General features: G+C 73.9%; 112 protein-coding genes and 1 tRNA gene (1 of these 113 cut by a window edge). 55 read left to right on the top strand and 58 right to left on the bottom strand.

Going from position 1 to position 110,656, the window contains the following annotated elements; translation table 11 throughout:
- Positions 1–258: 258 nt before the first annotated feature.
- Together VFG42_RS05095 and VFG42_RS05100 are read right to left on the bottom strand one after the other, a co-directional pair.
- Positions 259–1,761, bottom strand: a complete 1,503-nt coding sequence (locus VFG42_RS05095) for a sigma-70 family RNA polymerase sigma factor (protein WP_324905938.1) — start codon at positions 1,759–1,761, stop codon at positions 259–261.
- A 124-nt stretch (positions 1,762–1,885) separates the two neighbouring features.
- A complete protein-coding gene (locus VFG42_RS05100; protein ID WP_324905940.1) occupies positions 1,886–2,374 on the bottom strand; it encodes a hypothetical protein in 489 nt (162 codons plus the stop codon).
- A 129-nt stretch (positions 2,375–2,503) separates the two neighbouring features.
- Between VFG42_RS05100 and VFG42_RS05105 the strand changes: the two genes are divergently transcribed.
- Both VFG42_RS05105 and VFG42_RS05110 read left to right on the top strand, forming a co-directional pair.
- Positions 2,504–3,625 (top strand): hypothetical protein, encoded by a 1,122-nt coding sequence (locus VFG42_RS05105; protein ID WP_324905942.1) that lies wholly within the window; start codon positions 2,504–2,506, stop codon positions 3,623–3,625.
- Positions 3,626–3,812: 187 nt separating this feature from the next.
- Entirely contained in the window at positions 3,813–4,211 is a 399-nt protein-coding gene (locus tag VFG42_RS05110; RefSeq protein WP_324905944.1) for an acyltransferase, read from the top strand.
- 2 nt (positions 4,212–4,213) lie between these two features.
- Here the strand turns inward: VFG42_RS05110 and VFG42_RS05115 are convergent, their stop codons facing one another.
- From VFG42_RS05115 to VFG42_RS05145, 7 genes are all read right to left on the bottom strand, one after another.
- Positions 4,214–4,450 carry a hypothetical protein gene (locus VFG42_RS05115; protein WP_324905946.1) on the bottom strand — a complete coding sequence of 79 codons (237 nt, stop codon included), beginning with the start codon at positions 4,448–4,450 and terminating at the stop codon, positions 4,214–4,216.
- A gap of 3 nt (positions 4,451–4,453) precedes the next feature.
- On the bottom strand, positions 4,454–5,569 hold the full coding sequence (locus tag VFG42_RS05120; protein WP_324905948.1) for an inorganic phosphate transporter: 1,116 nt from the start codon (positions 5,567–5,569) through the stop codon (positions 4,454–4,456).
- 6 nt (positions 5,570–5,575) lie between these two features.
- Entirely contained in the window at positions 5,576–6,202 is a 627-nt protein-coding gene (locus tag VFG42_RS05125; protein ID WP_324905950.1) for a DUF47 domain-containing protein, read from the bottom strand.
- Positions 6,203–6,411: 209 nt separating this feature from the next.
- Entirely contained in the window at positions 6,412–7,293 is an 882-nt protein-coding gene (panB, locus tag VFG42_RS05130) for a 3-methyl-2-oxobutanoate hydroxymethyltransferase (RefSeq protein WP_324905952.1), read from the bottom strand.
- A 51-nt stretch (positions 7,294–7,344) separates the two neighbouring features.
- A complete protein-coding gene (panD, locus tag VFG42_RS05135; protein ID WP_349260390.1) occupies positions 7,345–7,728 on the bottom strand; it encodes an aspartate 1-decarboxylase in 384 nt (127 codons plus the stop codon).
- A gap of 6 nt (positions 7,729–7,734) precedes the next feature.
- The gene (gene panC / locus VFG42_RS05140; protein WP_324905956.1) at positions 7,735–8,601 is read right to left on the bottom strand and encodes a pantoate--beta-alanine ligase; all 867 of its coding nucleotides are present in this window, start codon (positions 8,599–8,601) and stop codon (positions 7,735–7,737) included.
- Positions 8,598–9,317 (bottom strand): Rossmann-like and DUF2520 domain-containing protein, encoded by a 720-nt coding sequence (locus VFG42_RS05145; RefSeq protein WP_324905958.1) that lies wholly within the window; start codon positions 9,315–9,317, stop codon positions 8,598–8,600. Before VFG42_RS05145 ends, panC begins: the two co-directional genes overlap by 4 nt.
- A gap of 127 nt (positions 9,318–9,444) precedes the next feature.
- Between VFG42_RS05145 and VFG42_RS05150 the strand changes: the two genes are divergently transcribed.
- The 4 genes from VFG42_RS05150 (at position 9,445) to VFG42_RS05165 (ending at position 11,604) form a co-directional block, all read left to right on the top strand.
- Positions 9,445–10,281 carry a uracil-DNA glycosylase gene (locus VFG42_RS05150; protein WP_324905959.1) on the top strand — a complete coding sequence of 279 codons (837 nt, stop codon included), beginning with the start codon at positions 9,445–9,447 and terminating at the stop codon, positions 10,279–10,281.
- 3 nt (positions 10,282–10,284) lie between these two features.
- Positions 10,285–10,803 (top strand): DUF1697 domain-containing protein, encoded by a 519-nt coding sequence (locus VFG42_RS05155; protein WP_324905961.1) that lies wholly within the window; start codon positions 10,285–10,287, stop codon positions 10,801–10,803.
- Positions 10,804–10,947: 144 nt separating this feature from the next.
- The gene (locus VFG42_RS05160) at positions 10,948–11,232 is read left to right on the top strand and encodes a type II toxin-antitoxin system RelE/ParE family toxin (RefSeq protein ID WP_324905962.1); all 285 of its coding nucleotides are present in this window, start codon (positions 10,948–10,950) and stop codon (positions 11,230–11,232) included.
- Between the two features lie 72 nt (positions 11,233–11,304).
- Complete coding sequence (locus tag VFG42_RS05165) at positions 11,305–11,604, top strand: helix-turn-helix transcriptional regulator (RefSeq protein ID WP_324905964.1); 300 nt, start codon at positions 11,305–11,307, stop codon at positions 11,602–11,604.
- Positions 11,605–11,614: 10 nt separating this feature from the next.
- Here VFG42_RS05165 and VFG42_RS05170 read toward each other — a convergent pair whose 3' ends face one another.
- The 5 genes from VFG42_RS05170 to VFG42_RS05190 are packed head-to-tail and all read right to left on the bottom strand — an operon-like array spanning position 11,615 to position 15,937.
- Positions 11,615–12,268, bottom strand: a complete 654-nt coding sequence (locus tag VFG42_RS05170) for an HD domain-containing protein (protein ID WP_324905966.1) — start codon at positions 12,266–12,268, stop codon at positions 11,615–11,617.
- A gap of 23 nt (positions 12,269–12,291) precedes the next feature.
- Positions 12,292–12,972: a hypothetical protein gene (locus VFG42_RS05175; RefSeq protein WP_324905968.1), complete on the bottom strand. Its 681-nt coding sequence runs from the start codon at positions 12,970–12,972 to the stop codon at positions 12,292–12,294.
- A gap of 19 nt (positions 12,973–12,991) precedes the next feature.
- Positions 12,992–14,038, bottom strand: a complete 1,047-nt coding sequence (locus VFG42_RS05180; protein WP_324905970.1) for an LLM class flavin-dependent oxidoreductase — start codon at positions 14,036–14,038, stop codon at positions 12,992–12,994.
- 10 nt (positions 14,039–14,048) lie between these two features.
- Positions 14,049–14,936 (bottom strand): glycosyltransferase family 2 protein, encoded by an 888-nt coding sequence (locus VFG42_RS05185; protein WP_324905972.1) that lies wholly within the window; start codon positions 14,934–14,936, stop codon positions 14,049–14,051.
- Entirely contained in the window at positions 14,933–15,937 is a 1,005-nt protein-coding gene (locus tag VFG42_RS05190) for a glycosyltransferase family 1 protein (RefSeq protein WP_324905973.1), read from the bottom strand. The genes VFG42_RS05185 and VFG42_RS05190 overlap by 4 nt, the downstream gene beginning before the upstream one ends.
- Before the next feature lie 54 nt (positions 15,938–15,991).
- Here VFG42_RS05190 and VFG42_RS05195 point away from each other — a divergent pair, with 54 nt between their 5' ends.
- The 6 genes from VFG42_RS05195 (at position 15,992) to VFG42_RS05220 (ending at position 22,893) form a co-directional block, all read left to right on the top strand.
- On the top strand, positions 15,992–17,233 hold the full coding sequence (locus VFG42_RS05195) for an NAD(P)/FAD-dependent oxidoreductase (RefSeq protein WP_324905974.1): 1,242 nt from the start codon (positions 15,992–15,994) through the stop codon (positions 17,231–17,233).
- Complete coding sequence (locus VFG42_RS05200; protein WP_324905975.1) at positions 17,230–17,883, top strand: DUF1365 family protein; 654 nt, start codon at positions 17,230–17,232, stop codon at positions 17,881–17,883. The genes VFG42_RS05195 and VFG42_RS05200 overlap by 4 nt, the downstream gene beginning before the upstream one ends.
- Positions 17,880–19,151 (top strand): cyclopropane-fatty-acyl-phospholipid synthase family protein, encoded by a 1,272-nt coding sequence (locus tag VFG42_RS05205; protein ID WP_324905976.1) that lies wholly within the window; start codon positions 17,880–17,882, stop codon positions 19,149–19,151. The genes VFG42_RS05200 and VFG42_RS05205 overlap by 4 nt, the downstream gene beginning before the upstream one ends.
- A gap of 19 nt (positions 19,152–19,170) precedes the next feature.
- Positions 19,171–20,334 carry a glycosyltransferase gene (locus VFG42_RS05210; RefSeq protein WP_324905977.1) on the top strand — a complete coding sequence of 388 codons (1,164 nt, stop codon included), beginning with the start codon at positions 19,171–19,173 and terminating at the stop codon, positions 20,332–20,334.
- An 82-nt stretch (positions 20,335–20,416) separates the two neighbouring features.
- Positions 20,417–21,367, top strand: coding sequence for a glycosyltransferase family 2 protein (locus VFG42_RS05215; protein WP_324905979.1), 951 nt, complete (start codon positions 20,417–20,419; stop codon positions 21,365–21,367).
- Positions 21,364–22,893 (top strand): hypothetical protein, encoded by a 1,530-nt coding sequence (locus VFG42_RS05220; RefSeq protein ID WP_324905980.1) that lies wholly within the window; start codon positions 21,364–21,366, stop codon positions 22,891–22,893. Before VFG42_RS05215 ends, VFG42_RS05220 begins: the two co-directional genes overlap by 4 nt.
- On the opposite strand, the gene VFG42_RS05225 is transcribed toward VFG42_RS05220, so the two are convergent.
- From VFG42_RS05225 to map, 3 genes are all read right to left on the bottom strand, one after another.
- Positions 22,890–23,786, bottom strand: a complete 897-nt coding sequence (locus VFG42_RS05225; RefSeq protein WP_324905982.1) for an ABC transporter permease — start codon at positions 23,784–23,786, stop codon at positions 22,890–22,892. The genes VFG42_RS05220 and VFG42_RS05225 overlap by 4 nt on opposite strands.
- Positions 23,783–24,589, bottom strand: a complete 807-nt coding sequence (locus tag VFG42_RS05230) for an ABC transporter ATP-binding protein (protein ID WP_324905984.1) — start codon at positions 24,587–24,589, stop codon at positions 23,783–23,785. Before VFG42_RS05230 ends, VFG42_RS05225 begins: the two co-directional genes overlap by 4 nt.
- An 82-nt stretch (positions 24,590–24,671) precedes the next feature.
- Positions 24,672–25,412, bottom strand: a complete 741-nt coding sequence (gene map / locus VFG42_RS05235) for a type I methionyl aminopeptidase (RefSeq protein WP_324905986.1) — start codon at positions 25,410–25,412, stop codon at positions 24,672–24,674.
- Between the two features lie 30 nt (positions 25,413–25,442).
- On the opposite strand from map, the gene VFG42_RS05240 reads away from it, so the two are divergent.
- Together VFG42_RS05240 and VFG42_RS05245 are read left to right on the top strand one after the other, a co-directional pair.
- Positions 25,443–26,162 carry a class I SAM-dependent methyltransferase gene (locus VFG42_RS05240; RefSeq protein WP_324905988.1) on the top strand — a complete coding sequence of 240 codons (720 nt, stop codon included), beginning with the start codon at positions 25,443–25,445 and terminating at the stop codon, positions 26,160–26,162.
- The gene (locus VFG42_RS05245) at positions 26,159–26,563 is read left to right on the top strand and encodes a hypothetical protein (protein WP_324905990.1); all 405 of its coding nucleotides are present in this window, start codon (positions 26,159–26,161) and stop codon (positions 26,561–26,563) included. The genes VFG42_RS05240 and VFG42_RS05245 overlap by 4 nt, the downstream gene beginning before the upstream one ends.
- Here VFG42_RS05245 and VFG42_RS05250 read toward each other — a convergent pair.
- Complete coding sequence (locus tag VFG42_RS05250; protein WP_324905992.1) at positions 26,519–27,799, bottom strand: acyltransferase; 1,281 nt, start codon at positions 27,797–27,799, stop codon at positions 26,519–26,521. The genes VFG42_RS05245 and VFG42_RS05250 overlap by 45 nt on opposite strands.
- A 1,153-nt stretch (positions 27,800–28,952) precedes the next feature.
- Positions 28,953–30,479, bottom strand: a complete 1,527-nt coding sequence (locus tag VFG42_RS05255) for an O-antigen ligase family protein (protein WP_324905993.1) — start codon at positions 30,477–30,479, stop codon at positions 28,953–28,955.
- Between the two features lie 31 nt (positions 30,480–30,510).
- On the opposite strand from VFG42_RS05255, the gene VFG42_RS05260 reads away from it, so the two are divergent.
- Both VFG42_RS05260 and VFG42_RS05265 read left to right on the top strand, forming a co-directional pair.
- Complete coding sequence (locus tag VFG42_RS05260; protein ID WP_324905994.1) at positions 30,511–34,815, top strand: alpha-(1->3)-arabinofuranosyltransferase domain-containing protein; 4,305 nt, start codon at positions 30,511–30,513, stop codon at positions 34,813–34,815.
- Positions 34,812–35,558: a class I SAM-dependent methyltransferase gene (locus VFG42_RS05265; RefSeq protein WP_324905996.1), complete on the top strand. Its 747-nt coding sequence runs from the start codon at positions 34,812–34,814 to the stop codon at positions 35,556–35,558. Before VFG42_RS05260 ends, VFG42_RS05265 begins: the two co-directional genes overlap by 4 nt.
- Here the strand turns inward: VFG42_RS05265 and VFG42_RS05270 are convergent.
- Positions 35,555–37,945 (bottom strand): glycosyltransferase, encoded by a 2,391-nt coding sequence (locus VFG42_RS05270; protein WP_324905998.1) that lies wholly within the window; start codon positions 37,943–37,945, stop codon positions 35,555–35,557. The genes VFG42_RS05265 and VFG42_RS05270 overlap by 4 nt on opposite strands.
- Positions 37,946–38,012: 67 nt before the next feature.
- Between VFG42_RS05270 and VFG42_RS05275 the strand changes: the two genes are divergently transcribed.
- The 10 genes from VFG42_RS05275 (at position 38,013) to VFG42_RS05320 (ending at position 46,379) form a co-directional block, all read left to right on the top strand.
- A complete protein-coding gene (locus VFG42_RS05275) occupies positions 38,013–38,474 on the top strand; it encodes an LPXTG cell wall anchor domain-containing protein (protein ID WP_324906000.1) in 462 nt (153 codons plus the stop codon).
- Complete coding sequence (tsaE, locus tag VFG42_RS05280) at positions 38,461–38,913, top strand: tRNA (adenosine(37)-N6)-threonylcarbamoyltransferase complex ATPase subunit type 1 TsaE (RefSeq protein WP_324906492.1); 453 nt, start codon at positions 38,461–38,463, stop codon at positions 38,911–38,913. The genes VFG42_RS05275 and tsaE overlap by 14 nt, the downstream gene beginning before the upstream one ends.
- The gene (tsaB, locus tag VFG42_RS05285) at positions 38,910–39,614 is read left to right on the top strand and encodes a tRNA (adenosine(37)-N6)-threonylcarbamoyltransferase complex dimerization subunit type 1 TsaB (protein WP_324906002.1); all 705 of its coding nucleotides are present in this window, start codon (positions 38,910–38,912) and stop codon (positions 39,612–39,614) included. The genes tsaE and tsaB overlap by 4 nt, the downstream gene beginning before the upstream one ends.
- Positions 39,611–40,132, top strand: coding sequence for a ribosomal protein S18-alanine N-acetyltransferase (gene rimI / locus VFG42_RS05290; protein ID WP_324906004.1), 522 nt, complete (start codon positions 39,611–39,613; stop codon positions 40,130–40,132). Before tsaB ends, rimI begins: the two co-directional genes overlap by 4 nt.
- A gap of 7 nt (positions 40,133–40,139) precedes the next feature.
- Entirely contained in the window at positions 40,140–41,141 is a 1,002-nt protein-coding gene (gene tsaD / locus VFG42_RS05295; RefSeq protein ID WP_324906006.1) for a tRNA (adenosine(37)-N6)-threonylcarbamoyltransferase complex transferase subunit TsaD, read from the top strand.
- Positions 41,142–41,148: 7 nt separating this feature from the next.
- Positions 41,149–41,397, top strand: coding sequence for a glutaredoxin family protein (locus tag VFG42_RS05300; protein WP_324906008.1), 249 nt, complete (start codon positions 41,149–41,151; stop codon positions 41,395–41,397).
- Complete coding sequence (locus VFG42_RS05305) at positions 41,394–42,083, top strand: redox-sensing transcriptional repressor Rex (protein WP_324906010.1); 690 nt, start codon at positions 41,394–41,396, stop codon at positions 42,081–42,083. The genes VFG42_RS05300 and VFG42_RS05305 overlap by 4 nt, the downstream gene beginning before the upstream one ends.
- Before the next feature lie 9 nt (positions 42,084–42,092).
- Positions 42,093–43,259 carry a carboxylate-amine ligase gene (locus VFG42_RS05310; RefSeq protein ID WP_324906012.1) on the top strand — a complete coding sequence of 389 codons (1,167 nt, stop codon included), beginning with the start codon at positions 42,093–42,095 and terminating at the stop codon, positions 43,257–43,259.
- Positions 43,256–43,723: a hypothetical protein gene (locus VFG42_RS05315; protein ID WP_324906014.1), complete on the top strand. Its 468-nt coding sequence runs from the start codon at positions 43,256–43,258 to the stop codon at positions 43,721–43,723. Before VFG42_RS05310 ends, VFG42_RS05315 begins: the two co-directional genes overlap by 4 nt.
- Before the next feature lie 544 nt (positions 43,724–44,267).
- Positions 44,268–46,379, top strand: coding sequence for a sodium-translocating pyrophosphatase (locus VFG42_RS05320; RefSeq protein WP_414642329.1), 2,112 nt, complete (start codon positions 44,268–44,270; stop codon positions 46,377–46,379).
- A 59-nt stretch (positions 46,380–46,438) separates the two neighbouring features.
- Here the strand turns inward: VFG42_RS05320 and VFG42_RS05325 are convergent, their stop codons facing one another.
- Positions 46,439–47,971 (bottom strand): catalase, encoded by a 1,533-nt coding sequence (locus tag VFG42_RS05325; RefSeq protein ID WP_324906019.1) that lies wholly within the window; start codon positions 47,969–47,971, stop codon positions 46,439–46,441.
- Between the two features lie 106 nt (positions 47,972–48,077).
- On the opposite strand from VFG42_RS05325, the gene VFG42_RS05330 reads away from it, so the two are divergent.
- The 6 genes from VFG42_RS05330 to VFG42_RS05355 all read left to right on the top strand — a co-directional run bounded on the left by VFG42_RS05330 (position 48,078) and on the right by VFG42_RS05355 (position 53,508).
- Positions 48,078–49,994: an APC family permease gene (locus VFG42_RS05330; protein ID WP_324906021.1), complete on the top strand. Its 1,917-nt coding sequence runs from the start codon at positions 48,078–48,080 to the stop codon at positions 49,992–49,994.
- A gap of 17 nt (positions 49,995–50,011) precedes the next feature.
- Positions 50,012–50,227, top strand: a complete 216-nt coding sequence (locus tag VFG42_RS05335; RefSeq protein ID WP_324906024.1) for a hypothetical protein — start codon at positions 50,012–50,014, stop codon at positions 50,225–50,227.
- A complete protein-coding gene (locus VFG42_RS05340; RefSeq protein ID WP_324906026.1) occupies positions 50,227–52,227 on the top strand; it encodes an amino acid permease in 2,001 nt (666 codons plus the stop codon). The genes VFG42_RS05335 and VFG42_RS05340 overlap by 1 nt, the downstream gene beginning before the upstream one ends.
- 55 nt (positions 52,228–52,282) lie before the next feature.
- Positions 52,283–52,708, top strand: coding sequence for a TrkA family potassium uptake protein (locus VFG42_RS05345; protein WP_324906028.1), 426 nt, complete (start codon positions 52,283–52,285; stop codon positions 52,706–52,708).
- Between the two features lie 13 nt (positions 52,709–52,721).
- The gene (locus VFG42_RS05350) at positions 52,722–53,396 is read left to right on the top strand and encodes a potassium channel family protein (RefSeq protein ID WP_324906030.1); all 675 of its coding nucleotides are present in this window, start codon (positions 52,722–52,724) and stop codon (positions 53,394–53,396) included.
- Between the two features lie 41 nt (positions 53,397–53,437).
- Positions 53,438–53,508 (top strand) — tRNA-Gln (locus tag VFG42_RS05355).
- Between the two features lie 41 nt (positions 53,509–53,549).
- On the opposite strand, the gene VFG42_RS05360 is transcribed toward VFG42_RS05355, so the two are convergent.
- Both VFG42_RS05360 and VFG42_RS05365 read right to left on the bottom strand, forming a co-directional pair.
- Complete coding sequence (locus VFG42_RS05360; protein ID WP_324906032.1) at positions 53,550–53,753, bottom strand: hypothetical protein; 204 nt, start codon at positions 53,751–53,753, stop codon at positions 53,550–53,552.
- A gap of 34 nt (positions 53,754–53,787) precedes the next feature.
- Complete coding sequence (locus tag VFG42_RS05365; protein WP_324906034.1) at positions 53,788–53,940, bottom strand: hypothetical protein; 153 nt, start codon at positions 53,938–53,940, stop codon at positions 53,788–53,790.
- A 114-nt stretch (positions 53,941–54,054) separates the two neighbouring features.
- On the opposite strand from VFG42_RS05365, the gene VFG42_RS05370 reads away from it, so the two are divergent.
- Complete coding sequence (locus VFG42_RS05370; protein WP_324906036.1) at positions 54,055–54,717, top strand: hypothetical protein; 663 nt, start codon at positions 54,055–54,057, stop codon at positions 54,715–54,717.
- 56 nt (positions 54,718–54,773) lie between these two features.
- Positions 54,774–55,832, top strand: coding sequence for a GGDEF domain-containing protein (locus tag VFG42_RS05375; protein ID WP_324906038.1), 1,059 nt, complete (start codon positions 54,774–54,776; stop codon positions 55,830–55,832).
- A gap of 104 nt (positions 55,833–55,936) precedes the next feature.
- On the opposite strand, the gene VFG42_RS05380 is transcribed toward VFG42_RS05375, so the two are convergent.
- Positions 55,937–56,470: a helix-turn-helix domain-containing protein gene (locus VFG42_RS05380; RefSeq protein WP_324906040.1), complete on the bottom strand. Its 534-nt coding sequence runs from the start codon at positions 56,468–56,470 to the stop codon at positions 55,937–55,939.
- Between the two features lie 22 nt (positions 56,471–56,492).
- Here VFG42_RS05380 and VFG42_RS05385 point away from each other — a divergent pair, with 22 nt between their 5' ends.
- Positions 56,493–57,002: a hypothetical protein gene (locus tag VFG42_RS05385; RefSeq protein WP_324906042.1), complete on the top strand. Its 510-nt coding sequence runs from the start codon at positions 56,493–56,495 to the stop codon at positions 57,000–57,002.
- On the opposite strand, the gene VFG42_RS05390 is transcribed toward VFG42_RS05385, so the two are convergent.
- The gene (locus tag VFG42_RS05390; protein WP_324906044.1) at positions 56,999–58,795 is read right to left on the bottom strand and encodes an ABC transporter ATP-binding protein; all 1,797 of its coding nucleotides are present in this window, start codon (positions 58,793–58,795) and stop codon (positions 56,999–57,001) included. The two genes, VFG42_RS05385 and VFG42_RS05390, sit on opposite strands and share 4 nt — an antisense overlap.
- Positions 58,796–58,812: 17 nt before the next feature.
- The gene (locus VFG42_RS05395; RefSeq protein WP_324906046.1) at positions 58,813–60,591 is read right to left on the bottom strand and encodes an ABC transporter ATP-binding protein; all 1,779 of its coding nucleotides are present in this window, start codon (positions 60,589–60,591) and stop codon (positions 58,813–58,815) included.
- A gap of 91 nt (positions 60,592–60,682) precedes the next feature.
- Here VFG42_RS05395 and VFG42_RS05400 point away from each other — a divergent pair, with 91 nt between their 5' ends.
- Positions 60,683–60,871 carry a hypothetical protein gene (locus VFG42_RS05400; protein ID WP_324906048.1) on the top strand — a complete coding sequence of 63 codons (189 nt, stop codon included), beginning with the start codon at positions 60,683–60,685 and terminating at the stop codon, positions 60,869–60,871.
- Between the two features lie 30 nt (positions 60,872–60,901).
- Here the strand turns inward: VFG42_RS05400 and VFG42_RS05405 are convergent, their stop codons facing one another.
- The 4 genes from VFG42_RS05405 to VFG42_RS05420 form a co-directional block, all read right to left on the bottom strand.
- Complete coding sequence (locus VFG42_RS05405) at positions 60,902–61,141, bottom strand: hypothetical protein (RefSeq protein WP_324906050.1); 240 nt, start codon at positions 61,139–61,141, stop codon at positions 60,902–60,904.
- A gap of 113 nt (positions 61,142–61,254) precedes the next feature.
- Complete coding sequence (locus VFG42_RS05410) at positions 61,255–62,403, bottom strand: hypothetical protein (protein ID WP_324906052.1); 1,149 nt, start codon at positions 62,401–62,403, stop codon at positions 61,255–61,257.
- A complete protein-coding gene (locus VFG42_RS05415; protein ID WP_324906054.1) occupies positions 62,400–64,820 on the bottom strand; it encodes an AAA family ATPase in 2,421 nt (806 codons plus the stop codon). The genes VFG42_RS05410 and VFG42_RS05415 overlap by 4 nt, the downstream gene beginning before the upstream one ends.
- A gap of 142 nt (positions 64,821–64,962) precedes the next feature.
- Positions 64,963–65,178, bottom strand: coding sequence for a hypothetical protein (locus tag VFG42_RS05420; protein ID WP_324906056.1), 216 nt, complete (start codon positions 65,176–65,178; stop codon positions 64,963–64,965).
- Positions 65,179–65,308: 130 nt separating this feature from the next.
- Between VFG42_RS05420 and VFG42_RS05425 the strand changes: the two genes are divergently transcribed.
- Positions 65,309–67,261 carry an alpha/beta hydrolase gene (locus VFG42_RS05425; protein WP_324906058.1) on the top strand — a complete coding sequence of 651 codons (1,953 nt, stop codon included), beginning with the start codon at positions 65,309–65,311 and terminating at the stop codon, positions 67,259–67,261.
- Here the strand turns inward: VFG42_RS05425 and VFG42_RS05430 are convergent.
- From VFG42_RS05430 to VFG42_RS05465, 8 genes are all read right to left on the bottom strand, one after another.
- Complete coding sequence (locus VFG42_RS05430; protein WP_324906060.1) at positions 67,258–67,524, bottom strand: hypothetical protein; 267 nt, start codon at positions 67,522–67,524, stop codon at positions 67,258–67,260. The two genes, VFG42_RS05425 and VFG42_RS05430, sit on opposite strands and share 4 nt — an antisense overlap.
- 30 nt (positions 67,525–67,554) lie before the next feature.
- A complete protein-coding gene (locus tag VFG42_RS05435; RefSeq protein WP_324906062.1) occupies positions 67,555–68,193 on the bottom strand; it encodes a TetR/AcrR family transcriptional regulator in 639 nt (212 codons plus the stop codon).
- Positions 68,194–68,313: 120 nt separating this feature from the next.
- A complete protein-coding gene (locus VFG42_RS05440) occupies positions 68,314–68,889 on the bottom strand; it encodes a response regulator (RefSeq protein WP_324906064.1) in 576 nt (191 codons plus the stop codon).
- On the bottom strand, positions 68,886–70,058 hold the full coding sequence (locus tag VFG42_RS05445; RefSeq protein ID WP_324906066.1) for a sensor histidine kinase: 1,173 nt from the start codon (positions 70,056–70,058) through the stop codon (positions 68,886–68,888). The genes VFG42_RS05440 and VFG42_RS05445 overlap by 4 nt, the downstream gene beginning before the upstream one ends.
- 24 nt (positions 70,059–70,082) lie before the next feature.
- On the bottom strand, positions 70,083–70,871 hold the full coding sequence (locus tag VFG42_RS05450; RefSeq protein ID WP_324906068.1) for a DUF427 domain-containing protein: 789 nt from the start codon (positions 70,869–70,871) through the stop codon (positions 70,083–70,085).
- Positions 70,872–70,921: 50 nt separating this feature from the next.
- Positions 70,922–71,371: a MerR family transcriptional regulator gene (locus VFG42_RS05455; RefSeq protein WP_324906070.1), complete on the bottom strand. Its 450-nt coding sequence runs from the start codon at positions 71,369–71,371 to the stop codon at positions 70,922–70,924.
- Complete coding sequence (locus tag VFG42_RS05460) at positions 71,368–72,867, bottom strand: MFS transporter (RefSeq protein WP_324906072.1); 1,500 nt, start codon at positions 72,865–72,867, stop codon at positions 71,368–71,370. The genes VFG42_RS05455 and VFG42_RS05460 overlap by 4 nt, the downstream gene beginning before the upstream one ends.
- Positions 72,868–73,037: 170 nt before the next feature.
- Positions 73,038–75,197, bottom strand: coding sequence for an MMPL family transporter (locus VFG42_RS05465; RefSeq protein WP_324906073.1), 2,160 nt, complete (start codon positions 75,195–75,197; stop codon positions 73,038–73,040).
- A gap of 114 nt (positions 75,198–75,311) precedes the next feature.
- Here VFG42_RS05465 and VFG42_RS05470 point away from each other — a divergent pair, with 114 nt between their 5' ends.
- The 3 genes from VFG42_RS05470 (at position 75,312) to VFG42_RS05480 (ending at position 78,212) form a co-directional block, all read left to right on the top strand.
- Positions 75,312–75,935, top strand: coding sequence for a TetR family transcriptional regulator (locus VFG42_RS05470; RefSeq protein WP_324906075.1), 624 nt, complete (start codon positions 75,312–75,314; stop codon positions 75,933–75,935).
- Positions 75,936–76,103: 168 nt separating this feature from the next.
- Positions 76,104–77,504, top strand: a complete 1,401-nt coding sequence (locus VFG42_RS05475; RefSeq protein WP_324906077.1) for an FAD-binding oxidoreductase — start codon at positions 76,104–76,106, stop codon at positions 77,502–77,504.
- A 51-nt stretch (positions 77,505–77,555) separates the two neighbouring features.
- The gene (locus tag VFG42_RS05480; protein ID WP_324906079.1) at positions 77,556–78,212 is read left to right on the top strand and encodes a potassium channel family protein; all 657 of its coding nucleotides are present in this window, start codon (positions 77,556–77,558) and stop codon (positions 78,210–78,212) included.
- Here VFG42_RS05480 and VFG42_RS05485 read toward each other — a convergent pair.
- A complete protein-coding gene (locus VFG42_RS05485; RefSeq protein ID WP_324906081.1) occupies positions 78,193–78,582 on the bottom strand; it encodes a DUF3037 domain-containing protein in 390 nt (129 codons plus the stop codon). The two genes, VFG42_RS05480 and VFG42_RS05485, sit on opposite strands and share 20 nt — an antisense overlap.
- Positions 78,569–79,348 (bottom strand): HipA family kinase, encoded by a 780-nt coding sequence (locus VFG42_RS05490; protein WP_324906083.1) that lies wholly within the window; start codon positions 79,346–79,348, stop codon positions 78,569–78,571. Before VFG42_RS05490 ends, VFG42_RS05485 begins: the two co-directional genes overlap by 14 nt.
- Before the next feature lie 40 nt (positions 79,349–79,388).
- Between VFG42_RS05490 and VFG42_RS05495 the strand changes: the two genes are divergently transcribed.
- Together VFG42_RS05495 and VFG42_RS05500 are read left to right on the top strand one after the other, a co-directional pair.
- Positions 79,389–80,177 (top strand): hypothetical protein, encoded by a 789-nt coding sequence (locus tag VFG42_RS05495; RefSeq protein ID WP_324906085.1) that lies wholly within the window; start codon positions 79,389–79,391, stop codon positions 80,175–80,177.
- Entirely contained in the window at positions 80,170–81,681 is a 1,512-nt protein-coding gene (locus VFG42_RS05500) for an NAD(P)/FAD-dependent oxidoreductase (RefSeq protein WP_324906087.1), read from the top strand. Before VFG42_RS05495 ends, VFG42_RS05500 begins: the two co-directional genes overlap by 8 nt.
- A gap of 5 nt (positions 81,682–81,686) precedes the next feature.
- Here VFG42_RS05500 and VFG42_RS05505 read toward each other — a convergent pair whose 3' ends face one another.
- Positions 81,687–82,046: a response regulator transcription factor gene (locus tag VFG42_RS05505; RefSeq protein ID WP_324906089.1), complete on the bottom strand. Its 360-nt coding sequence runs from the start codon at positions 82,044–82,046 to the stop codon at positions 81,687–81,689.
- A gap of 189 nt (positions 82,047–82,235) precedes the next feature.
- On the opposite strand from VFG42_RS05505, the gene VFG42_RS05510 reads away from it, so the two are divergent.
- From VFG42_RS05510 to VFG42_RS05520, 3 genes are all read left to right on the top strand, one after another.
- A complete protein-coding gene (locus VFG42_RS05510) occupies positions 82,236–82,949 on the top strand; it encodes a hypothetical protein (RefSeq protein ID WP_324906091.1) in 714 nt (237 codons plus the stop codon).
- A gap of 67 nt (positions 82,950–83,016) precedes the next feature.
- Positions 83,017–83,721, top strand: coding sequence for a response regulator transcription factor (locus tag VFG42_RS05515; protein WP_324906093.1), 705 nt, complete (start codon positions 83,017–83,019; stop codon positions 83,719–83,721).
- Positions 83,722–83,736: 15 nt separating this feature from the next.
- The gene (locus VFG42_RS05520) at positions 83,737–85,239 is read left to right on the top strand and encodes a HAMP domain-containing sensor histidine kinase (RefSeq protein ID WP_324906095.1); all 1,503 of its coding nucleotides are present in this window, start codon (positions 83,737–83,739) and stop codon (positions 85,237–85,239) included.
- A 46-nt stretch (positions 85,240–85,285) separates the two neighbouring features.
- On the opposite strand, the gene VFG42_RS05525 is transcribed toward VFG42_RS05520, so the two are convergent.
- From VFG42_RS05525 to VFG42_RS05540, 4 genes are all read right to left on the bottom strand, one after another.
- Positions 85,286–86,725 (bottom strand): PLP-dependent aminotransferase family protein, encoded by a 1,440-nt coding sequence (locus VFG42_RS05525; RefSeq protein ID WP_324906097.1) that lies wholly within the window; start codon positions 86,723–86,725, stop codon positions 85,286–85,288.
- A 639-nt stretch (positions 86,726–87,364) separates the two neighbouring features.
- Positions 87,365–88,831, bottom strand: a complete 1,467-nt coding sequence (locus VFG42_RS05530) for a carboxypeptidase M32 (RefSeq protein WP_324906099.1) — start codon at positions 88,829–88,831, stop codon at positions 87,365–87,367.
- Between the two features lie 21 nt (positions 88,832–88,852).
- The gene (locus tag VFG42_RS05535) at positions 88,853–91,006 is read right to left on the bottom strand and encodes a S8 family serine peptidase (RefSeq protein ID WP_324906101.1); all 2,154 of its coding nucleotides are present in this window, start codon (positions 91,004–91,006) and stop codon (positions 88,853–88,855) included.
- A gap of 56 nt (positions 91,007–91,062) precedes the next feature.
- Positions 91,063–92,370, bottom strand: a complete 1,308-nt coding sequence (locus VFG42_RS05540) for an MFS transporter (RefSeq protein WP_324906103.1) — start codon at positions 92,368–92,370, stop codon at positions 91,063–91,065.
- A gap of 234 nt (positions 92,371–92,604) precedes the next feature.
- On the opposite strand from VFG42_RS05540, the gene VFG42_RS05545 reads away from it, so the two are divergent.
- Positions 92,605–92,769, top strand: coding sequence for a hypothetical protein (locus tag VFG42_RS05545; protein ID WP_324906105.1), 165 nt, complete (start codon positions 92,605–92,607; stop codon positions 92,767–92,769).
- Here the strand turns inward: VFG42_RS05545 and VFG42_RS05550 are convergent.
- The gene (locus VFG42_RS05550; RefSeq protein ID WP_324906107.1) at positions 92,766–93,824 is read right to left on the bottom strand and encodes a S1C family serine protease; all 1,059 of its coding nucleotides are present in this window, start codon (positions 93,822–93,824) and stop codon (positions 92,766–92,768) included. The genes VFG42_RS05545 and VFG42_RS05550 overlap by 4 nt on opposite strands.
- A gap of 134 nt (positions 93,825–93,958) precedes the next feature.
- On the opposite strand from VFG42_RS05550, the gene VFG42_RS05555 reads away from it, so the two are divergent.
- The gene (locus tag VFG42_RS05555) at positions 93,959–94,924 is read left to right on the top strand and encodes a S1C family serine protease (RefSeq protein ID WP_324906109.1); all 966 of its coding nucleotides are present in this window, start codon (positions 93,959–93,961) and stop codon (positions 94,922–94,924) included.
- On the opposite strand, the gene VFG42_RS05560 is transcribed toward VFG42_RS05555, so the two are convergent.
- From VFG42_RS05560 to VFG42_RS05580, 5 genes are all read right to left on the bottom strand, one after another.
- Positions 94,921–96,426: a CoA-acylating methylmalonate-semialdehyde dehydrogenase gene (locus VFG42_RS05560; protein WP_324906112.1), complete on the bottom strand. Its 1,506-nt coding sequence runs from the start codon at positions 96,424–96,426 to the stop codon at positions 94,921–94,923. The genes VFG42_RS05555 and VFG42_RS05560 overlap by 4 nt on opposite strands.
- Before the next feature lie 22 nt (positions 96,427–96,448).
- Complete coding sequence (locus VFG42_RS05565; protein WP_324906114.1) at positions 96,449–96,979, bottom strand: RES family NAD+ phosphorylase; 531 nt, start codon at positions 96,977–96,979, stop codon at positions 96,449–96,451.
- Positions 96,976–97,827, bottom strand: a complete 852-nt coding sequence (locus tag VFG42_RS05570; RefSeq protein WP_324906116.1) for a hypothetical protein — start codon at positions 97,825–97,827, stop codon at positions 96,976–96,978. Before VFG42_RS05570 ends, VFG42_RS05565 begins: the two co-directional genes overlap by 4 nt.
- A gap of 9 nt (positions 97,828–97,836) precedes the next feature.
- Complete coding sequence (locus VFG42_RS05575; protein WP_324906118.1) at positions 97,837–98,160, bottom strand: hypothetical protein; 324 nt, start codon at positions 98,158–98,160, stop codon at positions 97,837–97,839.
- A 194-nt stretch (positions 98,161–98,354) separates the two neighbouring features.
- Complete coding sequence (locus VFG42_RS05580) at positions 98,355–98,909, bottom strand: hypothetical protein (RefSeq protein ID WP_324906120.1); 555 nt, start codon at positions 98,907–98,909, stop codon at positions 98,355–98,357.
- Between the two features lie 103 nt (positions 98,910–99,012).
- Between VFG42_RS05580 and VFG42_RS05585 the strand changes: the two genes are divergently transcribed.
- Positions 99,013–100,017: an asparaginase gene (locus tag VFG42_RS05585; RefSeq protein WP_324906122.1), complete on the top strand. Its 1,005-nt coding sequence runs from the start codon at positions 99,013–99,015 to the stop codon at positions 100,015–100,017.
- Between the two features lie 104 nt (positions 100,018–100,121).
- The gene (locus tag VFG42_RS05590; protein ID WP_324906124.1) at positions 100,122–101,117 is read left to right on the top strand and encodes an NADPH:quinone oxidoreductase family protein; all 996 of its coding nucleotides are present in this window, start codon (positions 100,122–100,124) and stop codon (positions 101,115–101,117) included.
- 2 nt (positions 101,118–101,119) lie between these two features.
- Here VFG42_RS05590 and VFG42_RS05595 read toward each other — a convergent pair whose 3' ends face one another.
- Together VFG42_RS05595 and VFG42_RS05600 are read right to left on the bottom strand one after the other, a co-directional pair.
- A complete protein-coding gene (locus tag VFG42_RS05595) occupies positions 101,120–102,670 on the bottom strand; it encodes a DHA2 family efflux MFS transporter permease subunit (RefSeq protein WP_324906126.1) in 1,551 nt (516 codons plus the stop codon).
- Positions 102,667–103,119 carry a MarR family winged helix-turn-helix transcriptional regulator gene (locus VFG42_RS05600; RefSeq protein WP_324906128.1) on the bottom strand — a complete coding sequence of 151 codons (453 nt, stop codon included), beginning with the start codon at positions 103,117–103,119 and terminating at the stop codon, positions 102,667–102,669. The genes VFG42_RS05595 and VFG42_RS05600 overlap by 4 nt, the downstream gene beginning before the upstream one ends.
- Positions 103,120–103,301: 182 nt before the next feature.
- On the opposite strand from VFG42_RS05600, the gene VFG42_RS05605 reads away from it, so the two are divergent.
- The 4 genes from VFG42_RS05605 to VFG42_RS05620 are packed head-to-tail and all read left to right on the top strand — an operon-like array spanning position 103,302 to position 106,125.
- Positions 103,302–104,126 carry a M48 family metalloprotease gene (locus VFG42_RS05605; RefSeq protein WP_324906494.1) on the top strand — a complete coding sequence of 275 codons (825 nt, stop codon included), beginning with the start codon at positions 103,302–103,304 and terminating at the stop codon, positions 104,124–104,126.
- 22 nt (positions 104,127–104,148) lie between these two features.
- Complete coding sequence (locus VFG42_RS05610) at positions 104,149–104,823, top strand: enoyl-CoA hydratase-related protein (RefSeq protein ID WP_324906130.1); 675 nt, start codon at positions 104,149–104,151, stop codon at positions 104,821–104,823.
- Positions 104,816–105,553, top strand: a complete 738-nt coding sequence (locus VFG42_RS05615) for a class I SAM-dependent methyltransferase (RefSeq protein ID WP_324906132.1) — start codon at positions 104,816–104,818, stop codon at positions 105,551–105,553. The genes VFG42_RS05610 and VFG42_RS05615 overlap by 8 nt, the downstream gene beginning before the upstream one ends.
- Entirely contained in the window at positions 105,532–106,125 is a 594-nt protein-coding gene (locus tag VFG42_RS05620; RefSeq protein ID WP_324906134.1) for a nucleotidyltransferase family protein, read from the top strand. The genes VFG42_RS05615 and VFG42_RS05620 overlap by 22 nt, the downstream gene beginning before the upstream one ends.
- On the opposite strand, the gene VFG42_RS05625 is transcribed toward VFG42_RS05620, so the two are convergent.
- The 4 genes from VFG42_RS05625 to VFG42_RS05640 all read right to left on the bottom strand — a co-directional run bounded on the left by VFG42_RS05625 (position 106,090) and on the right by VFG42_RS05640 (position 109,295).
- On the bottom strand, positions 106,090–107,166 hold the full coding sequence (locus VFG42_RS05625) for an XdhC/CoxI family protein (RefSeq protein WP_324906136.1): 1,077 nt from the start codon (positions 107,164–107,166) through the stop codon (positions 106,090–106,092). The genes VFG42_RS05620 and VFG42_RS05625 overlap by 36 nt on opposite strands.
- A gap of 162 nt (positions 107,167–107,328) precedes the next feature.
- Entirely contained in the window at positions 107,329–108,579 is a 1,251-nt protein-coding gene (locus VFG42_RS05630; RefSeq protein ID WP_324906138.1) for an allantoate amidohydrolase, read from the bottom strand.
- On the bottom strand, positions 108,555–108,722 hold the full coding sequence (locus VFG42_RS05635) for a hypothetical protein (protein ID WP_324906140.1): 168 nt from the start codon (positions 108,720–108,722) through the stop codon (positions 108,555–108,557). The genes VFG42_RS05630 and VFG42_RS05635 overlap by 25 nt, the downstream gene beginning before the upstream one ends.
- 9 nt (positions 108,723–108,731) lie before the next feature.
- A complete protein-coding gene (locus tag VFG42_RS05640; RefSeq protein WP_324906142.1) occupies positions 108,732–109,295 on the bottom strand; it encodes a helix-turn-helix domain-containing protein in 564 nt (187 codons plus the stop codon).
- 23 nt (positions 109,296–109,318) lie between these two features.
- Here VFG42_RS05640 and VFG42_RS05645 point away from each other — a divergent pair, with 23 nt between their 5' ends.
- Both VFG42_RS05645 and VFG42_RS05650 read left to right on the top strand, forming a co-directional pair.
- Positions 109,319–109,783: an SRPBCC family protein gene (locus VFG42_RS05645; RefSeq protein ID WP_324906144.1), complete on the top strand. Its 465-nt coding sequence runs from the start codon at positions 109,319–109,321 to the stop codon at positions 109,781–109,783.
- A gap of 117 nt (positions 109,784–109,900) precedes the next feature.
- Positions 109,901–110,161: a DUF2630 family protein gene (locus tag VFG42_RS05650; protein ID WP_324906146.1), complete on the top strand. Its 261-nt coding sequence runs from the start codon at positions 109,901–109,903 to the stop codon at positions 110,159–110,161.
- Between the two features lie 90 nt (positions 110,162–110,251).
- On the opposite strand, the gene VFG42_RS05655 is transcribed toward VFG42_RS05650, so the two are convergent.
- Positions 110,252–110,656 carry the end of a S53 family peptidase gene (locus VFG42_RS05655; RefSeq protein ID WP_324906148.1) on the bottom strand. It continues 1,638 nt past the right edge of the window, so only the last 405 of its 2,043 coding nucleotides appear in the window; its start codon lies beyond the right edge, outside the window — the gene reads right to left on this strand; its stop codon occupies positions 110,252–110,254.

Raw genomic sequence — 110,656 nt, forward strand, 5'->3', positions numbered from 1 at the left:
GCCTAGTGTCGTGATTCATTCATTCGGTCGCAGCTTTCCGGGATGCTCGGCCCCGTCAGGCGGTCGTCGATGACCGCAGGCGACCCTTTGGGTCGTTGAGGATCAGCGGCGGGCGCATGGCGGCGGCGAGCGCCCGGAGGCTGCCGGCGAATGAATGAATCACGACACTAGAGCGCCGCTCGGCCGCCCGGCGCGTGCGTCGGTGCGGTTCGCGTGAGACGGCGCGGCGCGTGTGTGGCGGTGCGGAGCGCGGGCGGCTCAGTCGCCCTCGTCGCCGTGTGCCGACGACGCGGGCGTCGTGGACGTGGGCGTGGGGGTGGAGCTGGAGGTGCCCTGGGCGTTGGAGTCGCCCTTGCCGGAGCCGTTGGAGCCGGAGCGGATGTTCTCGGCGGCCGGGGCGGACGGGGTCTTGCTCGTGTCCTGGCCCTGGTCCTCGCCGTTGCCAGAGCGACCGGAGGAGGAGCCGGAGGCGCCGGACTTCGAGGTGCCGGTGCCGCTCCCCTTGCCGTTCCCGTTCCCGTCGCCCCGACCGCTGCTGTGCTGCGAGGTCTCGTTGCCCTGGGTGTCGTCGGTGCCCGAGCGCCCGTTGCCCTTCGAGGCGTTGTTGGGGTGGTCGGCGGAGCCGCGGCCACGGCCCTGCCGCCCTTGGGCGTCGTCGTTGCCCTGGGCGTTGCCGCGGCCGTTCGCGTTCTGACGGCCGCGATGGCTCGTCCCGCTCTCGACGGTCGTCGTCGGAACGGCGGCGTCGGGCGCGCCGGCGCCCGCGCCCACCGTGCGGTTGCGCGCGCCACGGCCCTTCCCGTGCTTGCCGCGGCGCCCCGGCCCCGGCCCGGAGCCAGGCCGCCGTGCGACGAGGTCGTCGCGGGCCACCGCCGGCGTCGCGTTCCCCACGACCGCCGCCGTGACCGGCGGCGTTCCCGCGCGCTCGACGGCGGCCGGCGCTCCCGCCCGCTGCTGGACCACGGTGCGCGGGACGGCGGCGGCGTCCGCCGCGCCTCCGCGCATCGCGTGGTGCGTCCCGACGGCGCCGCCCACCAGCGCCCCGGTCGCGGCGACCCCCGCGCCGAGCTTCATCAGCGTCGCGCTCGCCCCGGCGCCCGCGGCGGCGTCGACCCAGCCCGGCGCCCTGCCGCCCGACAGCAGCTCCGCGAAGCGCGCGACCAGCGGGTACGGCGTGATCGCCGTCGCCGCCGAGCGCACCGCGACGCGGGCGCGCATCAGGTGCTGGCGCGCGGAGCCCTTCGTCACGCCGAGCGCCTCGGCGATCTCCTCGTGCGAGCGACCCTCCAGCTCGCGCAGCACCAGCGCCGCGCGCTGGCGCTCGGGCAGCGCCTGGAGCGCGGCCAGCGTCGAGCGGAACTGCTCGGAGCGCTCGAAGGACTCCTCCGGCCCGGCGCCGCTCGCGCGGGCGCCCAGGGCCGCCTCGTCGAGCGGCACGTCGTCGCGCACCGCGCGCAGCACGTTCAGCGACGCGTTGTGCGCGATCCGGTACAGCCAAGGCTTGAGATGCCGCACTTCGTCGGTCCTCGTCATCGCTTCGTGGGCGTTGATGAGCGCCTGCTGCACGGCGTCCTCGGCCCGCGAGGGGCCGACGATCCCGGCGCAGTACCTCATCAGGGGCGTCCGGTAGCGGTCGACGATCGCGTCGAAGGCGGCTTCGTGGCCGGCCACGGCCAGCTCGGCCAACCGCGCGTCGCTCTGCAGACGCAGCAGCGAGGCTCCCGCCAGGCGGGCGGGGTGGCGCAGGGGAGCTGGCTTCATCCGTGTCTGACCTGATCCTCCGGAGAACGACGCGAACCGTGTCCGACCTTACTTCCCGAAATGCCCGCTCCGCGCACGGCCCCGGGGTCCGCACCGGGGCCGTGGCGGAGCGAGGGGTTCGTCGCTAGGAGACGACGACGACCTTCTTCCAGGTCACCGCGTCGCCGATCAGCGACAGCTTGGCCACCGCGACCTTGGCGCCGGTCGCGAGCTTGTCGGTGCCGCAGCGACCGTGGTCGTCGCCGGAGACGGTGGACGGGGGCGTCGTGGTCGACCCGCGGCCCTGGTCGCCCGGATCGTCGTTGCCGTCGCCGCGACCGTGGTTGGCGGCCTTCGCCGTCGTCGACGAGGGGGCGGTCCAGCAGATGATCACGGTCCGGTCGGTGACGTCGGCGGTGTACGTCTTGCCGCTGGGCAGCGCCAGCGTCAGCTCGCCGCCGGCGAACGACTGGATCGTCGCGCTCGCGGTGCCGGTGACGTCGCGGTCGCGCTTGACGACGTGATGGTGGTGGCGCTTGTGATGGTGGTGCCCATTGCCATGAGCGGCGGCCACGGCCGGGGTGGCCAGCAGGGCCAGTGCGCCGGCGGCGCCGGCGATGCGGGTGCGGAGCATGTGCGTTCCCCTCCTGTCTCGGGTTCGTGTGTCGCGCTCTGAGACACAGGGCGTGCGCGAAGATCACGCACCGGATGTCCGGCCATCCACCGGCCGTGCCGCCAGGGCGACCGGTAGCGTTGATCGGACATGGCAATGGAACCGTCCGTCGTCACCGTCACCGGCCCCGATCGCGCGGCCCTGCTGACGGATCTCACGCTGCGCTTCGGCCACATCGAGCTGGTCAGCGAGCGCGAGATCGTGCTGCCCGGCGGCGGCCGCGGCCACGAGCTGACCGTGCGGCACCGCCCGTTCACCTCCGAGCTGGGCGGCGTCGTCCCGCCCGTGCCGGAGCCGACGCCGCTGGCGGCGCACGCGCCCGACGCGCCGACCCAGCTGCACGTCGCGCCGGAGCCCCCCGTGGACCCGCACGCCGCGCCCGCGCCCGCGCCGGAGCCGCCGCCCGCCCCCGAGCTGCACGCCGCGCCCGCGCCCGCGCCCACCCCCGACGCCCAGGCCGACGCCACCCTCGCCGCCGCCCGCGAGCAGGCCGAGGCCCTCGTCGCTCAGGCCCGCGAGCAGGCTCAGCAGGCGCTCGACCAGGGTCGCGCCGACGCCGAGCAGCTGCGCACCGACGCCCGCAACGAGGCCGCGCGCGTCGCCGCGCTGGCCGAGGAGGACCAGGCCCGCGCCGTCGCCGCCGCCCGCGCCGAGGTCCAGCAGGAGCTGGAGCGGGCCAAGGCCGAGCACCAGCGCGCGCTGGCCGAGCACCAGGCCGGCGAGGAGCAGCGCATCCAACAGGCCATCGCCGCCCGCGTCCGCGAGCTGGACAACGAGTCCGACAACCGCCGCGTCTCCGCCGACCACGAGGCCCGCCGCGCGGTGCAGGCCGCACAGGAGGAGGCGGTCCGCATCAAGCAGGGCGCCGAGAAGGAGCTGGCCGACGCCCGCGTCGAGGCGCGCGGCATCACCCGCGACGCGCGCGAGCAGGCCGACGCGCTGCTGCGCGAGGCCCGCGCCCAGGCCGACCTGGCCGGCGTCGAGTCCCGCGCGCTCTCCGAGGCCGTCCGCGACGCCCAGCACCGCCTGCGCGAGCTGAGCAGCCAGATCACCTCCCAGCTGCAGGCCGCCCAGAAGGACCTCAACGACCGCACCAGCCTCCACTCCGTCCAGGCGCGCCTGCGCGCGGGCGGCAGCGAGGGCAGCGCGGTCGAGATCGCCGAGCACCTCGGCAAGATCCTGCGCGGCGCCGGCAGCACCGAGGAGCGGTGAGCTGCTGAACGCCACCCAGGCCCGGCTGTGGCTGCAGAAGTGGCGCTGGTACGAGCAGAACACGCGCCCGCTGCACCGCGCCCGCATCCACTACGAGCTGGCCAAGCGCGAGTCCTTCGCCCGCTGGCCGATCCACGGCAACGTCCTGGAGCTGCTGCGCGACGGCCGGCTCGACCTCGGCCCCAACGTGCAGTTCGAGCCCGACGTCTGGCTCACCGGCCCCGACCCGGCGCGGATCCGGATCGGCGGCGGCTCGTTCCTCAACATGGGGGTGATGGTCGCCGCCATGGACCTCGTGGAGATCGGCCGCCACTGCATGCTGGCCAACGGGTGCTTCGTCACCGACGCCAACCACCGCTTCGACGACCCCACGACGCCGGTCCCGTGGCAGGGCTTCACGACCAAGGGCCCGACCAAGCTCGGCGACAACGTCTGGTGCGGGGCCAACGTCGTCGTCACGTCCGGCGTGACGATCGGCGAGCGCTGCGTGATCGGGGCCAACTCGGTCGTCACGACCGACATCCCCGCGTTCTCGATCGCCGCCGGCGCGCCCGCCCGCGTGATCAAGACCATCACCTACGAGTAGGCCTACTTCTTGACGATGATCGTCACGCCGAAGACGACGACGGCGAGGAACGCGATCGTCGCCACCGTGCCCAGCGCGCTGTAGGCCAGCGCCGTCCCGCCGGCGCCCTCGCGCCGCGCCTCGCCGGCGCGCGCCCAGCCGACGAGCATCAAGGAGTAGGAGATCGCGACGGCCAGGCCGGCCAGCGGCGCGACGTACAGCAGCTCGCCGATCTTGTCCCACTCGATGGTCGCGAGCATCGCCTAGCCCTCCGCCGGCGCCGCGGTCGTGATCGCCGGGCCGCGCCGCACCCGCGTCGCGAACGCCGCGGCGACCAGCCCGATCACCAGCAGCGTCACGAGCACCACGCCCGCCGCGTCGTCGCCGAAGAGCTGGGTCAGCGCGTAGGCGACGCCACCGATCACCGCCGAGCACGGCAGCGTCAGCAGCCACGCCAGCGCGATGTTGCCGGCCACGCCCCAACGCACGGCCGAGAGCCGCTTGGCCGCGCCCGCGCCCATGACGCCGCCGCTGATGACGTGCGTCGTCGAAAGCGGGAAGCCGAGGTGCGACGCGGTCAGCACGACCGCCGCGCCCGCGCCCTGCGCGCTGAAGCCCTGGGCCGGGTCCATCTTGATGATCCGCGAGCCCATCGTCCGGATGATCCGCCAGCCGCCGCTGTAGGTCCCCAGCGAGATCGCCGAAGCGCTGCAGATGACGACCCAGGTCGGCACGTGGAAGTCGTTGGCCGCGATGTTGCCGTGCGCGATCAGCGCGAGCGTGATGATCCCCATCGTCTTCTGCGCGTCGTTGGTCCCGTGGGCCAGCGAGAACATCGCGCCGCTGACGAGCTGCCCGAGCCGATACCCGCGGTTGACCACGCCCGGCCGCTGCCGCCCGACGACGCGGTAGGCGACCAGGATCGAGATCCCCGCGACCGCGAAGGCCAGCGTCGGGGCGATCACGGCCGGGATCACGACCTTCTCGAGGATCCCGTCGAACTCGATGACCTTGGCGCCCTGCGCGACGAACGCGCTGCCGACCATCCCGCCGATCAGCGCGTGCGAGGACGACGACGGCAGCCCGAACCACCAGGTGGCGAGGTTCCAGGCGATCGCGCCGATCAGGCCGCCGAAGACGACCGTGGGCGTGACCGCGTTGGCCTCGACGATGCCCTTGGCGACCGTCGCGGCGACCTCGAGCGAGATGAACGCGCCCGCGAAGTTCAGCACCGCCGACATCAGCACGGCCGCCCGCGGCGACATGGCGCGGGTGGAGATCGACGTGGCGATCGCGTTGGCGGTGTCGTGGAAGCCGTTGGTGAAGTCGAACGCCAGCGCCGTGGCGACCACGATGTAGAGGACGATGTCCGAGTCCATCAGGTACTACGAGTTCTTGATGACGATGCCTTCCAGCACGTTGGCCACGTGCTCGCAGGCGTCGATCGCCTGCTCGAGGCGCTCGTAGATGTCCTTCCAGCGGATCACGACCATCGGGTCGATGCCGTGGTCGAACAGCGAGGCCATCGCCTCGCGCGACACCCGATCCCCGTCGTTCTCCAAGCGGTTGATCTCGACCGTGTAGTGGCTGAGATCCTGGAAGCCGCGCATCCGGGGCAGCGCCTCGGAGACCTGGCGCGTGGCCTGCACCAGGATGTGCGACAGCCGCACCGCCTGCTCCATCGGGGCCTCGATCCGGTAGAGGCCCATGTAGTCGGCGACCTCCTCGGTGTAGTCCAGGACGTCGTCCAGCGCCGAGGCCAGCGCGAGGATGTCCTCGCGGTCGATCGGCGTGACGAACGTCGCGTTGAGGCGATGGATGATGTCGTGGGTGATCCGGTCGCCCTCCTGCTCGCAGACGAGGATGTCGCGCGCGAGCTCCTTGCGATCGGGCCACGCGCTCATCATCTGATCGAGGAGATCGGCGGCGCGGGCGATGTTCTGCCCGGCCTCCTCGAAGAGGTCGAAGAATTCACGGTCCTTCGGGGCGAAGACCTGAGACAGACGGGCCACGGCGCGCAGCGTAGCGAGTGAAAGCGAAGTTAACGGGTCAGCCTCTCGCTCTCCGTCGCCGAGGTGGCCGTGAACTCCGGCGAAGTTAACGGGTCAGCCTCTCGCTCTCCGTCGGCGAGGTGGCCGTGAACTCCGGCGAAGTTAACGCGCGCGGCCCCCGCCGGGAGGGCGAGGGCCGCGAGAACGCGTGGGTTTTCGACCGTGCCCGGCTAGGCGCTGAGGGCCCGGCGGAAGCGGGCCAGCTCCTCGTCCGGGATCGAGTAGCCGTGGTCGGGGCCGGGGTAGCGCTTGGTGCGCACGTCGTCGGCGTAGGCCTCCACGCCGGCGACCATCTCGTCGAGGATGTCGGCGTAGCGCTGCACGAAGCGGGCGCCGCGGCCCTCGCGGATGCCCAGCAGGTCGTGGAAGACCAGGACCTGCCCGTCCGTCGCCGGACCGGCGCCGATGCCGATCACCAGCGTGTCCATCTTCGGCATGACCGCCTCGGACACGGCGCTCGGGATCGCCTCGAAGACCACGCTGAAGCAGCCGGCCTCCTGGAGCGCGAGCGCCTGGCGGGCGACCTCGCTCGCCGCCTCGGCCGTCCGGCCCTGGGCGCGGTAGCCGCCCAGCGCGGTCGAGGTCTGCGGCGTCAGGCCGACGTGGCCCATGACCGGGATCCCGGCCTGGACGATCGCCCGGGCGCGCGCGACCGAGACCTCGCCGCCGCCCTCGAGCTTGACGGCGTCGGCGCCCGCCTCCTTGATGAAGCGGAACGCCGTGGCGACCGCCTGCTCGTCGGAGACCTCGTAGGACCCGAACGGCAGGTCGGCGACCATGAACGGCGTGCTGAGGCCGCGGCGCACCGCCTTGGCCAGGACCAGCAGCTCGTCGAGGGTCACCGCGACCGTCGACGGGTAGCCGAGGACGGTCATCGCGCCGGAGTCGCCGACGAGGACGAGGTCGACGTTGGCCTTGTCGGCCGCCAGCGCCGACGGGTAGTCGTAGGCGGTGACCATGACCAGCGGCTCGCCGAGGCGCTTCTTCTCGGCCAGCCGCGGGAGCGTCATCGGCAGGCGCGAGGCGTCGGCCGGGACGGTGATGTTGCGCATGGTGGACATGCTTTCCATTGCCTCCTGTGGATCTGACGCGGTTGACGCCCTCTAGGTGAGGAGGGTCGCCACCGCCGCATCCACGTCGATGATGGTGTTGGTGTCCTTCTCGACGTGGACGACCTTGGGCTCGTAGCGCTCCAGGTCGGCCTCGTCGTACTGCCCATATGAGATGACGATGATGGTGTCGCCGCGGTGCACGAGGCGGGCCGCGGCGCCGTTGACCTTCATCGCGCCCGAGCCACGCTCGCCCGCGATGGTGTAGGTCTCGAAGCGGGCGCCGTTGTCGACGTCCACCACGTGCACCTGCTCGTGCTCCAGGATGTCGGCGGCCTCCAGCAGGTCGGGGTCGATCGTGATCGAGCCGACGTAGTGGAGGTCGCAGTCCGACACCGTCGCACGGTGGATCTTCGATTTGAGCATGACGCGCTGCATGAGCGCTCAGTGCCTCCCGTTCGTCCCGGGGCTACCCGCCGGGACGAGGATCGTGTTGTCGATGAGTCGTACCGGTCCGACGAGGGCCGCGACCGCCAGGAGCGTCTCCTGGTCGACCGTGCCCACGGGGGACAGGTCTTCGGGGTCGACGAGCGCGAGGTACTCGGGCTCGACGTCGAAGGGGGTCATCGCGGCGCGGGCCGCGGTCAGGACCTGGGCCGCGTCGGTCGTGCCGGCGGCGACCGTGCCCTCGGCGGCGCGCAGCGCGCGGGAGAGCGCGAGCGCGCGGCGGCGGTCGTCGTCGCCGAGGCGCACGTTGCGCGAGGAGAGCGCGAGGCCGTCGGGCTCGCGGACGGTCGGGACGACCTCGATCCGCACAGGCATGTCGAGGTCGGTCACCAGGCGCCGGATGACCAGCGCCTGCTGGGCGTCCTTCTGGCCGAAGAGCGCCACGTCGGGGGCGACCATGTTGAGGAGCTTGGTGACGACGGTCGTCACGCCGTGGAAGTGCTCGGCGCCGCGGTGGGCGCCCTCCAGCGCCTCGGTCAGCGGGCCGCCGACGCGGACCTGCGTGGCGAAGCCGGGCGGGTAGACCTCGTCGGGCGTCGGGGCGAAGAGGAAGTCGGCGCCCGCGTCGGAGGCCAGGGCGGCGTCGCGCTGCTCGTCGCGCGGGTAGTTGTCCAGGTCGCTGGGGTCGTTGAACTGCCTGGGGTTGACGAACAGCGAGACGACGACCTGGTCGGCCTGCTGACGCGCGGCGCGGATCAGCGCGAGGTGGCCGTCGTGGAGGTAGCCCATCGTCGGGACCAGCGCGACGGTCTCGCCGTCGCGGCGGGTGGCGCGCAGCGCGGCGACGGTGCGGATGGTCCTCATGCGGGGGCTCCCGCGGCCAGGTCGCGGGTGGCGGCGGCCAGCGCGTCGAACAGCGGCGCGAGGTCCGGCGCGCGGTCGGCGACCGCGGCGCGCTGTCGGGCCACGGTGGCCTCGTCGCCGCGGGCGATCGGGCCGGTGAGGGCGCTCCGCGGGCCCTCCGCGACCCAGTTCTCGACGGTCGCGCGGACCAGCGGCGCGAGCGCGTGGCGGTCGACGCCGCCGACCCGCTCGGCGGCCCACTGCAGCGTGATCAGGAAGTTCGAGGCGATGGACGCGGCCGCGTGGTAGGCGGCGCGGTCGGCGTCGGGAACGGTGAAGGGGATCATGCCCAGGGCGCGCGCGAGGTCCTCGGCGGTGCGCAGAGCGTTCTCGTCGCTGCCCGCGACCGCCGCGTGGGCGCCGGTGAACGTGGCGCCACGCGTGGTGATCGTCATCAGCGGGTGCAGGCTGAAGGCGCGGGCGTGATGGTCCGACAGCGGCTGGAGCGTCGTGGCGCCCGAGCAGTGGCCGACAAGACGGCCGGGGGAGACGGCCGCGGCCGCGTTGGCGATCTCGCCGTCGGGGACCGCGAGGAGGACGACCGGCGCGTCGGAGGCGGTGGCACCGCGCCCGAGCGGGCCGTCGACGCGCACGCCGGCAGCGCGCAGCGCCTCGGCGAGCGCCGTTCCGAGGCGGCCGTGACCCACGACCGCGCAGGCGGGAAGTTCGGAGTTCATGACGACAGTCGGTCCAGCTCCGGACGGCCCGGATGCCGGTCGCGAACGTTGCGTTCACGGCAATGGTACTCCGGAAGATGCGGGAAGGACCACCCGGGGGTCCGGCCGTGTGTCTAGGGTGCGGGATGTGCCGTCGGCCGATGAGCGACGCGAGGCCCTGAAGGGCCTGTTCCACGAGGCGCGTGGGTGCACGCGCTGCCCGCAGCTGGCCGCGACCCGGCACACGGTCGTCTTCGGCGGCGGCAACGCGAACGCGGACCTGATGTTCGTCGGCGAGGCGCCGGGGCGCAACGAGGACGAGCGCGGGCTGCCGTTCGTCGGGCAGGCCGGGCGGCTGCTCGACACGCTGCTGGGCGAGATCGGCCTGACGCGCGCCGAGGTCTTCGTCACCAACGTGCTGCGCTGCCGGCCGCCGGGCAACCGCGACCCGCACCCGGTCGAGATCGAGAACTGCCAGGAGTGGCTGTTCGGGACGATCGAGCAGGTCCAGCCGACGGTGATCTGCACGCTCGGCAACTTCGCCACCAAGCTGCTGCGCGGCGATCCGACGGGGATCATGCGCATCCACGGGCGCGCCGAGGAGCGGATGGTCGGGCCGCGGCGCGTGCGGCTGTTCCCGGTCTTCCACCCGGCCGCGGCGCTGTACACGCCCGCCAACGTCGAGGTGCTGCGGCGGGACTTCCAGCAGCTGCCCGCGCTTTTGGCGCAGGGCGCGCCCGAGCAGCCGCCGCCGCTGGTCGAGGAGCCGCTGGAGACGGAGATGGCGGAGGCCGAGGTGGCGGAGGCCGAGGTGGCGGAGGCCGAGGTCGACGCGGGGCCGGGGGAGGCCGTGCCGCCGGAGGTGGAGGCGGCGGCGGAGCCCGTGGGGCCGCCGACGCTGGCCGAGGAGCTGGACGCCGCGATGGCGCCGCGCGAGCCGGAGCCGCCCGCCGAGCCCGCGCCCGAGCAGCTCGGGCTGTTCTAGGGGATGCCGCGCCAGATCGCGCTGCTGCGCGGCGTCAACGTCGGGCCGACGACGAAGGTCGCGATGGCCGACCTGCGCGGAGCCTTCGCCGAGCTGGGGTTCACGGACATCAAGACCTACGTGAACTCCGGCAACGTCGTCTTCAGCGGCCGCAAGGCGAGCCTCGCGAAGGTCGAGCGGGCGATCGCGGGGGTGTGCGGATGGGACGTGCCGGTCGTGCTCCGTACCCAGGACGAGCTGGCCGACGTCCTCGAGGCCAACCCGCTCGGCGACGTCGCCGACAACGCCTCGCGCCACCTCGTCCTCTTCGCCGACGCGCCGATCGACGCGGCCAAGGCATCCGACCTCGACGCCGACGCGCTGGCGCCCGAGGCCTTCGCGATCCGCGGCCGCGAGGCCTACCTGTGGCTGCCCAACGGCGTCCAGCGATCGCCCCTGGCCAAGGCCATGAACGAGAAGCGCTTCGGCGTGCGCCTGACCGGCCGGAACTTCCGGACCGTCGACAAGCTCGCGTCTCTGTAACGACTCTCCCCGTTCTCCTCACCGTTCTGGGATCTGCCGCTACGGTGCCCGGCTGGCGAGCACATGGCAGAGAGCGCGAACCACAAGCGCCAATGGCGCGACTACCGCACGGCGGCGGGCGGTCGACCCGTCTACAAGTTCCTGATGGAGCTGTCCGACGAGGAGCGCGCCTCCGTCGTCGCGGCGATGAAGGAGGTGCGGCGCGACGGGCTCTGCGCGGCCAAGCACCTGCGCGGCGACCTCTACGAGGTCAAGGCCGATACCGCCGACAGGTTCTTCCGGGTGATCTTCGCCGCGGAGGGCCGATACAACCACGTTCTCCTGTCGCTCGAGGCGTTCGCGAAGAAGACGCGGAAGACCCCGCCGCCGAAGCTCGATCTGGCGCAGCGTCGGCTGAGCGACTGGCGCCGGCGTGGCCGCTCTTCATGACCGGTCGCAGGGCCTTGCACTATCTCTGATTTGAGATATCGTTCTGGCGATGATCTGGCGGATGGATTGGGCATGAAGGACTTCCTGGACGAGGTCGTCGACGAGTCGACCGCTCGCAACCCGGAGTTCCCGGAGTTGATCGCCGCCGCCGAGCGTCGGCGGGCGCTGCTGCGGGAGCTGGTCGAGTTGCGTCGCCACAAGGGCCTGTCGCAGACGATGGTGGCGGCGCGGATGCGCACGTCGCAGTCGGCGGTGGCGCGGTTGGAGGGGCAGGATGACGCCAAGGAGTCGATGATCGACCGGTACGCGGCGGCCGTGGGCGCGCGGGTGGAGCGGCAGGTCGTCGACCTGCGGCACGAGGCCGCGGCCTGACGCGCCGTCGCTAGCCGTCGAAGAGCGTGCGCGTGTCCGGGCCCTGGTGGGACTCGGCCAGCGCGGTGATCGCGTCGACGGTGCGGCGCAGCTCGTCGACGTAGGGGGAGGCGGCGGGGCCGAGGCGGTCGTGCTCGCGCTCGAAGGCGAGGGCCAGCTCGCGGTAGTAGATCCGGGTCGCGAGGCCGAGGCCCTGGCCGAAGCGGGCCCAGATGGCGTCGCCGTGGGTGCGGTAGTCGGTGAGGATCGAGCGGGAGTTGTGGAGCTTGTCGGCGAGCGACACGCGCAGCGCGCCGGGCGTCTTGTCCGGGAACGCGTCGACGTAGGCGCGCTTGCGCTGGTACCAGCCGGGGCGGTCGTCGGGGTCCAGCGTGTCGCTGTTGGCGACGACGATCGCGGCGACCGTTGCGCCGAACGCGGCCTCGATCTCGGCCAGCGCCGCGCGGCCGCCGCCGTCCTCGACGACGTCGTGCAGCAGCGCCCCGATCGCCTCGTCCTCGTCGCCGTGCATCTCCAGGACCAGCGACGCGACCGCCAGGATGTGCGCCGCGTAGGGGATCGGCGTGCCCTTGCGCAGCTGCCGCGCGTGGTGGCGCGTGGCGTAGCGCAGCGCCGCGTCGAAGCGCTCGGTCAGCAGCGGGGTGTCGGTGAAGGACTCGGGCACGGCGGGCGGGCGGGGAGACGGCCTCAGCGTGCCACGCGGCGCGGCCGCGCGCCGAGTCGGCGCAGCAGCGCGTCCCAGGCGACGGGGTCGGCGGGCGCCTGGGCGGGGACGCCGGCGGGCACCGGGACGCCGTCGAGCACCGCGATCTCCGGCGGGGCGGAGGGGACGCGCGCGAGCTGCTCGCGGACGGCGTCGGCGTCGCCGCGTGCGAGGACGAAGGCGAGGACGCCGCGTGAGGCGAGCAGGGCGGCGGCCGGCGGCGCGACGTCGGCGGCCGGGACGGAGTCGTCGCGCGGCTCGCTCGGGGCGCGCGCGTCGAGGATCACCCCGGCGCCGGTCGCCTCGCCCGGCAGGTAGAGCGTCCCCGCGACACCGCCGTCGCGCCAGCGGCGCGCCTTCACGCCGTCGGCGAGGAGCGACCGCGTCAGCGTCCGGGACGCGCCGCCGCCGTCCTCGTCCTCCACGCGCACGTCCAGCTCGACCGGCCGCAGCGAGCGCAGCGCGGCGATCGCGCCCGCCGAGGCGGGCTTGGCCGCCGCCCAGGCCAGCGCGTCGGGCGTCGCCCCCGACGCGCGCCAGACGAAGCCGTCGTCGTCGCGGATCCGCGCGCGCCAGGTCAGCGGCGCGCCGGGCGGCGCGCCGCCGACTTCCAGCAGCAGGGGTTCGTCGAGCAGGCCGGGCGCGGCCCCGCGGATCGCGAGCATCGCGCTCGAAGCATGCCGGTCAGTGGCGCTGGGTGGCGTCCGCCTCGCGGTCCTTGCTGAAGCGGCCGTGGCCCGCGCCGCCGCCCAGGGCGGGCAGGACCTCCTCGCCGTAGCGGCGGATCGAGCCGATCGGGTCGAGGTCGCCGATCCCCTGCAGGCAGATCACGCTGACCGCGTCGTCGACGGCGATCATCTCCTTGATCCGGTCGACGTGCTCCCGCGGGTCGGCGCTGACCAGGAAGCCCTCGTGAGCGAACTCCGCGTCGGTCATGCGCGCCTCGGCCGACCGGGCCATCTCGTCGAGATCATGATGGTCTTCGAGGTGGTACTCCGGGAACTGCGTGGTCTTCCACTTCTTGGTGGCCTTGATCAGCGCGGCCTCGTCGTCGCCGAGCGCGAAGCCCGCCTGCAGGACGATCTCGCCGACCGGCTTGCCGTGCTCCTCGCAGGACTTCTTGTAGGCCTCGATCACCTCGGGCGCGCTCTCGGGATCGCCCAGCGTCCACAGGCCGTCGCCGTGCCGGCCCGCGATCCGCGCGGCGTCGGGCCCGAAGGCGCTGACGATCATCCGCGGCCGGGTCTCGGCCATCGTCATCAACTTGGCCTTGTCCAGCGAGAACCAGCCGCCGTCCATCGTCACGGTCTCGCCGTCCCACAGCCGCGTGATCGCCTCCAACCCCGACTCGAAGCGCCGCAGCATCGCGGCCGGCTCCGGCCAGTCGAGCCCCAGCGGGACCTCGCTCAGCGCCTCCGCCGAGCCGACGCCCAGCACCGCGCGCCCCGGATACAGCTCCTCCAGGTTCATGAAGTACTGCGCGACGACCGCCGGGTGGTAGTGATGCAGGATCGGCGTGACGCTGGTGAACAGCGGCTTGTCGGCGACCTGCTGGCCGACGGCGGGGAGGTAGACCCACGCCGCGCTGCCCTTGCCCTGCGGGAACCACGAGTGGAAGTGGTCGGAGGAGCCGACGGCCTCGAAGCCCGCGCGGTCGGCGGCCTTGGCCTGCTCGAGCATCTCGGACGGCGTGAACTCCTCGGTCGAGGCGGCGAACCAGAACTGGGTCATGCACCGGGCGCTACCCGCGACGCGCGGCGGCCAACGCGCGCAGCCGCGCCCACTCGCGGCGGGCGTCCCGGCGCAGCGCGGCGCGGGCGGCGCCGCGGGTCGCGAACGTCAGCGCCTGGGCGGCGTCATCGAGCGCCAGCGCGCGGGCGCCGAGGTTGGCGCGCACGACCTCGCGCCGGCGCCGCGCCAGCAGCGCGTGCGGCTCGCCGCCGTAGGCCGGGCCGGTCGAGTGCCCGCCGCGGTGCTCCATCGCCAGCCGCGGATGCAGGATCGTCGGGACGCCGGCCGCCCGCGCGCGCAGGCAGAGGTCCAGGTCCTCGTAGAACAGGAACTGCTCGGGGTCGAACGGGCCGAGCGCCCGCAGCGTCTCGGTCCGCGCCGCGACCGCGGCGGCGATCGCCCAGCCGACGACCCGGTCGTCGGGCTCCTCCGCGCGCCACGGGTCGGCGGCGTGGCGCAGCGGCCCGGGCAGCGCCCGCGGGTGGACGACCGCCGGCAGCAGCTCGCGCGCGCGGCCCGGCAGCGGATGCGCGCTGCGCTGGACCGAGCCGTCCGGGTTGAGCAGGCGCGGCACGTGCAGGGCGTCCTCGCGACGGGCGTGGCGCGCGAGCTTCTCGACGACCGACGCCTCGCCGACGACGACGTCGGGGTTCAACAACAACGTGACCGACGCGGTCACGCGCTCCAACCCCATGTTGTTGGCCGCGCCGAAGCCGACGTCGCCGGCCTCCAGCACCTCGGCGCCCCAGTCGCGCGCCACCCGCGGGCCGTCGTCGGACGACCCGGCGTCGACCACGACAACTTGGGGCCGCGGGCTGACCGCGGCCAGCGACCCGAGCAGGCGCCGGAGGTCGTCGAGCGAGTCGTGCAGGACGACGACGATGCCGACGCCGGTCACGGGCCCGCCGCCCCTTCCAGGACGGCGCGCAGCTCGCGCGCCGCGTCGGCCCAGGTGCGGGACGGCGGCAGCTCGGCGACGAGCGCCGCGCGCCGCGCCGGGAGGTCCCGCAGCGCGCGCGCCAACGCGTCCGCGTCCCCGGCCGGGACGCGCAGCGTGCCGGGCAGCCGCAGCGTGGGGAGGTCGGAGACGATCGACGGCGTGCCGTGCGCGGCGGCCTCGCGCGGCGTCAGGCCGAAGCCCTCCAGCCGCGACGGGAGGACGACCGCGAGCGCGCCCGCGTAGAGCGCGTGCAGCTCGGCGTCGCCGACGTGGCCGAGCACGGTGGCGCCCGGCGGCACCTCCGCGCGGCCCTCGCCGGCGATCAGCAGCTCGGTGTCCGGGTCCAGGCCCGCCCGCGCCCACGCGTCCGCCAGCACGTCCAGGCCCTTGCGCGGCTCCAACGCGCCGACGTAGAGGAAGTACGGGCGCCCCGGGCGCGGCGCCACCTCGCGCGGCGGCGCGTCGATCCCCGGCTCGACCACCGACGCGGTCACGCCCCAGCGCTCGCGCACCTGGTCGGCGACCGACGGCGCGTCGCAGACCACGGCCCGCGCGCGCCGCGCGATCGACGGCGGCCGCGCCGCGCGGTGCCAGAGGCGCTCGTAGCGCGTGAAGTCCCGCGGCCGGTCCTCCCACGACAGGTCGTGGACGGTCAACACGTAGGGGTCGCCGACCGCGACCGGCGCCGGGGCGGGCAGCCACGTCACGTCCACGTCGCCGCCCAGCAGCGTGTCGATCCGCGGGAAGCCCGCGACCGCGCCCGCCAGGTGCAGCGCCCGCGACGGCAGCGCGGTCCGGCGCAGCTCGACGCCCGGCACCGGCTCGACCGGCTCGCGGCCGGGCACCAGCGCGCGCACGTCGACGCCGTCGAGCGCCGCGAGCGCCTCGGCCATCCGGCGCGTGAACCGCGCGACGCCCCGCCGGGCCGCCAGCGCACGGGCGTCGATCCCGACGAGCATCGGCGGGACGCTATCGCGAGTGATCCGGCGGCGGCGCACGCCCGAAGAAGAGACGTGAGGATCGCCGTCATCGGGGCCGGGATCTCCGGCCTGGTCGTCGCCCACCAAGCCCATCGCGCCGGGCACGACGTGCACGTGCTGGAGGCCGGGGGCTACGCGGGCGGGCACACGAACACGATCCGGGTCGACGAGCCGGACGCGACGCTCGACGTCGACACGGGGTTCATCGTGTTCAACGACCGCAACTACCCCAACTTCGAGCGGCTGCTGGGGCAGCTCAAGGTGGAGTGGCAGCCGTCGGAGATGAGCTTCGGCGTCGGCGACGAGCACGGGGACTTCGAGTATGCGTCGACCTCCCCGAACGCGTTGTACGCCAAGCGCGCGCACCTCGCCTCACCGGCCTTCCACCGGATGATCCTCGACGTGCGGCGCTTCCAGCGCGAGGCCCGGGCGCTGCTGGCCTCCGACGAGAACCCGTCGCTGGCCCAGTGGCTCGACGACCGCGACTTCAGCCCGGCGTTCGTGCGACGGCTGATCGTGCCGCAGGCCGCCGCCGTCTGGTCGGCCGATCCCGAGCAGATGTGGACGTTCCCGGCGCGCTTCCTCGTCCAGTTCTTCGACCACCACGGGATGCTCGACCTGCGCGGGCGCCCGCGCTGGCGCGTGGTCCGCGGCGGCTCCCGGCGCTATGTGGAGGCGCTGACCGCGCCGTTCGCCGACCGGATCCGCCTGCGCGCGCCGGTGCGCTCGGTCGTCCGCGGCGCCGACGACGTGCGCGTCGACGGCGAGCGCTTCGACCACGTCGTGCTCGCCACCCACGCCGACCAGACGCTCCGGATCCTCGGCGACGACGCCACGCCCCTGGAGCGCGAGCTGCTGTCCGCCTTCCCGTACGCGCCCAACGAGGCCGTCCTGCACCACGACCGCCGCCTGCTCCCGCGCCGGCGCCGCGCGTGGGCGAGCTGGAACTACCACCTGCTCGACGCGCCGCCCGGCAGGCCGACCGTCACCTACCACATGAACCGCCTGCAGTCGCTGCGGGGCGCGCGGCGGCAGTGGTGCGTGACGCTCAACCGCAGCGAGGCGATCGACCCCGACGCGATCGTGCGCACGATCCAGTACGCGCATCCCGTCTTCACGCGGCGGGGGATGGTCGCGCAGGGGCGCGTCGAGGAGATCTCCGGCGGCCGGAGCCGCACGCACTTCGCCGGCGCCTACTGGGGCTGGGGCTTCCACGAGGACGGCGTCGTCTCGGGCCTGCGCGTCGCCCGCGAGCTGGGGATCGACACGCCGTGAGCGCCCCGGCGCTGTACGAGGGCACGATCCGCCACCGCCGCTTCGCCGTGCGCCGGCGCGAGTTCCGCCACCGGATCTCGATGGTCTACGAGCGCCCCGGCGCCCAGGCGGAGGCCACGGCGCGCGCGGCGGCGGGCCCGGGCGCCGACGGCGCGATCCTCGCGCTGACGCAGCGCCGGATCCTGGGCGTCGGCTTCAACCCGGTGTCCTTCTACTTCTGCCACCGCGCCGACGGCACGCTGCACGCCGTCGTCGCCGAGGTCACGTCCACGCCGTGGCGGGAGACCGACCGCTACGTGTTGCTCACGCGCGCCGACGCCGACGCCGACGCCGCCCGCGTCGAGCGCACCGAGGTGCGCAAGCGGATGCACGTCTCGCCGTTCCTCGCGATGGATCAGCACTACGTTTGGGCGACCACGCGGCCCGGCGACACCCTGTCCGTGCACATCGCCGCGCGCGATGGCGACACCACGGTCTTCGACGCGACGCTCAACCTGCGTCGCCGGCCGCTGACGCGCGCGGGGCTCGCGCGCCACGCGCTGCTGCGCCTGCGCGTCCTGCCGCTGATCTACGGCCACGCGCTCGTGCTCGCGGCGCGGCGCGTCCCGGTGCATCGCCACCCGCGGGCCGGCGAGGCGCGCCCGTCATGACCGCCGCCGCGACCACCGCCACCGCCGCGCGCCGCGCCGTCCTGGCCGTCCTGCGGCGCGGCGTCCGCAGCGGGCGCCTGACCGTCGTCGAGCCCGACGGCGCCCGCCACGCCTTCGGCGGCCACGGCGCGCCCGAGGCCACGGTCGTCGTCCACGACGCGCGGGCGTGGCGGCGGATCCTCCTCGGCGGCAGCCGCGGCATGGCCGAGGCCTACCGCGACGGGCTCTGGGACGCGCCGGACCTGACCGCGGTGATCCGCGTCGCCGCCCGCAACATCGCCGGCCTCGACGCGCTGCGCCGCCGGCTGACCCCGCTCCGCGAGCCGCTGCAGCGCGGGCGCGCCGCCTTCCGCCGCAACACGCCGCGCCGCAGCCGTCGCGACATCGGCGCCCACTACGACCTCGGCAACGAGCTGTTCGCGCTCTTCCTCGACCCCACCATGATGTACTCGGGCGCGGTCTTCACCCGCCCGCGCATGACGCTGGAGGAGGCGTCGGTCGCCAAGTTGGACATGATCTGCGACAAGCTCGCGATCTCGCCCGAAGACCATGTCCTGGAGATCGGCACCGGCTGGGGCGGCTTCGCGCTGCACGCCGCCGGCACCCGCGGCTGTCGCGTGACCACGACGACGATCTCCCGCGCGCAGCACGACCACGCGGTCGCGCGCGTCCGGGCCGCCGGGCTCCAGGACCGCGTCACGGTGGTGATGGAGGACTACCGCGACCTCACCGGCCGGTACGACAAGCTCGTGTCGGTCGAGATGATCGAGGCGGTGGGGTGGAAGGACTTCGGCACGTTCTTCGGCGTGTGCTCGGACCGCCTGGCGCCCGACGGCGCGATGCTGCTGCAGGCGATCGTCATGGACGACCGCGCCTACGCCGTCGAGCGCGCGTCCAAGTCCTTCATCCGCACGCTGATCTTCCCCAACGGCTGCCTGCCGTCGCGCGAGGTGATCGCCCGCTGCGTCGCGCGCGACACCGACCTGCGGACCGTCCACCTGGAGGACCTGACCCCGCACTACGCCGAGACCCTGCGGCGCTGGGGCCTGAGCTTCGCGGCGGCCGAGGGCGAGTTGGAGGCCTTGGGCTACGACGAGCGCTTCCGGCGCCTCTGGCGGTTGTACCTGGCCTACTGCGAGGCCGGGTTCGCCGAGCGTCGCATCGGCCTCGTCCAGACCGTGCTGGCCAAGCCGCGCTGGCGGCCGACGGCCGCCGCCGTGCCCGCTGCGTCCGACGCCGCGGAGGCGGCCGTCGTCACGACTCGTTGACAAATAGACTCGCCGACGCATGCCGTCGTCGGAACCCAGGGTCGCGCTCGTCCACGACTTCCTCCTGGACCTGCGCGGTGCGGAGCGCGTGTTCCTGGTGCTCTGCGAGCTGTTCCCCGACGCGGACATCTTCACCGCGGTCTACGACCCGGAGGGGACCGAGGGGCGCTTCGAGCACCGCCGGGTGCACACGTCGTTCCTGCAGCGGCTGCGCCCCAACTCCACGTCGTTCCGGCCGCTGCTGCCGCTCTACCCGTACGCCATGGAGGCGCTCGACCTCCGCGGCTACGACCTCGTGCTCAGCAGCTCCAGCGCGTGGGCGCACGGCGTGCTGCCCTCGCCGGACGCCGTCCACGTCTGCTACTGCCACAACCCGTTCCGCTACGCGTGGAACGAGCGCGACGCGACGCTGGCCGGGCAGCACGCGCTGCTGCGGCCCGCGCTCGGCCTCGTGCTGGCGCGCTGGCGGCAGTGGGACTGGATCGCCGCCCAGCGCGTCGACCGCTACATCGCCAACTCCGAGACGACCCGCCGTCGCGTCGCGCGGTACTTCACGCGCGAGGCCGAGGTCGTCTACCCGCCGGTCGAGGTCGAGCGCTTCGCGCCGGGCCTCGTCGGCGAGCACTACGCGGTCCTGTCGGAGCTGATGGCCCACAAGCGGATCGAGCTGGCGGTCCGCGCGTTCAACGAGCTCGGACGGCCGCTGGTCGTCATCGGCGACGGCCCGGACGCCAAGCGCCTGCAGCGCCTGGCGGGCCCGACGATCCGGTTCGCCGGACGCGTCAGCGACGCCGAGGTCGCGCGCCTGCTGGCGACCTCGCGCGCGCTGGTCGTCACCGCGACCGAGGAGTTCGGCATCGCCGCCGTCGAGGCGCAGGCGGCCGGGCGCCCGGTCGTGGCGCTGGACGAGGGCGGCGTGACGGAGTCGGTGCGGGAGGGACGCACCGGCGTGTTCTACGACGAGGCGACGCCCGAGGCGCTGGCGGCCGCGGTCACGGCGTTCGACCCGCTGTCGGTCGACCCGGCCGACTGCGTGGCCAACGCCCACCGCTTCTCGGTCGACGCGTTCGCGCGGGAGATCCGCGCGATCGTCGACCAGGCGCTGGCGGCGGGCCCGAGCCCACGCGGCGACCGCCGCCGCCCGGCGCGCGGGCTGGCGCTCGCCGGCCGCCGCGCGGCGTGAAGGCGAGACGCCTCGCCCAGGGGGCTCGGGTTCCGGGCGCGTGCTCGCCGGCGCTCCCACGCGCGTTCTCGGAAGGGCCGCGGTGAGGGTCGCGGTCGTCGTCCCCAACCACGACGGGCGCCGCTGGCTGCCCGGGATGCTCGCCGCGCTACGGGCGCAGACGCGGCCGGCGGACCGGATCGTCGTGGTCGACGACGGCTCGCGCGACGACAGCGTCGCGTGGCTGCGGGCGCAGGGCGTCGAGGTCGTCGCGCGCGCCGTCAACGGCGGCTTCGCGGCGGCGGTCAACGACGGCCTGCGAGCGACGGCCGACTGCGACGCGGTCGCGCTGGTGAACACCGACGTCTCCCTGGCGCCCGACTGGCTGGCGCGCATGGTCAGCGCGCTGGAGGCGCATGGCGAAGCGGGCGCGGTGGCGGGCAAGATGGTCGGGATGGACGATCCCGGCCTGATCGACGACACCGGCGACGCGCTGCGGCGCGACGGCGTCTGCGAGCAGCGCGGGCGCGGCCACCGCGACGCGGGGCAGTTCGACGCGCCCGGCGAGGTCTGGGGCGCGTGCGCGGGCGCGGCGCTGTACCGGCGCGCGGCGGTGGAGGCCGTCGGCGGCTTCGACGAGTCCTACGGCATGTACTTGGAGGACGTCGACCTCGCGCTGCGCCTGCGGCTGGCGGGGTGGACGACGCGCTACGAGCCCGCGGTCGCGCACCACGCGGGCGCGGGCAGCGGCAGCGCGGTCGGGTACTACGTCGCGCGCAACACGGTGATCTTGGTCGCGCGCTGGTTCCCGGCGCGCTGGCTGCCCTACGTCGCCTACCGCCAGGCCTCGTGGCTGGCGGACGCCGCCCGCCGCGGGCCGCGGGCGCTGGCCGAGCACCTGCGCGGCCTGGCGGCGGCGGTCCCGCGCCTGCCCGGCGCCTGGCGCGCGCGCCACGGCGTGGGCGGGACGCAGCGCGACGCGATGGAGCGCGCGGTGCCCGCGCGCCCCTGGCGCGGGCCGCGGGCGGGCGGGCATCCGGAGGCGGCGCGATGAGCGACGGCGCGATGAGCGGCGGCGAGGCGGCCGAGCCCCGGCCCACCACGCGCCGTCCCTCCGACGGCTTCTTCCGCGTCCACGTCGAGGCGACGCCGCTGCGGCTGGTCGTCCTCGGCCTGCTGGCCTTCGCGTTCGCGACGATCGACATCCGCGCGGGCATCGGGCCCCACGACGAGGGGCTGATGCTCCAGTGGGGCCACCGGATCGCCTCCGGCGAGTGGCCGTACCGGGACTTCTGGGCCAACTACATGCCGGGAGCGCCGTACCTGCAGGCGCTGCTCGGGCCGTCGCCGGTGACGTGGCGCTGGGTGCGGGCCGCGATCGCCGGGATCTGCGCGGTGCTGGCCTACCTGCTGACCAAGCGCGAGACCACCAACGACCGCTGGGCGCTGGCCGCGTGGGCGGCCGTGGCGGCGGCGATGGCCTGGCCGCTGACGCCGGGGCCGACCGCGCCCGCGACCACGCTCGCGCTCGGCGCCGTGCTCGCCGGGCGGCGCCGCAGCGGCCTGGCGGGCGGCCTGGCCGGCCTGGCGTTCCTGTTCCGGCCCGAGGTCGGCGTGGCGGCGGCGATCGGGGCCTACATCTTGGGCGGGCGCGAGCACGGCGGCCGCCGCGTGTGGTGGGTCTTCGGCGCGGTCGCGCTGATCGGGATGCTGCCGTTCCTGATCGTCGCGCCCGGCGACTTCCTGTCGCAGACGTTCGGCTTCGCCGGCCTCCAGCACCTCCAGCGCCTGCCGTTCCCGCTGGCACCGCACACGTTGGACCCCAACAAGGTCCTGGAGCACGACTTCCCGGCGGTGCTGGTGCTGTTCTCCGCGCTGTGGGCGATCGCGACGCTGTCGCGGCGCACCGCCTGGGCGCTCGTGCCGCTGCTGGTCGTCGGCCTGGCCTACCTGCTGGCGCGGACCGACGAGTTCCACCTCGTGCCGCTGGCCGCGGTCCTGGCCGTCGCGCTGGCCGCCGGGGCGGCGCGCGACCGGCGCGTGCCCTGGAAGGTCGTGCTCGGCGCGGGGCTGGCGCTGATCATCGTCAACGGCCTCGACCGCGAGCTGGGCAAGGTCACCGACGGCACGCGGCTGGCCGGCGTCGACCTGCCGGCGCTGCACGGCGTGCGCACCGCGCCCGACGACGCCCACGCGCTGGAGGAGCTCGCCGCGGCGGTCGACCGGCGCACCCGGCCCGGGTCCTACCTGCTCAGCGCGCCGCCGCGCTACGACCGCGTCCGCGTCGGCGACACGTTGTTGTACATCGCGCTGCAGCGGCGCAACCCGACGCGCTACGACGTCGTCCAGCCCGGCGTCGTGACCACCGCCAAGGTCCAGCGCGAGATGGCCCGCGACCTGGAGCGGACCAGGACCCCGCTCGTCGTCCGCTGGCTGTCGCCCGCCGCGACCATGACGGAGCACAACGGCTCCGGCCGCTCCAGCGGCGTCCACCTGCTCGACGACTACATCGACACGCACTACGCGCCGGCCGGGCGCTTCGGGGACTACCTGCTGCTGGCGCGCGACCCGGGGCGCTAGAGGTCCCGCCGCCGGAACGCCCAGGCCGCGACGGCCAGGACGACCACGAGGTACAGCACGCACCACGGCACGAGCAGCGGCCCGGCGTCGTGGGAGCCGCCGAGCGGGCCGAGCTGGACGATCGCGCCCGCGACGCCGGGGACGTCGCGGACCAGCAGCCGCAGCGCGTCGCGGTAGAGCGCCTCGTAGGGCAGCGCCCAGGAGCCGACCGAGGCGATGTGCTGGAGGGTCGGCGAGGGGATCGCGTCGCCGATCGCGCCGAGCAGGCCGGCCAGGAGGCCCGCGCCGTAGGTCATCAACACGAGGATGCCGTTGGCGGTCGCGCCGAGGAAGACGGAGCCCAGCAGCGACAGCGCCGCGATCAGCACCGCGGCGCCCGCCAGCCGGAAGCCCGAGGCGAAGGGGTGCTCGGGCCACCAGTGGCCGATCGCGCCGGTGACGAGCACCGCGCCGAGGTAGACGACCAACACGTACAACCCGCTGACGACGGCGGCGGCCAGGAAGCGACCCAACAGGTACTGCGCGCGGCCGAGCGGCCGGACGACGAGCGGTTGCAGCAGCCCGCTCTCGGCGTCGCCGCGCACCGCGCCCGCGGTCAGGAACGTGGCGAGCACGACGCCGAGGAACAGGCCGCCGAACATCGCCAGCCCGACGATCGTGGAGCCCGCCAGCGCCTTCGCGTCCAGGCCGGTGGAGCTGTTCTGGAAGCCGCTGACGTCGTCGAACAGCGCGCTGCAGCCCCAGGCGTAGAGCCCGCCGAAGGCCACGGTCAGCACGAGCACGACGACCAGGACGCGCCGGCGCAGCGCCTCCTGCAGCGCGTGGCGGGCGACGATGAGGATGCCCGGAATCGCGCCCGGAACCGCGCCCCCTGGGTGCGCGTCGCGCGTCATCGGGCGTCCGCCACCGTGTCGAGGTACACGTCCTCCAGCGTCGAGCGCCGGACGCGCACGCCGTAGATCCGCTCGCCGGCCGCGACCAGCTCGGCGACGATCCGCGGCACGTCCGCGCGCCCGGCGCCCTCGAACACGCGCGTCCCGCTCGCCAGCTCGACCTCGACGCCGCTGCCGCGCTCCAGCTCGGCCGGCGTGCCCGCCGCGACGACCACGCCCTTGTCGATGATGATCACGCGGTCGCAGACCTGCTCGACCTCGCTGAGCAGGTGCGTGTTCAACAGCACGGCCACGTCGCGGCGGCGCAGCTCCTCCAGCAGGTCGCGCACGGTGCGCCGCCCGCCGGGATCGAGGGCCGACGTCGGCTCGTCCAACAACAACACACGCGGCCCGCCGACCATCGCCTGCGCCAGCCCGAGCCGCTGCTGCATGCCCTTGGACATCGCCTCCACGCGCGTGCCCGCGTCGTCCTCCAGCCGCACGAGCTCCAACAGCTCGCCGCGTTCCCGCGCGCCGCCCTCCGAGCCGGTCAGGCGCTGGTGCAGGACCAGCACCTCGTCGGCCGTGCACCAGCCGGGGAAGCGGAACAGCTCGGCCAGGTAGCCGAACGGGCGCTGCAGGACCACGGAGCCCGCGGTCGGCCGGACCAGGCCGCAGGCGATCTTCGTCAGCGTCGACTTCCCGGCGCCGTTCGGACCCAACAACCCCACCAACTCGCCATCGCCGACCTCCAGGTCGACGCCACGCAGCGCCTCGTGGCGGCCGTAGCGCTTGCGCACCCCGGCGACGGCGAGCGCGCTCACGCCGGAGCCACGGCAGCCGCGGGAAGGAGCCCCTGGCGAGTTCCCGCCCGGAAGCCGAGCCGCCAGGCGAGGTCTTCCGCGCTCAAGCCGTCAACACCAGCGGGGCGCCTGCCTGGATGACGATCGTGTTCTCGGCGTGCGCGGAGAGCGAGCCGTCGGCGGTCTTGACGACCCATTGGCCGTCCTCGACGACGTCGCCGTGGCCGGCCGCGATGATCGGCTCGATCGTGATGACCAGGCCCTCGGTCAGCTCCGGCGACGGGCCGGGGCGGTCGACGGAGAAGATCGTCGGCTCCTCGTGGATGCGGCGGCCGATGCCGTGGCCGGTCAGCGTGTCGCAGACCGAGAAGCCGCGCTTCTCGATCTCGCCCTGGACGGCGATCCCGATGTCGTTGGCCGTCGCGCCGGCGCGGGCGACCGACATCCCCTTCTTGAGCCCCGACTCGGCGGCGCCGATGAGCTTCAGCGCGCTCGGCTTGACCTTCGACCCGACCGGGACCGTCCGGCACGCGTCGGCGTAGAACCCGTCCAGCTCGGCGGTGACGTCGAGCTTGACCAGCTCGCCCTCGCGCAGGCGCCGCGGGCCCGGGATGCCGTGCACGGCCTCGTCGCCGACCGAGATGCAGATCGTGCCCGGGAAGTTGTAGTCCAGCTGCGGTCCGGACCGCGCGCCGTGGGCGGCGAACACGCGCGCGGCGGCCGCGTCCAGCTCGCCGGTCGTCACGCCGGGGCGCACGAGCTTGCGCAGCTCGCGGATCGTCTGGGCGACCACGCGCCCGGCCGCCTTGAGCGCGGCCAGCTCCTCGGGGGTGTCGACGGACATGCCCGACACGGTACGTGGTTGGATGGAGGGGTGAGCACCGACGTGGTCGACGAGACCGAGCTGTGGGACCTCGAGACGCTGGCCGGCGCGCGCCGGCTCGGCGACTGGATGTTCGAGCAGTTCGCGCCGCTGGTGCGCGGGCGCGCGGTCGAGGTCGGCGCGGGGATCGGCACGTTCTCGGAGCGGATGCTCGAGCACGGCGTCGACGAGGCGCTGCTGATCGAGCCCGAGGTGCCGTGCGCGGCGCGGCTGCGCGAGCGCTTCGGCGCGCGCGGCGACGTCACGGTCTCGCGCGACCTCATCCCCGGCTCGCCCGCGCTGGACGCCTGGGCGGGCAGCGTCGACTTCCTGCTCTGCCAGAACGTGCTGGAGCACATCGCCGACGAGCGCGACGCGGTCGGCGCGATGGCCGAGGCGCTGGCCCCGGGCGGCGCGCTCGGGCTGCTCGTCCCGGCCCACCCGTGGCTGTTCGGCAACCTCGACCGCCGCTTCGGCCACGAGCGCCGCTACACCCGTGACCACCTGCGCGACGTGATCGAGGGCGCGGGCCTGCGCGTCGAGCGCCTCTACTCCTTCAACATGCTCGGCGTGGCCGGCTGGATCGTCAACCGCCACCGCCGCAACCCGCAGATCGACGCCCGCTCGCTGCGCGCCTACGAGCTGCTGCTGCCGCCCTTCCGCGCGCTGGAGCGCCGCCGCACGCCGCCGTTCGGGCTCAGTTTGATCGTTCACGCGCGCAGGCCCGCATGACCGTTGCGCTGCGCGTCGCGCTCGTCGTCGCCGGGGTCGCGCTGGTCGTCGCGGGCGTGCGGCGCGAGCAGGGCCACGACGCGTGCGCGTCGGCGCGGTCCGACACCTTCAACATCGCGCTGAAGCGCGCGCCCGCGAGCGACGCGCCCGCCGTCGCACGGCGTCTCACCGCGCACTGCCGCGACACCGCGATCATCGCCGAGAGCGCGGTCGCGCTGCTGCGCGTGGACCAGACCGGGCCCGCGCTCGCGCTGGCCCGGACCGTCACGCGCCGCGAGCCGGACGTCCGCAACGGCTGGGTCGCGCTCTCGCTGGCCCAGCGCAAGGCGGGCGACGCGCGGGCCGCCGACGCCGCGCTACAGCGCGCGCGCCGGCTCGATCCCGTCGGCCTGCGCCGCTGAGACGGTTCCGGCGCTCGCGGGTGCCGGGGCGCGCCGCCGCGGCCGCGGGTCCTTGAACTTCAGGATCGGCCGCTCGACCAGGTAGTAGCTCAAGGTCGCCGCCACCGCCGCCACGCCGAAGACGACCAAGGTGTAGATGACGAAGCTGCCGTGCGAGGTCCAGTCCTGGACCTTGATGAACTTCTCGGTCAGCGGGTGGTGCCAGAGGAAGATCCCGTAGGAGATCAGCCCGAGCCAGGCGACCGGCCCGAACGCGAGGATCCGGTGCGGCAGCGAGCGCGGCGAGACGATCGCCACCGTCGCGGGCACCGCGATCGCCACGGCGATCAACCCGTACAACAGGTGCTCCCAGAACCAGTCGCTCGCGGTGTAGACCTGCGGCGCGGTCGTCGGCAGGCCGATGTGGGTGACGATCGCGATCAGCCCGGCGGCCACGATCCACGAGATCCACGGGCGCCGGTCCAGCGCCCGCAGCGGCGCGGGCCGCACGTCGGCGCGGTGGTAGCGCGCGCTGACCACCGCCAGCGCCATCCCGAACGCGAACCACAGGAACGTGCCGGCGACCGTCCACGAGACCGTGTTGGGGTAGACCGACGAGCGGTGGTAGGACCACATCCGCACCGCGAACGACGCGGCGCCCAGGACCGCGAGCGCGACCAGCTCGGCGCGGACCTGCACCTTCACCGGCCGCCCTTCGAGCAGCCGCGCGCCGCCGATGGCCAGGAACGGCAGCAGGATGTAGAACTGCATCTCGCAGGCCAGCGACCACACCGTGTTGATCCCGCCGCCGATCCACGCGACCTTCAGGTTCTGCAAGAACCCGTAGTAGACGGGGACGTGGCCGAAGACGTCGCCGCGCAGGCCGGGCCAGATCGCCAGCACGGTCAGCGCCAGCCAGTAGGCAGGGACGATCCGCAGCAGCCGGCGGCGTCCGTAGCGCAGCACGCCGGGCGCCGGGCGGCCGTCCAGGCGCGCCGAGACGAACGGGCGGTACAGCAGGAAGCCCGAGATGATGAAGAACAGCGCGACGCCCATGTCGAAGCGCGAGATGACCCGGCCGAGCTGCCCGTGGCCGTTGAACCCCGAGATGAACGAGGTGTGGCCGATCAACACCATCAACGCGGCCACGGCGCGGAGGCCGTCGACGAGCGGGAACCGCGGGTTGCCGGGCGGGGGCCGCAGCGCCTCCGGGGCCTCTTCCGGGATCGCGGTCCCGGGCGTCTCGTGGCCATGCATCGGCCGCCGAGTCTACGCTTGGCCCCATGCGGTTGACCTTCCGGCGCGCGCTGCCGGCCATCGCGCTGCTGGCGCTCGTCGTGCGGGTCGTCTACGTGCTGACCACCAAGGACTTCCCGGTCGTGGGCGACGCGCTCGCGTTCCACCTGGAGGGCCAGCACCTGGCCGACGGCGAGGGCTTCCGCCGCGCGCTGGAGGACCAGCCGACCGCCGAGTACCCGCCGCTGCACATCGTCTTCGTGGCCGTCGCCGACCTGCTCGGGCTGCACTCGATCACCGCCCAGAAGCTGTTCTTCAGCGTGATCGGGACCGGCACCGTGGTGCTCGTCGCGCTGCTGGGGCGGGAGGCGACGCGCTCGGCGCGGGTCGGCGTCGTCGCGGGCCTGATCGCGGCGCTGTACCCGATGCTGTGGATGCCCGACGGCGCGCTGATGGCCGAGACGACCTACGGGCTGTTCGTCACGGCGACGCTGCTGGCGGCGGTGCGGCTGCTGCGCGCGCCGTCGACCGGGCGGGCGGTCGCGCTGGGCGTCCTGGGCGCCCTGGCGGCGCTGACGCGCGGCGAGGGGCTGGGCCTGTTGGCACTGCTCGGGCTGGTGATCGCGTGGCGCGTCAAGCCGACCTGGGGTGAACGCGCGCGTCTCCTCGCGGTCACCGCGCTCGCCGTCGTCGTCGTGATCGCGCCGTGGACGATCCGCAACCTGGCGACGTTCGCCACGCCGGTCCCGATCTCGTCCAACGCCAACGAGATCTGGGTCGGCGCCAACTGCCACGACGTCTACTACGGCCCGCTGATCGGCTCCTGGAAGTTCGACTGCTACGGCGCCCGGCCCGCGGGCGACGAGGCGCAGCGCGCCGTCGAGTACCGGCGCCGCGGGCTGGACTACATGAAGGACCACGCCGGGCGGTTGCCGGTCGTCGCGGCGGCGCGTGTCGGGCGGCTGCTGGACGTCTACCGACCGTGGCGGCAGGGCGCGTTCATCAGCGCGGGCGAGGGCCGCCACCCGCGCGCCACGCACCTCGGGCTGGTCTTCTACTGGTTCTTGATCCCGTTCGCGATCTGCGGCGCGCTGCTGCTGCGACGGCGCCGCGAGCCGGCGCTGGCCGTGCTGCTGACGCCGGTCGTCCTGGTGCTGTTGGTCGGGATCGTGACCTACGGCTCGACGCGGTTCCGCTTCGCGGCCGAGCCGTCGCTGGTCGTGCTCGGCGCGGTCTCGGTCGAGACGCTGCTGCGGGCGATCATCAGGCCGGCGAGGAGGACCGCGACGAGCGAGAGCGCGGGCATCTCCCAGTCCCAGTCGATCGAGGCGTGGAAGGCGTAGGCGACGAGTGCGGCGGCCGGGCCGGCCGCGAGCGCGGGGTCGGCGGCCAGCACGCGGCGCGTCGCCAGGATGACGCCGGCGGCCAGCAGCGCCAGCGCGGCGGCGCCGATCAGCCCCAGCTCGGCGAGCGTCTCGATCGGCAGCGAGTGCGCGTCGCGCGCGGGGCTGGCCTCCTTGCGCTCGCGCAGCCACTCGACGGCGAAGCCGCCCGCGCCGACGCCCTGCACGGGGTGGTCGGCGAACGATCCGACGGCCACGCGCCAGTACGCGTAGCGCGGCGAGTCGGCCGACGCGAGGCGGCTCGTGGACGAGCCGAAGCGCGGGTCGACCGAGGACGGCGTGTCGCTGCCGGCGGCGATCGCGACCGGCACCACCAACATCGCGGCCACCAGCGCCGCGGCGACCCAGCCGTGGCGCGAGGGGAGCGGCAGGCGGCCCAGGCGCGCGCTGCGGTCGTGCTCGACCCGGACCGCCCAGGCCTGCGTCAGCACGGCGACGACCATGACGCCCAGCAGCCCGACGAGGACCGCCGCGCCCTGCAGCGACGGATGGCTGCCGTGCAGCGTGCGGACGTACGGCGAGGCGGCGGTCAGCGCGGCGCCGACGATCCCGGCCTCGGCGGCGATCGCGACCGCGCGCAGCTGGGTGAACGACGGCGCGACGGCCAGCAGCACGACCAGGCCCGCGGCGCAGGCGGCGATCGCGCCGCGCGAGAACGTCAGGTAGAGCCCGGCGAAGAGCGGGACGGCGGCGGCCGCGGCGGCGCAGCGCAGCGCGGGCGCCCGCGTGTGGTCCCCGGCGAGACGCGCCGCCAGCACCGCGCCGACCGCCGCCAGCGCGCCCATCGCGTTCCAGTAGGTCAGCGGCTGGTCGAGGCGGCCGCCGGCCGACGCGGAGGGGATGACGTGCAGGACGTCGGGCAGCAGGCGGCCGAGCAGCCCGTAGCCGACGACGACGACCGCGCCCGCGACCAGGACGGGCTCGACGACCCGGGCCAGGACGCGGGGCTCGGCGAGGAGCAGGCCGGCGGCGGCCAGGGCCGCGAGGTAGAGCGCGTCGCGCTCGGCGGTCGCCCAGGCGGGATCCGACGACGGCGCCCACGCGGTGCTGATCGCCGTCCACGCGGTGAGCGCGGCGAGGCCGCCGACGGCCAGCAGGCCCGGGGTGCTCAGGCGCGGCCGGGGCACCACGAGCGCGGTCAGCAGGAGGACCACGCCCGCGCCGACCAGCGCCACGTCGCGCGCGCCCTCGAAGTAGCCGCCGTCGGCGAAGGCCAGCGCGGTGGGCGCCAGCAGCGCCAGCAGCGCGACGACGAGGCGGCCGGCGGGGAGGCGGCTGCTGGGGGAGGGCGGTCGCATCGGCGGGCCAGCGTATCTTTCGCGCGGCTGCATGCGCCGCCGTCCCGTCGTCCTGCCCCTTGCCCTCGCGGCGCTGTCCTACGTCCTGGCCCTGATCCAGCGGCCGGGCGCGGTCGTCGCCGACACGAAGGTCCACCTCTACCTGGCCCCGTGGCGCTTCCTGCGCGACGTGCTGTCGCTGTGGTCCTCCTCGCCGGACCTCGGGCACGTGTGGGCGTCGCAGTACGGCGGCTACGCGTGGCCGATGGCGCCGTGGTTCGCGCTCGGCGACGCGGTCGGGCTGCCGGTCTGGGTCGTCCATCGCCTCTGGCTGGGGACGATCTTCTTCCTGGCCGCGTGGGGCGTCGTGCGGTTGTTGGACGCCTTGCTGTCGCGCGAGCGCGGCGTCGCGCACGCGGTGGCGGGCGCGCTGTACGTGGTCAACCCGTTCGTGACGGTCTACTCCGACCGCGCGTCGGTGACGCTGCTGGCCTACGCGGCGCTGCCGTGGCTGATGCTCGCCACGCACCGGATGCTGCGCGAGCCGCGCGGCTGGCGCTGGCCGATCGTCTTCGCGCTCGTGCTGGCGACGGCGGGCGGCGGGGTCAACGCGGCGACGACCGTGTGGGTGCTCGTCGGGCCGTTGTCGTTGGCGTCGTACGAGCTGGCGTTCTGCGAGGTGCGGTGGCGGGGCGTGGTGGGGCCGGCGCTGGCGCGCCTGGTGCCGGTGGCCCTGGTGGCCAACATCTGGTGGTTGATCCCGTTGTTGGTGGCCGGTCGCGGCGCGCCCAACTTCCTGGTCTTCACCGAGCAGCCCGGGACGATCTGGTCGACGACGTCGCTGCCCGAGTCCCTGCGGTTGATGGGCTTCTGGACGTCCTACGTCGGCGTCGGCTACGGCGGCGTGCTGCGGCCCTACCAGGGCTCGGCGCCCGCGATGTTGTTGTTGATGCCGGTCGTGCTGGCCGGGCTGGCGTGGCCGGCGACCGCGCTGGGGACGTTTCAGTGGACGCGACGCTGGCGCTACGCGCCGTTCTTCGTGATCTTGGCCCTTGTTGGTGTGGTGGTGATGGTCGCGGGCTGGCCGGAGGGCACGCCGCTGCGGACGGTCATCACCGGCGCCTACTACCGCGTCGACTCGCTGCAGCCGCTGCGCACGACCTACAAGGCGGGGGCGCTGCTCGCGCTCGGGCTGGCGGTGCTGATCGGCGCGGCGGCGGGCGTCGCGTGGCGGCGCCTGCCGCGCGTCCTGGTCGGCGGCGCGGTCGCGGCGGTCGCGATCCTGGCGGCGTGGCCGCTGGTCACCGGCCGCGCGCTGGAGCGCCAGCTGAAGTTCGACGTGCCGTCGTCCTGGCGTCAGGCGGCGTCCGACCTGAGCGCCGAGCCGGACTCGTCGCGGGCGATGATCCTGCCCGGCCAGCTGTTCGCGTCCTACCGCTGGGGCGGGACGGTCGACGCGGTCCTCCCGGCGCTGACCGAGCACCCGGTGACGACGCGCTGGGTCGTGCCGTTCTCGGACCTGCGCTCGACCGAGCTGCAGTTCACGGTGGACAACATGGTCACCCAGGAGCGGCTGCGGCCCGGGCAGCTCGCGCCGCTGCTGGACCTGATGGGCGTCGGCGACGTGCTGATCGCCGCCGACGGCGACCGCTCGCGGTCGGGGGAGATGCCGGGCGCCGCGGCGCAGCGCGAGCTGGACGCGCAGCTGGGCGCGGCGGGCGCCGGGCAAGGCAAGGTGTATGGGTCCAAGCGCGTGGGCGCGGCGCCGGCGGCGGGGGAGATCGCGCCGACCGTGAGCGTGCCCGCGCTGCGCAGGGTCCCGGTGAAGACCGGCGGGCTCGTGCGCGTGCTGCCGCGCGACCCGCTGACCGTGGTCGACGGCGCGGGCGGCGGGCTGGCCGCGCTGGCCGCCTACGGCGCGCTGGACCCGAGCAGGCCCTACGAGTACGCGCCCGACACGGACGTGCGGGCCGCCGCGGCGCGCGGCGCGTCGTTCGTGATCTCCGACACCAACCGGCGGCGCGCGTTCGTGGCGCCGCGGCTGAAGGGCGCGCTCGGGCCGACGCTGCCGCGCGACGAGGGCATCAGCGTCGACGGGACGATCCTCGACCCGTTCGGCGACCTCGACCAGCGCGTGCAGACGACCGCCGAGGTCGGCGGGGGCATCGCGAAGGTGACCGCGCCCGCGTCGCCGCAGGTCACGCAGTTCCCCGAGCAGCGGCCGTTCGCGGCGCTGGACGGCGACCCGTCGACCGCCTGGATCGCCGACCGCGCGCTGGTCCCGGCGCGGCACACGCTGACCGTGACGTTCCCGAGGGCGCGCGACGTCGACACGCTGCGGCTGCTGCCCTACGGCGACTCGCGCGGCGTCGTGAAGGCCGTGACGGTCAACGGGCGGCGGTTCGACGTCGCGCGCGGGTGGAACACGCTGAAGGTCGGGCTGCGCGGCGTGACGTCGCTCGAGGTCCACCTGGCGAAGGTGACCAAGCCGAAGCGGGCCCACGCGGGCGCGGGCGGGATCCGCGAGCTGGAGATCCCGGGGGTGAAGGCGACCGAGACGCTGCGGCCGCCGACCGACGTCGAGGACGCGCTGCGGGGCAGCGACCTGTCGCACAACGCGTTGACCTACATCCTGGACCGCACGACGACCGACGTGCCCGACGTCCAGCAGAAGGTCGTCGGCGAGCGCGGGGCTGGCCGGCAGCGCGACGCGCAGGACCCCGAGCCGCGGCTGCGGCGCGCGATCCACCCGCCGGCGGCGCGGACCTATCGCGTGGACGGCTGGGGGAGCATGGGGGTCGACGCGCCGGACAGCGCGTTCGCGCGGTTGAGCGGCGTGGCGCGCGAGGCCGGCTTCGCCTCCTCGTCGCGGTTCGAGGGCCTCGGGCGCTACCGGGCGTCGGGCGCGTTCGACGGCGCCGGCGGGCGGGCGTGGATCGGCCAGTGGGTGCCGGGCCACGCGGCGTGGATCTCCTGGGCGACGCCGGGCGCCGTGAGCGTGCGGACGTTGCGGCTCGATCCGCCGTCGGTCCGCGTGCGCCTGCCTTCGCAGGTGCGGCTGGTGGTCGACGGCGTCGCCTCGGCCCCGGCGGCCGTCGGCGCCGACGGGACCGTGCGGCTCCCGGCGCCGGTCCGCGGCACGCGCTTCCGCCTGGAGGTCCTCGACGCGGCGTTCCCGGCCGGGACGCCCGCGCGCGTGCGGCAGCGGCGCGCCGTGGGCATCGGCGAGATCCGCGGGGCGGGCGTGACGCCGGTGCAGGTCCCGCGCACGGGCACGGTCGACCTCCCGTGCGGCGCGGCGACCGCGACCGTCGGCGGCCGCCGCTACGACCTGCGCGCCACCGTCGACCGCGCCGCGCTGGACGCCGGGCGCCCGGTGCGGCTGCGCGGCTGCGGCACGGTGGACGTCCCGGCGCGCGACACGGCGATCGACGGCGGCACCGGTCCGCTGCGGGTCGACGGGCTGCGCCTGGCCTCCGCCGCGCCGGCGCCGGCGGCCGCGGCCGCGGGCGGCGGCACGGTCGTCAGCGCCGGCGACGACCACCACGGCGGCCGCACCGGCGTGAAGGTCGACGTGCGCGGCCCGTCCTACCTGATGCTCGGCGAGTCCTACGACCACGGCTGGCGCGCGACCTGCGACGGCCACGACCTCGGGACGCCGATCCCGCTGCAGGGCTACGCCAACGGCTGGCCGGTCGGCGCGGGCTGCCACGACGTCGCGTTCTCCTACAAGCCGCAGAAGCTCGCCGACGCCGGGTACCTCGTCTCCGGCGCGGGCTGCGCGGGCCTGCTCGCGCTGCTGGGGCTGGGCGCGTGGCGCCGGCGCCGGCGTGCCGGCTCCGCCGCGCCCGTGTCGCCTCGTGGTGAACTGGTCACCACGAGACGACACGCACCGCTCGCCGACGCCGGCCGCGACGCCGACGCCGGCCGCGACGCCGACGCCGACGCCGACGCCGGCCTCGCGCCGCTGCCCGAGCCGCCGGCGGCCGCGCCGCGGCCGCTGACCACGGCGGTCGCGATCGCGATCCCGGCGGCCGTCGTCGTCGCCGGCCTCTTCGGCCTGCGCGCGGGCGCCGTGGCGGCGCCGCTGCTGGCGCTCGTCTTCTGGCGCGGGCTCTCCGACCGCGTGCTCGGGCTGGCCGTGCTCGGCCTGCTCGGCGTCGTCGTGCCGCTGATCTACGTCGGCGTGGCGGTGTTCGGCGACGAGCACATCCTCGGCGGCAACAGCACGCGCTACGCCGCCGACCGCCTGGCCGCGCACTGGGTCGCGGTCGCGGCGCTCGTCCTGTTGGTGGTGGTGTTGGGCCGGACGCTGGCCGCCGCCCGCACGCGCGATCGCCTACCGTCCAAGCCGTGAGCGCCACCGCCGCCGTCGACCTGCCCCGCGGACCCGCGAAGTTCCGCACGCTCTGGCGCCTGTTCCGCGGCGAGCGCACCGACCCGGAGCCGTTCTACCGGCTGCTGGCCGCCTACGCCGTCGAGGACCTCGACGCCCACCACGGCCCGCTGGCCGGCCAGACGATCGCCGACCTCGGCTGCGGTCCCGGGTACTACACCTACGCCTTCCGCGACCGCGGCGCGCACGTCATCCCCATCGACAACTCGACCGACGAGCTGGAGCTGGGCGGCGCGCCGCCCGAGGGCTACGTGCTGGGCGACGCCGGCGACCTGCCGCTGCCGGACGGCAGCGTCGACGGGATCTTCTGCTCGAACATGCTCGAGCACACGCCGTCGGCGGCGCCGATCCTCGACGAGATCGACCGCGTGCTCAAGCCCGGCGGCTGGGCCTACGTGTCCTGGACGAACTGGTACTCGCCCTGGGGCGGCCACCTCATGGCGCCCTACCACTACCTCGGTCCCAAGCTCGGACCCAAGCTGTACGAGAAGCGCCACGGCAAGCCCGAGAAGCACGCCTACGGCGAGACCCTCTGGGCCTGCCACATCGGCGCCACCCTCCGCCTGGTCCGGTCTCACCCGACCTTCGAGATCACCTCCGTCGAGCCCCGCTACTGGCCCTGGGCGAAGTTCATCATGAAGGTCCCGGGCCTGCGCGAGCTGATCGCCTGGAACTGCGTGATCCGGATCCGCAAGCGACACTAGGCGGCGGCCGGCCCGCGCGGCCGCCCCACGCGCAGGCCGAGCGCGAGCACCGCGCTCGCCGCCACGAGCTGGAGGCCCAGCACGACGGTGGCGAAGGACAGCAGCGTGAAGTCGCCGGCCGAGAGCAGGAAGGGCTCGACGATCGCCACGACGCCGAGCACCCAGACGAACTTCAGCTCGCCCAAGGCCACCATGTACTGGACGGTCAGGTAGGCGACGGCGAGCAGGGTCATGGCCACGCCGAGGACCGGCAGCGCGTCGGAGGCCAGCGTCAGGTCGGGCCCGAAGGCGACCTTCATCAACAGGTGGGGGACGGCGGCGAAGATCAGCAGCGCCGGGGCCGCGATCGCCGCCAGCACGCCGAGCGCGCGCAGGAGCGCCGGGCGCGGGTCCAGCCCGGCGGCCGCGCGGCGCGTCGCCTCGGGCAGCAGCTGCAGGCCGACGCCGATCGCGACCCAGACCACGGACTTCGCGGCGACCGCGGCCGCCGCGTAGGACCCGGACGAGTCCCCGCTGAACTGGTGGCGACCGACGATCACGTCCACGTTCTGCAACGCCGCCAACAGCAGCAGCCCGACGATCGGGATCCAGTTGTCGCCGACCAGGCCCAGCAGCGGGCGGTGCGCGGCCTCGGCGCTCGCCGGGCCGAGGCGCTTGGACAGCACCCGACCCAACCACAAGGCCATGAGCACGAAGGCCAAGGGGTTGCCCAGGTAGGCGCCGGTCACGCCCGCGCCGACGCCCCACAGCACGAGCGCGCAGACGATCCGCCCGGCGGCCTCGCCGACGATCGAGATCCCCACCGGCCCGAACAGCCGCAGCCCCTGCATCACGCCGCGCTGCAAGGACAACAACAGCCACAACGCGCCGGTCGCGGGCAGCCCGGCGACCGCCCACGGGTGCTCGCTCACCCCCAGAAGATCCGCCAGCGGCTGGCGGATCAGCACGCCGAAGACCGCCAGCACGACGGTCGCCAGCACGAGCTGGCGGGTCCAGCGGTCCAGCGTCGCGCGCAGCCGGCCGTCGGCGCCGAGGTGGCCCAACGTCGCCTCGCGCGCGGCGGCCACCTGGATCGACTGCCCGCCGACCATCAAGATCAAGAACCCGCTGATGATCGCCGCCAGCGCGCCGTAGCCGTCGGCGCCGAGCAGGCGCGTGAACAGCACGACGAAGATCAGCTGGATGGCGTTGTTCAGCAGCGTCGCGGCCGCCAGGCCCGCGGCCGCGCCGGTCTCCGACCGCCGCACCGCGTCGCGCAGCCGCGTGCGCTCGGTCGCCGCGACGCGGTCGAGCACCGCGAGGTTGGCCTCGGCCGTCGCGTCCCACGTGAAGCCGCGTGCGCGCGCTCGCGCGGCGTCGCCCAGCTCGTCGCGGCGCACCGGATCAGCGACCAGCGCCTTGACCTTCTCCGCCAGCTCCTCCGGCGTCTGCGCCAGCAGGCCGGTCTGCTCGTCGACGATCGACTCCGGCAGCCCGCCGACGGCCATCGCCGCGCTCGGCGTCCCGGCGCCCGCGGCCTCCATCACCGTCAGGCACCAGCCCTCGGCCGACGACGCGGTCAGGTTCACCCACGAGCGCGCGTAGAGGTCCTTCTTCTCCTCCTCGGAGACGAAGCCGTGCAGCACGACCCGGTCGCCCAGCCCGCGCCGGGCGATCTCCTCCTCCAGCACCGGCCGGTGGTCGCCCTCGCCGGCGACCTCCAGGACCGCGTCCGGGATGTCCTCCAGGACGTCGAGCAGGATCTCCAGGCGCTTGTACTGCTTGAGGCGCCCGAGGTACAGCAGCGTCGGGCGCTCGTCGCGCGTCGTCTCCACGAACGAGTCCGGCTCGACGCCGAGGTAGGCCACGTGGATGTTCTCGGACGGGATGCCCAAGGCCATCATGTCGCGCCGGGCGCTGTCGGAGATCGTCAGGAACGGGTGATGGCGGTAGAGCGTCGACAGCGGCAGCCGCTCGGCGACGAACGCGGCGACCCGGCCGGACGTGCCCATCTCGGCGACGTAGTGATCCTGATGGACATGGTGGACCAGCGTCACGCGCGGCGTGCGCATCCACCACCACAACGGCGTGAAGAAGGCAATGCCGTTGACGACCTCCAGGACGACGTCGGCGTCGCGCCCGACGCCGCGCAGCGACGCCAGCGCGGCGCGCCCGAAGACCGTCATGCGCCCGCCCATCCGGTGGATCTCCAGGCGCTCGTGCGGGCGCGAGACCTTCTCCGCGCCCGGGTAGGACCCCGCGATGACCGTGACCCGGTGGCCCCACGCGACCCAGCGCGAGACCTGCCCGTACAGGTTGGTGCCCGTGCCGCCACCCTGCGGGTGGGTCCAGTCGCGGTCGGTCAGCAGCAGGATGTGCCGCAAGGTGCGGTTCTCGGCGTGGGGCACGAAGGCCGCGAATCTACTCCTTCGACCGGAAGCTCGGTTGTCCGCGAGTCCCTTAGAATGCGGTCGCGTGCCGTCCGTTTGCCGCCGGATCGTCCTGCTGCTCGTCGTTGCCTGCCTGGGGGTGGGGACGGGTCCTGTCGCGACCGCGCTCGCCCAGGGTGCGGGCGATCAGCAGTACCAGGACCCGTTCGGAGACTCCGGCTCCGGCTCGTCGGGCGGCGGCAACAGCAACAACAACTCGTCGTCGGGCTCGTCGAAGGGCGGCGGCGACGTCGCGCCCTTGACGCCCGCGCCGCAGACCTCGGGCGGCGGCACGGGCTCGTCCTCGAGCGGCAGCGGGTCCTCGTCCTCCGCCGGGACCGCCGGGACCTCGGCGTCCGGCACCGCGAGCACCGGCACGACGACGACCGCGCCCGCCGCGACCCTGCCCAACACCGGCCTCGACACGCGCGTCCTGATCATCGCGGGCGCCGTCCTGCTGCTGCTCGGGGTCGGCCTGCGCCTGCGCAACGCCCCTGAGCGGTTCTAGCCCGACATCGACGACCGAGACGCGCGACGCGGCCGCCACCGAGGCCGCGGGCGCCGCGCTGGCCGCGGAGCTGGCGCCCGGCGACGTCGTCCTGCTGGAGGGCGAGATGGGCGCGGGGAAGACCACGTTCGTGCGCGGCGCCGCCCGCGCGCTCGGCTTCGACGGGCCGGTGACGTCTCCGACGTTCACGATCGGGCGCCGCTACGAGCGGCCCGGGACCGACGCCCCGGCGATCTCGCACATCGACCTGCACCGCCTCAGCGGCCTGGAGGACGAGGACCCCGCGCTGCTGGACGACTACCTGACGCCCGACGCGATCGCGTTCGTCGAGTGGCCGGAGATCGCCGAGGACGCGGCGATCCTGCCGACCGTCAAGGCCCGGGTGACGCTCGAGCACGCCGGCGGGGACGCGCGCCGCATTACCGTGTCGCGCAGATGATCCTGGCGCTCGACACCGCGACGCCGGCCACCGTGGTCGGCGTGGCCGACAAGGACGGCACCCTGCGGGCCGAGCGCCGCCACGACCCGGAGCCCGGCGAGAAGCCCGGCCACACCCGCCAGCTGCTGCCGCTGGCGCAGGAGGCGCTGGACGCCGCCGGCGCGCGATGGCAGGACGTCACCCGCATCGGCGCCGGCGTCGGCCCCGGCACGTTCACCGGGATCCGCATCGGCGTCGCGACCGCCCGCGCGCTCGCGCAGGGCCTGGACGCCGAGACCGTCGCGATCTCCACGCTGCGCGCGCTGACTCTCAACGTCCCGGAGGGCGGGGCCCACACGCTGGGCATCCTCGACGCCCGCCGCGGCGAGGCCTTCGTCGCCGCCTGGGACGAGGACGGCACCGCGATCCTGGAGCCGTCCGCGTGGCGCCCCGAGCGCCTGGCCGAGGTGCCGAGCCTGGCGCCCGGGCCGTGGCGGGCCGTGGGGGACGGGGCGGTACGCTTCAGGGCGGAGCTGGAGGCGGCCTCCGTCACGGTGGCGCCCGACGACGCGGCGCTGCACCGCGTCGCCGCGGGACCCCTGTGCCGGCTCGCCGCCGAGGCCGAGCCGACCGGTCGCGACGCGCTTGTCCCGGAGTACGTCCGCGCCCCCGACGCCGAGCCCCGGAAGGTCCGCCGGCTCCGCCCGACCGCCCAGCCGTGACGACCACGCTCCCCGCACCGCCGACGATCCGCCGCCTGACCTACGCGGACCTCCCGCAGGTCATCGCGATCGAGCGCCGCTCGTACCCGACGCCGTGGTCGCTGGCGATGTTCGTGCTGGAGCTGTCGAAGCCGTCGGGCGTCTGCCTGGCGGCGACCGGCGAGGACGGCGCGATCGCCGGCTACACGATCTGCTCGCGCTACGACACGGTGTGGCACATCATGAACGTGTCGGTCTCGCCCGACCGCCGGCGCGAGAGGATCGCCACCAAGATGCTCACCGACCTGTTCGTGCGCGTCGACGAGCCCGACCCGCGCTTCACGCTGGAGGTCCGGCGCTCCAACCAGGGCGCGATCGACCTGTACACGTCGCTCGGCTTCCGCGGCGCCGGCCTGCGCCGCCGCTACTACCAGGACAACGGGGAGGACGCCGTGATCATGTGGCGAACTCCGGCGACCCTGCGCGGGACCCTCGACGACATCCCCAACGCGGTCGATCCGCTGCGGCAGGCGGGCTAGGCGGCCGATGTCCCTCATCCTCGCGATCGAGACGTCGTGCGACGACACGTGCGCGGCCGTGGTCACCGGCGACGGCGAGATCCGCTCCAACGTGATCTCCTCGCAGGGCGTGCACGACGCGTTCGGCGGCGTCGTCCCCGAGATCGCCTCGCGCCACCACCTGGAGCTGGCCACGCCGGTCGTCGAGGACGCGCTGCGCCGCGCCGAGGCGACGCTGGACGACCTCGACCGGATCGCGGTCACCGCCGGCCCGGGGCTGGTCGGCGCGCTGCTGATCGGCGTGGCGACCGCCAAGGGCCTGGCCGCGTCCCGCGGGCTGCCGCTCGTGCCGGTCGACCACCTGCAGGGCCATGTGGCGGCGAACTTCCTGTGGACCGACGACGGCGCGCCGCTGGAGCCGCCGTTCGTCTGCCTGATCGCGTCCGGCGGCCACACGTTCCTGGCGCGCGTCGACGACCACGCGGGCTTCACCGTCCTGGGCCAGACGCTCGACGACGCGGCGGGCGAGGCCATCGACAAGGGCGCGCGGCTGCTCGGCCTGCCGTTCCCCGGCGGGCCGCACCTGGAGAAGCTCGCGCGCGACGGCGACGCGTCGCGGTTCGCGTTCCCGACCTCCAAGAACGTCGGCGGGCTGGACTTCTCCTTCGCCGGGCTGAAGACCGCGCTGCTCTACAAGGTCCGCGACCTCGGCGAGCAGGAGGCCACCGCGGCCCGCGCCGACCTGGCCGCGGCCTACCAGGAGGCGATCGTCGCCCAGCTGGCGGTGCGCGTGGAGCGGGCGCTGGAGCGGACGGGGCTGGATCGCCTGGCGATCGGCGGCGGCGTGGCCGCCAACGGGCCGCTGCGCGAGCGGCTGAGCGCGCTGGCCGGCACCGTCAGGGTCCCGCCGCGCGCGCTGTGCACCGACAACGCGGCGATGATCGCCAGCGCCGCCCGCTACGCCGAGCCGGTGGCGTTCCCGGGGTACCTGGACCTCGAAGTGCATGCGACCGGTCAGCGGGCGCTCTGAGCGGGCCATGCCCGTCGTCGACCTCTACGGCCGGGACGGGTGTCACCTCTGTGACGACGCGCGCACGCTCCTGGCACCGCTGAGCGACGAGCTGGGCTTCGAGCTGCGCGAGCACGACATCGAGGCCGACGACGACCTGCACCGGCGCTATCTGGAGCGGATCCCGGTCGTCCTGCTCGATGGCCGCCACCTCTTCGACTTCTTCGTGGACGAGGCGGTTCTCCGAGACCGCCTCGGTAGAGTTGGCGGCGGATGAGCGTGAGTGATCTGGCCAGCGGACGTGGCACCGAGCGCCCGAACGGAGCGGCGCCCGACCCCGGCATGCCGGAGCGGCTGTCGCTCGGCGTGGCGGCCCGGCTGGCCCGCTACCTCCAGGTCCTGACGAAGGCCAAGAAGGAGGGCAAGGAGACGATCTCCTCGCAGGAGCTCTCCGCGTTCACGCAGGTCAACTCCACGCAGATCCGCCGCGACCTGTCGGGCTTCGGCAAGTTCGGCAAGCGCGGCGTCGGCTACAACGTCGACGGCCTCGTCTCGCAGATCCGCAAGATCCTGCGCACCGCCGGCCAGCACAACATCGCGCTGTTCGGGGCCGGCCACCTCGGCCGGGCGATCGCCTCCTCCGACGTCTTCGCCGATCACGGCTTCCGCGTCGTCGCGATCTTCGACGCCGACCCCGAGAAGATCGGGATGCACGTCGGCGCGCTGGAGGTCCGCAACGTCGAGACTCTCTCGCAGGTCGTCGAGGACGAGGACATCGTCGTCGGCGTCCTGGCGGTCCCCGCCGCCGCCGCCCAGGGCCTGGCCGAGCAGCTCGTCAAGGCGGGCGTGAAGATCATCTTCAACTACAGCGAGTCGCTCATCCGGGTCCCGCCGGAGGTCACGGTCCACACCTCGAGCCCCGCGGTCGACCTCCTCTACGCGCTCTACTTCTACCTCACCTAGGCGCCCATCATGAGCTTGGACACCGACCGCGCGGCGGAAGCCTTCGCGGACTCGACCGACTGGACGGTCGGCCTGGAGGAGGAGTTCGCGATCCTCGACCCCGAGACGCTGGACATGGTCCCGCGCTTCGAGGAGCTGCGCGACGCCGCGACGGCCGGGGATCCCGTCCTGGCCGAGTCGATCTCGGGCGAGCTGATCTCCTCGGAGATCGAGATCCGGTCGGGGCGCGGGGAGGACCTGTCCGACGCGTTCGCGCGCCAGCGCGACCACCGGCGCCGGCTGTTCGAGCTGGCGGCCGCGCGCGGCGTGCTGCTCGGGTCGACCGGCACGCACCCGTGGGCCGACTACCGCGAGCAGCCGAACATCGACACCGAGCACTACCGGCGCGTGGTCGACGGGCTCCAGTACGTGGCGCGGCGCAACAACACGTTCTCGCTGCACGTCCACGTCGGCCTGCGCGACGCCGACCGCGCGATCCGCGTCTGCGACCGCCTGCGCGCGGTGCTGCCGACGCTGCTGGCCGTCAGCGCCAACTCGCCGTACCTCGACGGCCTGGACTCCGGGCTGCACAGCGCGCGCACGCAGTCGTTCACGAAGTCCTTCCCGCGCTGCGGCATCCCCGACGCCTACGGGTCGTGGGCCGACTACGCCAAGTACATCGACTTCCTCACTGCCACCAACTCGATCGTCGAGTACACGCAGGTGTGGTGGTCGGTGCGCCCGCACTTCTCGTTCGGGACGGTCGAGGTCCGTATCTGCGACGCGCAGGGCACCGCGGCCGAGAGCGAGGGGTTGGCGGCGTTGATCGTCGCCTGCGTCGCCCAGGCGGCGCGCGACGAGGACGAGGGCCGTGTCGGCGGACCGGCCGACGCGTCGCTGTCGCGCCGGATCCTGGAGGAGAACTTCTGGCGCGCGATCCGCTTCGGCATGGACGGCAAGCTCATCGACTACGCGACCGCCGTGGAGAAGCCGGCGCCCGCTCTGGTCGCCGACCTGCTTTCCTGGACCGCACCGATGCGCGCCGAGCTGGCGTTGCCCGAGCCCGCGCTGCCGTCGCTGAACGGCGCCCAGCGCGCACGCCGGGCGATCGAGGCCGGCGCACCGATGGAGGAGGTCTACGCGACCTCCGTGCAGGAGACCCGGCAGACCTACGCCCAGGAGGTACCAGCCAGATGAGCGATCAGCAGCAGCCCGGTGGCATCGATCCCAGCCAGATGAGCGAGCAGGAGCTGCGCGCCGCCTACGAGGCGCAGCTCGAGGAGCAGCTCAAGCAGCTGCGCGTCGAGGACGTGATCGTCCAGACGATCGTGACGCTGGTGAACCTCGGCGGCCGTCGCGCGGGCCTGGCGCCGGGCACCGAGGCCGAGCGGGATCCGGAGCAGCTTCGGCTGGCCATCGAGGGCGCCCGCGCGCTGCTCGGGCTGATCGAGGCCGAGCTGGGCCCCGACGGCGCGGCGATCCGCGACGCGCTGTCGCAGTTGCAGATGGCGTACGCGCAGCTGAGCGGGGGCGCCGGCGGCGAGCCGGGCGGCGGCGAGGGCGGCGAGCCCGGCGGCCAGCCGCCGCAGGGCGGCGCCCAGCAGGGCGGCGGCGCGGGGCCCGCGCAGTCCTCCGGCCGCCTCTGGGTGCCGGGGCAGTAGGCGCCACCGTCCGTCTGGCGCTTCAGCGCCACCGCACGTGCGGTGGCGCGTCGCGTCCTGGGCGAGGCAGCGCGACCCGAAACTGCGCAGAAACCGTTCCGGGTCGCTCTATGCGCCCTATACCGCCATGAAGCGACCCGGATCCCTGAGTTCGGCTCCGAACCGCGCTCTTGTGGGCTGAGGGACCGCACGCGCCCGAGGACGACCCCCGGCGGTGGCCACGCCAACCGGTCCCATCCCCTCGCCGCCTTTCCACCAGCGTCCCGCGCCACCACGAACGTCCGCGCTGGGCGCCCCACGCATAGGCACCCCCAGCACCCCCGACGCGCAGTCGGCACACGGACGTCCCGGAACGCGATTTGCGGCTTTGGCAGCGCGCCTTTGCAACGAATCGCACACGTACCGCCGACTACCTGTTTAGGATGGCGCGGCTGTCAGGGCCTCGGCGCCCGTCGTAGCGCCTCCCTAAGGCCCGCCACCGGACATCGCTGTCCTGCGGGCCGGTGGATCAACCAGACCCGGAGGAACTGCGTTGACCGACTTTCTGACCGACCACGGGGTGATCGTGGCGCTGGTGTGCGCTGGGCTGGCAGTGGCCTATGGCCTTCTGACGGCGCAGCAGCTGCTGGCGCTCTCGCCAGGCAACGAGACGATGCAGCGCATCTCCGGTGCCGTCCAGGAGGGGGCGCAGGCGTACCTGCGCAGGCAATACACGACGATCGCCGGCGTCGGCGTCGTCCTCTTCATCGCTCTGATCTTCATCCAGGACATCCGGGTCGCGGTGGGCTTCGCGATCGGCGGGATCCTGTCCGGCGCCACCGGCTTCATCGGCATGAACGTGTCGGTGCGCGCCAACGCCCGCGTCGCGGAGGCGGCGCGCGGCGGCGTCTCCCCGGCGCTCGCCGTCGCCTTCCGCGGCGGCGCGATCACCGGTCTGCTCGTCGTCGGCCTCGCCCTGCTGGGCGTGTCCGGCTACTACGGGGTGCTCACCTGGATCTTCGACGACACGCCCAGGCAGGCGGTCGACGCCCTCATCGGGCTCGGCTTCGGCGGGTCGCTGATCTCGGTCTTCGCCCGACTCGGCGGCGGCATCTTCACGAAGGCCGCCGACGTCGGCGCCGACCTGGTCGGCAAGGTCGAGGCGGGCATCCCGGAGGACGACCCACGCAACCCGGCGGTCATCGCCGACAACGTGGGCGACAACGTCGGCGACTGCGCCGGCATGGCGGCCGACCTGTTCGAGACCTACGCGGTCACCGCCGTGGCGGTCATGCTGATCGGCGTCCTGAAGTTCGCGCCCGCGGACGCCACCGCCGTCGCGCTCTACCCGCTGATCCTCGGCGCGGTCGCGATCGTCGCGTCGATCCTCGGCACGTTCTTCGTGCACACGAGCACCGACAACGTCGAGGGCGCGCTGTACCGCGGCCTGATCGCCTCGGGCGTCATCGCCGCCGCCGCGTTCTACCCGGTGACCCGCTGGCTGATGGACGGGCTGCACGCCCTGCCGCAGCCGGTCGCCGGGGCCACGGGGGCGAGGGGCGGCGTGGTCGTCCTGGTCCGCCAGCACGCGCCGAGCGTCGGCGACCTCTACCTCTGCTCGCTGATCGGCATCGTCGTCACCGCGCTGCTGTTCGTGATCACCGACTACTACACCTCGACCCGGTTCGACCCGGTGAAGAAGACCGCGGCCGCGTCGCAGACCGGCCACGCCACGAACATCATCCAGGGCCTCGCGCAGGGCCTGCAGGCCACGGCGCTGCCGGCGCTGGTGCTCGTCCTGGGCATCTTCGGCGCCTGGAAGATCGCCGGCGGCGGCGCGATCGGCATCTACGGCATCGGCGTCGCGGTGATGGGCCAGCTGTCGCTGACCGGCCTGATCGTCGCGCTCGACGCGTTCGGCCCGATCACCGACAACGCGGGCGGCATCGCCGAGATGGCCGAGCTGCCCGACGAGGTCCGGACGATCACCGATCGCCTCGACGCGGTCGGCAACACCACGAAGGCCGTGACGAAGGGCTACGCGATCGGCTCGGCGGTGCTGGCGGCGATCGTGCTGTTCGCGGGCTTCAAGGCCGAGCTGACGCTCGAGTCCCACAAGCTCTTCGCGTTCGAGATCGACAACCCGCCGGTGCTGATCGGCCTGCTGCTCGGCGGCCTGATGGTCTGCCTGTTCGCGGCGCTGTCGATGGAGGCCGTCGGCCGCGCCGGCGGCGCCGTCGTCGAGGAGGTCCGGCGGCAGTTCCGCGAGAAGCCCGGGATCATGGAGGGCACCGAGCAGCCCGACTACGCGACGTGCGTCGACCTGGTGACGAAGGCCGCGCAGCGGGAGATGATCCTGCCGTCGCTGATCCCGATCGGCATGACGTTCATCGTCGGCCTGATCGACGAGCAGGCGCTCGGCGGCCTGCTGATCGGCGTCATCGTCGTCGGCTTCTTCTTCGCGGTCCTGATGACCGCGGGCGGCGGCGCGTGGGACAACGCCAAGAAGCTGATCGAGGACGGCGAGTTCGGCGGCAAGGGCTCCGAGGCCCACGCCGCGTCGGTCACGGGCGACACGGTCGGCGACCCGTTCAAGGACACGGCCGGCCCGGCGATCAACCCCATGATCAAGGTCGCCAACATCGTGGCGATCCTGATCATCCCGATCATCACCTAGGCGTTGCCATCCAGCGGTGCGGGCGGGCCGCGACGGCCCGCCCGCCCGCTCCGTTGGCGTCAGGCGCTCCCCGCCCGGCTGTCAACGAGCTCCTGCGCGGCCCGCATCTCCTGCGGGTCGGGCGCCCGCCCGTCGCTGAGCCCCAGGCCGGCGGCGACGCGCGCGCCGATGCCCGCGTCGACGCGGTTCCAGTAGGCGACGACCCGCAGCTGCATCGCCCGCGTGACGTCCTGCGAGGCGTGGCCGACGACGTTGCCCACCAGCGCGTCGCGCTCGGCGTCGCCCATCACGTCGCGCACGAGCCGTCCGGGCTGGCCGAAGTCGTCGTCGTCGCGGCGCTTGGCGTAGGCGGTGCGCGCCACCTCGCCGGCCTCGACGTCCCATCCGATCTCGGTGGCGCGCGACGGGTCGGCCGCCGGGCCGCCGTAGGAGTTCGGCGCGTAGACGGGCTGGGCGCCGCTGTGGTGGTAGGTCATGTGCCCGTCCTTGTTGTAGGAGTGGACGGGGCAGCGCGGGCGGTTGATCGGCAGCTGCTCGTAGTTGGGGCCGATGCGGTGCAGGTGCGTGTCGTGGTAGCTGAAGATGCGGGCCATCAGCATGCGGTCGGGGGACAGGCCGGTGCCGGGGACCAGGTTGGAGGGGTTGAAGCTCGACTGCTCGACCTCGGCGAAGAAGTTCTCCGGGTTGCGGTTGAGCGTCATGCGGCCGACCTCGATCAGCGGGTAGTCGCCCTTCGGCCAGACCTTGGTCAGGTCGAAGGGGTTGACGTGGTAGTCGGCGGCGTCGGCGAACGGCATCACCTGCACCGAGAACGTCCACGACGGCGCGTCGCCCTTGCGGATCGCCTGGTCGAGGTCGCGGCGGTGGAAGTCGGCGTCCTCGCCGGCCATCCGCGCCGCCTCGTCCTCGGCGATGTTCTCGATGCCCTGGTCGGTGCGGACGTGATACTTGACCCAGAAGCGCTCGCCGCCCGCGTTGACCCAGGAGTAGGTGTGGCTGGAGAAGCCGTGCTGGTGGCGCCAGGTGCGCGGGATGCCGCGGTCCGACATCAGGATCGTGACCTGGTGGGCGCTCTCGGGCGACAGCGTCCAGAAGTCCCACTGCATGTCGTTGGAGCGCAGGCCGGTGTCGGGCAGGCGCTTCTGGGAGTGGATGAAGTCCTGGAACTTGGACGGGTCGCGGACGAAGAAGACCGGCGTGTTGTTGCCGACCATGTCGAAGTTGCCGTCCTCGGTGTAGAACTTCAGCGCGAACCCGCGCGGGTCGCGCACGGTGTCGGGGAAGCCCTGCTCGCCGGCGACCGTCGAGAAGCGCGCGAACATGTCGGTCCTCTTGCCGACCTTGTCCAGGAACGCGGCCTTGGTGAACGCCGTGACGTCGTTGGTGACCTCGAAGAACCCGTGCGCGCCGCCGCCCTTGGCGTGGACGACGCGCTCCGGCACCCGTTCGCGGTTGAAGTGCTGCATCTTCTGCACGACGTAGTGGTCGTGCAGGGCGATCGGGCCGGCCGGCCCGACGGTCAGCGAGTGCTCGTCGCTGACGGCCGGGATCCCGGCGTCGGTCGTGGTGGCGGGGTGGCGCGGATCGGTCATGGGAACGGCCTACCCGTGGCGCGGGCGCGGAGATGCGCGGTTCGGGCGCGCGGACGCACCCGGCAGCGCGTGACGCCGCCGTCGCGCCTACACTGCTCAGCGCTCGATGGCCGAACGCCGCCTCCATGGTCTTCAGCGCGTCCTCGGGGTCAACGCGCTCTTCTCGACCGCCTACGGCAACGTCGGCTCGTCGATCTACTACGCGCTCGGCCTGGTGGCCAGCTTCGCGCTGGGCCTCACGCCGGTGGTGTTCGTCATCACCGGGTTCATCTTCTACCTGACGGCCGCCACCTACGCCGAGGCCACGGCGATGTACCCGGAGGCCGGCGGCTCGTCGTCGTTCGCCCGCCACGCGTTCAACGAGCTGTGGAGCTTCTTCGCCGCCTGGGCGCAGATGCTCAACTACACGATCACGATCGCGATCTCCGCGTTCTTCGTGCCGCACTACCTCGGCGGCGTCGCGCACATCGACGCGCTGCGCCACTCGCCGGGGGACATCTTCTTCACGATCGGCCTGATCGTCGTGCTGGCGGCGGTCAACGTCCGCGGCGTGAAGGAGTCCGCGGGCGTGAACATCGGCCTGGCCGTCGTCGACTTCTTCACCCAGCTGCTGCTGGTCGCCGTCGGCCTGTTCCTGGTCTTCAGCCCGCACACGCTGGTCGACAACGTCCACTTCGGGATCGCGCCGACGTGGAAGGACTTCTTCGTCGCGATCCCGGTCGGCATGATCGCCTACACCGGCATCGAGACGATCTCGAACATGGCCGAGGAGGCCAAGGACGAGGAGAAGACGATCCCGGCGGCGATCAACCGCGTGGTGATCGCGGTCTTCGCGATCTACTCGCTGCTGCCGATGGTCGCCCTCAGCGCGCTGCCGGTGCACCAGACGGCCGGCGGCGGCTACGTCACGCAGCTGGGGCAGACCGAGGCCCAGGGCGGCTACGCGGGCGACCCGGTGCTCGGCGTCGTCAAGAGCTTCGACCTCGGCTTCCTGCAGGGGCCGATGGAGGTCTACGTCGGCATCCTGGCGGCGACGATCCTGCTGATCGCCTCCAACGCCGGGATCATCGGCGTGTCGCGGCTCGTGTACTCGATGGGCGTCCACCGGCAGATGCCCGACCGCCTGCGCCAGCTGCACCCCAAGTACGGCACGCCCTACATCGGCATCGCGATCTTCGGCGCGATCGCGTGCGTCGCGGTGATCCCGGGCAAGGCGGACTTCCTCGGCAACATGTACGCCTTCGGGGCGATGTTGTCGTTCACGGTCGCGCACGTGGCGGTCGTCAAGCTGCGGCTGGCCCAGCCCGAGGCGCGGCGCCCGTGGCGCGGGCCCGGCAACCTCGCGATCAGCGGCGGCCGCTCGCTGCCGCTGTTCGCGCTGTTCGGCGGGATCTTCACGTTCCTGGCGTTCGTCGTCGTGACCGCGCTGCACGTCGACGTCGCGCTGGCCGGCATCGGCTGGCTGGCGCTGGGCATGGCGATCTACCCGGTCTACCGCCGCCGCCAGGGCCTGGACCTGACGACGACGACCAAGGTCGCGATCCAGCGCCCGGTGCTGGAGCACGAGGCCGAGTACGAGTCGGTGCTCGTCGTGCTGGACGCGGCGCAGCCCTACTCCAAAGGCGCGGTGGCGACCGCGGCCAAGCTCGCGGCGCGGCGCCGGCGCGGCATCCACGTGCTCGTCTACATCGCGGTGCCGCAGTCCTCGCCGATCGACGCCGCGCTGCCCGAGGCCGAGTCGGCGGCCGAGTCGATCATCGAGCAGGCGCGCCTCCAGGGCGGCCGCCGCGTGACCGGCCACACCGAGAAGGTCCGCGCCGGTGGCGCCGGGCGCATGATCGTCCAGGAGGCCCGCACGCTGCGCGCCCAGGCCGTCGTCGCGCCGCTGCCGCCGCGCACGGGCGGGACGCTCTTCGGCAAGACCCTGGAGACCGTCTTGGCCGAGCGGCCGTGTCGCGTGATCATCCAGTCCGATCCGGTGAAGGGCCCGATCTCCAAGCGCCCGATCACCGTCCTGGGGTAGGACCCGAAACCCACACCATGCCCGCGCCTCGCGACGTCCATCGCCAAGCCTCCAACGTCCTGTCGGTCGTTCTGATCGTCCTCGGCGTCGCGATCTTCGTGCGCACGCTGGCGGGCGCGTCGCACGGCTTCGCGCTGGGCTTCCTGCTCGGCCCGCTGTTCGTGGCCGCCGGGATCGGCCGGATCTACATCAACAAGCGCGTGCGCGGTGGCGGCGGGGGCGGGACGCGCTGATGCTCGGCCGCGGCCTCGGACAGCCCGCGCTGTTCGCGATCATCTACACGGCGGTCGCGTCGGCGATCTACTTCTCGCTCGGCGTCGTCGCCGACCACGCGCTCGGCCTGACGCCGATCGTGTTCCTCGTCGCCGGGCTGTTCTTCGCGCTGGCGGCGATGACCTACGTCGAGGGCGCGTCGCTGCACCCCGAGCGCGCCGGGTCGACGGTCTTCGCCCGCTACGGCTTCAACGAGCTGGTCAGCTTCATCGCCGGCTGGGCGATCCTGCTCGACTACACGATCCTGATCGCGGTCACCGCGTTCAGCGCCACCAACTACCTGGCGGTGTTCTGGGGCCGGCTCGGGCACGGGTCGCTGGAGGTCGTGCTGGCGCTGGGGATCGTCGTCTACGTCGCGGCGCGCAACATCCGCGGCTTCTCGAAGTCGCGCGTCAACCGGATCACGGCGCTGGTCCTCGCCGACGTCGGCCTGCAGCTGCTGCTGATCGTCATCGGGCTGGCGGCGTTCTTCGACTGGCACACGCTCGTCGACCCGATCCACCTCGGCACGACGCCGAAGTGGAACGACGTGGTCTTCGCGCTGGGCGTCGCGACCGTCGTGTTCACCGGCCTGGAGAGCGCGGCGGGGCTGTCGGGCGAGGTGACCGCGTCGCGTGGCGCGCTGAAGCGGCTGATCGGCTCGGCGACCGCGGTCGTCATGGTCGTCTACGTCGGCATCGCGCTGGTGGCGATGACCGCGTTCCCGGTCGTGGACGGCAAGACCGAGCTGTCCTCGGGGGAGCACCTGGAGGCGCCGGTCCTCGCGATCGCCGAGACGTTCCACACCGCCTGGCTGAGCGACTTCTTCAAGTACACGATCGCGGTCGCGGCGACGGCCACGCTGATCGCCGCGGCCAACAGCGCGATGCTCGGGCTGTCGCGCCTGGCCTACTCGCTGTCGCGCAACCGGCAGATCCCGAGCGCGCTCGGGCGCCTGCATCCGACGCGGTCGACGCCGTTCGTGCTGATCGTCATCGCGGCGGTGATCGCGGGCGCGCTGATCGTCCCCGAGGACCTCGACTTCCTCGTCGGCATCTACGCGTTCGGCGCGCTGCTGGGGCTGACGATCGCGCACCTGTCGATCATCTCCCTGCGCTACCGCGAGCCCGCGTCGGAGCGCTTCTACAGCGTGCCGTGGTCGGTGCCCTTCCGCGGCGCGTCGCTGCCGCTGCCGGCGGTCATCGGCGCCGTGCTGAGCGCGGCGGCGTGGCTGTCGGTCGTCGTCACGCACGCGGGCGCGCGCTACGTCGGGTTCGGCTGGATGGCCTTCGGCCTGGGGACCTACGTCGTCTACCGGCGCCTGGAGGGCAAGTCGCTGCTCAAGCGCGTGATCGTGCCCGAGGCGGCGCTGAAGCTCGAGCGCGAGGAGCTGGAGTTCGGGTCGATCCTCGTGCCGCTGACCGGCACGCCGCTGGACGACGACATGATCCAGACCGCCGGGCGCCTGGCCGGCGACGAGCGCGACGAGGGCCTCGGCGACGAGGCCGGCTCGACGATCGAGGCGCTGTGGATCTTCGAGGTCCCGATGGCGCTGCCGATCGACGCGCGGCTGCCCGACGCGCAGCTGGAGCGCGCGCGGGCCGCGCTGCGGCGGGCCAAGGCCGTGGGGGAGGAGTACGAGGGCGTCGAGGTCGCGACCGCGACCGTGCGCGCGCGGCGGGCGGGCGCGGCGATCGTCGAGGAGGCGCGCCGGCGCGGCGTGCAGGCGATCGTGCTGGCGGCCGAGGAGCCGTCGCGGATCCGCGGCGGCGCGCTGCTCGGCGGGCGCGGCGGGCCGATGGACAACTTCGTCGGGGACGCCACGAAGTACGTGGTCTCCAAGGCCGGGTGCGAGGTGATCCTGACCGCGCCGCCGTCGTCGGACGTGCCGGTCAAGGACACGACGGATCCCGAGCGGCAGCCGTCGCCGGCCACGAGCGATCAGGGCATCAGCGCGGCGCCGCCGTTGCGCGAGGAATGAGCCGCGCGGGCCGGTGAGGTCCCGATCGGCAGTCCTCTGGGTAATGTTCGCTCCGATGTTCATCCTCATCGTCGGTGCGGGCCGCGTCGGATCGGCCGTCGCCCGGTCAGCCCTGGCCCTCGGCCACACCGTCTCGGTCCTCGACGAGGACCCGTTGTCGCACGAGCGCCTCGAGGTCGGCATGGACCGATCCTGGGAGGAGGCCGGCGGGCGGTTCACGGTCGGCCACGGCATGGAGGTCGACGCGCTGACGGAGGCCGGCATCCAGGACGCCGACGTCTTCATCGCCTCGACCGACGGCGACAACACCAACCTGACGATCTCGCAGATCGCGCAGAAGCACTACGAGGTCGAGAAGGTCATCGTCCGCGTGATGGACCCGGCGCGCGCCGCCTGGTACCGCGAGCAGGGGCTGCACACGATCTGCCCGACGCAGCACGCGATCGAGATGTTCACGTCGGCGCTCTCCGAGATCGGCTAGGAAGGCTTTCGAGATGTACGTCATCATCGCCGGCGGCGGCAAGGTGGGCTGGAACCTCGCGCGCGAGCTGATCGGCAAGGGCAACGAGGTCACGCTGATCGAGTCGCGCCGCACGCGCTACCTGACGATCGAGCAGGAGCTGGAGCACGCGATCCAGTACGGCGACGCGACCGAGCTGTGGGTCCTGGAGCGCGCGGGCATCCAGCGCGCCGACCTCTGCATCGCGGTCACGGGCGACGACGAGGACAACCTCCTGATCTGCCAGATCGCCAAGGAGAAGTACCTCTGCGAGCGGATCATCGCCCGCGTCAACAACCCGCGCAACCGGGCCTGGTTCGAGCTGCTGGGGATCCAGCCGGCGGTGTCCGCCACCGACCTGATCCTGCGGCTGATCGAGCACGAGGTGCCCTCGTACGGGCTGGTGCACCTGCTGGACCTGCGCGACGAGCAGCTGGAGATCATCGAGGTCGAGGTGACGTCGACGTCGCCCGCCGCGGGCCGCGCGGTGCAGGACATGGCGCTGCCCGAGGGCGCGCTGATCATCTCGCTGCTGCGCGAGGGCCGCGGCTTCGTGCCCAAGGCCGACACGGTCATCGAGGCCGGCGACGAGGTCCTGCTCGTGCTCGACCCGGGCCTGGAGGACGCGATCACCGCGCAGTTCGCGCCCGGCACCCGCGACGCGGCCTGACCCGCCGCAGGGCTCTATACTTCTCTGCCGCGGCGCCCCTTTGCCGGATGGTGTAATGGCAACACGCCTCGCTCTGGACGAGGTATTCTAGGTTCGAGTCCTAGTCCGGCAGCTTTGCACGAAACCCCCGCTCAAGCGGGGGTTTCGTCGTCTCTAGCGGCGCCAGAAGACGAGGCGCTGCACGGACGCCTTCCAGATCGCGCCGCCGAGCGGGATCGGGGAGTTCTTGCGCTCGCCGATGGCCTCGATCGGGTTCAGCTTCAGCTCCTGGCCGGTGCCGATCTTGATCGTGCCGTCGTCCTGGCGGGCGCCGTCGAGGTAGATCCAGCCGCGGCGGACCTGGATGTGGTCGTCCATGGGTCGATCGTAGGACGGGCGGGCGTCTCAGCGCTCAGCGGTCGACGTGCGGGCCGCCGGGGAACTGCGGTCCGCGGGCGGGGCGGTCCGAGGCGCACCAGGTCCCGTACCAGGTGCCGTTGGCCACCTTCAGCGCCGTGAAGGCGACGAGGAGGACGAGCAGGATCGCGTAGAGGATCTGCGGCATGGCGGCGGCTCCCGAGCCGGTGGGGTGGTGGTCGAGCCGATGGTCCCGCGCTCGGACGCAGGGCGCAAGCCGGCGCGCAAGTTCCGGCGTGGTCGGTCGATCCACCTGGAAGACGTGCACGAGCTGCCTTCGGCCGATCCCTCGCTGCTGCCCGCGATGCGGGAGCAGGGTGGTGAGCTGGGCCGGCAGTTCGTCGACGTCTTCGTCGGCTTCCGGCTGCGGTTCCACGACGAGCGCGAGGCGTTTCAGTTCTCGCGCCACTTCCGGTTCGCGTCGCCGCGCAGCGCGCTGCGGGACGAGGGCGGAGGGGTCGTGTGGGTCGGCTTCCACGGCTGGGCGTTCGACGCCGGCGACGCGCAGATGCAGGCGGCGTTGGCCGTCCGCCACAGCGCGATCAAGGCGAAGGTGCGCCACATCCCCGCCGCGACCGAAGCGGAGCTGCGCCCGACGGACCGTCTGCTGACGGACGTCCCGAAGGCGCGCAAGGAGCGCGACGACCTGCTGGCCAAGGTCGACGAGCAGGTCCCGCACATGTACGACACGCGCCGCACGGCGCTGGCGGGCGCGTCGCCCGCGCGGCGGCAGATCGGAGCGGGTGGCGTGGCGGCGACGCCGGCGCCGGCGCCGGCGCCGGGGTCCGCCGCGCCGCGTGCCGCCTCGTCGCCGGTCGGCGCGGCGCCGCCGCAGGGGCACGCGACCTCCAAGGCGCCGCCCGGCTTCGCCCCGGGTGCGGGGACGACGGCCGCGCCGAAGCGCCGGCGCCTGTTCGGGCGCTGAACGGCTGACCTCACCGGTCAAGCTGCCCTCCGCGCGGCCGAACACCCGAAGGCGACATGCGGATCCTCTCCGTCGACCGACGCACCGCCCGCTGGGCCCGCGAGCTGCTCGCCGTTCGCTGTGCCGTCGGCGCCTGGATCGCCTTCGGGCTGATCTTCCTCAGCTATCCGCTGCTGCCCGGCGCCCATCGCGCGCACGAGGACGTGCTGTTCGCCGCGGGTGGCTTCGGGCTCGGCTGGGCGCTGCTGCTCGGCACGCTGCCCGCCAAGCGCTCGCTGATCCCGCTCTTCCAGGCCGGGACCGGCCTGTCGCTGGCGCTGATCCCGGTGGCGGTCGCGGCCTCCGGCGGCTCGGCGTCGCCGCTGCGCTCGCTGCCGCTGCTGATCGTCGTCTACTGCTCGTGGTTCTACGAGACGCGGATCGCCGCCGCCGCGCTGGCCGTCGTCTGCGGCCTGCACGTGCTCCCGCTGGCCTACGACGACCGGGCGTTCCGCGCGCCCGGCCTCTCGATCACGATCACGCTCGGGATCACGTTCGCGATGACCGGCGCGCTGATGATGGCCGCTCGCCGCGAGCTGGCCGCCATGCGCGACGACGCCCGCGCCGAGGCGCTGCACGACCCGCTGACCGAGCTGGCCAACCGCCGCGCGCTGATGGCCTGGCTGGGCAAGCACGCCGCCGCGGCCGGACGCCGCGCGACCGACCGGATCGGCCTGCTGCTCGTCGACCTCGACGGCTTCAAGCAGGTCAACACCGACCACGGCCACCACGGCGGCGACGCGGCGCTGACCGCCGCCGCCCAGGCCCTGCGCTCCGCCGCGCGCGCCGAGGACCTCGTCGCCCGCCTCGGCGGCGACGAGTTCGCGATCCTCGTCCCCGACGCCGACCCCGAGACCCTCCGCGCCATCGCCGACCGCGCGATCGTCGCCGTGTCCGCCGCCTCCGAGCGCCTGGAGCTGGACGGCATCCACCTCGGCGCCTCCGTCGGCCTCGCGCTCCTGCCCGACGACGCCACCGACGCCGACTCGCTGCTGCAGGCGGCGGACGGCGCCCTGCGCGCCGCCAAGCGCGCGGGCAAGGGCCGCGTGGTGGTCAGCGGCGCGCTGCCGGCCTGAGCCGGCGGCCGTACCGGGCGCCAACCCCGCGACGCGGGTCACTGCGAACGTCGATCTGACGTCGGGAGTGACCCGGAACGCCGGCGGCGGGTGGGCCGGGCCGGCTAGAGCGCTCCGCGCCGGCGCGTCGCCACGCCGCGGCGCACCGTGATGGCGCGCGCGTCGCGCAGCGCGCGTAGCTCGCGATAGACCGTCGCGCGGGAGGCGCCGGTCAAGGACGACAACTCGGTGACGTGGGCGGGGCCGGCGGCGTCGAGGTGGCGCAGGATCGTCGCGCGGCGGCGGGAGCGCTTGCCGGGCGGCGGCGGTGGCGCCGCCGCCGTCATCGTCTCAGGGTGAGACGAGTCGATCGCGACGAGCAGCTCGCGCAGCGGCGCGGCGAGGTCGCTCTCGCGCGCGGGGCGGTGCCAGCGGCCGTCGGCGTCGCGGGCGATCAGGCCCCAGGCCTGCGCGCCGTCGAGCGCGTGGCGCAGGCCGCCGCGCGTCACCCCGGCAAGGCGTTCCAGCTCGCGCGTGCTCCAGCCGGTGGCGGGAGCGGGGCGGAGGAGGACGGCGGCGAGAAGCCCGCGGCGCGCCGCCGACCCGAAGGGCCAGTCGGCCAGGGAGAGCGGATGGGGCCCGCGCGCGATTCCGTCCACGGCGGAGATATTATCTCGCACCATGAGCTTCGCGATCCCCTCCTTCGCCGACGACGAGATCCGCGCCTGGGACGTCCGCCGCCCCGGCGAGCTGCATCGAGCGCTGACGCTGGCGCCCGACGCCGCCACGCGCCTGCGCGCCGAGGCGGCCGCGGACGGCACGTCGCCGTCGGTCGCGGTGACCGTCAAGCTCGAGGCCGCGCTCGCCGTCGAGCTGCTGCGCTCGCGCGGGATCGCCGACCCGATCGCGCTGCTGGACCAGGTCGCCGACGCCCAGCGCCCGCTCCACGCGCTGTCGACCGCCGAGGCCGACTACGCCCGCTCGCTGACCCTCGACCGCTTCGGCGGCCACGAGCCCGACCTGACGGTCCCGGTCCGCCTCCACAGCCGCGTGCGGACCCACGACGTCGAGGCGCTGCTGGACGTCGTCGGCCTCTGCCGCGCGATCCGCTGGGAGCTGGCGGCGCTGCGCGCCGGCGCGACGATCGCCGAGTGGGCCGCGCTCAGCGCGCTGGCGGGCACGGCGGCCTAAGCCGCCGCCTGCTCCGCCCAGTCGCGGTACAGGCGCCAGTAGTGGCCCTGCGCGGCCAGCAGCTCCTCGTGGGTCCCGGACTCCACGATCCGCCCGTGCTCGAGCACGACGATGCGACCGGCCTGGCGGATCGTCGACAGCCGGTGGGCGATCACGATCGCCGTGCGACCCGCCAGCAGGCGCCGCAGGCCGTCCTCGATGATCGTCTCGGTCCGCAGGTCCACGTTGGACGTCGCCTCGTCGAGCACGAGGATGCGCGGATCGGCGACCAGCGCCCGCGCGAAGGCCACCAACTGGCGCTGGCCCGCCGACAGCTGCACGCCGCGCTCGCCGATCTGCGTGTCCAGCCCCTGCTCCAGGCGCCCGACGAAGTCCCACGCGCCGACCGCGCGGCACGCGCGCTCCAGCACGGCGTCGTCGACCTCGTCGCCCTCGGCCACGCCGAAGGCGATGTTCTCGCGCAGCGTCCCGCTGAACAGGAAGCCCTCCTGCGGCACGATCCCCATCTGCGACCGCAAGGACTTCATGGTGACGTCGCGCAGGTCGTGGCCGTCGACGCGGATCGCGCCCGACGTCGGGTCGTAGAACCGCGCCGCGAGCTTGGCCAGCGTCGACTTGCCCGCGCCGGTCTCGCCGACCAGCGCCACCGTCTGGCCCGGCGGGATGTGCAAGGAGATCTCCGACAGCGCGGTCTTCACGCCCTCGGCGGTCGAGTAGGAGAACGTCACGTCGTCGAACTCCATCTCGCCGCGCAGCGGGCGCGGCAGCTCGTCCGCGTCGTCCGCGTCGACCAGGTCCGGCTGCTCGTCCAGCAGCGCGAAGATCTTGTCCAGCGCCGCCATGCCGCTCTGGTAGGTCGTGTAGACCTGCGACAGCTGCGAGATCGGGTCGAAGAACCCGTTCAGCGCCGCGATGAACCCGACCAGCACGCCGATCGTCACGCTGCCGCTGAGGACCTGGTGGCCGCCGTAGAGCAGGATGCCGACCGTCGCGACCGCGCTGACGAACTCGACCGCCGGGAAGTACGCGGCGTTCAGGTTCACCGTGACCATGTTGGCGCGGCGGTTGTCGGCGTTCAGCTCGGCGAAGTGCCCGACGTGGCGCGGCTCCTGCGCGAACGTCTTCAGCACGCGGATGCCGCTCAGCGACTCCTGCAGGTACGCGGTCAGCGACCCGATCGTCTCGCGCGTGCGGGCGAAGGCGTCCGCCGACGCCAGCCGGAACGCGAACGACCCGACGGCCATCACCGGGAAGATCAAGAACGTCAACAACGCCAGCTTGACGTCGAAGAGCAGCAGGATGACGATCGACCCCACCAACGTGAGCGACGCCTGGAACAACGTGACCACCGCGTCGGTGACCATCTGCTCCAGCGCCTCGACGTCGTTGGTCAGCCGCGAGATCAGCACGCCCGCCGGCCGCCGCTCGTAGAAGCCGACCGGCATCTCCTGCAGGTGGCGGAAGACGTCCATCCGCAGGTCCTGCAGCGCGCGCTGCCCGACCCAGTTGGTCAGGTAGGTCTGGGCGAACGACGTCACCCAGACGACCAGCGCGCTGATGATGAACAACACGACGATGACCGTCAGCGCGCCGGTGTCGCCGCGCGTGATGCCGCGGTCGATCGCCTGCTTGGCCAGCGGCGCCGGCGCCAGCCCGGCGGCCGTGCCCAACACCAAGGCCACGAACATGAGCGCGGTCTGGCGCCGGTAGGGGCGTAGCATCGCGACGATCCCGCTGATCTTGCGCCGGCGTCCGCCCGTCGCGGCCAGCCGCCGCCGCAGGTCATCTCGCATGCGAAACGCAGACGCGCTCACAGGCCCGCCACCTCGCGCTCGGGGTCCTCGCGGTTGAGGAAGACCTGGTCGGGCAGGCCCTTCTCGACGATCTCGCGGTACAGCTCGGAGATCTCCAGCAGCTCGTCGTGCGTGCCCTCGGCGACGATCTCGCCGTCCTCGACCACCACGATGACGTCGGCCAGCGCGATCGTCGACAGCCGGTGGGCGATGACGAACGTCGTGCGCCCGGCCATCACCTCGCGCAGCGCGTCCTTGATGTGCTGCTCGGTCGAGGCGTCCACGGCCGACGTCGCGTCGTCGAGGATCAGGATCCGCGGGTCGGCCAGCAGCGCGCGGGCGATCGCGACGCGCTGGCGCTGGCCGCCGCTCAGCGTCAGGCCGCGCTCGCCGACGCGCGTGTCGTAGCCGTCGGGCAAGGCCATGATGAAGTCGTGGGCCTGCGCGCGCCGCGCGGCCCGCTCGATGTCCTCGCGGTCGACCATCGCGTCGCCGCCGCGCGCGTAGGCGATGTTGTCGGCGATCGTCGAGGAGAACAGGAAGGGGGAGTCGTCGACGGTCGCGATCGCGTGGTGCAGCTGCACCGGGTCGACCGACCGCACGTCGGCGCCGTCGATCGACACCGCGCCGGCGTCCACGTCGTACAGGCGCCCGAGCAACTGCACCAACGTGGTCTTGCCCGAGCCGGTGGCGCCGACCAGCGCGACCGTCGTCCCGGCCGGGACGTCCAGCGACACGTCGCGCAGCGCCGGCCGCGGCGCGTTGGCGTAGGTGAACGTGACGTCGTCGAGGACCACGTGGCCGTTGCCCTCCGGCAGCGGCGTCACGTCCGCCGGCGCGGTGATCCGCGGCCCGCGGTCGAAGATCTCGAACAGCCGCGCGCCGGACGCCGTCGCGCGCTGCGCCAGGCCGAGCGTCATGCCGAGCTGGCGCATCGGCACCAGCAGCATCAACAGGTAGGAGTAGAACGCGGCGAAGTCGCCCAGCGTCATGTGGCCCGCGACCACGCGGCGCCCGCCGATCAGCAGCACGCAGGCCAGGCCGATCTGCGGCAGGAAGCCGATCAAGGGCTGGTAGAACGCGCTGAGCCGCGTCGCGACCATCTCCTGGTCGAAGACCCGCCGCGTCGAGGTCGCGAAGCGCGCCAGCTGCCGGTCCTCGCGGGCGAACGCCTTGACGACGCGCACGCCGCCGATCGACTCCTCCGCGTCGGCGGTCAGCTCCGCGACCCGCTGCTGGACCGCCTGCTGCGCGGGGCGCGCGCGGCGCCCGTAGCGCGACGCGATCACCACGACGAACGGCACCGGCAGCAGCGAGATCGCCGCCAGCAGGGGGTCGACCAGCGTCATCGCGACCCCGGCCAGGATGATCGTCAGCGCCGACTGCATGATGAACACCAGGCCGTAGCCCAGGAAGAAGCGCACGGCCGCCAGGTCGACGGTGGCGCGCGACATCAGCTGGCCGGTCTGCTGGCGGTCGAAGAACGCCAGCTCCAGCGACAGCAGGTGGGTGTACAGGCGCTGGCGCAGGTCGTACTCCACGCCCAGCGACACCCGGCCGGCGACCAGCCGCCGGCCGACGGTCAGCACCAGCCGCGCCACGCCGGCACCCGCCACGAGCAGCCCGTACCGGTCCAGCCGATGGCCGTCGCCCGCGCGGATCTGGTCGATCGCCTGACCGGTCAGCCACGGGATCAGGACGGTCATCGCCATCGCGGCGGCCGCCAGCACACCGGACAGCACGACGCCGCGCCGATAGGGCGCGAGGAAGCCGAGGAGTCGTCGGAAGATCGCCAAGTCCGCACCCAGTCTAGTTGCACGGGAAACGAACCTTCGAAGGCGGGCGCGATCCCGGTCCGCGCGCGGGCCTGCCAAGCTCCGGAGCACGATGGACGACCCGCCCCGCTTCGGCCTCTGCGACCACTGCACGCACCAGAAGCTCATCAAGAGCGGCCGGGGCTCGCTGTTCAGCATGTGCACGCTCGGGCTCAAGGACCCCAACTGGCCCAAGTACCCGCGGATGCCGGTGTCCGAGTGCTCGCGCTTCGACCGCGAGGCCGGCCCGTCGCGGGCGTGAGGCGCAGGAAACGGTCCCCGTGAGCCTCGCTCAGCGGGTCAGGTCCACCGACCGGCGCGCCTCCACCTCATAGGGGTTGGAGGCGTAGCCGCGGTAGAGGTAGCTCAAGGGCATGGAGATCGGCTTGTGCTGCATCTGCCAGACATGGCAGAGCTCGTGGCAGATCAGGTCGGCGCTCGCCCGCTCCAGCGGCGCGCGCAGCAGGATCAGGTCCCACATCGTGTAGCCGTCGAAGCGCGAGAACCACGGCAGCCGGAACAGCCAGGGCACCGTGAGGATCCGGACCGTGCGGCGCAGCGCGACCGGGCGCGGGTAGAGGCCCAGCCGGTCCAGGCGGGCCTTGGCCGCCGCCAGCGCGGCGCGTTCGCTCGGCGTGCGGCGCGTCAGCGGATCCGGAGCGGGGCGAGGACGAGGAACAGCCGCAGGTCGGTGTTGGCCTCCTGCAGCTTGTAGGTGTAGGTCTTGTCGTCGGTGATCGCCTCGACGGCGGGGCGGTCGGGCGAGCGCGTGACGCCGCTGACCGTCGGCGTCTTGGCCGACAGCGTGGCGCTCAGCGGGCGGGCCAGCGCGGTCTGCACGTCGCGCTGGCTGCGGCGGAACAGCAGCGCGGTCGGGTCGGCCTTCTGCTGGACGAGCTTGCCGGTCGTCGCGCTGCGGACCTGGCGCACGCTGGGCGGGAACAGCACCACGGCCTCCGACACGCCGAGGTAGTGGAACGAGTACAGCGCCAGCTCCAGCGCCTCGCGCCGCAGCAGCAGATGGCGGTCGGTCGACGGGCGGCCGGGGATGCGGCTGTCGGCGGTCCCGATGCCGTTCATCCGGTACATGACGCCCGCGCCGTCGTCGAGGAAGCTCACCGCGCCGCCCTGGGCCGCGGGCTGCTGGATGGCGATCGTCACCGGGACCTGCTGGACCTCCAGCGGCCCGCCGACGACGCCGACCAGCTGCCGGCCGTTGGGCAGCTTGTACTCGCCGCCGACGTGCGAGGCGATCTGGTTGGCGGCCGCGGTCCCGGACGTGGCGCTCGGGCGCCACGGCGACCACGCGGGGCCGGCCTTGAGGACGATCGTCGTGTCGTCCTTGCCGCCCGCCAGCACGGCGGCCAGCAGCGCGACCGAGGCGATGCCGACGGCCAGCAGCGCGCCGAGCAGGAACTGGAAGCGCGCGGAGTACCTGGAGTGACGGGCAGCGTCGTCGGCGTCCTCGACGGTGGCGGACCCGGCCGCCGCGGCGCCGGCGCCGGCGCTCGCGCCGGCCTCCGCCGCGGGCGCGGCCGTCGCGGCGACCGCCACGCGCCCGGGGGCGTCGCCCTCGTCGGCCTCCTCCTCCTCCTCCTCGCCCTCCGGCGCAGTCGCCCACAGGCGGCCGGACGCGGCGCGCGGCGTCTCCCGGGGCAGCAGGTCGTCGGGATCCCACTTGGGCTGCGTGCCCGCCGGGTCCGGCGGGCGCTTGCGCGGGTCGGGGCGGTCGCGGGACACGGCCGTCTCCTCGTCCTGCGCGCGGGGCGCGTCGTCGATGTCGTGCTCGCTCACAGCTTCGGCCACAGGGTCTCGTCGGTGGGGTCGATGGTCGGCGCCTCCAGCTCGGCCTGGTCGAGCAGCTCCAGCACGTCGTCGCCGTAGATCTCCTTGCGCTCGACCAGCACGTCGGCGATGTAGGCGACCTTGTCGCGGTTGTGGCGGACGACGGCGATCGCGGTCAGGTAGGCCTGGCCGAGGATCTGCGCGGCCATCCGGCGCTTGTGCGGGTCGGCGAGGATCGTTGCGATCGAGTCGCCGCTCTGCGTCATGCCGCGCGACCGGCTGATGATCTTCAGGCCGATCCGCTCGTAGCGCTCCATGATCTTCTGCTCGGCCTCGTCGCGCTCCTCGTCGGAGGCGAACTCCTTGTGCGACAGGTCGACCGGGACCGGGCCCATGCCCGAGAAGCCGACCATCGCCGCGGCGCGGAACGTGACGCCCTGGATGTCGCCGCCGACGCCCGTGCCGTTCTCCTCGTAGAAGACGTGCTCGGCGGCCATCGCGCCGAGGCCCCAGACGATGTCGGCGACCTCCTGGTGGCGCCACTTGATGAAGCGCTCCTCGACCTCCATCACCTGGTGGTGGCCGAGCGAGCCGCCGCGCTTGCGGATCGACAGGCGCGTCGACAGCACCGACGGCATGTACACGTGCGCGGCGACCGCGTGGCCGGCCTCGTGGATCGCCGTCGAGCGCGACTCCTCGGCGATGTAGTCGATCTTCTGGGCGGTGCCCGACTCGATCGTCGTCATCGCCTCGACGATGTCCTGCCACGTGAACTCGTGGCGGCCCGAGCTGTGCGCGTAGGTCAGCGCCATCGAGCAGATCTGCTCGATCATCGCCGGCGAGTAGCCGTTGGTGATGCGCGCCAGCTCGTCGCGCTTGCGCGGCGCGTCGAGCGCCGGGTCGTGCGCGACCTTCGCCAGGTAGAGGTCGAAGATGTCGGCGCGGTCGTCCTTGGTCGGCGTGCGGAACCACACGTGGCGGCCCATGCGGCCCGGGCGGATCAGCGCCGGGTCGAGGCGGTCGATCGGGACGTTGGTGGCGCCGATGAAGTAGATCTGCTCGGGGCGAGGCCGCGGCGAAGGCAATCGCATGGACTTGCCGAGCAGCTTGCGCGGGACGATGTAGGAGGCGTCGAGGATGTTGTTGACGCGGTTGGTCCAGAACTTCGCCCAGAACTTGGGCTCGTCGACGCCGTCCATCTGCACGAGCAGCTGGTTGAGCGCCATGCCGCCGCCCATGCCGCCCATGCCGCCGGGCATGATGAAGTCGTTGATCCGCCCGTACATCCGCGCCAGGCCGGCGGGCATCACCGGCACGACGCCGGGCGCGCGGCCGGCGAAGAGGTGCTCGCGCCACGCGGCGTTCTCCCTGATGAGGTCGCCGGAGGCCGAGACGGCGCCCCAGGGCCCGTAGTACTGCTGCTCGACCTGCTCGCTGAACAGCGGCTGGAGGCCGGCCGCGTTGGCGCCGTTCAGCGCCTGGCGACGCAGGCCGACGGCGTCGATCTCGTCGATGAAGATGATGCACTGGCCGCCCCACTTGCGGGCGAGCTTGCGCGCCTTGCGGATCAGGAACATCACCACGACGACGTCCATGCCGATGAACGTCTGCGCGAAGCCGGAGCCGGGCATCGTCACGATCGGCGAGTTGAACGACGTCGCGATCGCCTTCGACAGCATCGTCTTGCCCGTGCCCGGCTGGCCGATGAACAGCAGGCCGCGCTCGGGCTTGCCGCCCGCCTTGCGGAACGCCTCGCCGCTCTGCCACAGCTCGATGACGCGGGTGACGTCCTCCTTGGGCTCGGCCTGCCCGCGGACGTCCTCCAGCCGGACGCCCCAGTCGGCGTCGCCGGGCTCGTAGCCCTTCATCTGCTTGAGGCCGAAGAACAGCAGCGGCCCGAAGAGGATCGCGAAGTTGATGAAGAACAGCAGCGGCAGCTGGATGCCGAGGTAGGCGATCGTCACCCAGACCGTGCTGTTGCTCAGGCCGTCGCCGATGCTCGACAGCAGCCCGCCGATCGTCTGGCCGGTGATCAGCGCGATCGTGCCGAGGATGCCGAAGACGAAGACCGCCAGCCACAGCAACAGCTTGAACTTGCCGCGCCAGAACCAGAGGCGGCGGCGGTCGGTCGCGTCCTCGGCCAGCGCCTCGCGGTCGGCGCCGTAGAGGCTGGGGCGGGGGATGAAGCGATGGGCGACGACGTCGATGAGCCCGCGGAAGGCGGCGACGCAGACGATCGTGGCCAGCAGCGCCCAGCCCCACGGCCAGTCGTCGACGCCGATGAGGATCGCCATCAGCGCCGGGCTGGTCAGGACCGCCACGACCGTCGCGGCGCGCGACAGCCGACGCCATTCGGACGCGAGCGCCTGGCGGGCGTCGGCGCCGGCCGGGACAGGACTCGTCCCGGTGCTCCCCTCGGACTCCATGCCGAGAGGGTAGTGGCGCCGGAGCCGAAGTCCAGCAGGGCGCGGGTCCCGGCGCGCCGGGCTCGTTGGGGACCCGCGGCGCGCTCAGATGCGCGGGATGCTGGGCAACCCGCGCCCGGAGCTCACGGGTTTGCCGTCGGCGTCAGATGCGCGGGATGCCCAAGACCATGTGCGGGGCCGCCGCGGCGTCGGCGGGGCGGGCGTCGGAGGCCGCCGACGCGGTGGGCGCGTCGTCGCGGAACTCGAGCTCGCCGCGGCACTTGGGACACGAGCCCAGGACGCGCAGCCCCTCGGCCATCGCCGGGGTGTTCCAGGTGAACGCGCAGCCGGTGCAGCGCACCGCGTAGTGGTCGGACATCAGGGACCGCATCGGCGGCACGGCGCCGGCGCTTGACTCGGCCGTTCGTCCAGCTACGGCGCCCGGTCCTGAGGGTGCGGCGGGCCGTCGGTCGATCCCCGACGGTCGCAGCGAGTACGGTCCTCGCCTCATGTCCCGCCGCGTCCTGCCTGCCGTCTTCGCCGTCGCCGCCTTCCTCGTCCTCGGCGCGGGCCCCGCGCAGGCGCTCACGACGACGCCGTGCAAACACTCCTCCAATTTTCGGTGCGGCACGGTGGCCGTGCCGCTGGACCGCTCCGGCGGGGTCCCGGGGACGGTCAAGCTGGCGGTCGCCGTCGAGAACGCGCGCAAGGGCGCCGACGGCTACCTGCTGGCGCTCTCGGGCGGCCCGGGCCAGCCGTCGGTCGGCTTCGCCGACTCGTTCCGCGTGTCGCTGGCGCCCGCCCTCCGCCACCGCCGGCTCGTGCTGCTCGACCAGCGCGGGACCGGGAAGTCGGGCGCGCTGACGTGCCCGGCGCTGCAGCGGCTGGGCACGCTGGACCCGGTCGACACCCACCTCGTGCAGGCGTGCGCGGAGAGGCTCGGCCCGGCGCGGCGGTTCTACTCGACGACCGACAGCGTCCAGGACATCGAGGCCGTCCGCCAGGCGGTCGGCGCGCCCGCGCTGGAGGTCATGGGCGTCAGCTACGGCACCTACGTGGCGGTCCAGTACGCGCGGCGGTTCCCCGCGACGACCGCCGGGCTGATCCTCGACTCGGCCGTCGGCCCCGACGGGATCGACCCCTACTTCTTGGACACCTTCGAGCGGCTCGGGCGGATCCTGCGCGACCAGTGCGCGGGCTCGCGCTGCGCGACGGCGACCACCGACCCGGTCGGCGACCTCGGTCGCCTGACCCGCACGCTGGCCGCCCGGCCGGTGCGCGGGACGATCCCGGCCGCGCACGGGCGGGGCGTGACGACGTCGATCCGCGACGAGTCCGAGCTGCTGTTGATGATCATGTCGGGCGACCTCAACCCGTTCCTGCAGGCGGCGCTGCCCGGCGCGATCGACGCGGCGGCCCACGGCGACGCGGCGCCGCTGCTGCGCCTGCGCCGCCTGGCCCAGGGTCCGGACACGCCGGTGTCCGACTTCAGCGCCGGCCTCAACGTCGCGACGACCTGCGCCGACGTGGCGCTGCCCTACACGTGGGCGACGCCGTTCCCCGATCGCTGGAGCGCGTGGCTGCACGGCAGCGACGCGGTCCCCGACAGCGCGTTCGCGCCGTTCACGCGCCACGCGGTCATCGACACGTCGGTCGCCCACGACTGCCTGCGCTGGCCGCAGGGCGACCTGCCCGCCGCGCCGTCGACCGCGCCGCTGCCCGACGTCCCGACGCTCCTGCTCAGCGGCAGGCTCGACACGCGCACGCCGACCGAGAACGCGCGCGAGCTGCTGCCGGCGCTGCCGCGCGCCCAGCTGCTGACCGTCGCGGGCACCGGCCACGACGTGCTCGACAGCGACACCACCGGCTGCGCGGCCAAGGCGCTGGGCCGCTGGGCCGACGGCCAGGCGATCGGCGACCCGTGCCAGGGTCGCGACAACGCGGTGACCGTGCTGTCGCGGCCGGCCGGGAGCCTGTCGGACTACCGGCGGGCGCCAGGCGTGGCGGGCGAGCGCGGGCGCGAGCTGTTCGCGGTGCTCGACACGCTGGCCGACGCGCAGGTCTCCGCGCTGCAGACGATCTTCGCGGGCTTCACGAAGGTCGAGGGCGGCGGGCTGCGCGGCGGCTGGTTCGGGGCGGCGGCCGACGGCGTCTCGCTGCGGCTGCACCGCTACCAGCTGGTGCCGGGCCTGCGGGTCACCGGGAGCGTGCGGACCTCGCCGGCGGGCGGCGCCGTCGGGGCGGTCGTCGTCGACGGGCCGGGACGCCTGGACGGGCGCCTGACGATCTCGGCCAAGGGCGTGGTCAGCGGGACGCTGGGCGGCGAGCGCGTGCGCTACCGGCCGTCGCGGGGGTCGGCGGCGTCCTCGGGCGCGCGCGGGCGCGTGCCCGCGCGGGTCGCTCCGCCGACGCGCGCGCGGCTGCGCCGGGCGCTCGCGGTCCGGCGCGCGGGCCTGCGCTAGCTCGTCGCGTGCGGCTCGCCGTCGGCGGGCGTGGCCTGGTAGGCGGCCTCCAGCTCGCGCTCGCGCGCGGCCCGGCGGTTGCGCTGCCCGAGCGCCACGACGCTGCCGACGATCAGCCCGGCGAAGATCACGAACGCGATCGGCAGGATCACGCCGTCGCCCTTCTTCAGCGAGGTCGTCGCGACCGCGACGGCGAGGCCGATCAGGAAGATCGCGATCCCGGTGACGGGGCGGGCGCGGTAGAAGTCCAGGACGGAGCGCATCGTCCAAGACGATAACGCCGCCGCGCGCGGTCAGCCGCCGACGACGAGCGCCGCGTGGATCAGGCGCGTGGCGGTCTCGGTCAGCCGCGGCAGGTCCTCGGCGCGGTCGTCGGCGAGGTTGACCAGGATCAGCTCCCGCAGCGCGTGGACCAGCTCGGCGGCCATGTCGGGGTGGACGGCATAGCCGGGCGGCAGCTCGTCGACGTGCTGCTCGGCCAGCGTGACCATCATGGAGGCGAACTGCTCGTCGATCGCGCGGCGGAGACGCAGCGCCTCCGGGCCCGCGACCTCGACGTCGCGCAGGAACACGCGCGCCAGGCCGGGCTCCTCGGCCAGCGTCCGCAGGTACACGCGCACGCCGGCGGCGATCCGCTCGTCGTAGGGCTGCCCGGCGCTGTCGAGCACCGCGGCCGCGGTCTGCGCGCGCAGCAGGTCGCCGCAGGTCGAGTAGGTGGCCAGGAAGCAGTCCTCGAGGTCGTCGAAGTGCTGGTGGAACCGGGAGCGGGGCAGGCCCGCCCGGGCGGTGACGGCCTCGACGGTCAGCTGCGGGTAGGCCAGCTCGGTCAGCGCGTCGGCCATGCCCGCGACCAGCCGGGCGCGCTCGGCGCCCGCCGCGTCCGCGCGCAGGGCGCTCACGAACCGTGAGGTCGTCGTCGCGGACCGGGACACGCTGGGTACCGTAGCGTTCCTGACCGTTGGGCGCGGCGTTCGAGACACGCGCGTCTACCCTTCTGGGTAGGGCCGGCGCGTGCGGAGCGTCGACCGCCGCGCCCCGGCGCGGGCCCGCGCCTACGCCTGGACGGCCGCGATCTCCACCCGCAGCCGCTCGATCATCCCGTCGATCCGCCGCGCGACGTCGCGCTGGTCGATGCGCAGCGTGTCGGCGACCTCGGCGGGCGAGGTCCCGTCGATCATCATCGCCAGGATCGGCTGGTCCTCGGCCTCGATCCGCGTGCCCGCGTGCTCCAGCAGCTCGCGCGGGACCGGCGGCAGGACGCGGTCGCCGCGGGCCACGGCGCGCAGCGCGTCGAACAGCTCGGGCGCGGGGGCCGACTTGTTCATCAGCCCGTCGGCGCCCGCGAGGATCGCGGGGACGACCATCGCGCTGTCGGCGTAGGCCGAGTACAGCAGCACGGCGGGCGCGGGCTGCTCGCGCTTCATCCGCCGGCAGAGCTTCAGCCCGTCGGCGCCCGGGAGGTGGTAGTCCAGCAGCACGACGTCGGGGCTGGTCCGCTCGAGCATCGCCGGCAGATCGTCCTCGGAGGACGCCGCGCCCAGCGGAACGATGCCGGGCTCGGCGCGCAGGACGGCCGTGAGACCGGCCCGCATCGCGGGATGGTCGTCGACGATGAGCAGGCGGATCATGGGGAACCTCCGGGGGTGGGGAGAGCGAGGGCCACGGACGTGCCGTGCCCTCCTGGTCCGGGTCCGATGCGCAGGTCGGCGCCGATCGTCTCGGCGCGCCCGTGCATGGAGCGGAGGCCGTGGCCACCGGGGCGTGGCTCGGCCGGCATGCCGACTCCGTCGTCGGCGATGGTCAGGCGGATCATGTCAGGGGAGGCCGCCAGCGTGACCTCGATCGCCGTGCAGCCGGCGTGGCGCACGGCGTTGGTCAGCGCCTCGGCGGCGATGCGGTAGGTGTGCGCCGCGACCAGCGGCGGCAGCGACGGCAGGCGGCCGCGGACGTCGATGCGCGCGACGCCGGTGCGCGACAGCTCGTCGGCGCGCTCGCGCAGCAGCTCGTCGACCGGACGGCCGTCCAGCGGCGTGCGCAGCTCGGCGACGCTGGTCTCCATGTCGGCGGTCGCGTTGCGCAGCTCGGCCAGCGCGCCGTCCAGCAGCGCGCGGTTGTGCGTGTCGCCCGCGTCGGCGTCCAAGGCCGACAACATCAGGTGCGCGGCGTGGACGCGCTGCTTGGCGGAGTCGTGCAGCTCCCAGGCGATCCGCTGGCGCTCGGCCTGCAGCGCCAGCCGCTCGGAGTGCGAGCGCGCGACGCGCAGGCGGTCCAGCAGCAGCGAGGAGTAGGCGAGCGTGGTCGTGACGATCACGGGAACGAACAGGTGGGTGGCGAGCGTCTCCAGCCTGATGGTGTTGCTCAGCGTGTCGGCCGGCAGCTTCTCGGTCAGCCAGGCGACCGCTCCATACAGCGCCGAGGAGCCCAGGCCCCAGGCGAACGCCGCGCGCCACGGCAGCGAGGTCGCGGGCAGCACGAGCGTCGTCAACGTGAAGACGTAGAACGGGCTGCGCCAGTCGCCGCCCGACAGCACCAGGCCGAGCGCGGCCAGGCCGTCGGCCGCCCAGACCGCCGGGGCCCACTCCCAGTCCTCGGTCCGGCGCAGCGTCCACAGCGACAGCGGGGTCCAGACGGCGGTGATCACCGCCAGCAGCGGGTCGGCGTGGGTGACCCGGTGCGCGAGCAGCAGGACGATCGCCAGCGCCGCGCCGAGCACCCGCGTCATCGTCAGCAGGGCGAACCATCGGTGCGCGCGCAGCGTGCGCAACGCGATCCGCTCCCGCCGCCTACCGCCGTTCACCCGCGGCACGCTCTCACGCGCACCTCAAGATCTGATGAACGCGGTGTGAGCGTCTCCCCAGAAGGAGACCAGCCCCTTGACGCGCGTCGCCTCGGCGTACGGATCCTCGTAGGACCAGGCGGCGTCCTCCAGGCGCGTGCCGTCGGCCAGCTCGACGGTCCAATAGGTCGCCGTGCCCTTGTACGGGCACCAGGACGTCGTCTCCGTCGGCCCGTGCAGGGTCGCGGTCACGTCCTCGCTCGGCAGGTACTGGCGGTTGGGCAGCGCGGTCTCGCTGAGCACGAGCGCACGGTCGGAGGACGCGATCGCCTGGCCGTCCTTCGCCGTGACCTCGACGTGCCCGGCCGCCCGGCGCACGTCCACGCGGTGGTAGGGATCGGGGAAGCCCTGGACCTCGTCGTCCTCGTCCAGCCGGCGGTCGAAGCGCTCCAGGTAGACGCCCGCGTAGCCGTCCAGCCACGCGGCCGGGGCGAGCGGCTCGTCGTAGACCCACAGCGCGTTCTCGGCGACGCGGTCGCCGACCGTGACCGTGCGGTAGGACGCGTCGCCCTTGAACGGGCAGTGCGTGGCGTGGTCGGTGCGCGTGAGCGCGTCGGCGCGCACGTCGGCCAGCGGCACGTAGAGGGCGGGCTTCAGGCCGGTCTCGTGGACGAGGATCGAGCCCTCGGTGTCGATCACGGTCTCGCCGCCGAGCTCGGCGCGCACGCGGCGCGGCAGCGGCGTCGCGAGGAGCCGATGCCGCGGCCCGTCGATCGCGTAGTTGGCGGGGCCGGGCTCCCCGGCGAGCGGCCCCGGAGCGTGCGTGAGGCTCATGCCGTCGACACTAGCGCCGCGTCCGAGCGGGCGGGCCGGGTGGCCGGGACCTAGCCCAGCTCGGCCATGCGCGCCTTGACGCGCTCCCGGCGCTCGTCGAGGTCGCGCTCGAACGCGGCGATCTCGTCGCGGCGGCGGGCCAGCAGCTGGGCCTGGCGCTCGACGTGGGCCAGCGCGCGGTCGAGGATCTCGCGGCGGCGGCGCTTGCCCGGGTTGCCGTGGTGCCACTCCTCGGCCAGCGCGGCGCGCTCCTCCTCGGCGGCCAGCAGCTCGCGCAGCTCCTCCAGCGAGACGCCGAGCAGCGTCTTCAGCCGCAGCGCCTCGCGGAGGCGCTCGACGTCCTCCTCGCCGTAGGTGCGGTGCTGCCCGGCCTCGCGCTCGGCGCCGCCGGTGCGCAGGAGCCCGATCTCCTCGTAGTAGCGGATCGTGCGCGTGGTCGTGCCGACGCGCTTGGCGACCTCGCCGATGCGCAAGGGCGCGGTCTCGGTCGACGCGCTCACGCGGCCACCTCGGCGGCCTCGACCTGCGCCTCCCGGCGCGTCGCCGGACGTAGGAGCGAGACGAGCGCGCCGAGGACGGCGGTCCCGGCCAGGACCCACAGCGCGACGTGCATGTTGTGGATGAACGGCTCCAGCGCGGCGTCGCTCAGCCCGGAGGTGACGCCGGAGAAGATCGACAGCAGCACGTTGGTCGGGACGGCCGCGGTGATGATCCCGAGCACGAACGCGATCGACAGCACCGAGCCCGTGTTCTGCAACATCATGCGCGTGCCGCCCGCGATCCCGCGGCGGTGCGCGGGCACCGAGCCCATCATCGCGGCGGTGTTGGGCGAGTTGAACATGCCGGACCCGAGGCCGTTGACCAGCAGCCAGAACGCGGCCAGCCAGTACGACGAGCCGGTGCCGAGCATCGTCATGCCCGCGAGGCTGACCGCGACGACGACCATGCCCAGCGCGGCCAGCGACCGCGCGCCGTGCTTGTCGGCGTAGGCGCCGGCCAGCGGCGAGGAGATCAGCATGCCCAGCGCCATCGGCGCGAGCTTGAGGCCGGCGAGGATCGGGTCGTCGCCCAGCGCGCCCTGGAAGTAGAGGACGAAGACGAACGTCAGCGCGAAGCGCGACAGGCCGTTGAGGAACGCGGCGCCGGTGGCGGCCGCGAAGCCGCGGTCGCGGAACAGGCCGAGGTCGAGCATCGGCGAGGGATGGCGCAGCTCGGTCAGCACGAACGCGGGGAGGAGGACCGCGGCGACGACGAGCGCGACGATCGTGTGGGTGTCGTCCCACCCGACGATGCCGCCGCGCGAGATCCCGTAGGTCAGGCCCGTGAGGCCGATGACGAACGTGAAGGTGCCGGGCCAGTCGAAGCGGTGGTCGACCTCCGGGCGGACCAGCTCCTGCAGGACGGTCGCGGCCCACAGCGTGCCCGCGATCCCGAACGGGACGTTGAACCAGAACACCCAGTGCCAGGAGATCTCCACCAGCGCGCCGCCGAGCACCGGGCCGAGCACGAGGCCGACGCCGGCGACCATCACGTTGGTCCCCATCGCCACGCCGAGCTGCTCCTTGGGGAACGCGTCGGTGACCAGCGCGGAGGCGTTGGCGAACAAAAGCGCGCCGCCGATGCCCTGGACCACGCGCCAGATGATGAGGTCGGTGCCGCCCGACGCGAACCCGGCGCCGAGCGAGGCGACCGTGAAGACCGCGAAGCCCGTGACGAACGCGCGCTTGCGCCCGAAGAGGTCCGAGAGCCGCCCGAACGTGAGCACCAGCACGGTGCTGGCGATCATGAACGCGAGGATCACCCAGACGAGCGTGAGCAGCGAGACCCCGAGCGCCTTCTCCAGATCCGGCAGCGCGATGACGAGCGTGCCCGAGTTGATCGTCGCCAGCAGCATGCCCAGCGACGTGCAGCTGAGCGCCCACCACTTGTAGCTCGGGTGCTCGGCGTGGACGCCGATGCGGCGACGTGGGGCGGGAGAGGCGTTCGCGGCAGACATCGAGGTTCGATGTTACCCGAACTTCTTTTTTACGTACACGTCAGGTTTTGGCCGCATGGCCTCGAACTGCGGAGAACCTGTTCCGGGTCGATTTATGGCGGCTATGCCGACATAGAGCGACCCGGATCCCTTGCTTGGGTGCCGAACGGCGTCGAGCGCGACAGCGCGACCTACGCCGGCACCTTCACGCGGTTCTCCGCCTCCTCGGCCGGCCCCTCGATCGACAGGCGCGGCAGCCGCGCGTCCAGCCACGCGGGCATCCACCACGACGCGCGCCCGAAGAGGTGCATCAGCGCCGGCACCAGCACCAGGCGGATCACGAAGGCGTCGAAGAGCACGGCCGACGCCAGGCCGACGCCGAAGAGCTTGATCGTCCGGTCGTCGCCGAGGACGAAGGAGCCGAAGACCGAGATCATGATGATGGCCGCGGCCATGACGACCTTGCCGGTCAGCGCCAGGCCGTGGCGCACGGCGAACCCGGCGTCCTTCGTGTGCTCCCACTCCTCGTGCATCCGCGTGACGAGGAAGACCTCGTAGTCCATCGACAGCCCGAAGATGATGGCGAACAGCATCACCGGCAGGAACGGCTCGATCGGCGACGTGGTCTCGACCCCGATCAGCGACGCCAGGTGGCCGTCCTGGAAGATGAAGGTGATGACGCCCAGCGCGGCGCCGATCGACAGCAGGTTGAGCACCGCCGCCTTGGCCGGGATCAGCAGCGACCGGAAGACGACCGCCAGCAGCAGCAGCGACAGGCCGATCACCACGCCGATGAACAGCGGCAGCTTGCCCGCCAGCACGTCGCCGAAGTCGACGGTCGATGCCGTGGCGCCGCCGATCGACACCGCCTCCAGCGCACCGCCCGACGCGGCCCGCACGCCCGGCACGACGTGGTCGCGCAGGTTCGACAGCAGGTCCTTGGTCGCCGCGTCCTGCGGCTTGCTGGCCGGGATCACCGTCAACGTCGCCGCGTCGCCCTGCTCGTTGACGTTGGGTTGCGACACCGCCGCGACGTCGCGGGCCTTCGACAGCGCGCCGCGCAGCTTGACCAGCTGGGCCTGGCCGCCGTCGCCCGGCTTGACCTCGGCGACGACCAGCAGCGGGCCGTTGAAGCCCGGCCCGAAGCCCCGGCTGAGCAGGTCATAGGCCTTGCGCGTCGTCGTGCTCGGGTTGTTGTTGCCCGCGTCGCTGGAGCCCAGGCGGATGCCGAGGACCGGGGAGGCGACGAGCAGCAGCACGACCAGCGCGCCGGCCGCGAACGCGCCGGGGCGGCGCGCGACCAGCGCGCTCCAGCGGCCCCAGCCGCGCGGCTCGGCGTGCTCGACGTCGATCGACGGCACCTTCACGCGCCTGCCCCAGAACCCGAGCAGCGCCGGTAGCAGCGTCAGCGAGCTGAGCATCGTCACCGCCACGGCGGCCGCCGACGCGATCGCCGGACCGTTGAGGAACGACACCCCCAGCAGCAGCATGCCCAGCAGCGCGATCACGACCGTCGTGCCCGCGAACAGCACCGAGCGGCCCGCGGTGTCCATCGCGGTCAGCGTCGCCTCGCGCACGTCGGCGCCGCCGGCGCGCTCGCCGCGGAAGCGGTTGATCACCAACAACGCGTAGTCGATGCCGACCCCGAGCGCGATCATCACCGCCAGCGTGGGGGCGAAGTCCGCGATCGAGAACGCGCCGGTCGCGGCGTAGACCAGGCCCATCGCGGCGGCGATCGCCGCGAAGGCCGACAGCAGCGGCATCGCCATCGCGACCGCCGAGCCGAGCACCAGCACGAGCACGACGATCGCCACGACGATGCCGATCACCTCGCCGGCGCCGGTCTCCGGCCGCTCGGCCATCTGGATCGCCTGGCCGCCCAGCTCCACCTGCAGGCCGCCGGTCGCCGCGTCGTGCGCGGTGTCGACGACGCGGTCGACGTCCGCCTTGTCGAGGTCGACCGCCTGCCGGTCGAACAGCAGCGACGCGTAGGCGGTCTTGCCGTCCTGGCTGATCGTGCCGGCGCTGGCGTAGGGGCTGACGGCCCCGGACACCGACGGGAGCTTGGACACCTCGGCGACCAAGGCGTTCACCTTCGCCTTGGTCGCCGGGTCGTTGAGCGAGCCGCGCTGGACGTGGAACACGATCTGGCTCGTGTCACCCGCCTGCTGGGGGAAGCGGTCGCGGAGGAGGTCGAGGGCGCGCTGGGACTCCGTTCCCGGCAGCGTGAAGTTGTTGACGTATCCGGAGCCGACGCCCGCGGCGAGCGCTCCGGCGGCGGCGATGAAGACGATCCACACCGTCGCGACGAGGCGACGGTGGTCGTGGGAGAGGGCGGCAAGGCGACGCATGGCCTCCCAGAGAAGCACACTCCGCGCAGATTTGCAACGAGTGCAGAAATGCGGCTTGTGCAAACAGACAGATGGTGCAGTTCTGCACTTCCGTCGGATAGACTGCAAGGGCCCATGGGTCTGCGGGAACGCAAGAAGGAACAGACGCGTCGGAACATCGAGGACGCGGCCATCCGGCTCTTCCGGGAGCGCGGCTATCAGGCGACGACCGTCGCCGAGATCGCCGAGGCCGCCGACATCGCGCCGCGCACGTTCTTCTCCTACTTCCCGTCGAAGGAGGCCGTGCTCTTCGGCGACTTCGACGAGAGCTTCGAGGCGCTCAACGCCCACATGGACCAGCGCGGGCCCGAGGAGACGACGTTCGACGCCGTCCGCGCCTGGATCGGCACGCTGATCGAGGACAAGGACCACGATCACGAGCGCGACGCCTGCCGCCGCCGCCTGATCGCCGGCAACGAGGTCCTCGAGGCCCACGAGCGCCACCTGATGGGCCGCTTCGAGCGGCTGCTGGCCGAGAACGTCGCCCGCGACCTGGGCGACGCGCCCGACGACCTCCAGCCGCGGCTGGTGGCCGCCGCCGCGATCGCCGCGCTGATGGCGATGTCGAGCAAGGCCGACGAGGACGGCCACGAGCCCAAGGGCATCGACGAGGAGGGCCTGGCCCAGCTCGACGACGCCTTCGCGTTCCTGCGCGGCGGCATCGCGGCGCTGCAGGAGCGCCGCGCCTCGCGGGCCTGATCCGCGGCGGGCCGGACGCCCGTCGAACGCGGTCCGCGCGCCCGGGTGCGGCTGCCCGCACTCGTGGCAGCACCCGGCGGATTTGGGGGATGTCCCTGATGCGGGGCCGGTGGCCGGGGTGGAGGATGCGCATCGACCCCGCCCCGACTCCCCGAGAAGGACCTCACCTTGATCACCTCCGCTCGTCCGGCCCTGGAGCTGGACACCCTCCGCGAGCAGTTCACCGGCAACCTCCACGCCCCCGGCGACGCCGGGTACGACGAGGCCCGCATGGCCTGGAACGTCGTCGTCGACCAGCGCCCGGCGCTCGTCGCCGAGCCGCGCACCGCGCAGGACGTCTCGGCGATCGTCCGCTTCGCGCACTCCACCGGCCTGCGCGTCGCGCCGCAGGGCACCGGCCACAACGCGTCCGCCCGCGTCGGCGCCGCCGCCGACGAGATCCTGCTGAGCACGCGCCTGATGCGCGGCGTCGAGATCGACGCCGCGCGCCGCACCGCCCGCGTCGAGGCCGGCGCGCTGTGCGCGGACCTGACCGCGCCCGCCTCCGACCTCGGCCTGGCCGCGCTCGGCGGCTCGTCGCCCGACGTCGGCCTCGTCGGCTACGTCATGGGCGGCGGCATCGGCTGGCTCGCCCGCGCCTTCGGGTTGTGCTGCAACTCGGTCCTGTCCTTCGACGTCGTCACCGGCCAGGGCGAGCACGTCCACGTCGACGCCGAGTCCCACCCCGAGCTGTTCTGGGCGCTGCGCGGCGGCACCGGCTCGCCGGCGATCATCACGCACATGGAGCTGCAGCTGATCGCGATGCCCGAGCTCTACGCCGGCGCGATGCTGTGGCCGTGGGAGCGCGCCCGCGAGGTCCTGCACGCCTGGCGCGAGTGGACGCTCGACGCGCCCGAGTCGGCGACGACGTCGGCGCGCATCCTCCAGCTGCCGCCGATCCCCGACATCCCGGAGCCGTTCCGCGGCCGCTCGTTCGTCTGCCTCGACGGCGCGGTCATCGGCAACGAGGCCTACGCCCGCGAGGTGCTGGCGCCGCTGCGCGCGCTGGAGCCCGAGGTCGACCTGTTCCAGATCTCGCCGCCCGCCGCGCTGAGCCACCTCCACATGGACCCCGAGCAGCCGACGCCGGGCATCGGCACGCACGCGATGCTCGCGGAGCTGCCGGCCGAGGCGATCGACGCGTTCGTCGACGTCGCCGGGCCCGGCTCGAGCTCGCCGCTGCTGGTGGCCGAGCTGCGCCACCTCGGCGGCGCGCTGGCGCGCGTGCCGGCCAACGCGGGCGCGCGCTCGCGGCTGGATGCGTCCTACGTCCTGTTCGCGCTCGGCGTCCCGATGACGCCGGAGCTGGGCGAGGCGATCCCGGCGCACCTGGAGGTCCTCAAGGCCGCGCTGGCCCCGCAGCACGCCGAGCGCATCTACCTCAACTTCGCCGAGGCGCCCAGCGACGTGAGCCGCGCGTTCGACACCGACGTGTTCGCCGCGCTGCGGGCGGTGAAGGCGACCTACGACCCGCAGGACGTCATCCACGCCAACCACGCGATCGCGCCCGCTCCCGCGCAGGCGCGGTAACCCCGACCCGAGCAGGAGGCGGTGCCCGCGGCGTCGAACGCCGTGGGCACCATGCCTCCGATCGGCCGTGAGGAAGGCGTCGCGACCCACCGCTACGGGCGGGTCGCGGTCGCGACGGCGCTGGTCGTGGTCGCCACGATCGCGCTGCCCGACGACGACCTCGGGCGTGGGCTCGCGCTCGTCCTCCAGGCGATCCTGCTGACGATGGTGACGATCGCCGCGCGCGACGCGACCGGCCGCGCGCTGACCGCCATCGCGAGCGCCGCCGCGGTCCTCGGCGCGCTGGGCGCCGTCGGCGTGGCGCTGCCGACCTGGCTCGTCCTCGGCCTGAGCGGCGTGCTGGCCGGGGCGATGGTGGGGACGGTGGCCCTCGGCGTCATCGCCCACGTCCGCGCGGCGGGCGTGACCGTCCACGCGGTCGGCGGCGGCCTGGCCATCTACCTGCTGGTCGGCCTGCTGTTCGCCGACGTCTACGGCGCGGTGGCGGCGGCCGGGCCCGGCGACTTCTTCGCGCAGGGCACCGACGGCACGTCGGGCGAGCGCATCTACTACTCGTTCACGGCGCTGACGACGACCGGCTTCGGCGACCTCACGCCGCACGGCGACGTCGGCCGCTCGATCTCCGTGCTGGAGATGCTGACCGGCCAGATCTACCTGGTGGTCGTGGTCGCGTTGCTGGTGGGGAACCTCAGGCGACGAGACGCCTGAAGAGGCGGTCCAGCACCGCGTCGGGGTCGTCGCACAGGCCGGTGTGGATCGGCGAGGGCTGCACGATCGTCGACGACGCCGCGGTGAGCCATCCGAAGCGCTCGGACTGGTCGAGCTTGGCGACCGCGCCGCCCGCGGGGTCGCCGTCGGCGATCCGGACCAGGCCGTCGAGATGGCGGCGGACGGCCTCGACGTCGAGGCCGGGGAAGAGCGCGTGGAGGCGCCCAGGGTCCAGCCGCGTGCGCGCCTCCAGGAACTTGCGCCGGCGGCAGAAGACGACGACGCCGACGTTCAGCGCCTCGCCGCGCTCGACCGACGGGACGATCCGCCAGATCGCGTACTGGAAGGCGTCCTGGTCAGCGGCCGGCACGGCGCGCCTCCTCGGCTTCGGCGGCGAACGCGCGCGGCGCGGCGAGCCGCCGCGCGAAGTGCTCGGCGTAGTCCCGCCTGGCGGTCTCCGGATCCTCGCCCAGCCAGTCGTCGGGCATCTGCGCGGCGATCTGCGCCACGGCCTCGCCGTCGACGCGCGGCGCCAGCCGCTCGTCGGCCTCCAGGATCGACCCGGCGAACGGCAGCAGCACGTGGTCGGCGATCAGCGGGAACGCGGCCTCCGCGGCCCCGGACGGCCAGGACGGCGTGTGGTGGCGGTACAGCGCGGCGCCGTGGTCGATCAGCCACAGGTCGCCGTGCCAGATCAACATGTTGGGGTTGCGCGGCGTGCGGTCGACGTTGGCGCAGAGCGCGTCGAACCAGACGACGTCGGCGGCCCGCTCGGGCGTCAGCCCGACCGGGGCGGCGGGGGAGAAGGGCAGCGCGCCGGGCAGGAAGTCCAGCCCCGCGTTGACGCCGCCGCTGGCCTGGACCAGCTCCTGGATCTCGGGATCGGGCTCGGCGTCGGCCAGGCGCGGGTCGATGTCCACCAACACGAGGTCCGGCACCCGCAGCCCGAGCGCGCGCCCGACCTCGCCGACGAGGATCTCGGCGACCAGCGCCTTGACGCCCTGGCCGGCACCGCGCAGCTTGACGACGTACAGGCCGTCGTCGTCGGCCTCGAAGAGGCCCGGCATCGAGCCGCCCTCGCGCAGGGGCGTGACGTAGCGCGTGGCGCGCACGGTGCGCAGGGTGGGGACGGCCATGGGCGCGGCGCAGCTTAGCCCGCTAGCGTCCGGCGCACCGGTGTGGTTCGAGGCCGACAACCTGGTGCTGACCGTCGCGCAGGCCGCGTGCGTCGCGCTGCCCGCCGCGGGCGTCCCGCGCGCGCTGGCGCGGTTCCGCAACGGCTGGTGGGCGCTGGTGCTGCCGCTGTGCATCGTGGTGGTCATCGTCGCGATCGACGTCACCTCGGTCAGCGCGGACGTCCTGACGTGGGTGGCGCTGCTGCTCGTCCCGCCCGGCTGCGCGCTGGCGCTCGGCTGGGCGATGCGCGGCGCGCGCTGGTGGCTGGCGCCGCTGGCCGCGGTCCTGCTGGCGGTCGCGTGGGCCGACCAGGACGCGCGCGGCGGCCAGGTCGCGACGATCCTGTTGATCATGGGGTCGTGCGTGACGCTCGGGCGGCTGCTGGGCGGCGCCGCGCCGACGCTGCTGCTCAAGCTGGGGCTGGTCGCGATGGCGATCTCCGACGCGATCCTCGTCTTCGGCAACACCCTGCAGGAGCCCAACGCGGTGCTGATCGCCGCGCAGCCGGGCGCCGGGCTGCCGCAGCTGCAGTCCGCGGCGTTCCACTACGCCTCGCTCGGCTACGGCGACTTCTTCGCGGCCGGCGTGCTCGGCGGGCTGCTGGCGATCGAGCGCCGGCCGCAGCTGATCCCGGCGATCGCGGTCCTGCTCGTGTCGCTGGCGTGGGACCAGCTGTTCCTGGTCGTCGACGTGCTCCCGGCGACGATCCCGCCCGCGATCGTCCTGATCGGTGTGGAGATCTGGGCGCAAGTTCGGGCGCGCCAACGCGTTGGCACCCTCGATGCCTGATGCACGACTGACGCGCAGGACCATGCTCAAGGGCGGGGCGGTCGGCGGGGCGGGGCTCCTGCTCGCCCGCGGCGCCGAGGCCGCGGCGGCGACGGGAGGCGCCGCCGGGAGCGCCGCCGCCGACGCGACCGCCGTGGACGTCGTCGTGGTCGGCGCCGGCCTGGCGGGGCTGACGACCGCGCGCCGGGTCGCCGCGGCGGGCCGCAGCGTCGTGGTGCTCGAGGCCCGCGACCGCGTCGGCGGCCGCACGCTCAACCACGACCTCGGCGGCGGCGACGTCACCGAGGCCGGCGGCCAGTACGTCGGCCCGACGCAGAACCACGTGCTCGCGCTGTGCGACGAGCTGGGCATCGCGACCTATCCCGGCTACCGCGACGGCTCCAACGTCTACGTCGCCGACGGCCGCGCGACGCGCTACACCGGCGACATCCCGCCCGACCTGCTGGCGCTGCCCGACCTCGCGCAGATGATCCTGCGGCTGGACGCGATGGCCAAGGACTTCCCGGTCGACGCGCCGTGGACCGCCAAGGACGCCGAGAAGCTCGACGCGATGACCGCGGAGACGTGGATCCGCTCCAACACCATCAACTCGGCGCGCATCCTGCAGCTCGTCGACCTCTTCCTCTCGCCGGCGCTCGGCAACCGCGCGGCCGACGTGTCGATGCTGTTCCTGCTGGCGACGATCGCGGGCTACGGGGACGAGAGCACGCCGGGCACGCTGGAGCGCGGCATCGGGTCCAAGGGCGGCGCGCAGGACTCGCGACTGGTCGGCGGCACCCAGCTGCTGTCGATCAGGATGGCGCAGGCGCTGGGCGACAAGGTGGTGATGAACGCGCCGGTGAGCGCGATCGACCAGAGCGGGCCGGACGGCGGCGGCGCGCTCGTCACGGTGGCCGACGGGCGCGCGTGGCGCGGACGGCGCGTCGTGGTGGCGATCCCGCCGCCGCTGGCCGTCGAGATCGCGTGGACGCCGCTGCTGCCCGCCGAGCACGACGCGCTGCGCCGGCGCATGCCGCTCGGGACGCTGGCCAAGTGCGAGGCGATCTACGACCGCCCGTTCTGGCGCGACAGCGGCCTCAGCGGCCAGGCGATCAAGCTCGGCGCCGCGGCCGTCCCGGCGATGTTCGACAACACGCCGCCCGACGGGTCCCCGGGCGTGTTGATGGGGTTCATGGGCGGCCGCTCGTGGCGCACCTGGCAGACCGCGAGCGCCGCCGATCGCCGCGCGGCGGTCCTGGAGGACTTCGCCCAGGCCTACGGCGCCCAGGCGCGCCGGCCGGTCGACTACTTCGAGCAGGACTGGGTGCGGGAGCGCTGGACGCGCGGCGGCCCGACGTCGGTCCTGGCGCCGGGCACGCTCGTGGACTTCGGGCGGTACCTGACGCAACCGGTCGGCGCGGTGCACTGGGCGGGCACGGAGACCGCGGGCTACTGGAACGGCTACATGGACGGCGCGATCTCGTCCGGCAAGCGCGCCGCGGGGGAGGTCCTGGCCCTGCTGTAGGGCGGCTAGCGCAGGAGCGCGTTGATGCGCGCCGCCGACAGCTCGCCCTTGGGGACGAAGCCGCTGGCGCCGCTGGCGCCGACCAGCGGCCCGAACTCGCGCGGGTCGCGGCTGGAGGTCAGCACGATCTTCGGGAGGTGCTCGCCGTCGGCCTTCGTGATGCGCGTCGCGACGTCGAAGCCGTCGAGGTCGGGGAGGTTGACGTCGAGCAGCACGATGTCGGGATGCAGCTGCGTGGTGCGCTCGATGCCCATCTCGCCGTTCTCGGCCTCGCCGATGACCTCGAAGCCCTCGTGCTCCAGCAGCAGGCGCGCCGCGGAGCGGAAGGAGGGGTGATCGTCGACGATGAGGACCTTCGTGGGCACACCTCAAGACTGCCCGTCTTCGGGGATTCCGAGCGTGCGGGTATCTCTACTTGTCCGCGTGGCTGCCAGCCGAACCTCGGGGTGGGGTATCCGCCGCACGGCGTTCGGGTCCGGGTGTCGCCCGCGTCCGGAACCTGACGCCAACGGGATTCTCAGGTCGGCTTAAGCCTCGTCCCGGACGATCCCGCTATGCGAGTCAAGCGCTACGCCCTGGTCTCCGCTGCCGTGCTCGCCGCCGGCGCCGGGGGCGGCGCCGCGATCGCGGCCTCCAACAACGACGACCGTCAGAAGACCGAGCAGTCGATCCTCGACGACGCCGCGCAGCGGCTCAACGTGTCGCCGGAGGCGCTGAAGTCCGCGCTCGGCGAGGCCGAGGACGCCCAGCTCGACGCCGAGGTGAAGGCCGGCAGGCTCACCCAGGAGCAGGCCGACGCGATCAAGAAGGCGCGGGCGCGGTCGGGCACGGTGCTCGGCGGCCCGGGCGTCGGCGGCCCCGGCGTGAACGGGCGCGCGGCCGGTGCCGGGCACCCGGCGTTCGGCGGCCCGCCGCAGGGCGGACCGGGCCTGCGGTTCGGCCTGGACATCCGGGGCGGCGCGATCGACGCGGCCGCGGGCGCGCTCGGCCTCAGCCGCGACGACCTCGTCTCCAAGCTCAAGGCGGGCCGGTCGATCGCCGACGTCGCCAAGGCGCGGGGCACGTCGTTGGACGACGTCGAGACGGCGATCACCGGTGCGGTCACCAAGGAGCTGGACCAGCGCGTGACCGACGGCAAGCTCACCGCCGAGCAGCGCGACAAGCTGCTCGCGCGGCTCGCGGCCCACCTCGACGAGCTGGTGAGCCTCACGCCGCCGCAGGCGCGGTCGGGCACCATGCCGGCGCACCCGTTCTTCCGGCACCCGTAGGCTCATGGGGGCTTCCCGGGTCGCTCCCAGGAAGCTCACAGCAAACGCGCCGAAACTGTTCAGCGTGATGACCACCGCCACGCCCGAGAGCCACCGCGTCCTCGTCGTCGACGACGAGCCCAACATCGCCGACGTCATCTCCATGGCGCTGCGCTTCCAGGGGTTCACCGTGGAGTCGGTCGGCGACGGCCGCTCGGCGCTGGACGCGGTGTCGTCGTTCAAGCCGGACCTGCTGGTCCTCGACGTGATGCTCCCGGACATGGAGGGCTTCGAGGTCGCCAAGCGCCTCAGCGCCGAGCGCGTGCAGGTCCCGATCATCTTCCTGACGGCGCGCGACGCGACCGAGGACAAGGTGCGCGGGCTGACGATGGGCGGCGACGACTACGTCACCAAGCCGTTCAGCCTCGAGGAGCTGGTCGCGCGGATCCGGACGATCCTGCGGCGCGCCGGCCTGGCGCAGCCGGAGACGAGCAAGTTGGCGTTCGAGGACTTGGAGCTCGACGAGGACACGCGCGAGGTCACGCGCGGCGGCGAGCTGATCGAGCTGACCGCGACCGAGTACCGGCTGCTGCGCTACCTGATGCTGAACCCGCGCCGGGTGCTGACGCGCGCGCAGATCCTCGATCAGGTCTGGGACTACGACTTCGGCGGCGACGCCCGCGTGCTCGAGACCTACATCTCCTACCTGCGCAAGAAGATCGACAAGAACGGGCCGCCGCTGATCCACACCGCTCGCGGGGTGGGCTACGCGCTGCGCGCCCCGAGGGCGTAGGGAGCCGGCCGGAACGTGTCCCTGCGGACACGCCTGATCGCGGGGCTGCTGGCGCTGGCGGCGATCGGCCTGCTGCTGCTGGCCGGCGTCACCTACGCCGAGCAGCGCCACTTCCTCGTCAGCCGGGTCGACGACCAGGCCCGCCAGGCCGCGCGGTGGACGCTGCGCGGCGGCAGCGGACCGCTGGGCAGCGGCTACGACAACGGCAACCCGATGCTGCCGCCGGCCGACGGCGACTACGACGATGGCGGCGGTGGTCCGGGGCGTCACGGCGGCCCGGGCGCGCCGGCGGGCACGTGGGTCGTGACGCGGTCCAGCGGCGGCGACGAGCCGCAGTGCGTCGGCTGCCTGCCCGGCTCGACGGCGACCGCGCCGACGCTGCCCAAGAACCTGTCGGCGGGCGGCCCGACGACCGTCAAGGCCACCAACTCGGGGGCGTCCTATCGCATCTACGGCGTGACGCTCACCGACGGCTCGGTGCGCTTCGCGGCGGTCCCGCTGGAGGACACCGAGGCGACGTTGCACCGGCTGCTGCGGATCGAGGGCACGGTCATCGTCGGCATCCTGTTGGCCTTGGGCGCGTTGGCCTGGTGGTTGGTCTCGATCGGGCTGCGGCCGCTGGAGCGCATCGGGCGCACGGCGGGCGCGATCGCGGCGGGCGACCTGTCCCGCCGCGTCCAGCCGGCGGAGCCGCGCACCGAGGTCGGCCGTCTGGGCCTGGCGCTGAACCGCATGCTGGAGCGGCTGGAGGAGGCGTTCTCCAAGCAGCGGGCGTCGGAGGATCGCCTGCGCACGTTCCTGGCCGACGCGTCGCACGAGCTGCGCACGCCGCTGGCGTCGATCCGCGGCTACGCCGAGCTGTTCCGGATCGGGGCCGCGCGCGATCCCGAGGACACCGAGAAGGCGATGGCGCGCATCGAGGCCGAGGCGGCGCGCATGGGCGTGCTCGTCGAGGACCTCCTGACGCTGGCGCGCCTGGACGAGGTCCGCGAGCTGATCCGCGAGGACGTCGACCTCGCCAAGCTCGCCGGCGACGCCGTGGACGACGCGCGGGCGACGGCGCCCGATCGCGACATCGACCTGCAGGCCGCCGGCCACGTCCACGTGGTCGGCGACCCCCACCAGCTCCGCCAGGTGCTGGCGAACCTCCTGCGCAACGCGCTGGTGCACACGCCGCCCGGCACGCCGATCGAGGTCGACGCGCGCGACGAGGGCTCGTGGACCGTGCTCGAGGTCCGCGACCACGGGCCGGGGCTGCCGACCGACGAGAACGACCAGCTGTTCGAGCGCTTCTGGCGCGCCGAGGGCGGACGCAAGCAGGGCAAGGCCGGCTCCGGGCTGGGGCTGGCGATCGTCGCCGGCATCGTCGCCGCGCACCACGGCGAGGTGAAGGCCGAGAACGCCGCCGGCGGAGGCGCGCGCTTCGTCGTGCGGCTGCCGCTGGAGGGCGGCGGGGACGCCGCGCCGGAGGCGCCGCCGCTGTCGGAGGGCGACGAGGCGCCGGTGGGGGCGCGGTAGGGGCGGCCTCGGCCGGGGCGCCGGTGGCGCTTTGCGGGCGTGGCTCCTAGATCGCCGTCGCGAGCCCGGCCTCGTCCCGCGCCGACGCCGCGCCCGCCACCTCGGCGCCCACCGCCGCCAGCCGCGCCACCGCCCGCTCCAGGTCCTCCGGCGGCAGCGAGAACGGCAGGCGCAGGTGGCGCTCGAACGTCCCGTCCACGCTGAACGCCGGCCCCGGCACGACCAGGATCCCCTCGCGCGCCGCGGCGGCGGCCAGCGTGGTCGCGTTCGGCGACGGCAAGCGCGCCCACAGCGACAGCCCGCCGTGGACCCGGCGCGCCGACCACTCCGGCGCGTGCTCCCGCAGCGCCGCGTGGAGCGCCGCTCGCCGGTCCTTCAACAGCGCGCGCCGCGACGCGAGCACGTCGTCCCAGCGAGCGAGCAGCTCGACCGCCAGCAGCTGGTCGAGCACCGGGCTCGCCATGTCCACGGTCGCGCGCGTCGCCGCCAGCTCGCGGACCGTCCGCGCGGTGGCGCGGATCCACCCGACCCGGATGCCGCCCCACGCGGACTTGCTCATCGTCCCGACCGTGATGACCGCGCCCGGAGGTCCGAAGGACCCCAGCGGCGGCGGCAGCGGCGGGCCGTCGAGGCGCAGCTCCGCGGTCGTCTCGTCGACGACCAGCACCGTCCCGGCCCGGGCGCACGCGGTCGCGAGCGCCGCGCGCGCGGCGGCCTTCATCGTCAGCCCCGTCGGGTTGTGGAAGTCCGCGACCGTCACCGCCAGGCGCGGCGCCGCCGCGCGGATCGTGTCCTCCCAGGCGCCGACGTCCCAGCCGTCCTCGCCCAGCGGCACCGGGACCGCGCGCGCCCGCGCCGCGCGGATCGCCGCCAGCGAGCGCGGATAGGCGGGCGCGTCGACCAGCACCCGCTCGCCCGGGCCCGCCATCAACCCCAGGATCACGTGCAGCGCGTGCTGGGCGCCGGCCGTCACCAGCACCTCCTCGGGCGCGGTGGCCAACCCGCGCGCGGTCAGCCGCGCCGCGATCGCCGCCCGCAGCTCCATCAGCCCCGCCGGCGCGTACCCGTGCCCGGCCAGATGCCGGGGGAGCGCCGCCGCGGCGCGCGCCGCCGCGTCGGCCAGCAGCGGGTCCGGCGCGGGCAGCGCGGCGATCGACAGGTCCAACGGCGCCGGGTCGACGGCCGTCGCGTCCGGCAGCGGCGGGGCCACCGGGCCCGCGCCCGCGCCCGCCGGCAGCGTCAGCCAGGACCCGGCCCCGCGCGCGCTGAGCAGGTACCCGTCCTCGCGCAGCCGGTCGTACGCGCGCGACACCGACCCGCGGCTCACGCCCAGCTCCGCCGACAGCGCCCGCTCGCTCGGCACGCGCGTGCGCGCCGCCAGGCGCCCGTCGACCACCAGCGCCCGCAGCGCGTCGGCCAGCGCGTGCGACGCCTCGCCCGGACGCCGCCACCCGTCGCCCAGCAGCGCCGCCAGCGCCGGGGCCAAGACCTCACGATTGGCTCTACCCATACAGGACCACTGTCGCCAGCATGGCACCATGCGCCCCAGCACGCAACCGGGCCTCCTCCGGCGCCTCGTCCAGCTCTACGTGGGCCTCGTGCTCTACGGCGTCAGCAGCGCGCTGACGCTCCTCTCCGGCCTGGGGAACAACCCGTGGAACGTCCTGCACCAGGGCCTGGCGTTCCACTCGTCGATCGGCCCCGGCGTCTGGACCGACATCGTCGGGGCCCTGCTGCTCCTGGTCTGGATCCCGCTCCGCCAGCGTCCCGGCCTGGGCACGGTCAGCAACGTCGTCGTCATCGGCCTCGTCATCCAAGTCATGGTGGATGCCTTCGACGAGCCGTCCGCGCTCGGCGAGCGCGGCGCGTTGCTGATCGTCGGCATCGTCCTCAACGGCGTCGCGACCGGCCTCTACATCGGCGCGCGCTTCGGCCCCGGACCGCGCGACGGCCTCATGACCGGCTTCGCCGCCCGCGGCCACTCACTGCGCGCCGCGCGCACCGCGATCGAGCTGACCGTGCTCGCCGCCGGCGCCCTGCTCGGAGGCGTCGTCGGCGTCGGCACGGTGCTCTACGCGCTGTCGATCGGCCCGCTGGCCAAGGTCTTCGTGCCGTTCTTCGACGTTCAGCGCCGCGAGCCCAGGTGGCGCAGGAACGGCGCCGCGTCCAGCCCGCGGCCGGTCGCCGACTCGACGACCGGCACCGTGTCCAGCCGCCGCCCGTGGCGGTGGACCTTGGCCCCCAGCCAGGTCCGGATCGCGTCCACGTCGCCGGAGGCCAGCGCGTCGGACCGCGAGCCCAGCTCGGACTCCAGCGTCTCCCAGAGCTGCGCGGCGATCAGGCAGCCCAGCGCGTAGGAGGGGAAGTAGCCGAACGCGCCCGAGGCCCAGTGCACGTCCTGCAGGACGCCGTCGGCGTCGGACGGCACGTCGATCCCGAGCAGCCGCTTGGTCCCGTCGTTCCACGCCGCCGGGAGGTCCTCGACCGCCAGCGTGCCCTCGATCAGCGCCGACTCCAGCTCGAAGCGCAGCACGATGTGCAGGGGGTAGGTCGTCTCGTCGGCCGCGACGCGGATCAACGACGGCCGGACCGCGGTCACGCTCGCGAAGACCTCCTCACCGGTCGCCTCGTACCCGGCCGCGGTCAGCTCGGCCGCGATGATCGGCGTGAACGCCGGATGCCGCCCGACGTGGTTCTCCCAGAACTTGCTCTGCGACTCGTGGATCGACATCGACGTGCCGTCGCCCAGCGACGTCCGCCACAGCTCCGGAGCGATCTGCCGGTCGTAGAGCGCGTGGCCGAACTCGTGCATCGCGGCCAGGATCGACTCCAGCTGGCCGTCGGTGTAGCGCGTGGTGATGCGGCTGTCGAGCAGCCCGACGTTGGTGGAGAACGGATGCGGCGAGACGTCGACCCGCCAGCTCTCGTCGTCGACCCCGAAGCGCGCGAGCACCGCGCGGACCGTCCGCTCCTGCACGTCGACCGGCACGTCCAGCGACCGCGGCGCCGGCCGCGCCGCCAGCTCCTCGACCAGCGGCGGCAGCTCGCGCGTCAGCTCCGCGAAGACCTCGGTGATGCGCTCGTAGGTCAACCCGTAGTCGTAGTCGGCCAGCAGCGCGTCGTAGGGCCGCGCGAACTCGTCGGCGAAGCACGCCGCGTACGCGCGCGCCAGCTCGACGTTGCGCTTCAAGGCGGGGATGAACGCCGCGAAGTCGTCGTCGGCGCGCGCCCGCTCCCAGACGTCCTGGCCCTCGGCGCCGGCCTGCGCCAGCTCCGCGGCCAGCTCGACCGGCACCTGGCGGTGGCGGTCGTGGTCGCGGCGCGCCAGCCGGACGACGTCGGCGTCCAGCGCGTCCAGCCCGTCGGCGTCGGACAGCTCCTCCAGCCACGCGCCGACCTCGTCGGCCGTCGCCCGCTCGTGCAGCAGTCGCGACAGCGTCGCCAGCTGGTCGGCGCGCCCGCTCGCGCCGGCGGGCGGCATGATCGTCCGCTGGTCCCACGCCGCCAGGTGGCCGAGCATGGAGAGGTCGGCGATCTCGGCCAGACGGGCGCGGAGCTGGGCGAGCGGGGCGGTGGCGGGGGCGTCGGGCATGTCCGCAACCTACCGCGCTGCTCAGGTCCGGCCGGCGAGGACGACCGACCGGCGGTTGCCGGCGCCGTCGGTGGCGACGACCGCCACCCGCAGCTTGACGCGACGCAGCAGCGCGAGCCGTCGCAGCGTGTCGCGCGCGACCCGGAGCCTCAGCGTCCGCGGCGCGGTCCCGAGCCGCACCGTCGTCGACCCGAGCCGGGCGCTCCGGCCCCGGACGGGCAGGTGCAGCGCGCGCGCCGCGGTCGCGCCGGCGACCAGCTCGACGGTCGCGCGCGAGGCCTCGTCGGTCCTCAGCGTGACCGCGACCGTCCCGCCGCGGACGCGCAGGCGCCGGGCCCCCGCCAACGAGACCGTCGGCGCGCGGTCGTCGAGCGTGAAGGCGACCGGCGCCGACGCCGCGGCGTTGCCCGCGTTGTCGACCGCGGTCGTGCTCCAGCGGTGCGCGCCCTCGGCGAGCCGGGCGCGCAGGCGCGGGCGGCCGAACGCGTCGAGCGCCACCGGCCGGCCGTCGAGCAGGACGCCGGTCCCGCGCAGGCCGCTGGTCGCGTCGGCGGCGGGCGCGAACGCGAACGCCAGCGCGCCGCGGCGGACCCGCGCGCGGGCGCCGGGCGTCCGCGGCGCGGGCGGCACCGGCGCGGTGGCGTCGGTGGCGAACGCCCGCGCCGCGCTCGGCGCGCGGTTGCCCTCGCCGTCGCGGGCGGTGACGATCACGGAGTGGTGGCCGTCGGGCAGCGCCGGCAGCGCCAGCTCGGTCGTCCCGGCCGCGACGCTCCCGACCCGGCGGCCGTCGACGTCCACGTCGTAGCCCGCCACGCCGCTCTGGTCGTCGGCCGCCGCCGTCCAGCGCACGACCGGCGCGCCCGCCGACCAGCCGTCGCCCGCCGGCGCCGTGATCGCGGGCGTCGACGGCGCGACCCGGTCGCCCGCGGCCGCCATCGCGCCCGGGGCGTCGAGCCGCCCGCCGGTGGCGACCAGGCCGTCCAGCGACGGCAGCCGCCGGGCGCCGGCGAGGACCGCGTCGCGCAGCTCGGTCGTCGTCAGCCACGGGTGCGCGGCGAGCGTGAGCGCCGCGACGCCCGTGACCAGCGGCGTCGCCATCGACGTGCCGCTCATCACGCCCAGCGTGTCGTCGGGGAAGAGGCTGAGGATGTCGACGCCGGGCGCCGCGATGTCCACGTCGGTCGCGCCGTAGTTGGAGAAGTCGGCGAGGCGGTCGGCACGGTCGCTCGCCGCGACGCAGATCAGGTTGGGGACGTCCTCGTCGCACGGCGTGATCGGCACCGCGTCGTCGTCGGAGCCGTCGTTGCCGGCGGCCACGACGAACAGCGTGTCGGGATGCGCCGCCATGACGTCGCGGTAGACGTCGGACCGGCCGGTGCCGGCGAGGCTCGCGTTGACGATCCGCGCGCCGTTGGACGCGGCGTAGTCGAAGGCCCGCGCGATGTCGGAGCGGTAGCCGGTGCCGTCCGGGCCCATCGCGCCGACCGGCATGATCGTCGAGCGCCAGGCGACGCCGGTGACGCCCAGCCCGTTGTCGCCGGTCGCCCCGATCGTCCCGGCGACGTGCGTGCCGTGCGGGTGGTTGGGCGACGGGTCGTTGTCGTTGTCGTGGAAGTTCCAGCCGACGGCGTCGTCGACGAAGCCGTTGTGATCGTCGTCGATCCCGTTGTCCTCGCGGCCGCCGCCGGTCTCGCCCGGGTTGTGCCACAGCTCGCCCGCGAGGTCGGGGTGGGTGAGCGCGACGCCGCTGTCGACGACGGCGACCACGACCGACGAGCTGTCGGTGATCCTGTCCCACACCGTCGGCGCGCCGATCCGCGCCAGGTTCCACAGCGAGCCGAAGCCGGGGTCGTCGGGGACGCTCGCGACGCGGTCGACGACGTCGCGCTCGGCGTAGCGCACGCCGGAGCGGTCGCGCAGCTCGGCCAGCGCGTCGGCGCCGTCTCCGGCCGGGACCGTCACGACGTCGGCGCTCAGCGCCGGCAGGCGCCCGACGAGCTTCCCGTCGACCGCCTCGCGCGCCGACGCGCGACGGGCCGCGCCGACCCCGTCCCGGTAGCCGACGATCAGGCGGTCGGCGCTCGCCGACGACGCCAGGACCCCGGCCGGCACGGCCGCGAGCAGCACCGCGCCCAGCAGCGTCCCGATCCTCGATCCCCAGCGGCCTCCAGACACCGCGATGCATTGAACTCCGGACCTTCGGCGCCCGCCCTAGCCGGGCGTCTAGACCTCTAGGCCGCGGCCGCGCCCGCCGGCGCGACCGCGAAGACCGCCGTCCCGGTCGCGCGCGCCGGGTCGTGGCCCGCGGCATAGACGGTCTCGGCGGCGGCCAGCGCGATCGCCCCGCCGGTCTGGCGCAACAGCAGCAGCGTGCCCATCGCCGCGCCGATGTCGCGCGGCGCGACCGTGCGCTGGAGCGCGATCTGCAGGCCCGACAGCGATGGCCCGACGCCGAGCCCGAGCAAGGCCATGAACACCAACGAGAGGCCGTCGGGCGTGTCGGCGTCGAACGTCGCGAAGCCCAGCGCGCCGAGCATGACCAACCCCATGCCGAACAGGATCGGGACGCGGAACTCCAGGCGCCGGACGATCACCGCCGCGCTGACGTTGACCGCCAGCGGCACGCCGAGCAGCAGCGGGTAGATCAGCAGGCCCGAGTGCGTCGCGCTGACGTCGCGCGCGACCTGGAAGTAGCGCGGCAGCAGCAGGACGCCCGAGAACAGCGCGAAGCCCGCGAACGTGCCCGCCGCGCAGATCGCGCCGACGCGGCGGTCGGCCAGCAGCCGCAGCGGGACGATCGGCGCGGCGGCGCGCCGCTCGGCGCGCAGCAGGACGACGGCCAGCACGAGCCCGGCGGCGATCAGGCCGCCGACCTTCGGCTCGGTCCAGGCGGGCAGCGCGCCGGTGGCCGCGTCGGCGTGCGTGCGCTCGTTGCACCCCACCAACAACAGCGACGCGGCGGCGTGCAGCAGGCCGATGCCCGCCAGGTCGAGCGGGACGTCGCGGCCCTCGCTGCGCCCGACCGAGCGCGGCAGCAGCGTCGCGACCGCGACCATCGCGACCAGGCCGATGGGGAGGTTGACCGTGAAGCACGCGCGCCAGCCGACGTGGTCGGTCAGCACGCCGCCGATCAGCGGCCCGGCGAGGAACGCGATGCCCATCATCCCCGCCATCGCGCCCTGCAGCGCGGCGTTGCGGCGCCCGCCGTAGAGGTCGGCGATCAGGATGAAGGACAACGACTCCAGCGCGCCGGCGCCCGCGCCCTGGATCGCGCGGGCGCCCACGAGCCACTCCATCGACGGCGACGCGCCCGCCAGCGCCGAGCTGGTGAGGAACAGCGCCATGCCGACGAGGAGCAGGTCGCGGCGCCCGAGGCGATCCGACAGCCGAGCGTAGAGCGGGAGCGTGACGGTCGCTGGCACGAGGTAGGCGGTGACGACCCACAGGTACAGGTCGCCCCCGTCCAGCGCCGTGACGATGCGGGGGAGCGCGGTGCCGACGATCGTCTGGTCGAGCATCGCGAGCATCAACCCGGACATGACCGCGGCGAGGAGGAGCCGCTGCCGGGCGGGCGCCGCGACCGGGGAGGCAAGTTCGACATCTCGCTCGGCAACGCCTGGCATGCCGGCCACAGCCACGAGCTGCGCCGCTGGCTGGTCGACGTCGAGCCCTCGCGCCGGCAGCGCAACGAGTCGGCGGTCCGCGCGTTCCTCGCGCCGCGGCTGCTGGACCCGGCCGACGCGAGGCTCGCGCTGGAGCGCGACCTGCGCGACGTGCTGGCCGAGCGCGCGACGTTGGAGGAGATCCAGCGCCGGATCGACGAGGGCGGCGGGCACTCGCCGTTCGCGCCCGCCGTCGACCTCGGCTTGCGGTTCTCACCGGTGATGGAGCAATGGCTTCGCGATCAGCTCGAAGCCCTGCCCGACGCCGACGCCTAGTTCTTGGTCGCGCCCAGCTTGACCGTCAGCGTGTGCGACGACCCGTCGCGCGTGTAGGTGACCTTCAGCTGATCGCCCGGCTGGCGGGAGGAGATGAGCGAAGCGAGCGCGTCGCTGCCGCTCACCGCCTGCCCGTCGATCGCGGTGATCGTGTCGCCGGCCTTCAAGCCCGCCTTCGCGGCCGCGCCGCCCGCGCTGACGGCGGCCACCTGCACGCCACCGTTGTTGCCGTCCTCGATCTGCACCCCGAGCTGCGGGTGCTCGACGGTCTGCCCGGCGATCAACGCCGCCGCCACCGTCCGCACGGTGTTCGACGGGATCGCGAAGCCCACGCCGGTGTTGCCGTTGGAGTCGCTCTCGATCTGCGCGTTGACGCCGATCACCTGGCCGTCGGAGTTGAGCAGCGGCCCGCCGGAGTTGCCGTGGTTGATCGCCGCGTCGGTCTGGATCGCGCCGCCGATCGTCGCGCCCGAGGGCGACGTGATCGTGCGGTCCAGCGCGGAGACGATGCCGTTGGTCAGCGTCTCCGACAGGCCGTATGGGCTGCCGATGGCCAGCACGGCGTCGCCGACCGAGACGTCGTTGGAGTCCGCCAGCGTCAGCGGGTGCAGCTTGGACGCGCTCACGCCCGACACGTGCACGACGGCCAGGTCGGTCGTGGTGTCGGACCCGACGACCGACGCCTTGGCCTTGCTCCCGTCGCCGAACGTCACGGTGATCTTCGAGGCGCCGTCGATCACGTGCGCGTTGGTGACGATGTCGCCCTTGGTGTTCACGACGAAGCCGGAGCCCTCGGCCTCGGACTGCCCGCTGTTCACCACCAGCTCGACGACCCCGGGCGAGACCGACTTGTAGATCTCGCCCACCGTCGGGGACGCTGACGCGGCGGTGGACGCGGCGACCGCCGCCTGCCCGCCGTCGGTCGAGGGCGCCGTGGTCGTCACGGTGGTGGTGCTCGACCCGGCGTCCTTGCTGGCCGCCACGACGGCTCCGCCCGCGCCGCCCGCCAGGGCGGCGACGCTGAGGAAGATTGCTGCTGCGGGCTTGGCGTTCATGTCGAAGACCTTGCTCTTCGACCCTGCGGTGACGCTCAGCGATTCCTGGGAGCGTCCTGGGAGGATCTCTACCCTTATCTGACGTTTCTGAAAGCTTGAAATTCACCCAAGCGAGGGAGCGCAGACTGTCGGACATGACCCTTCCCTCCAAGCTGGCCGCCGTTGGAGCGTGTGCCCTCATCGCGGGCGCCGGCGGTGCCGGCGTGGCCGCCGTCACGACGAACGGCCACGGCTCCTCCGACACGAAGACGATCACCGAGCAGTCGGCCGCGGGGACGGCCCAGCCGGTGTCGGCTCCGGCCACCGACAACACCGCGAAGAACGTCTACGACGACGCCAAGGACGCGGTCACCTACATCAGCGCCCAGACCGCGCAAGGCACCGCGACCGGCTCGGGCTTCGTCGTCTCCAGCGACGGCAAGATCATCACCAACGAGCACGTCATCGACGGCGCCACGTCGGTGAGCGTCAAGCTCGGCACGGGCGGCAAGTCCATGAACGCGCAGGTGCTCGCCGCCAACGCGTCCAAGGACCTCGCCCTGCTGAAGGTCGACGCGAGCAACCTGAAGTACTTGCACTTCGGCGACTCGTCGTCCCTGCAGGTGGGGGACAACGTGTACGCGATCGGCAACCCCTACGGGTTGGACCACACGCTGACCAGCGGCATCGTCTCCGCCCTGGATCGAGACATCCAGGCCCCGGACGGCGCGACCATCAGCGGCGCGATCCAGACCGACGCGGCGCTGAACCCCGGCAACTCCGGCGGCCCGCTGCTGGACACCGACGGCAACGTGGTCGGCGTCAACTCGCAGATCGCCACCAGCGGCTCGACCGACGGCGGCGAGCCCGGCAACGTCGGCATCGGCTTCGCGATCCCGGCCAAGACCGTGCAGGCGTTCGTCGACCACCCGACCTCGACGTCGTCCCAGCAGGACGAGCAGGCCCAGCTGGCCCAGCAGCAGCAGGAGCAGCAGTACTCGCCGTGGGGCGACCAGCAGAGCGACCCGTACGGGTACGGCCAGCAGGTCGATCCCTACGGCCAGCAGCAGCAGGTCGATCCGTCGCAGGTCAACCCCTACGCGCTGGTCCCCCAGGACTAGCGCTCGACGAAGTAGGAGCCGTGACCTTGGCCGTCGGAGAGCCAACGGCTGGTCACGGTCTTCTTCTTGGTGAAGAACTCCACCGCGTCGGGGCCATGCGCGTGGAGGTCGCCGAGGAACGAGTCCTTCCACCCTGAGAACGGGAAGAAGGCGACGGGCGCCGCGACCCCGATGTTGACGCCGACCATCCCGGCCTCGACCTCGTGCCGGTAGCGGCGCACCGCCGCCCCGGACTCGGTGAAGATCGACGTGCCGTTGCCGAAGCGGGAGCCGTTGACGATCGCGGTCGCCTCGTCCAGCGAGCCCGCCCGGACGATCGTGAGCACCGGTCCGAAGACCTCCTCGCGCGCGATGGCCATCTCCGGCGTGACGCCGTCGAGGATCGTCGGGCCCACGAACGCGCCGCCCTCGGCCAGGTCGCCGGCCGGAGCGCGGCCGTCGACCACCACGGTCGCGCCGTCGCGCTCGCCGCGATCGATCCACTCCAGGATCCGGTCGCGCGCCGCGCACGAGACGACGGGGCCGACCTCGGTCGTGTCGGTCAGGCCGTCGCCGACGTGCAGCGCGCGCGTCGCCTCGACCAAGGGCTTCATCAACCGCTCGTGAGCCTCGCCGACGGTGACGACGACCGAGCCCGCCATGCAGCGCTGGCCCGCCGCGCCGAACGCGGAGCCGACGATCCCGTCGACGGTCCTGCCGATCACGGCGTCGGGCATGACCACCATGTGGTTCTTGGCGCCGCCGAGCGCCTGCACGCGCTTGCCCGTCCTCGCGGCGCCCTCGTAGACGAGCTTGGCCACGGGCGCCGAGCCGACGAACGACACCGCGTCGATGCCCGGGTGCTCCAGGATCCCCTCGACGATCTCGCGGCCGCCGTTGACGAGGTTGACGACGCCGGGCGGCAGACCGATCGCGTCGAGGACCTCGAAGGCGATCTGCTGCGTGAGCGGCACCTGCTCGGAGGGCTTCAACACGAAGGTGTTGCCGCAGCCGATCGCGAAGGGCAGGAACCAGAACGGGACCATGGCGGGGAAGTTGAACGGCGCGATCGCCGCGCAGACGCCGACCGGCTGGCGGATCGTCTCGGCGTCGATGCCGCGTGAGACGTCCTCCAGGACCCGACCCTGCATCGTGGTCGGGATCGCGCACGCGGCCTCGACCATCTCGATCATCCGCGCGACCTCGGCGCGGGCGTCGCCGATCGTCTTGCCCATCTCGGTCGTGACGCTGCGGGCCAGGTCCTCGTGGCGGGCGGACAGCCCCTCGCGCAGCGCGAACAGCCGCCGCGCGCGCTCGGGCACGCTGACCGCGCGCCACTCCGGCAGCGCCGCCCGCGCGGCGGCGACGGCGGCGTCGAGGTCCGCCCGGCCGCTCAGCGGGACCCGGGCCAGCACCTCGCCGGTGGCCGGGTTGGCGACGTCGAGCGCCTCGGTCGCCGCGGCGGCCGGCGTCCAGGCGCCGCCGACGTAGTTGTCCAACAGACGGGTCGCGATCGTGGACATGCCGCCGACGGTACCACCGGCCTCAGGCCGCGCCGGACCAGTACCAGTCGTCGAACGACCGCCGTCGCCGCTCGCCGACCGCCCCGAAGCACGCCAGCTCCTCGTCCTCGGCGGCGGCGCCCGGCGCGGCGCTGCGGCAGGCGACCCCGGGCAGGCCCGCGTCGTGGGCGGCCACGCCGATCGGCCGGCAGGCGGCGTGCGGGATCACGGCGCCGTCGGCGTCGCGTGGGTAGGAGGCGGGCAGGCCGCTCGCGGCGCAGCCGGCGTCGGTGACGACGTCGACGTGGTCGGCATGCGGGACGTCGACCTCGACCAGGATGTAGGCCTCGTCGGGGTCGAGGTCCTCGGGCCCGTAGGGATGCCCGGCCAGCAGCCGGTCGACGTTGCGTCGCGCGGTGCCGACGTCGCGGTTGAGGTACAGGACGCCGAACGATCCGGGCGGGTTCCAGCGTCCGCCGCGAGCGGCCGCGTAGGTCCCGTCCAGCGGGTCGTCCCAGCTCGGGTCGGCGACGCGGTGGTAGGTGCCGCCGCGCCCGATCGTCGGCAGCGTCACGCGGTGGTCGACGGGTCGAACGAGGCGCGCACGAGGCGCAGCAGCTCGTCCTGGCGGTCGGCGGCGATCATCTCCAACATGGTGAGGCCGCCGTAGGCGTCGGCGGCGCGACGGGCGACGCCGGGGAGGCGGTCGGGCTTGAGCTTGCGGGCCAGCAGGTCGGCCAGCGACGCGACCGTGGTGAGCTTCGCGAGCCGGTTGGCCGGGACCTTGCCCGCGCGCCACTGCGTGACCGCCTGGCGGCTGACGCCGAACAGCCGCGCCAACTCGGTGTCGTTGAGGGCGAACGCCTCCGCGATCGTCTCCAGCGGGCCGGCGGGGGCCGACAGCTCGCGCCGCACGCCGTCGACGAACGACTGCACGTGGGCGGCGTCGACGTCCCAGTGGGGGACCCCGCCGCGCTCGGGCACCAGCGGGCGCGCGCCGGGGAGGACCGCCCGGAGGCTCGCGACCGAGTGCAGGAGCAGGCCCTGGTCGAGGCCGTGGGCGGCGACCCAGGGCGAGAACGCGACGCCCGTGGCGCTCTCCTGCAGCGCCGCGCGCGAGGCGGGCGAGGCGGCTCCCTCGACGTCGGCCGGCCAGGTCGAGCCGTCGCCGGCGTCCGCGACGAGGTCGGGGTGCGCGACGCCGGCGGCCGTCACCAGGTCGGAGATCAGCGCCTGGTAGCGGGCGACGTAGTCGCGCAACGCGACGCGGTCGCCGTGCAGCGCGCGCGACGCGGAGGCCGCCAGGCGCCGCACGTCGGCGTCGGGCGCCATCCGCCGCACCGCGGCGAGGATCTCGTCGATCGTCGCGTCGCCGAGCGCGGTCTCGGCGGCGGCTCCGCGTTCGAGCAGGGCTGGGGACATGCCGAGACGCTACCGCAACCAAAACGCAATCGCAAGGAAAACGCAAGCTAGCCCGCGTACGTCGTCCTGACCGCGAACTTCCCGCTCCCCGACCGCCGGACCACCTGGACCGTCACCTTCTCGGGCTTGGTCACGCAGGCGGTCGCGAACGCCCGAGAGCTGGAAGCCGATCGCGCCGTCCACGGTCAAGGTGAAGGTGAACGAGCGGCGCGTGGCGGCCTTGGGCATCGTGCCGGCGAACGTGAGCCACGCGTAGGTCTCGGCCCACGCCTCGCCCGGGTCGTAGGCGTAGTGGTCGCCCTCGTCGCCGGGCACGAGCTTGTCGTTCAGCACGCGCGAGCAGACGTTCTCCCGCGAGGCCCAGTACTTGGGTCCGTAGTCGTGACGTGCTCGACCACGCGGTCGTGGACGACCGGCGGGGCGGGCGGGGCGACGTCGGTGAGGGTGCGAGCGCGAGCATCACCTCCATCGACGCGCGCCCGGCCCGCATGTAGCCGAAGAGCGTCCGAAGTTCTGGCGAAGAGGGCCTACCGGCGCTGGAGCACGATCTCCGTCCGCCACGTCGCGCCCGGCTCGGACCCCGCGAAGCGGAGCGTGACGCGGCGGGCGCGGAGCTTGGCGGGCGCGACGTCGATCGTCTCGGTCCGCGCCCACTCGGGCTCGTCGACGCCGCGCGAGCACTCCGAGCCGAGGTAGGCGTTCTTCAGCGTCGCGTGGACGGCGACGAAGCCGACCTGCGCCCGGCCGGGACGGCGCGGGTCGGGGGAGGCCGAGAGGTCGAACGGCGCGGGGGCGACGAGCGGATGCGCGGCGTCGCCGGTCTTGGCGGCGAACGCGCAGTGGCCGGGCGCCGGCGTCGTGACGTCGACGTCGTAGGTGCCCTTGACGTCGACGTGCCCGGTGCCGCTGTAGAGGCCGCCGGCCATCCAACTCATCCTGAACCTGGATCTGCGGCCCAGCGACCACCGGCTGGTGGACACGCCGTGGTAGCCGTCGGCGTCGGAGCGCTCGATGCGCGAGACGTGGGTGGCCTTGACGACCTGGTAGTCGACGGGGCCGGGCGGGGGCGGGGCGAGGAGCATGCCGACGATGGTCGGGGCAGGCCGTCGCGCGCGCATCGGGGACGCCCCGCGACCGGCCCCGGGTGCGGCTGCCCGCACCGTTCGGCGATACCCTCGTTTTCACATGCTGACCGCGACCGACCGCAGCACCGCGCCCGTCCGGCGCGTCCGGATCCTCACCGCCGGCGGCACCATCGCCATGATCGGCGAGGGCGACGGCGCGCGTCCGGAGCTGGACGCCGACGCGCTCGTCGCGTCGGTCCCGGGCCTGCAGGCGTTCCCGGACCTCGAGGCGATCACGGTCCTCAACAAGCCTTCCGCGCACCTGACGCTCGACGACCAGCTGCGGATCTGCCGCGCGGCGCGCGACGCGGCCCGGCGCGGCATCGGCGTCGTCGTCACGCACGGCACCGACGTCCTCGAGGAGACGGCGCTGCTGTGCGACGTCCTGCACGACGCGGACGCGCCGATCGTCTTCACCGGCGCGATCCGGCCGGCCAGCGCCGCGGGCGCCGACGGTCCGGCGAACCTCGTCGACGCGGTGAGCGTCGCGGCGAGCGCGCCCGCCGCCGGGATGGGCGTATTGGTGGTCTTCGGCGGCGAGATCCACCACGCCCGCTGCGCGCGCAAGACCGACACCACGTCCCTGGTCGCGTTCTCCTCGCCGCAGACCGGCCCGCTGGGCCGCGTCACCGAGGGCCACCCGACGATCTGGTCGCGGCTGCCGCGCAACCCGCCGCTCGACCCGCCGTCGCTGGACAAGCGCGTGCACATCATCCCGTCGAGCGCCGGCGACGACGGCACGCTCGCCCGCGCCGCGCTGGCCACCGAGCCCGACGGCATCGTCCTCGGCACGCTCGGCGCCGGCCACCTCGCGCCCGAGGTCCTGGAGATCTGGGCGCAGGCCGCGACCGACATCCCGATCGTCGCCTACTGCCGCCCCGAGCGCGGCGTCGTGCTGAACGCGACCTACGGCTACGCCGGGTCCGAGCGCGACCTGCGCGGGACGAAGATCATCCCCGCCGGCTTCCTCTCGCCGCAGGCGATCCGCATGAAGCTGCTGGCCTGCCTGTCCGCGGGCCTCGACGTCGACGAGACGCGCTGGGCCTTCTCGCAGGACGACGGCTAGCCCTGACCTTTCGTGCGTGTCGCCTCGTGGTGAGCAGTTCACCACGAGACGACACGGACCTCGGGCGCCGCATCTGAATCCGGATTCAGGTTAGGGTCCGGGCCATGCGCGCGCTGCAGATCACCGAGCTGACCGGTCCCGACACCGCCCTGAAGCTGGTCGAGGACGCCCCCGAGCCGACGGGGGCGCTGCTGACGCCGGGCTCGGGCGTGATCGTCGACGTCCACGCCGCGGGCGTCTCGTTCCCCGAGGTGCTGCAGACGCGCGGCGAGTACCAGGTCAAGCCCGAGCTGCCGTTCATCCCGGGCAGCGAGGTCGGCGGCGTCGTGCGCAGCGCGCCGGAGGGCAGCGGCTTCGCCCCGGGCGACCGCGTCGCCGCGTTCTGCATGCTCGGCGGCTTCGCCGAGGTCGCCGCCGCGCCGGACTTCCTGACCTTCAAGCTGCCCGACGCGCTGGACTTCGCGCAGGGCGCCTCGTTGGTCCTCAACTACCACACCGCCTACTTCTCGCTGGTCATCCGCGGCCGCCTGGTCGCCGACGAGTGGGTGCTGATCCACGGCGCGGCGGGCGGCGTCGGCACCGCGGCGATCCAGGTCGCCAAGGGCCTCGGCGCGAAGACGATCGCGGTCGTCTCGACCGACGAGAAGGAGCGGGTCGCGCGCGACGCGGGCGCCGACGCGGTCGTCCGCTCCGACGGCGCCTGGAAGGACGAGGCCAAGGAGATCTCCGGCGGCGGCGTCCACCTCGTCCTCGACCCGGTCGGCGGCGATCGCTTCACCGACTCCCTGCGCTCGCTGCGCGAGGAGGGCCGCCTCGTCGTCGTCGGCTTCACCGGCGGATCGATCCCCGAGGTGAAGGTCAACCGGTTGTTGCTCAACAACACCGAGGTGATCGGCGCCGGCTGGGGCGCCTACATCCTGCCCAAGCCCGACGTCAACCGCCGGATCGGCGCGGCGATCGACGACCTGATCGGCTCCGGCCACGTCCGCCCGATCGTCGGCGCGCGCTTCCCGCTGACCGCGGCCGCCGAGGCGCTGAAGCTCATCGACGGCCGCGGTGCGCTGGGCAAGGTCGTCCTCGACGTGCGCGAGGACGCGTAGACCTACACCTCGACCAGGACCGGCTCGTCGGCCTGCGGGGCCGGGGTGCCGGGCAGCGGCCGCGGCTTGTGGCGCGGCAGCAGCGACGCCGGGATGAAGGCCAGCAGCAGCACGGCCGCGCCGAACCAGAACGTGTGGCCGAAGGCGTCGGCGATCTTCGGCGTGATCTGCTCGCGCGCCGCCGGCGGGATCGACCGCGCCGCGCCCAGGCCCTGCTCGCCGGCGCCCGGCAGGCGCGAGGCGAGCTGGTGGGTCAGCACGACCGACAGGAACGCCGTGCCGATCGAGCCGCCGACGCGCTGGATGATGTTCAGCGCGGTCGTCGCGCGGGCGATCTGCTGGCGCTGCAGCGTCTGGTAGGCGGCGCTCATCGCGGGCATCATGGCCGCGCCCATGCCCAACCCCATCAGGAACTGGCAGCCGCCGAGGAAGACGAACGACGTGTCGGCCCCGACCTGGGTGAAGCCGAGCATGCCCAACAACAACAGCGTCAGGCCGCCGAGCACGATCTTGCCCGGGCCGATCTCGTCGGTCAGCTTGCCGGCGATGGGCATCATGATCGCCGCGCCCACGCCCTGGGGCGCCAGCAGCAGGCCGGCGTCCAGCGCCGACTTCTCGCGGACGATCTGGTAGTAGAGCGGCAGCAGGAACATCGCGCCGAACATGGCCAGCGCGAAGCTGAACGTCGTCAGCGACGACGCGCTCATCGTCCGGTTCTTGAACAGCTTGACGTCGATCAGCGGCCACGCGTGGCGCGCGGCGTGCGAGATGAACGAGCCGATCAGGATCGCGCCGACGAGCATCGGCAGCCACGCCTTCGTCGCGCCCAGGCCGCCGGACGACGAGGTCTCGGCCAACCCGTACACGAACGCGGCCAGGCCGGGGGAGAGCATCACCAGGCCGAGCCAGTCCAGCCGCTCGTGCGCGGCGGGCTTGTCGCGCGGCAGCAGGCGGGAGGCGGCGACCAGCGCGATCGCGCCGACCGGGATGTTCACGTAGAAGATCCAGCGCCACGAGACGTCGTCGACCAGCCAGCCGCCGAGGATCGGACCGATGATCGGGCCCATCAGCATCGGGACGCCGACGACGCCCATCACGCGGCCCATCCGCTGCGGGCCCGCGGCCTGCGAGAGGATCGTCATGCCCGCGGGCATGATCATCCCGCCGCCGAGGCCCTGCAGGATGCGGAAGCCGATCAGCGACTCGGCGTTCCACGCGGCGCCCGAGAGGGCCGAGCCGGTGAGGAACAGGCCGATCGAGAGCATGTACAAGCGCTTGGTGCCGAAGCGGTCGGCGGCCCAGCCGGTGAGCGGGATCACGGTGGCCAAGGCCAACATGTAGCCCGTCGAGACCCACTGGATCGTGGCCAGCGACGTGTTGAAGTCCTTCGACAGCGTGTTGATCGCCACGTTGACGATCGTCGTGTCGAGGATCGACATGAACGTGCCGAGGATGACGACGGCCGAGACGCTGATCAGGGCCTTGTCGAACACCTTGGCCGGCGCGCCGCCGGAGCCGGCGCCGCCGGCGGCGGGAGCGGGGGAGGAGGTCATGAGGAGCACCCGGGGGTGGTCGAGGGATCGGGGAGGAGAGGGGCCAGCGCGGAGCTGAGCGCGGCGCGCTGATCGTCGTCGAGGTCGTCGACGAGGCGGGCGAGACCTGCGATGCGGGCCTCGGTGATGCGGGCGACGGCGCCCAGGCCGGCGTCGGTCAGCGCGAGGCGCTTGACGCGGCGGTCGGCGTCGTCGTCGCGGCGGGACACCAGCCCGGTGCGGGTCATGGCGTCCACGGCGCGGCCGGTGGCCGCGGGGGAGAGGCCCACGAACTGCGCCAGCTCGGACGGCGTCAGCTCGTGGTCGGAGTTGTCGAGGATGTGCAGGATCTTCAGCTGCGTCATCGAGAGCTCCAGCTCGCCGACGATCTGGAAGACCTCGGTCTGGGCGGTGCGCATCGCGCTCATGAGGAAGCTCGTGATCTGGGCCGCGAGCTCCGCCGATGACACGGAGTTCTCTTGCATCCGCGCAAATACTAACGGGGACGCAAACTTCGCGTCGGCGCTCGTCTTTGCGCGGACGCGAAGACTCTCAGGTTGGCGCGCACGCGCCCGAGGGGTACCTTCGTGTCGTGGGGCGTCGTACTCGTCGTCGCGAGCTGTTCCCCGCGGACCCTGGTCTCGTGGCCCGCATGGTGGTGGTGAGCGTCCTGACGCCGGTGGTCGTGATCGCCGCCTTCGCCGCCTGCGTCGCGCTGCTCCCCGTGAAGCTCCTGGCGGGCCTCGGCGTCATCACCGTGATCGGCGTCGCGCGGGCCTGGCCCCGTGGCGAGGGCGACGAGGCCGCGAGCCTCGCGCGCGGTCGGCGGGAGCTCGAGCTGCAGGCGATCGTCGCCCGGCTCTGCGTGGTGGGCGACCTCGAGCCGCCGGAGATCGCGGTCGAGGAGGAGCGCCAGGCCAACTCCTGGGTCATCGACGCACCGGGCAAGCGGCCCCGGCTGCACGTCACGCGCGGCCTGCTGGACCTGCTGGAGCCCGAGGAGCTGGAGGCCGTCGTCGCGCACGAGCTGTCGCACGTCGCGCACCGGGACGCGGCCGTGATGACCGTGGTCGGGCTCCCGGTCTGGGCGCTCCTGCACAGCAACGTGCGCGGCAACTGGGGCTGGTGGCCGCTGGCGGTCGGAGCGATCCTCGGCCGGGGCATCGCGTTCGTCGCCGGCTTCGGCAGCACCGCGCTGTCGCGCTACCGCGAGCTGACCGCCGACGCGGGCGCCGCGCAGCTCACCGGTCATCCGGCCGCGCTGGCCTCGGCGCTGCGGAGGATCACCGGCGAGCTGGCGCGGCTGCCGCACGAGGACCTGCGCGCGGTCGCCGGCCGCGACGCGCTGCACGTCGTCGGCGTCGAGGAGCCCAGCGGCCTGCTGAAGCTCCACGGGCACTCGCACCCGAGCATCGAGCAGCGCGTCGCCGCGCTGGAGCGGCTCGAGCACCGCATGGCGCACGGCCGCCTCGCGTAGCGCTGCCATAGGCTGCCGCGCCATGCCCACCCTGGATCGCGACGGCGACGTCTTCCTCTTGAACCTCGGCGACGACGAGAACCGCTTCAACCCCGAGTGGGTCGGCGCGGTCGGCGCGTTGCTCGACGAGGTCGCGGCCGCGCCGTCGCCGCGCGCGCTGGTGACGACGGCCACGGGCAAGATCTGGTCCAACGGCCTGGACCTGGACTGGATGGGCCAGAACGCGTCGGAGATCCCCGCGTTCGTCCCGACCGTGCACGCGCTGTTCGGCAAGATGTTGGCGTTGCCGGTGCCGACGGTCGCGGCGATCCAAGGACATTGCTTCGCCGCGGGCGCGATGCTGGCGGTCGCTCACGACTTCCGGGTGATGCGCGCCGACCGCGGGTTCTTCTGCCTGCCCGAGGTGGACATCAACATCCCGTTCACGCCGCCGATGGCCGCGCTGATCCAGGCGCGGCTGAGCAAGGCCGCCGCGCACGAGGCGATGACGACCGGCCGCCGCTACGGCGGGGCCGACGCGGCCGCCGCCGGGATCGTCGACGACGCGGTCGGCGAGGACGCGGTCCTGCCGCGCGCGATCGAGCGGGCGGCCGCGCTGGCCGGCAAGAACGGCGCGACGCTCGGCGCGATCAAGAAGGGGATGTACGCCGAGGCCCTGGCGCTCCTGCGCGACCCGACGCCGATCGCCTTTGGCTGACCCGCTCCAGCTCCTGCGCACCACGCTCGGCGAGCAGCTCGCCGGGCTGCGCGGGGTGGGCGTGGAGGAGCTGCCGCCGGCGCTGCTGGACGTGGCGGTGGAGCGCTTCGCGGTGGGCGGCGAGCGGGCGGCGTCGCGGGACGTGTCCTTGGTGCTGCCGCGCGACTGGGAGCAGCTGCGCCACGAGGAGGGCGGCGCGGGCCGGCCGATCCCGTACTGGGCGCGGCCGTGGCCGAGCGGGCTGGAGCTGGCGGGCGCGCTGGCCGACGACCCGACGATGGTGTCGGCGGGCGCGCGCGTGCTGGAGCTGGGCTGCGGGCTGGGCGCGCCGAGCGTCGTGGCGGCGCGGGCGGGCGCCGAGGTGCTCGCGACCGACGGCGCGCCGGACGCGGTGGCGTTCGCCGCGCACAACCTCGCGCTGAACGGGGTGACCGCCGAGGTCGCGCACGTGGACTGGGCGGCGCACGGCGAGGCGCTCGTCGCGCGCGGGCCGTTCGACGTGCTGTTGGCGGCGGACGTGCTGTACCTGCAGGCCAACGTCGAGATCGCGCTGCGGCTGTGGCCGCGGTTGTTGAAGGACGACGGCGTCCTGCTCCTGGCCGACCCGCGGCGGGCGGGCACGCGCGACTTCCTCGCCGCCGCGCGCGGGACGTTCGACCTGGTGTCCGAGCGACGCGGCGACGACGTCGCGCTGCACACGCTGAGGCCATGCCGCCCGCCGGCCCGGTGATCGGCGTGCTGCTCGCGGCGGGCGCGGGCGCGCGGTTCGGCGACGCCGGCGGGCCGAAGGCGCTGGCGGAGGTCGCCGGGCGCCAGCTGTACGAGTGGCCGCTGGCGGCGCTGCGCGAGGGCGGGGTGGACGACGTCGTCGTCGTGGTCGGCGCGGAGCCGTTCGAGCCCGACGGCGCCGCGGTCGTGCGCTGCGACGACTGGGCCGAGGGCATCGCCGCGTCGCTGCGCTGCGGCGTCGCGTGGGCGGCACGCGAGCGGGGCGCGGACGCGGTCGTCATCGCGCTGGCCGACCAGCCGCTGCTCGACGGCCGCGCGGTCGCCCGCGTGCTCGCCGCCCGTGCGCCCGGCACGGTCGCCGCCGTCCGCGCGACCTACGACGGCGTCCCCAACCACCCGACCGTGATCGAGTCCTCGCTGTTCGCCGCGGTCGCGCAGCTGCGCGGCGACCAGGGCGCCCGCCCGCTGCTGGGCGACGCGCGGCTCGTGCTCTGCGACGGCCTCGGCGCGCCGGACGACGTCGACACGCCGGCGGACCTAGCGCGGGTGGATCGGCTCCGACGTCCGGCGTAGCGGCGTGCCCGGGCGGCCGGTGCGGGTCGCGACGATCTCGGCCAGGACCGAGACGGCGGTCTCGTCGGGCGTGCGGGCGCCGATGTCCAGACCGCAGGGCGAGTGCAGGCGGGTGAGCTGGGCGGCGGTGGCCCCGGCGGCGCGGAGGCGGTCGCGGCGGCCGGCGTCGGTCCTGCGGGAGCCCAGCGCGCCGACGAAGCCGGCGTCGGAGGCCAGGCCGGCCAGCAGCGCGGGCTCGTCGTGCTTGGGGTCGTGCGAGAACACCAACAACGCGTCGGACGGCCCCAGGCCGGTGGCGGTCACCCAGGGCCCGGGCGCCGCGACCGTCACGTCGGCGGCGCGGGCGAAGCGGTCGGAGCGGGCGAAGGCCGAGCGGGGGTCGCAGATCGCGACGTCCCAGCCGATCGCGCGGGCCAGCGGCGCCAGCGCGGCGGAGAAGTCGGTCGCGCCGACGATCGCCAGGCGCGGCCGCGGCGCGCGGACCGCGAAGAACACGCGGACGTCGGCGCCGAGCGTCGAGCCGTCGGCGCCGTAGCGCCGCACGCCGGTGCGGGCCGCGCCGCGCAGGTCGCGGACGATGTTGGGGTGCAACGGCGCGCCGGTCAGCGTGCCGTCGACCAGGGCGAGCTGCGCGCCCGCCCGCGGGCCGTCGACCACGGTCGCCAGCGCGCCGGTCGTCGCCTCCAGGAACGCGAGCGCCGGCGCCGGGTCGGCGATCGCGTGGATCAACACCTCCACGATGCCGCCGCAGGTCAGGCCGACGCCGCCGGCCAACTCGTCGGAGATCCCGAAGCGGCGCAGGCGGGGACGCCGGTCGCCGTCGGCCGCGCCCAGCAGCGCCATCGCCTCCTGGGCGACCGCGCTCTCTACGCAGCCGCCGCTGACCGAGCCCTCGATCGCGCCGCCCGAGTCCACCAACATCGTCGCACCCGGCTCCAGCGGCGAGGAGCCCTCGACCGCGACGAGCAGGCCCTGCGCGACCGCGCGCCCGTCGCTCAGCCAGCCGCGGGCGACCTCGTCGTGGACCGCCGCCACGCTCACGCCCGCGTCACCACCCGCCCGATCGGCTCGCCGACCAGGGGCCGCGCGGCGTCTGCCCCGCGAGGGGCGAGAGCCGGCGGCGATCGAGGAGGTCGTCGGGGCGCACCATCCGATCCTGCCCGCGATCGAGCAAAGCCATGTCGGCCTCCGCGCTCGACGCGGTCATACGTCCTGCTCGAGCTCCGCCGCCAGCTCGGTCACGAAGGCGTGCAGCACGTCGACCGCCGCCTGCGCGTCGTCGGGCGCGACCGATTCGTCCGGGTGGTGCGAGAGCCCGTGCTCGCAGCGCACGAAGAGCATCGCGATCGGGCAGAGCGCGGCGATCGCCACGCCGTCGTGCCCGGCGCCGGACGGCAGCGAGGGCGCGCCGGGCGCCGCGCGCGCCAGGCGCCCGGTCAGCGCGGGGTCCATCGCGACCGCCGGGTTGTCCAGCCGCGTGTCCCACGCGATCTCCAGGGACCGCGCGCTCGCGATCTCGGCCGCGCGCGTGCGCAGGCGCTCGACCGCCGCGCAGCGGACCGCGTCGTCCTCGTGGCGCACGTCGAGGAACGCGGTCGCGGCGCCCGGGACGACGTTCGGCGCGCCGGGCTCGACGGCGAGCTGCCCGACGGTCGCCAGCAGCCCGTCGGTCCCGCGCGCCAGCGCCTCGGCGGCCAGGACCAGCTCGGCGACCGCCGGCGCGCAGTCGCGCCGCAGCGCCATCGGGACCGTGCCCGCGTGCCCGGCCTGGCCGGCGAAGCGGACCTCGGCGCGCGTCGCGCCCGCGATCCCGGAGACGACGCCGACGGCCGCGCCGCGCCGCTCCAGCACCGGCCCCTGCTCCATGTGGACCTCGACGTAGCCCAGCAGCCGCTCGCCGCGCCGCGACGCGCCGCCGTCGACCGCGCCCGCCGGGTCGCCGCCGAACCTCGCCAGCGCCTCGCGGACGGTGACGCCCGCGTCGTCGGTCACGTCCAACAGCCGCGCGTCGAACGTCCCGGCGACCGCGCGCGATCCGAGGTAGGCGGTCCCGAACCGCAGGCCCTCCTCGTCGGCGAAGCCGAGCACGTCGATCGCGAACGGCAGCACGACGCCCTCCTCGCGCAGCCGCCGCACCAGGTCGATCGCGGTCACCACGCCCAGCGGCCCGTCGAAGGCCCCCGCGTCGCGCACCGTGTCGAGGTGCGACCCCAGCAACAACGTCCCGGCCAGCACCGACGTCCCGGGCCGCCGCCCGACGAGGTTGCCGCCGACGTCCAGCCGCGCGGTCATCCCCGCCTCGCGCATCCACGAGCCGACGAGCGTGTTGGCGCGCGCCATCGCCGGCGTCGCGTAGCGCCGCGTCAGCCGTCCGTCCTCCTCCGAGACGCGCGCGAGCTCGCGGCAGCGGGCGACAATCCGCTCGCCGCTCACGACCCGCGGTCGGTCGAGCACGACCACGGCGCCGCCGGCCGCGGCACGTGGTCCTTCCGCGCGGTGACGAGCCGGCCGTCGCGCCGGAGCTCGGTCTCGACGCCCGCGGCCGGGCGCCCGCTCGCCACGTCGAGCACGTGGGTCGTCAGCACGTCGTCATTCAACCACCGCGGCTACCGCGCGGCGAGGTTGATGGCGATCCAGCGCTCCATCGCGGCGTCGACCGCGTCGCGGTCCTCCGTGGCCAGGAGGTCGAGCAGGAGCCCCCGGGTGACCGCGACGCCCAGGCGCGCGTGCGCGGTGGCGGTGGGCTCGTCCATCCCGTAGGCCATGTTGATGGCGATGACCGGAGGCAGCCACGAGTCGACGATGCCGTCCAGCAGCTCCTCGGTCCCCGGGCGTCGTTGCAGCGCCTGGCCGTACAACTCATAGAACAACCGCTCGTTGGGCCAGAACGACGGATCGGAGATGTGGCGCCACCAGGCGCGCATCGCGCCGGCCGGGTCGGCGATCGGGTCGGGGAGGAGGTCGGGCAGGTTCTCGCGCTGCCGGGCCTCGACGGTCCGGATGACCTCGACCCACAGGCCCTCGCGGGAGCCGAAGTGGTGGATGAGCATGCGGTGGCTGCTGCCGATCGCCGTGCCCAGCTCGCGCAGCGAGAGGTCGCTGATGCCCCGGTCGGAGATGTGGGCGATGGCGCGCTCCAGGAGCTGCTCGCGGGCGTTGCGCTTCGGCATGACCGTAGTGTACCGTCCGGTACATGACCCCTCGACCTGTCTCCGTCTCGATCGACGTCCCGCATCCCCGGGCGGACGTCTTCGACCACCTCGACGTGATGGCCAACCACGAGCCGTTCACGAACCACATGCTCACCGACTGGGAGTACTCCGGCCCGGCGCGCGGCATCGGCTCGAAGGCGCGCGTGAAGTCCTCGTTCGGCGCGCTGTCCGACCACGCCGACATCGAGGTCGTCGCCGCGTCCGCGCCCGCGTCGATCGTCGAGCGCAACGTGTCCGCCGAGGGCCGCCGGGTGGCGACCGGCACCTACCTCCTGGACGACCTGCCCGACGGCGGCACGCGCGTGACGTTCACCTACGCGTGGGAGCAGGCGCCGCTGTCCGACCGCGTGCTGTCGCCGCTGGTCCGGACCGTGCTGCGGCGCGGCAACACCACCGCCATGCGGCGCCTGCGCGAGCGGCTGGCCGGTGATCGCGCGCCGGCGTGATCGGGCCCCACGCCGGAAACGGCGACGTGTAGGTCTTGCTGGGCACGAGGCCTTCCACCACAAGCTCTGACAAGGACACCCTGGCGAGACGGGTTCCGAGGTCGTACGGTGGTCGTCATGGACGACGATCAGATCCGCGCGCGCATCGAGGAGCTGGAGGGCGAGGAGCGCAAGCTGCGCGACGAGGAGGGCGCGGCCGCCGAGACCAACCATCCGGAGGTCATCGAACGCGACGCCGATCGGCTGTCGGCGATCAAGGTCGAGCTGGACCAGCTGTGGGACCTGCTGCGCCGCCGTGAGGCCGCACGCCGCGCCGGCAACGACCCGGACGAGCAGCAGCTCCGCGGCGGGGGCACGGTCGAGGGCTACCTCGGCTAGCCGGCCGATCCCGCCCGCTCGCGGCGCGGGAACGACCGCGCAGCTTCCCGGCGCTCATGGCCGACCGGGAAGCTGCACGGCGCGCTCACCTCATCCGAGGTTCTTGATGTACTCGATCCCGTTCGGGGTGCCGACGCCGGTGATCGTGTCCCAGCCCGGCGCGGTGTGGATCGACTGGGCCTCGTCGTCGAGCGTGCGCAGCGACGTCGTGGTCCCGGCCGAGTCGTCGACCTTGTTGTTGTAGTCGACGCGCACGACGGCCTTCGGCGAGGCGGGCGGCACGATGTCGTGCACCGCGCTCGTGCCGTTCAGCGCGTAGATCTTCGGGTTGACGAACCCGTGCGCGCGGCCCCACGCCTGGTCGGCGATGGCCTCCAGGCCCGCGTACAGCGGGGAGGCCAGCGACGTCCCGCCGATCCGGTACTCGGCGTACTTCGCCGAGCCGTCGGGGAACGTCTGGGTCTCGCCGACGAGCATGCCGGTCTGCGGGTCGCC

The organism is Baekduia sp. (assembly GCF_035685985.1).
Taxonomy (GTDB): Bacteria; Actinomycetota; Thermoleophilia; order Solirubrobacterales; family Solirubrobacteraceae; genus Baekduia.

What these genes read in the sequence shown, in the direction of transcription:
- VFG42_RS05550 (WP_324906107.1), bottom strand. Translation starts at nt 93,824, where the DNA reads ATGAACGCCAAGCCCGCAGCAGCAATCTTCCTCAGCGTCGCCGCCCTG.
- panC (WP_324905956.1), bottom strand. Translation starts at nt 8,601, where the DNA reads ATGAGGACCATCCGCACCGTCGCCGCGCTGCGCGCCACCCGCCGCGAC.
- VFG42_RS05430 (WP_324906060.1), bottom strand. Translation starts at nt 67,524, where the DNA reads ATGCGCTCCGTCCTGGACTTCTACCGCGCCCGCCCCGTCACCGGGATC.
- VFG42_RS05300 (WP_324906008.1), top strand. Translation starts at nt 41,149, where the DNA reads ATGCCCGTCGTCGACCTCTACGGCCGGGACGGGTGTCACCTCTGTGAC.
- VFG42_RS05100 (WP_324905940.1), bottom strand. Translation starts at nt 2,374, where the DNA reads ATGCTCCGCACCCGCATCGCCGGCGCCGCCGGCGCACTGGCCCTGCTG.
- tsaB (WP_324906002.1), top strand. Translation starts at nt 38,910, where the DNA reads ATGATCCTGGCGCTCGACACCGCGACGCCGGCCACCGTGGTCGGCGTG.
- VFG42_RS05590 (WP_324906124.1), top strand. Translation starts at nt 100,122, where the DNA reads ATGCGCGCGCTGCAGATCACCGAGCTGACCGGTCCCGACACCGCCCTG.
- VFG42_RS05450 (WP_324906068.1), bottom strand. Translation starts at nt 70,871, where the DNA reads ATGAGCCTCACGCACGCTCCGGGGCCGCTCGCCGGGGAGCCCGGCCCC.
- VFG42_RS05610 (WP_324906130.1), top strand. Translation starts at nt 104,149, where the DNA reads ATGCCCACCCTGGATCGCGACGGCGACGTCTTCCTCTTGAACCTCGGC.
- VFG42_RS05470 (WP_324906075.1), top strand. Translation starts at nt 75,312, where the DNA reads ATGGGTCTGCGGGAACGCAAGAAGGAACAGACGCGTCGGAACATCGAG.
- VFG42_RS05540 (WP_324906103.1), bottom strand. Translation starts at nt 92,370, where the DNA reads ATGTCCGGGTTGATGCTCGCGATGCTCGACCAGACGATCGTCGGCACC.
- VFG42_RS05315 (WP_324906014.1), top strand. Translation starts at nt 43,256, where the DNA reads ATGAGCGATCAGCAGCAGCCCGGTGGCATCGATCCCAGCCAGATGAGC.
- VFG42_RS05145 (WP_324905958.1), bottom strand. Translation starts at nt 9,317, where the DNA reads ATGAACTCCGAACTTCCCGCCTGCGCGGTCGTGGGTCACGGCCGCCTC.
- map (WP_324905986.1), bottom strand. Translation starts at nt 25,412, where the DNA reads ATGTCCGTCGACACCCCCGAGGAGCTGGCCGCGCTCAAGGCGGCCGGG.
- VFG42_RS05305 (WP_324906010.1), top strand. Translation starts at nt 41,394, where the DNA reads ATGAGCGTGAGTGATCTGGCCAGCGGACGTGGCACCGAGCGCCCGAAC.
- VFG42_RS05420 (WP_324906056.1), bottom strand. Translation starts at nt 65,178, where the DNA reads ATGTCCGACCACTACGCGGTGCGCTGCACCGGCTGCGCGTTCACCTGG.
- VFG42_RS05580 (WP_324906120.1), bottom strand. Translation starts at nt 98,909, where the DNA reads ATGCTCCTCGCCCCGCCCCCGCCCGGCCCCGTCGACTACCAGGTCGTC.
- VFG42_RS05175 (WP_324905968.1), bottom strand. Translation starts at nt 12,972, where the DNA reads ATGCTCGCGATCCGCGGGGCCGCGCCCGGCCTGCTCGACGAACCCCTG.
- VFG42_RS05400 (WP_324906048.1), top strand. Translation starts at nt 60,683, where the DNA reads ATGGACGACCCGCCCCGCTTCGGCCTCTGCGACCACTGCACGCACCAG.
- VFG42_RS05530 (WP_324906099.1), bottom strand. Translation starts at nt 88,831, where the DNA reads ATGCCCGACGCCCCCGCCACCGCCCCGCTCGCCCAGCTCCGCGCCCGT.
- VFG42_RS05310 (WP_324906012.1), top strand. Translation starts at nt 42,093, where the DNA reads ATGAGCTTGGACACCGACCGCGCGGCGGAAGCCTTCGCGGACTCGACC.
- VFG42_RS05465 (WP_324906073.1), bottom strand. Translation starts at nt 75,197, where the DNA reads ATGCGTCGCCTTGCCGCCCTCTCCCACGACCACCGTCGCCTCGTCGCG.
- VFG42_RS05205 (WP_324905976.1), top strand. Translation starts at nt 17,880, where the DNA reads ATGACCGCCGCCGCGACCACCGCCACCGCCGCGCGCCGCGCCGTCCTG.
- VFG42_RS05350 (WP_324906030.1), top strand. Translation starts at nt 52,722, where the DNA reads ATGTACGTCATCATCGCCGGCGGCGGCAAGGTGGGCTGGAACCTCGCG.
- VFG42_RS05375 (WP_324906038.1), top strand. Translation starts at nt 54,774, where the DNA reads ATGCGGATCCTCTCCGTCGACCGACGCACCGCCCGCTGGGCCCGCGAG.
- VFG42_RS05560 (WP_324906112.1), bottom strand. Translation starts at nt 96,426, where the DNA reads ATGTCCACGATCGCGACCCGTCTGTTGGACAACTACGTCGGCGGCGCC.
- VFG42_RS05180 (WP_324905970.1), bottom strand. Translation starts at nt 14,038, where the DNA reads ATGACCCAGTTCTGGTTCGCCGCCTCGACCGAGGAGTTCACGCCGTCC.
- VFG42_RS05105 (WP_324905942.1), top strand. Translation starts at nt 2,504, where the DNA reads ATGGCAATGGAACCGTCCGTCGTCACCGTCACCGGCCCCGATCGCGCG.
- VFG42_RS05260 (WP_324905994.1), top strand. Translation starts at nt 30,511, where the DNA reads ATGCGCCGCCGTCCCGTCGTCCTGCCCCTTGCCCTCGCGGCGCTGTCC.
- VFG42_RS05330 (WP_324906021.1), top strand. Translation starts at nt 48,078, where the DNA reads ATGGCCGAACGCCGCCTCCATGGTCTTCAGCGCGTCCTCGGGGTCAAC.
- VFG42_RS05480 (WP_324906079.1), top strand. Translation starts at nt 77,556, where the DNA reads ATGCCTCCGATCGGCCGTGAGGAAGGCGTCGCGACCCACCGCTACGGG.
- VFG42_RS05225 (WP_324905982.1), bottom strand. Translation starts at nt 23,786, where the DNA reads ATGACGCGCGACGCGCACCCAGGGGGCGCGGTTCCGGGCGCGATTCCG.
- VFG42_RS05620 (WP_324906134.1), top strand. Translation starts at nt 105,532, where the DNA reads ATGCCGCCCGCCGGCCCGGTGATCGGCGTGCTGCTCGCGGCGGGCGCG.
- VFG42_RS05510 (WP_324906091.1), top strand. Translation starts at nt 82,236, where the DNA reads ATGCGAGTCAAGCGCTACGCCCTGGTCTCCGCTGCCGTGCTCGCCGCC.
- VFG42_RS05245 (WP_324905990.1), top strand. Translation starts at nt 26,159, where the DNA reads ATGACCGTTGCGCTGCGCGTCGCGCTCGTCGTCGCCGGGGTCGCGCTG.
- VFG42_RS05570 (WP_324906116.1), bottom strand. Translation starts at nt 97,827, where the DNA reads ATGTCCCCAGCCCTGCTCGAACGCGGAGCCGCCGCCGAGACCGCGCTC.
- VFG42_RS05585 (WP_324906122.1), top strand. Translation starts at nt 99,013, where the DNA reads ATGCTGACCGCGACCGACCGCAGCACCGCGCCCGTCCGGCGCGTCCGG.
- VFG42_RS05440 (WP_324906064.1), bottom strand. Translation starts at nt 68,889, where the DNA reads ATGATCCGCCTGCTCATCGTCGACGACCATCCCGCGATGCGGGCCGGT.
- VFG42_RS05555 (WP_324906109.1), top strand. Translation starts at nt 93,959, where the DNA reads ATGACCCTTCCCTCCAAGCTGGCCGCCGTTGGAGCGTGTGCCCTCATC.
- VFG42_RS05515 (WP_324906093.1), top strand. Translation starts at nt 83,017, where the DNA reads ATGACCACCGCCACGCCCGAGAGCCACCGCGTCCTCGTCGTCGACGAC.
- VFG42_RS05360 (WP_324906032.1), bottom strand. Translation starts at nt 53,753, where the DNA reads ATGGACGACCACATCCAGGTCCGCCGCGGCTGGATCTACCTCGACGGC.
- VFG42_RS05365 (WP_324906034.1), bottom strand. Translation starts at nt 53,940, where the DNA reads ATGCCGCAGATCCTCTACGCGATCCTGCTCGTCCTCCTCGTCGCCTTC.
- VFG42_RS05345 (WP_324906028.1), top strand. Translation starts at nt 52,283, where the DNA reads ATGTTCATCCTCATCGTCGGTGCGGGCCGCGTCGGATCGGCCGTCGCC.
- panD (WP_349260390.1), bottom strand. Translation starts at nt 7,728, where the DNA reads ATGCAGCGCGTCATGCTCAAATCGAAGATCCACCGTGCGACGGTGTCG.
- VFG42_RS05160 (WP_324905962.1), top strand. Translation starts at nt 10,948, where the DNA reads ATGGAGCTGTCCGACGAGGAGCGCGCCTCCGTCGTCGCGGCGATGAAG.
- VFG42_RS05255 (WP_324905993.1), bottom strand. Translation starts at nt 30,479, where the DNA reads ATGCGACCGCCCTCCCCCAGCAGCCGCCTCCCCGCCGGCCGCCTCGTC.
- VFG42_RS05165 (WP_324905964.1), top strand. Translation starts at nt 11,305, where the DNA reads ATGAAGGACTTCCTGGACGAGGTCGTCGACGAGTCGACCGCTCGCAAC.
- VFG42_RS05490 (WP_324906083.1), bottom strand. Translation starts at nt 79,348, where the DNA reads ATGGCCGTCCCCACCCTGCGCACCGTGCGCGCCACGCGCTACGTCACG.
- panB (WP_324905952.1), bottom strand. Translation starts at nt 7,293, where the DNA reads ATGCGCAACATCACCGTCCCGGCCGACGCCTCGCGCCTGCCGATGACG.
- VFG42_RS05390 (WP_324906044.1), bottom strand. Translation starts at nt 58,795, where the DNA reads ATGCGAGATGACCTGCGGCGGCGGCTGGCCGCGACGGGCGGACGCCGG.
- VFG42_RS05605 (WP_324906494.1), top strand. Translation starts at nt 103,302, where the DNA reads ATGGTGGTGGTGAGCGTCCTGACGCCGGTGGTCGTGATCGCCGCCTTC.
- VFG42_RS05460 (WP_324906072.1), bottom strand. Translation starts at nt 72,867, where the DNA reads ATGTCTGCCGCGAACGCCTCTCCCGCCCCACGTCGCCGCATCGGCGTC.
- VFG42_RS05415 (WP_324906054.1), bottom strand. Translation starts at nt 64,820, where the DNA reads ATGGAGTCCGAGGGGAGCACCGGGACGAGTCCTGTCCCGGCCGGCGCC.
- VFG42_RS05385 (WP_324906042.1), top strand. Translation starts at nt 56,493, where the DNA reads ATGAGCTTCGCGATCCCCTCCTTCGCCGACGACGAGATCCGCGCCTGG.
- VFG42_RS05325 (WP_324906019.1), bottom strand. Translation starts at nt 47,971, where the DNA reads ATGACCGATCCGCGCCACCCCGCCACCACGACCGACGCCGGGATCCCG.
- VFG42_RS05250 (WP_324905992.1), bottom strand. Translation starts at nt 27,799, where the DNA reads ATGCATGGCCACGAGACGCCCGGGACCGCGATCCCGGAAGAGGCCCCG.
- VFG42_RS05095 (WP_324905938.1), bottom strand. Translation starts at nt 1,761, where the DNA reads ATGAAGCCAGCTCCCCTGCGCCACCCCGCCCGCCTGGCGGGAGCCTCG.
- VFG42_RS05645 (WP_324906144.1), top strand. Translation starts at nt 109,319, where the DNA reads ATGACCCCTCGACCTGTCTCCGTCTCGATCGACGTCCCGCATCCCCGG.
- VFG42_RS05115 (WP_324905946.1), bottom strand. Translation starts at nt 4,450, where the DNA reads ATGCTCGCGACCATCGAGTGGGACAAGATCGGCGAGCTGCTGTACGTC.
- VFG42_RS05425 (WP_324906058.1), top strand. Translation starts at nt 65,309, where the DNA reads ATGTCCCGCCGCGTCCTGCCTGCCGTCTTCGCCGTCGCCGCCTTCCTC.
- VFG42_RS05220 (WP_324905980.1), top strand. Translation starts at nt 21,364, where the DNA reads ATGAGCGACGGCGCGATGAGCGGCGGCGAGGCGGCCGAGCCCCGGCCC.
- VFG42_RS05595 (WP_324906126.1), bottom strand. Translation starts at nt 102,670, where the DNA reads ATGACCTCCTCCCCCGCTCCCGCCGCCGGCGGCGCCGGCTCCGGCGGC.
- VFG42_RS05190 (WP_324905973.1), bottom strand. Translation starts at nt 15,937, where the DNA reads ATGCTCGTCGGGATCGACGCCCGTGCGCTGGCGGCCCGGCGGGGCGTC.
- VFG42_RS05120 (WP_324905948.1), bottom strand. Translation starts at nt 5,569, where the DNA reads ATGGACTCGGACATCGTCCTCTACATCGTGGTCGCCACGGCGCTGGCG.
- VFG42_RS05210 (WP_324905977.1), top strand. Translation starts at nt 19,171, where the DNA reads ATGCCGTCGTCGGAACCCAGGGTCGCGCTCGTCCACGACTTCCTCCTG.
- VFG42_RS05640 (WP_324906142.1), bottom strand. Translation starts at nt 109,295, where the DNA reads ATGCCGAAGCGCAACGCCCGCGAGCAGCTCCTGGAGCGCGCCATCGCC.
- VFG42_RS05500 (WP_324906087.1), top strand. Translation starts at nt 80,170, where the DNA reads ATGCCTGATGCACGACTGACGCGCAGGACCATGCTCAAGGGCGGGGCG.
- VFG42_RS05340 (WP_324906026.1), top strand. Translation starts at nt 50,227, where the DNA reads ATGCTCGGCCGCGGCCTCGGACAGCCCGCGCTGTTCGCGATCATCTAC.
- VFG42_RS05155 (WP_324905961.1), top strand. Translation starts at nt 10,285, where the DNA reads ATGCCGCGCCAGATCGCGCTGCTGCGCGGCGTCAACGTCGGGCCGACG.
- VFG42_RS05650 (WP_324906146.1), top strand. Translation starts at nt 109,901, where the DNA reads ATGGACGACGATCAGATCCGCGCGCGCATCGAGGAGCTGGAGGGCGAG.
- tsaD (WP_324906006.1), top strand. Translation starts at nt 40,140, where the DNA reads ATGTCCCTCATCCTCGCGATCGAGACGTCGTGCGACGACACGTGCGCG.
- VFG42_RS05335 (WP_324906024.1), top strand. Translation starts at nt 50,012, where the DNA reads ATGCCCGCGCCTCGCGACGTCCATCGCCAAGCCTCCAACGTCCTGTCG.